Origin of the sequence: Jeotgalicoccus halotolerans (genome assembly GCF_003387165.1) — a bacterium.
GTDB classification, from domain to species: domain Bacteria; phylum Bacillota; class Bacilli; order Staphylococcales; family Salinicoccaceae; genus Jeotgalicoccus; species Jeotgalicoccus halotolerans.
In genome coordinates this window covers 54129-169471 of sequence record NZ_QUMW01000010.1, presented here as the reverse complement: position 1 = coordinate 169471, position 115343 = coordinate 54129, and the positions used below count along the sequence as shown (strand labels likewise).

The following is a 115343-nucleotide window of genomic DNA, read 5'->3' as shown; positions in this document are numbered from 1 at the left end:
AATCGAGTATATTCGTACACATACAAAGAACGATAAACTGGTCTTGACGATGACTAAAAAAAATCTCGCTTCATATTTAAGTATGCAGCCTGAGACACTGACTAGAACGTTTAAGAAGCTGGAAAATGAAAGTGTCATTAAGAAAATTAATAATAAATCCTACGATATTTTAAAATAGATAAATTAAGTAGAAAGTTCCCGGAAACGGGAACTTTTTTGTATTCTTGACCCCGGTCAATTTCTATTAGTACTAAAGCCTGTAACATTATAAATGAATAGACGTCGGAAAATATTATAAAAGAGGGAAGGAGATTTACAATGATCAGGTTTATATTTAAACAGGAAAACAAGATTACTCTTCTTGCATTTATTTTAATCGCAGCGGGTCTTATATTAAGATTTTCAGGCAATACTGATGCAGGAAATACTGCCTTAATCGGCGCAACGGTTATCGCTGTGCTGCCGATCGGTATTAAGGCTTATCAGGCAGCACGGATGAAGCTGTTCAGTATTGAATTACTGGTAACTATCGCCGTTATTGGAGCGTTATTTATTGGAGAATATGTCGAGTCTTCAATCGTTACATTTTTATTTCTGTTTGGTAGTTACTTAGAAGCGAGAACTCTTGAAAGAACCCGTTCTTCAATTAAAGAATTGACTGAGATGGCACCGCAGGAAGCTAATTTAATACTTACTGATGGCAGCCGGAAATTAATAGATGTATATGATGTAGAAATCGGTGACAAAATAGCAATACTTCCGGGCGGAATGATTCCGGTAGATGGCAAAGTGATGAGCGGCGAAGCAGAAGTTAATGAAGCAGCTGTGAGTGGTGAATCAATTCCAGTATCGAAAATTACTGGTGACCAGGTTTTAAGCGGCACGATTCTGGACTCTGGGTACTTGGAAATAACAGCGGAAAAAGTAGGAGACGATACGACGTTTTCAAAAATTATAGAACTTGTTGAAGAAGCACAGGATAGTAAATCAAATGCAGAACGGTTTCTCGACAGATTCGCTCAGTACTATACTCCCGGAGTTTTAATACTTTCGATAATCGTCTGGGTCATTACGAAAGATCTTCACCTTGCAATTACCTTCCTTGTGATTGCATGTCCGGGAGCTCTTGTTATCGGTGCACCGGTCTCAAACGTTGCTGGTATAGGAAACGGCGCGAAAAACGGCTCACTTATTAAAGGTGGAGAAGTTATTGAAAAACTGTCTAAAGTCGATACACTGGTTTTTGATAAAACAGGTACATTGACGAAAGGACGTCCGGAAGTAACAGATTTTAAAGTGTTTGCTGGAGATGAAATGGAACTTACAGGTTTGATAGGAAAACTTGAAACGGCATCTGAACATCATCTTGGGAGAGCAATAGTCGAGTATGCAGAAAAAACGTCGGATCTTTCAGCTTATATAATGGAGCAAGCATCCGGTGTTAAAGGCCAGGGGATTGAAGGTACTATAAGTGATCATTCAATCGTTGCAGGGAACAGAAAATTGTTAAGAGAAAACGGCATCGATATACCGACTGATATTGAAACTTACGCACTTGAACGTGAAAAGAAAGGGAATACTGCGGTGTTTGCAGCAGTAGATTCGAAACTAACAGCAGTAATATCTATTGCTGATAAAATCAGAGACGATGCAAAAGAAGCTCTGGCAACAATGCGTAACAACGGGATTAAACATGTCGTTATGCTGACAGGTGATAACCGTCATACAGCAGCAGCAGTCGCAGCTGAACTCGGTATTGACGAAGTACACGCTGAGCTGTTGCCGGAGGATAAAGTAACGCATGTGAAACGTCTTAAAGAAGAAGGCAGAATGATTTCTATGGCGGGAGACGGAATTAATGATGCACCGGCTATAGCAACAGCAGACGTTGGACTAGCTATGGGGAAAGGTGGTACGGATATTTCGATGGAAACAGCGGACGTAGTGCTGATGGCGGATAAACTTTCGCAGTATGCACACGCACTGTCGTTATCTAAAGGAACGATGCGCAACATGAAACAAAACATCATTATCGCACTCGTTACAGTAGCATTACTCCTCGTTGGAGTGCTGATGGGTGGTGTTAACCTGGCTATAGGAATGTTTGCCCATGAAGCGAGTGTGCTGATCGTTATACTCAACGCGATGAGGTTAATAAAATTTAAACCGTAAAAATTGATGCAGGTCAATTTTAAATAGGCAGGTTACTAATATAATGAAGGTAGAAGATAAAAGGAAAACAAAAAAACGGGAGGAATATATTATGAATAAAGTAACGATGCAACTTGAAACATTGAGCTGTCCGACATGTATTAAGAAAATAGAAGGTGCACTGACGAAAACAGATGGTGTTGAATCCGCTAAACTGTTGTTTAATGCGAGCAAAGCGAAAGCGGAATATGATCCGGAGAAAGTAACATCAGCAGAACTGAAAAATGTTATTGAGAATTTGGGCTATGAGGTACTGAAGGTAAAAGAAGCATGATTATTAAGAAAGTCGGAGTTCATTTGAACCCCGGCTTTTATTTATATAAAAATGTGGTATCTTTAAATTAATACAGTGATATGAGGGATTATAATGACAACATCATTACCAAATTGTCCGAGCTGCGATTCGGAATATACATACGAGGATGGGCCGCTCTTAATTTGTCCAATGTGCGCGCATGAGTGGACGCCTGAGTCAGCGGAAGAAGAAGCGCTGGTGGCACTCGTAAAAGATGCCAATGGCAACGTCTTGAATGACGGAGATACCGTGACGGTAATTAAGAATTTAAAAATTAAAGGTTCGTCCAATGTAATCAAGCAGGGAACGAAAGTTAAAGGTATCAGACTTGTTGATCCGGAAGATGGTCATGACATTGATTGTAAAATACCGGGTATCGGTCAGATGAATCTGAAATCTGAATTTGTGAAGAAAATAGATTAAGTTTAAAACTAGAAAATACGGTCCGAAACCTATAAGCGGGTTCGGACCGAATTGTTTTTTTACTCCATTAAACCTTCTTCATAGATTTCAAGAAGATATTCCAAGGTTGTTGGATCACTGTAGCTAGTTGCAGCAGTATTGATTTCAATGACATTTCCTTTTTGTACAGCAGGAATTGACTGCCATACTTCACTTTCAGTAAACGACATATCTGTTTCCTCGCCGCGGCTTAAGACGATGTAATCACCTGCATACTCAGCCAGTACTTCTTGAGATATTTCATAATATCCATCTGCAGATACAGCTTCATTTACGTTTTCAGGCATCTTTAAATCCATGGCCTGATATAAAATCTCCGTGCCTCTGCCCCAAGCTTCTCCAAACAGATAAAACCCTTTGCCGTCTGTTTCAATTACAGTAACAGTCATATCTTCTCCGTGTTTTTCTTTAATCTGGTCGCCAATTGCTTTGGCACGTGTTTCAAAGTCCTGAGCCCATTCACGTGCCTCATCTTCTTTGCCGACAAGTTTCCCAATCTCAATCTGCTGTTCCAGGTAATTTAATTTACCCCATGTATAAGTGACAGTGGGCGCGATTTTCTCAAGCTCGTCCAGATTTTCCATATTAGCACCTGCAATAATTAAATCGGGATCTTCAGCTAAGATACTTTCAGGTTCAGCTTCTGTGACCTGTGCAGCATCTGCCAGATCTTCTTCAAATAACGGATTTGCTTTCGACCACTGGTCGACACCGGCCATTTCAATATCGAGAGCATGTAAGTTTGGAGCATATGATAAAGCAACAATGCGTTCCGGATTTTCAGGAACTTCTACAGGACCGGACTCAGACTCATATGTAACAGTTCCTCCAGCGGAAGAGGTATCATCTGAAGCTTCTTCTGAACTGCATGCACCAAGAGCAAAAGACATTAACAGCAACACGATAAAACTAAAATATTTCTTCATAATTCTTCTCCTTTTTCAGTTAATTGAGATAGATTCTCAATGACTGTTTATTATATAATCCGGCTGTTTACAGCCGGATTAGGAATGCTGATGGTTAATCATTTAATTTTGCTAAAAGATACAGAAAATATGGCGCACCGATAATAGCAACGACCACACCGGTCGGTATTTCAGCGGGCTGAAGTATAACGCGGCCGATTGTATCCGCTGTTAATACGAGCACAGCTCCGACAAGCGCGCAGATTGGAATGACATACTTATGCTTATTGCCGACCAGTCTTCTAGTCATATGCGGGGCGATTAAACCGACGAAGCCGATGCCGCCGCTGACTGAGACACTTGCTGCAGCAAGTCCTACCGCTGCAGCAAGCAGAATTCTGCGTTCCTTCTCAAGGTTCATGCCTAAACTGACAGCAGTATGGTCTCCGAGATTTAACACGTCTAACACCCGGGATTTTATATAAACGAACGGAATAAGAATAAGAAGCCATGGCAAGAGTGCCAGCACGAAATTCCAATTTGACCCCCAGATGCTGCCGGCAAGCCATGTAGCAACAAAGTCGTATGTTCTCGGATCAAGTTTCAGTGTCAGTACAATCATAAGAGCACTAATTCCCGCAGCTACAGCAACTCCGACGAGTATTAAACGTATAGGAGATACGCCTTCATCTTTCTTGTAAGAGAAAACATAGATAATAACAGCAGCGGCCCCAGCACCGGCAAACGCCAGCACCGGCATAATGAAAACAGAGTTGCCAAGCTCTGTTGAAAAATACGAAACAAAAAGCATTACTGCAAGACCAGCACCGGCGTTAATCCCGATAATTCCCGGGTCGGCCAGCGGATTTTTAACGATTCCCTGGAGTACGGCGCCAGATACTGCAAGACCCATGCCAATAAGCATGGCGATAGTAATTCTTGGCAGGCGGAATTCAAACAGTAAAAGCTCATCACGCGGAGTACCGCTGCCGATAATTGTTTTCATTACAGTGACGGGATCGATGCGTATAACACCTGTATTTAAACTGATAAGAAATAAAATGATTAACAGGATAATAAATATACATGCGATGATTCCAGCACGCCGCTGTTTTTTAATAAGTCCTTCGGGCTTGTAGTGGTTCATATCGCTTTACCTCCTTTACGTGCAAGGTATAAGAAGAAAGGTACACCGATTAATGAAATAAGAGCGCCGATTGGTATTTCAAAGGGAGCATTCAAAGTCCGTGCGAGTAAATCTGCAAGAACGACAAGAATGGCACCGACAACTGCACTGACCGGTATTATCCAGCGGTAGTCATAACCAACAAGTTTACGGGTCAGATGCGGTACGATTAAACCGACGAAACTGACAGCGCCGACGACTGAAACTGCCAGTCCTGCGAGTACAACTATAATGCCCGCACTGATAAATTTAGTTCTGACTGTCCGTTCTCCGAGACTGACTGCAACCTCTTCCCCGAGACTTAGTATAGTAATAGATTTTGAAATGCGCATCGCTGCAAATAACATAATAATAACGATAGGCGTTATAACAGAAAGGTGACTCCAGCGCGTTCCTGAAACACCTCCGGCATACCAGAATGCCATATCCTGTCCGACATTAAAGTAAAGAGCAATACCTTCACTCAGTGCTGTCAGCAAGGCTGTAACAGCAGCTCCTGCCAGCACCAGACGCAGGGGTGTTAAACCGTTTCTGCTCATGGAACCGACACCGTAAACGATACCCGCACCAAGCGCCGCTCCGAAAAATGAGAGAAGTACAACATAGACATAAGGCAGGCCAGGGAAAAAACTGAGACTGATTGCGAGCATCATGACTGCGCCGGCATTCAGTCCGAGCAGACCGGAATCTGCGAGCGGATTCCGAGTCATCCCCTGCATTAATGCTCCCGCTACACTGAAAGCAGCTCCGACAATCGCCGCACCGATAATTCTCGGAAATCTGAGTTCCCATATTATCTGATGCTGTGTGACGGATTCATCAAAGCTGAAAAGAGCGCTCCATATTGTCGATAAGTTTATGTCGGCTGCTCCAAGCGAAATAGACACTGCAAATGCACAGAGCAGAAAAACCAGCCCGCCGGAGATGATTATCGTTCCGCGTACAGGTTTTGCAGTATTTTTAACTGCTTTTACTTGTTCTTTATCTGTTAAATCCGAATTGAACTTACTCATAATTTTTTTCCCGGCTGCTTAAATGATAAGAGGTGAAAATCGGATGATTGCTGTAAGGGCACTGCTGAATATCGGCTTCGATATTAAACAATGTTCTTAAATTATCGTGAGTCATCACTTCAGCAGGAATACCTTTTGTAATCAGTTTGCCGTCCTTCATTGCAATCATATAGTCAGAAAATCGTGAAGCGAGATTTAAATCGTGAAGCACCATAATAATTGTCCGATGTTCTTCGATATTTAGTTTTTGCAGCAGCAAGAGAATATCGAGCTGGTGAGCGAGATCGAGATATGTCGTCGGTTCATCGAGTACAAGTGTTTCTGTACCCTGTGCCAGGGACATCGCAATCCAGACACGCTGACGCTGGCCGCCTGACATATCGCTGATTTGACGATCGGCGAAATCTTTAAGGCCCGTGACTTCGATCGCCCAGTTAATATACTTATAATCTTCTTTGCTGAGAGACCCGAGAGCTTTTCTGTATGGAAAGCGGCCGTAGGAGACCAGTTCGAAAACGGTCAAACCGTCTGGCGATTCGGCAGTCTGCGGCAAAATAGCCATCTGCTTGGCGATTTCTCTCGTGTCGAGAGTATTAATTGCTTTGCCATCAAGCAAAATAGTGCCTTCTTCAGCTTTTAATATACGGGACACTGTTTTTATCAATGTAGACTTTCCGCAGCCGTTCGGACCTATAATAGTTGTTATTTTATTTTTTGGAATAGTAACGCTTAAGTTATCTATTACTGAACGGTTGTGATAGCCAACCGCTATATTATTTATTTCAAGTGCGTTCAACACAGTCACCTCTCATATAGGAGATTCCCATTTTAATTGAGAATCGTTATCACTCTGAAAGTTTATGCTAATATTATAAGATTGTCAATATAATCTGTATAACGATTTGAAAAGGGGTAAAAGATAATATTAACTATCAGCAAAAAAGGAGTAATTTTATGAAGCGGCGTGCACTGATGGAGAATTTGTGGGCAAAAGAAAAATACAGAGTGATGATGCATTCGCAAGGACATTACAATTTAATCAGAAAAGAATTAAAGCAGGATATAGAAATGGAACGGTTAGAAACTTTAATCGGCCAGGCACTAGAAAAAACACCTCACCCCGGAGCGGTCATCAATACGTTTCAGCATATGTGGGGATATTTTAAAAAGGTGTGCAGCGAGAAAGAGAAGCGCGAATATATGCGTTTGAAAGAAGAGTATATACACAATCCAAATAAGCCTGACGACTTGTTTTCGTTTATTAGAAAGATGGCAAATAAATACAAAGTGAAATATCTTCAGAACTCTACAATTTTATACAAATAAGCTATGGCATTATTACTCCGGATTCGGATGCTTATTTACTTTAGGATGGATATAGTTATAATCAGCAATCTCTTCTGCAAGAATAGTGCGTTCAGTTATCTCATACGGTTTACGGAGGTTCATTTCTGAAATTTCGAATGAACCGTCATTATTGACAGATTCTATATAGGCAACATGTCCGATCTCTCCTCTTTCAGTCTGCATTAAGGCACCTTTTGCTGGTGTTTCATTTACAGTGTAATGCTCTCTTTCAGCGCGGTCTGCCCAGTGTTCTGCATCGCCCCATGAACGTTCTATCATCATGCCGTCATCTTTCACTTTGTTAAACACGTAATACGTACATTCTCCCTGGTCATATGTATTATTTTTCATAGGATCAGGTGTCAATAATATGCCCAACTCTTCTATTAAACCGTTCTCAGTTCTTGTATCTGCATAGATCAATCCGCAGACAGCGGCAATTATAAGCAAAGAAGTAAGTGCAAATCTCTTCATGAAAAGTCTCCTTTCTTACGTATAACGCATAGTGTTATAAAATAATGCTGAGCGATATAAGTATTGTTAGATCAGTCTTTTGTCCCGAAGAGCAAGTGAGGACGTTTTACATATATTTTAAAGGAAATATAAAAAAGTAGAAAGTTTAAAGAAAGGAAGTTGTTTGATGGATGAACAATGGACGGCAGAGCTGCCGATAAAAAATATTAAAAGTATAACATCGGTCAGCGGCGGAGATGTAAATGAAGCGTACAAAATAGAAGCGGATGATAAAAAGTGTTTTCTCCTGGTGCAGCGGGGACGCGATGAAGATTTTTATGCTGCCGAAATGGCGGGGCTGCAGGACTTTGAAAAAGCAGGTATTACAGCACCGAGGGTTGAAGAGTCCGGCCAAATTTCAGGCGATGCGTATCTGCTGCTCAGCTATTTGGAAGAGGGAGTATCAGGCAGTCAAAAGGATTTGGGAGAGATGGTAGCAAAACTTCATCTGACTCATCAGGAAGAGGGGAAGTTCGGCTATCATTTGCCATATGAAGGCAGCGATATAAAGTTTGAAAACGGCTGGTTTAAGTCGTGGAGTGAATTGTTTGTGAACCAGCGACTTTCACAGCTGCATGAAGAGATTTTAAAAAGGAACTTATGGAGCGAACAGGATAATAAAACCTTTAATACCGTACTGGACATAATCAGAGAAGAACTAAACAATCATACAAGCGAGCCGTCGCTTCTCCACGGAGATTTATGGTCCGGAAATTATATGTTTTTAGAAGATTGTAGTCCCGCCTTATTTGACCCTTCGCCATTATACGGTGACCGGGAATTTGATCTTGGAGCTACGACTGTCTTTGGAGGCTTTGGTCAGGAGTTTTACGAAGCATATAATGATGTATATCCACTTGATGCAGGCGCGGCACTGCGTATAGAGTTTTATAAACTGTATCTGCTTCTTGTTCACCTAGTGAAGTTTGGAGACGTGTATCTCGGCAGCGTAAATAGTACAATGAAACAGATATTAAGTAAAAGGTAGGAGATTATATGTCAGAGAATGTGTTCGATAGAATGGCAGGGAAATACGAAAAGGAAGAAAGAATTGCCTTAGCAAATACCATCGCAGCGGAAATGAAAAAGTATTTCCCACATGATGCCAATAATATATTACTGGATTATGGATGCGGTACGGGACTGATTGGACTGCAGTTCAAGGATGACTTTAAAAAGCTGATTTTCAGTGATATTTCCGGGGAAATGTTAAAAGTTGTTGATGAAAAAATCGAAGCGCACAAAATTGGAAATGCTGAAACTAAACATACTGAAGAGCTCTGCAGCGAAGAAGCTGATGTAATTATTGTATCGCTCGTAATGCTCCACGTGCCTGACTACAGAGAATTGATTAAAAAATTATATGATATTTTAAATGAGTCCGGGCAGCTGCTCATTGCTGATTTTGATAAAAATGACTCAGTTTATCATGAAAAAGTTCATAATGGATTTACACATGATGAGATGGAGTCTGCTTTAGCTGATGCAGGTTTTAAAAATATTGATATTAAAACCTTTTATCATGGAGAAAAAGTCTTCATGAAAAAGGATGCTTCCATGTTTATTGCGGATGCTCGAAAATAATTAATTCAAAGAGGAATGGTTGCTATGGAATTCATACTCCTGGCAGTAACTGGTATGGTTGCAGCAATTGTGGGATCATTAATCGGACTCGGGGGCGGCATAGTCATCGTTCCTGTTCTTATATTTTTAGGAAATGAACTTAACATACTGGATGGGGTTACACCTCAGATAGCTGTCGGGACTTCAAGTCTGGTTCTTGTGTTTATCGGGCTGTCATCTGTCGTTTCCTATAATAAAAGTAAACAGGTAGATTGGAAAAATGGGAAATATTTTTTATTCGGAATTCTTCCCGGAGCGATGATAGGCTCATATACGAGCAGCTTGTTTACAGTCGACAGCCTGAAATTGTATTTCGGTCTGTTTATAATTTTAATCAGTTTTATATTGCTTATACGCGATAAAATAAAACCGCTTAAAATATTTCAGAATGAAAAATATATCAAACCTCATACTGACGGAACAGGAAAAGTTCATTATTACGGTTTTCCGCCATACATAGGAGTTACCGGGAGTTTGCTCGCAGGCTTTACAGCTGGACTATTCGGAGTCGGCGGGGGAGCATTAATGACACCTATGATGATTATTTTATTTTTGATGCCGCCATCTATTGCAGTTGGAACAAGTATGTTTCTGGTCCTATTCGGCAGTATATCCTCTGCGACAGGTCATTTGTTACAGGGAAATATTCATTTTCTTTATGCAGTGATACTGATTCCTGCTGCATATTTTGGAGCGAAATTGGGTGTTAAGCTGAATAGAAGCCTCGACTCGAATACTGTTGTATTCATCTTGCGGATGGTTCTCTTGTTGCTTGGTATATATATGATTATAGACAGCTTATAAAATATGGTAAAATATAAAAAGTAAATTTGATGAAATGGAATTGAATATATGTTTAAGTGGAGAAATTTGCCGAAAGGCTTTTTAATGGGAATAGTTGAACTTGTACCGGGAGTCAGCAGCGGTACGATGGCGTTGCTATTAGGAATATACGATCAGTTTCTCGGTGCTATCAGCCGAATTGTTTCAAAGTATTATAAACAGGCACTGGCATTTTTACTGCCTCTTGTAATCGGTATGGCTATCGCAATTTTAACGATGTCCTCGGTGCTTAATTATTTCCTGCAGAATCATACAATACCGACCCACTGGTTTTTCATGGGGATGGTGCTTGGTGTGATACCGATGATGATAAGAATTTCAAATGTAAAAGCAGAATTTCGGATCATACATTTTATATTAATTTTTGCGGGTATTGCTATACTCTTTATAATGTCTATGTTCAATGCAGATGCACTGCCGGCAAGCAATGCGGGAATGGCAGCTGGTGATCTCCTGAAGTACTTTATTACAGGTGCGCTTGCGGCTTCGATGATGCTGCTGCCTGGCATATCCGGATCGCTTGTGATGCTTATTATGGGAGTATACCCAATAGTAATATACGCGATAAATGAGTTTACCTCGCTTAATTTTACTGTTCTGCCAATTCTGATATCAATTGGTCTTGGTATAGTTACAGGAGTGCTTCTTGCAAGCAAGGTAATCTCTCATTTCCTTAAAAATTATACTTATCTGACTTATGCAGCGATTATAGGTTTGCTTTTTGGTTCAGTGTTCGCTATTTATCCTGGACTGCCGGCAAGCGGAACAAGCTGGTTCTTATCTGTGATTTTATTTCTGTCAGGTCTTTTTATCAGTTATATATTTGGAAAGCAGCAAAATAAAAATGACACGCCTTAATCAGGTGTGTCATTTTTAGGGCTAATCATGAAAAAAATTGTAAATATTTAGGGTTAGCTAAAAAAATATTTCACTTTATAGAAACTTAAAGTAATGTATAAAAAATGGTTGAAAATATAATGAAAGCAGTGCATAATTAATCTCCATTAACTTTTAGGGGCTGTTATTATGGGTAATATAAATAAATTGAAACTTGCCCAGAGAGGTGCTTACTTAAGTATTGTCACGTATATTATTTTATCTGTTTTGAAATTATATTTCGGAGTGTTTTACGATTCTGCAGCAGTTCGGGCAGATGCTCTGAACAATATGACGGACATTTTTGCATCGGTAGCAGTTCTAATTGGTCTGAAAATTTCTATCAGACCGCCAGATGACAATCATCCGTACGGACATTTAAAATCTGAAAATATAGCTTCGCTCGTTGTCTCTTTCATTATTATCTTTGTCGGTGTACAGGTGCTGGTGGAAAACGTTCCTGCCATATTTTCACCCTCTGTAACAAAACCAAACCCGGTAGTAATTTATATAAGCGTTGCGGGCGGTCTGATTATGCTTGCTGTATACTATATCAACTCTCAACTGGCAGCAAAAACGAACAGCAGTTCTTTGAAATCTGCAGCTATGGATAATCTGTCGGACAGTTTAATTAGTCTCGGTACTGCTGCCGGCCTGGTTTTAACACAGCTTGGCCTGCCGATTGCGGACGTAATAATTGCATCTGTACTAGGGCTTCTGATTATATATACCGGTTTTAAAATATTAAAAAGTGCGGTCTTTGCTTTAAGTGATGGTTATAACGATGCGGATTTAATAGAACATAAAGAAGATGTGCTTGAAGTAAATGGGGTGCTCGATGTTAAATCTATAAAAGGACGATATCACGGCAGCAGCATATTCCTGGATGTGACGATTATTGTTGACCCGGAAATATCGGTTACTGAAGCACATCGTATATGCGACAGGGTCGAAGAACACATGCATAATAAAGGAATCATGTCTCTCTATGTGCATCCGGAACCTCTCTTTAAGGAATAAAAACCCCTTTAAGATTTTATATTTCAAAATCTTAAAGGGGTTTCTTTATGCTTCTTTAAAAATTACATCTTTATATTTATCATTGAACTCTTCAAAACGTTTAGCTGCAAAAGGGCATCGTCCGATTAATCTTTTATCATTCTCGCGCGCATAATCGGCAGCGGCATCGAGCAGCACATCTCCATAACCTTCACCGCGCAGTTCTTCTTTTACTACGACGCTGTCTATAACAAGTTTATTTTTGTCATCTGGAAGATAAGTCAGTTCGCCATCAGGATTCTGCGGATCTTCTCCAAAATAAAACTTGTTTGTTCCATGTTTAATATCCATGTAAGAACACCTCCGTAATTTTCTATACTATTTTACTATACCCTGAAGAAAAATATTTACACTCTTTTTACAGCAGATTGTAACTTTCAATCGTTTTCACCAATTCTTCCAGATAAAGTTTTGCGACTCTCGTGAGCTGGGCTTTATTATTTGTAATCCAGCCGACTTTAATTTCATCATCAACATCGAGCGGGACCGGAATGATATCGGTGCCGTTTAATTCCTCGCTTAAAATCCCGCTTGAAATTGTATAGCCATTCAAGCCGATCATACAATTGAAAATTGTTGCCCTGTCGCTGACCAGAATATTCTTTGGGCTATGCAGAGTACTCAGTATTTCTTCCGAAAAATAAAATGAGCTGTGCTCTCCCTGGTCAAAAGACAATCTTGGATAGGGTTCGAGATCTTCCAGTGTCACTTTTTCTTTTTCGGCAAGCGGATTTGTCTTGCTGATAAAAACGTGAGGGTTCGCTGTAAAAAGCAGTTCAAATGTTAAATGGTTTTCTTTCAGCAGCTGAGTCAGTATTTTCTCGTTAAAAGTATTCATGTACAGTACGCCGATTTCACTTTTTAAATTTTTAACATCATCAATAATCTCGTAGGTGCGTGTCTCGCGAAGTGAGAACTGATACTTATCACCGCCGTGATGCTCAATCATTTTAACCATTGCATCAACGGAAAAAGAGTAGTGCTGTGTGGAGACAGAGAGCAGCTGTTCCTGATAAGGAGTATCAAGATACTTATTTTCTAAAAGCTCGACTTGTTCTGTAATCTGACGGGCATAGCTGAGAAATTCTGCACCGTCCGGACTCAGCACAATACCTGTGGATGTACGCTTTAAAATCGTAATATCCATTTCGCGTTCAAGTTCTTTAATCGCTTTAGACAAGGTGGGCTGTGAAATATAAAGTTTTTTTGCCGCTTCATTAATTGAGCCGCTGTTGACCACGGCAATTAAATATTTTAATTGTTGAAGTGTCATAAAGATTCTCCTTGGGTTATAGCTTGAAGTTATAACGGGTAATGAAATTAATGAGTTATTCTATATCTTACAGACATGATAGTATTTAAACAACATTAAAAGAGATGGAGTGTCACATACATATGACTAAAGAAATATACAGATCAGATCATGTAGGAAGTTTGTTAAGACCCGCAGAGTTGAAAGATGCCCGGAGACAATTCGAAAGTAAAGAGATAAGTTTGGAAGAATTAAGAGAAGCAGAAGACAAAGCGATTGCACATGCTGTTAAAAAACAGAAAGAAGCGGGATTAAAAGCAGTAACCGACGGCGAATACCGCCGTGCCTGGTGGCATTTTGACTTTCTCGAAGGACTGCAGGGGGTCGAAGGTTCGGACACAGGCGGCGGAATTGCTTTTAAAGAACGCCAGACAAAATCCCGGGCAATTAAAGTAACAGGGAAAGTGGATTTCGACGGACATCGAGAAATTGATTTCTTTAAGTATTTACAAGAGCAGGCGGGTGATGCAACAGCAAAATATGCTATTCCAAGCCCGAGTATGCTGCATTTCAGGGGAGAAATCGACAAGAATGTTTACCCTGACGAAGAGGAATTTTTTGAAGATCTTGCAGCGGCATATAAAAAAGTGCTGCAGGGCTTTTACGACGCTGGCTGCCGTTATCTGCAGCTCGATGACACTTCATGGGGATACTTCTGTTCAGATGAAGAAAGACAAAAGTTAATTGACAAAGGACAAAATCCGGAGCACTTAAAAGAGAAATATCTGGAAGTGTTAAATAAAGCAGTGGACGGGCGACCGGATGATTTTAAAATTACGATGCATATATGCCGCGGAAACTTCCGCTCAACCTGGATTTCTTCAGGAGGCTACGAGCCGGTAGCAGAAATATTATTCGGGCGTTTAAACATCGACGGTTTCTTCTTAGAATATGACAGTGACCGTGCAGGCGGATTTGAGCCGCTTCGTCATGTCAGCCGTAAAGATTTAGTCATCGTACTGGGTCTTGTTACATCGAAGAGCGGTACACTTGAAAATGCTGAAGATATTAAAGCGCGAATTAATGAAGCAGCGCAGTTTGTACCGCTGGATCAGCTGGCGCTCAGTCCGCAATGCGGCTTCGCTTCGACAGAAGAAGGCAACGTGCTGACAGAAGAAGAGCAATGGGAGAAATTAAAATACGTCGTAGACATCGCAGCTGAAGTCTGGCAATAGAAAGGAGAATGCGAATGGCAACAATTAACCCGGAGACGGTTATTGCAGGCAGTAAGTTCAATAATTTTCATCTGCTCGTTTTTATATGGTGTTTTATCGCAATTGCTTCTGACGGTTTCGATATAGCTGTGTATGGACTCGGTTTGCCGCAGATGATGAACGATTTTGATATTACTCCTGCAGCAGCAGGGGCGATTGGCAGTTATGCCATGATGGGTATGATGGCGGGGACTTTTGTCTTAGGCGCGTTGACCGATGTTATCGGCCGCAAAAGAATCTTGGCAATATGTCTAGTTATGATTGGTTTATTTAACTTTTTAGCAGGCTTTGCACCTAATGCAACAGTATTTGTCATCTTCCGCTTCATTGCTTCGATTGGAATGGGCGGTCTTATGCCGGCTGTTATTTCGCTGATGGCTGAATACTCTCCACGTAAAAACCGGGCTATGATTGTTGCGTTAATGTATTGCGGCTATTCAATCGGAACAATTGGGGCGTCGCTGCTCGGCATTTATTTTCTGGAGTACTTAAGCTGGAGATTATTTTTCTGGATAAGTATTTTCACGGTATTAATTACTCCGTTTTTCTTGAAACAATTCCCTGAATCAATAACATTTCATGTTGCACGGGGGAATAAAGACAAAATTGCAGACATTTTAAATAAAGCTACCGGCACTGAAAATTACAGTGCTCGGGATCACTACGAAATTACAGATACTGACACTGCAGAAAAAGGTGTACCGTTTAAAAAGATATTTAACGAACGTAAGACACTGTCGACAATTATGTTTTGGATTGCTGTTATCTGCTGCCTGATGATGATTGCCGGACTCGGTACGTGGCTGCCGAATATTATGCAGGAATCCGGATATGGAGTGTCCTCAGCTATGATATTTACTATTACACTGGCAATCGGTCAGATGACCGGTTCACTTGCCGGCGGCTATATGGTTGATAAAATCGGTCACCGCAATGTGCTGTTAACGCTTCTCGGGACAGGAGCAGCGGCGTTTATCCTGCTCAGCCTAACGAGCAATGCATTTTTGCTTTATATTCTCATTGCGGCAGCAGGCGCATGTACGGCCGGCTCGCAAAACCTGATTAATCCGTATATAACGATGTATTATCCGCCGGATGTACGCGGTGCAGGTTTAAGTGCTGCAGTCGGCATGGGGAGAATCGGTTCAATTACAGGGCCGCTCCTGATCGGCTGGGTGCTGATGACCAATATGCCGGCGCAGCTTTCATTTCTAGGTTTTGCAGTTCCATGTCTGCTTGCATTTTGTGCGCTTCTGTTTGTGCAGGAACAGCACGGTGCAGAAGTGCAGAAAGGACGAATCCGAAAAGCGGAAGAAGCAATTATTTCTTAACTTTTAAAGATGCGAATCTTACTCCGATTCGTATCTTTTTTCCATATATATGAGAGAATGTCGAGAAACATTCACAAACATGTGAATATTTTAACAAGCTAATTGGATTTTATTGAGATAAGAAGAAATGTATTAGATAATGAAATAAATACAACAATTAGGAGTGTTTATATGGTTAACAAAGAAGAAGTTGAGAGTATTCACAGCACAATTCCAATTTTACAGGAAAAAGGTGTTGAAATTACTTCTAAATTTTATAATAGAATGTTTGATAGACACCCGGAATTACGAGATATGTTTAATCAGCCGAACCATAAGCAGGGTTTGCAGTCTACAGCTCTTGCAACAGCAGTTCTGGCAGCAGCGCAACATATTGAAGATTTAACACCGATAGTACCCGTAGTCATGCCGATTGCGCATAAGCACTGCGGTCTCGAGGTGCTTCCTGAACATTACCCTATCGTCGGAGAAAACCTTCTTGCTGCAATTCAGGAAGTAACCGGGCTTGCGGCAGATGATCCGATTATAGAAACATGGGGCAAGGCGTATGGTGAAATTGCTGATGCGTTTATCGGTATAGAGAAAGATATTTATGCAAGCATGGCATGGCAGGGCTTTAAGCCGTTTGAAGTAATCGGTGTGAGAGAAGAGACAGGGATTATGAAAGCTTTTACAGTTAAATCGGGTGATATTAAAGATATACCGTACTCGCCGGGACAGTATATTACGGTCGACGTCCAGGTTCCAAATCTGTCGTACAGAGCAAAACGCCATTACTCAATCGTCGATGTGCAGGAGGGCAAGCTGACGTTTGCAGTAAGGAAAGAAGATCTGGATGGCAACCGCGGAGAAGTATCGACGTATCTTCACGAGCAGGTTAATACGGGCGATACAATCAATTTATCAGCGCCGGTTGGTGTGTTCGGCCTTGAAAATACAAATAAGCCGCAGCTATTTATCGGTTCAGGCATCGGTGTAACGCCGTTATTCCCGATGTACCGTGAAACAGCCGGTACTGATGCAGATGCACAGTTCATCCAAGTTTCAGATGATGCAGATAACGTTGCATTTGAAGTTGAGCTTAAAAATATCGCAGCTGCCGAAAATGCACAGCTGCACACTCACTTAAGAGATAAAGAAGGTTACCTGATGAGTGAGGAGCTGCAGAAGTTCATTAAAGAGGATCAGGAAGTCTACGTCTGCGGCGGTGTGACATTCATTCAGTCCATCGTTAAAGAATTAGGCAAGGCGGGCGTTGATAAAGATCGTGTTCACTACGAAATCTTTATCCCGCGTTTAAGTCTGGCTGTATAAATTAAAAAAATGGCACCCCGTTTAATATACACGGGGCGCCATTTTTTTAATGATGGCTGTTTATTTCAATACTGTCGTCATTACTGAATTCCTGCAGAAATACTTCTTCGAACATATCCAGTTCACCGACAGTAAAGTATTTAGTCGGCACAGCATCGATATTATCACTTGAAACGTGTGCTTTAATCAGATACAAACCATCCCGCGGAATATTTATTTCCGCTGTATATTCCCTGTTTGAGAGAAATGATACTTCGTATTCCTCGTGCCATACTTCAGCTTCTTTCGCTGCCCACATAGACAGGGTAATATCGGCATTATCAACTGGGCTGCCGTCTTCCAGGACATGAATTGTCAGCTGTTCGGCAGGGCCGACAGAGGTAATGTTTTCTGTATCAATAACGATATTTGCCTTCGGTGTCTTATTATATTTATCGTGTGTATCGTCATCTACAATATTGCAGCCGGAAAGGAACAGAAGAGAAATTATTAAAATTAAATATTTATACATGCTGTTCCTCCTTAATAATTCAGCCAGCGGCGGAGTTTTTCATTGTTTCTAATAATAAGCCTGTCCAGCAGGAATAAAATAATCAGCGACAGACCGACGAGCGGGAATATAAGGCCGAGTATGATTAGTACAGAGAGCATACCTTTAAATTCAAATATACTTTTAGCTTTTGGTGCACCGCTTTTACCTTTCGGTTTCCGTTTCCACCACATGTATACACCCGTAATGACCATACCGATTAATCCAAGACAGATAATCACTCCAATAATCTGGTTCAAGAGACCGAACTCCAAACCTTTATGAATCGTAATTGCAAGCGCCATTGCCTTGCCGAGCGGACCGTAATTATCATAGCGGTAGTCAGCGATAACATCACCTGTATGCTGATCGATATGTATCGTTGCCTCATCCTGTGCTTTCGGAGGGAAAACGGATAAGGTAAAGACACCTTCCGGAGAAGCAGGGTAAAATATGTCGTAGCTCGGATGAGTATCTGCTGCATCAGCAGTCTTAATAACTTCGTCTATGGAAACCTGTCTGAAGCCTGACGAAGGGTCAGAATCTGCGACCGGCATCTGTTCTGCAGCCCATGAGACATCCGCAATATCTTCTGCGACAGTCTCGGATTCTGGAGCCGGACCTACCCAGATTGACGGCGGATAGCCAGCGCCGGAAGCAGTTGTCAGCTGCTGCACGCCTGTACCCCAGAAGCCTGTCCACAGCATGCCCGATAAGAGGAAGAATAATAATCCTCCGGAGATCCAAAAGGCAGGGACGGCATGCAGGTCGCGGCGCCTGATACGCCCGGCTTTATTAAAGCGGATGGTGAAAACACCTTTAATTTTTACTTTTGCTTTAGGAAACCACAGAAACAAGCCTGAAATCAGCATAATAATTGTCCAGCATGCCACCAGTTCGACTATCCGGTCGCCGAAAGTTCCGGCCATCAGTTCACTGTGCAGAGCGGCAAGGATTTCCATCGGCCGGGTGCTGTCGTTAATAATACCCAGCACTTCGCGGTTGTAAGGATTAATAAAGACCGTTAATGATTCACCGTCTCCGTCTGTTATGCCGACTTCAGCAGAACGGGTATCATCCTCTCCCGGACGGTAGCGGGTAATGTCCCCGCTGCCGACAGTATTTAAAGCCGTGAAAGCAAGATCGCTTGGCGGAAGCTGTTCGCTTTCAGCCTCGATATTATAATAATCTTTATATATGTATTCTTCGATGTCTACTCTGAACAGATATATTGCTCCTGTAATGGCAATAATAAGAAGAAAAGGCGCCAAGACTAAGCCGGCAAAAAGATGCCAGCGCCAAATCAAAGGCTGTATTTGCTTTTTCAAATTAAAGTCCTCCTGTCATTAATCCAACTGTTAATTATGGAGAATATTTATCGTTTTGTACATACCGCGATGTTAAAAAGAAGTGTCATTTGATGATATACTACGAATAATAAGAGCCGGAGGGGGAAACACTATGGAGAGAATACTGGTCGTCGATGACGATCCTAATATAGTAAAGTTTGTCACATTGAATTTATCTGAAGCGGGATATCGTGTTGCAGCCGCAAACGATGGGAGAGAAGCTCTCCAGCGTCTAAAAGAAACACCGTGCTCCCTTGCGGTAGTCGATGTTATGATGCCATACATGGACGGGCTTGAATTGACCAAAGCGATACGCGATGAATACGACATTCCGGTACTTATCTTGACAGCAAAAAGCCACATTGATGATAAAGCAGAAGGCTTTAAAGCCGGAACAGATGATTATCTCGTCAAACCGTTTGAGCCGAAGGAACTGATTTTCAGAATAGAGGCGCTGCTGCGCCGTTATAAAACAGAAGGAGAAGCTGATTCAATACGTCTCGGAAATGTCAGTATTTATCCTGATAAGTATACCGTCGAAATTGAAGATAAGACCTACATGCTGCCGTTAAAAGAGTTCGAACTTCTGCAGCTGCTGGCAGCTCATCCAGGCCAGGTTTTCTCAAGAGAGCAGCTGATCGAGCAGATATGGGGAGTGTTTTATGAAGGAGATGAACGCACTGTCGATGTTCATATTAAAAGGCTGAGAACCCGGTTTTCAAAATTGACAGCGGATTTTACGATTAAGACCGTACGCGGTGTCGGCTACTTTCTGGAGCCGGTTTTATGAAGTCATTATACGTAAAATTTGTCGTTATGACACTTGGTATTATGATACTCAGTTTCTTTATCGCTTTTGTCGTGTCTAATGCTTATTATCAATATAATTTGAAAGAAAGCAACGATGAAAAAAATACAGCTATTGCTTCTGAAGTGGGCGCTTTTATCGAAGCGCAGCCCGGGATGAATATCGAGGATTATCTGGAAACAATTGCAGATGCCGGTTATCAGATGTATCTGGCAGACGACAGCGGCAACACTCAGTTTTTTGGAGCGGAGTTCAATGAGCACAATCTGTCTCCGGATGTGGTCAGCGATGTGCTTGCCGGTGAAATTTATCACGGGATGGCAAATTTTGAAGCGGAAATATTTGTTACCGGTTTTTTTGCTAACGAACTGAGCAATACTATCGGTGTGCCGGTTCAGCATGAAGGCACCGTTTATGCTTTATTTATGCGTCCGGATATTAATCTGCTGTTTAATGAAATGCATCTTTTATTCGGTATTTTATTTATGCTGACGGTCCTCTTAAGTATTGTTCTAGTATTTATCAGCGCGCATTTCCTGATTAAGCCCGTGACCAAATTGAGTGAAGCGACGAAGCTCCTGGCTTCTGGAGATTACTCGATACGCGATCTCGATACAAACCGAAAAGATGAGCTCGGTGAATTGTCAGCGAACTTTGTCAGCATGTCTAAACAGATTGCATACAATGATAAAATTCAGAAGGATTTTATTTCAAATATATCCCATGATATTCAGTCTCCGCTGTCGAGTATTAAAGGCTACAATAAGCTGTTAAATAAACCGCTCACAGCAGCTGAACGGAGTGAATATACAGAAACAGTGGATTTTGAAATAGACAGGCTGTCGACCATGACAGAACAGCTCCTGGTTCTTTCCTCAATCGATCATGAAGATTACATGCTGAGAAAAGAATTTTATAATTTAAAAGAACAGCTCGAGAGGCTGATTAAAGTTTACGAATGGAAGATTAATGAAAAAGGCTTAATGCTGTCTCACAAACTTCAGGATACTGAAATCAAGGCGGATAAAGCATTGATGAACACCGTTTGGGATAATCTGTTGTCAAATGCTGTTAAATATAACGACGATGCGGGCAGCATAGATATAGAAATGATTAGATATCAGGCTCATACAGTTATAACAATCAGCGATACCGGGAAAGGTATCGATAATACGAGCATCGATAAAATTTTTGACAGATTCTACCGTGTAGATGCCGCACGTACCAGTAGTGTAGGCGGTGCCGGACTCGGTTTATCCATCGTTAAGAAAATACTTGAACTGCATAACGGTACAATCAATGTGAGAAGCAGCGGGAGCGGCACCACCTTTACAGTCAGGATTCCTGTAGATACAACAGAATAATTTTTCCTCCTCGTTCATAGTGAGTTCATATTACAGGTATATATTATAACTCATAGATGATAACGAGGAGGATTTTTTAATGAAGATGGCATGGAAAGAAATGAGAAAATATAAACTGCGGTATACAATTCTCGGTTCGATTATATTTCTGATCAGCCTGTTAACATTAAGTATCTCAGGCCTTGCGAACGGTTTGTCCCAGGACAATGCGGCTTTGATCAAAAATATGCCGGAAGGTACATTTTATATGGAAGACAGTGCAGAAGAAAATCACAGTTTCTCTGCACTGTCGGATGAGCAGATTAGTAATTTGAAAGAAGAAGATCCAAACGCAACATTATTTTCTATTCAAATGGGTGAATTTAATGATGCAAGCGACCAGAAACACAGTCTGGCCTTTGTGAGTGCTTCGGATAATGAGTATTTCCCTGAAACAGAATCTGGGGAAATTGTGCTGGATCAGGCTTTTGAAGAAGAAGGATTTAAAATTGGCGACACAATTTCAAGCGGTCTCCTGGATAAAGAGCTGACAATTACAGGATTTGCCGAAGAAGAAAAGTTCAGCCACTCTTCAGTCGGTTTTATTAACAATGAAGATTTCTTTGAAATGTATAATACAGATACATTCCAGCTGGCGTTTACAACTGAAACAGATCAGCCGGTCGATGAACTGTCCGCATTCGGCAATGGAGACTTCTTAAATACGATTCCGAGCTACAGCGCTGAGCAGTTGTCGCTTAATATGATTATAATATTTTTGTACGTTATCAGCGGCATGCTGTTTGCGATATTCTTCTACATGATAAATGTGCAGAAATTAGGTACATTTGGCATTTTAAAAGCGATTGGGGTTAAGACTTCTGCACTGTTTAAAATGATGTGGGCGCAGATGTTTATTATCACCATTATTTCATTGCTGTTAGCTGTCGGTATCAGTCAGCTGTTTAATGTACTGGCACCAAGCGGCATGCCATTCCACTTAACGCTTAATATGGTAATGCTCTCATCACTTGCATTTATTATTATCGGCTTTATCGGAGCGACGCTGTCGGGCATCCAGATTAAAAAAGTAGAACCGATGCAGGCAATTAACCAAGGAGGTGCTTAAGATGAGTTTATTTCAATTAGAAGATATAAAAAAAGAATTTAAGCATGGAAGTACAAAAGAGCAGATATTAAAGGGAATTGATCTGGAGTTAAATAAAGGTGAACTGACGGCGCTGGTGGGCGCATCGGGTTCAGGAAAAAGCACGCTGCTGACGATAGCTGCCGGGCTCCAGGATTTAAGCGGCGGTTCAATTAAATTCAGCGGGAAAAATATGACGGAAATGAATGCAGAAGAGGTTCGTGAAGTGAGGGCAAAATATTTCGGCTTTGTTTTCCAGCATGCACATCTGGTACCATTTTTAACTGTGAAAGAACAGCTCGAGCTGATGCTTGATACTGCAGAAACCAAATGGTCCAAAAAATCGAGAGAAGCGCGTATTGAAGATGCGCTGACTACCGTTGACATGTGGGAACATAGAGACAGTTATCCGGAAAACATGTCGGGCGGAGAAAAACAGCGTGTGGCAATTGCCCGGGCAATTATTCATGAGCCGGAAATATTATTTGCCGACGAGCCTACAGCAAGTCTCGACTCAAAACGCTCAGTGGAAGTAATGGAGTTAATAGAAAGACTGGCACGTGAATTGAATATTACCGTGCTGATGGTAACTCATGATAATGATATTCTGAAATATGCAGAGCGTATTGTGGAAATGAAAGACGGTAAAATTATCGAATCTTAGTAAAGATGGGTCATAGACCCGTCTTTTTTTATTGAAATTCGTAGTATTAGGGGGCGCTTATATAGGTTACAAATGAGATATGCAAAAAAAGTAAAGAGAAATCCGGAATCAAGTTTAGTATATAAAGAAGATGCCGAAAAACGTGAAATGTACTCATCAATAGGTGAACATGAACCGCTGAAAGCGACGGGCCGTCAGATTGCAGGAGCATTCGCTGTACTGATTTGGGGCGTAACTACCCAAGACTGGTTTATGATAGAGATGTCAGGACTGTTCATTATTATGGGTGTTGTAGTCGGTCTCGTTTCAGGACTGAACTTGACGCGTATTAGTGAAGCATTTACAAAAGGATTCAGAGAAGTATTAATGGGTGCCATAATCGTCGGTCTTGCACGTTCTGTTGCCGTTATTCTGGAAGATGGTCAGGTAATGGACACTATAGTCAATGGTCTCGGCAGTGCAGTCGGAGAGTTACCGCCTGTGCTTGCAGCGGCAGGAATGTACTTCGTCCAGTTAATGATCAACTTCGTGATCCCTTCGGGATCGGGGCAGGCTCTGGTTACCATGCCGATTATGGCGCCACTTGCCGATCTTGTTGATGTAACGCGTCAGACAGCTGTTCTTGCATTTCAGCTTGGAGATGGTTTTGCACATATCCTGTATCCGACCAGCGGATACTTTATGGCGGCTCTCGCTATAGCAGGAGTAGAGTGGCACAAGTGGATTAAATTCTTCTTCCCGCTATTCTTAATCTTTATGTTTATATCTTTAGGAGCTCTGGTAGTTGCTCAAATAACCGGCTGGTCGTAAACAATTAAAAGTTGAAGCGGGGTTAAGATCGGGATAGTCCATAACTCTTAAACGGTTTAAAACTAACAGAAAAGGCAAAAATCCATTTGGATTTTTGCCTTTTTAATTTACTTTATTTATTTTTAAAGTTCTTAACAGCATCTGCTATATCAGTGCTGCCGTCCACCACCTGCAGTTCTTTGCCGCGATTTTCTTCCTTAGTAACGACTTCGTAAATTACTCCTGCCACATTTTCACGTGCAACGTTTTTAATATCGTCAAAGTATAAATCGATATCGACCTTGCCGGAACCGCCTTCGTCAGTCAGCATACCGGGATGAACAATCGTGTGGGTAAGACCGGAATTCCTTAAATAGACGTCTGCATGGTGTTTCGCAATCGTGTAAGGTTTAATTTTCTGTGCATCAGGCGTATCGAAAGCTTCTCTTCTTGAATCCCATGTCGAGACCATAACAAAGTGTTCAACTCCTGCCTGTTTACTGGCATCGACTGCTTTTACAGCGCCGTCGAGATCAACGATAATCGTTTTATCGGCACCTGTGCTGCCGCCTGAACCTACTGAGAAAACAACCTGTTCAAAGCCTTGCATCTTATCGGCCATTTCTTCTATAGAATCGTTCTCGACATCAATCAGCAGCGTTTTCATATCTTTATTTTCAAAATCAGCAATCTGTTCTTCTTTACGGATACCGGCTGTGAAATCCACTGAATTTTGTTTAAGCTGTGACGCGAGGTGGGTCCCTACGCCGCCGTTTGCACCAATAACTAAAATACTCATCTGTATACACTCCTTAAATGTTTTGTTAATACCAGTTTAACTTAAAAACTTTCTGAAAAGCTTGTTTTTTGCCTGGGTAAATGGGGCATAGCGTACAGGAATATCAATGATTGTACTGTTTTTTACGACGCTCTTTTCATGGGTAAAAGTATCGAATGAATACTTGCCGTGATAGTGACCCATTCCGCTCGCACCGACGCCTCCAAACGGCATATCGTGATGTGACAGATGCATCAGAGTATCATTTACGCAGCCGCCGCCGAAGGACAAGCGTGACAATAGAGTTTCAACATTGCGATCGTTTTCTGAGAAAATGTAAAAGGCGAGCGGTTTAGGCAGCGTCTGCTGATAAGCAACCAGATCCTGAAGATTATCGTAAGTGATTACCGGCAGAATCGGGCCGAATATTTCCTCTTCCATAATCTCTGCTTCAAAGGTGCTGTTCGGCATGAGGGCGGGCGCAATTTTTTGCGTGTCTGAATTTTTACTGCCGCCGAGAACCATTTCATTTTCGAGCAGCCCTGATAAACGTCTAAAGTGTTTTTCATTAATAATTTTAGGATAGTCTTCTCGGTGCACAGCGTCACTGTAACGTTCTTCAATTTCACTGAGCATCCGGTCGATAAACTCCTGTTTTTTAGAACTGTGAATAATCACGTAATCGGGAGCGACGCAGGTTTGCCCCGCATTGACAAATTTACCCCAGGCGATACGCTTAACTGCAACATCTATATTTGCAGTTTCATCAACTACAACGGGACTTTTGCCGCCGAGCTCCAATGTGACTGGTGTCAGCGTTTCGCTGGCAATACCCATAATCTCTTTGCCGACACTGGTGCTGCCTGTAAAGAATATATAATCATACTGCTGTTTGTTGACTTCATCATGCGGTGTGTCAGCGGGAGCGCAGTACACATACTTTTCGCTGAAAGTATAATTCAATATTTTTTCTATAATTGCAGCTGTATGCGGACTGGTTTCAGAAGGTTTCACAAGCGCACAGTTCCCGCCTGCAATAGCGCCAATCAGCGGCATCATCGTTAAATTAAATGGATAATTCCACGGCGACAAAATAAGAACAACACCGTAGGGGTCGCGGTATACATAATTTTTAGCTGGGAAACTCATCATTGAACCTGACACTTTTTCAGGAGAGTTCCAGCTTCTTAGATGTTTAATGACGTAATCAAATTCTTTATAAACGATACCGATTTCTGTCATAAAAGCCTCGGCTTCTGATTTTTCGAGATCTTTATTTAAAGCTTCAAGAATCATCTTTTCATTAGTTTCGACAGCAAGCTTCAATTTTTTTAACTGGCGGATACGGAACCTGACCGATTTTGTATGATTTTTATAATAATATTTGCGCTGATTTTCGACTATTGACTGCATGGACATAATTATCGCCTCCAAAAAATATCTTATAATTTATAGTATTCCCTTTTTATGTTTGTTCTAATTAGGGTATATATTATTATTCCCTATTCTAATACATATAATGAATGGCTTAAAATTTATGAGGAGCGGATAATACATGATTGAATTTAAAAATGTAACAAAACGTTACGGCAGCAAAACTGCGGTGGAAGATGCAAGTTTTTACGTGAAAGAAGGAGAATTCTTCGTTTTAATCGGTCCTTCGGGAAGCGGAAAGACAACTACTCTTAAAATGATTAACAGACTGATTCCGTTGACTGAAGGCTATATTTACTTTAAAGATAAACCGGTAAGCGATTATGAAGTGCATGAAATGCGCTGGGATATCGGCTATGTGCTGCAGCAGATCGCTTTATTCCCGCATATGACAATTAAAGAGAATATTGCTCAGGTTCCCCAGATGAAAAAATGGAAAGAAGCAGATATCGATCAAAGAACAGCTGAGTTAATGACGATGGTGGGGCTCGATCCTGATACATACAAAGATCGTAAACCAGCTGAACTCTCCGGCGGTCAGCAGCAGCGTGTCGGTGTAATCCGTGCACTGGCAGCAGACCCGCCCGTTATTCTGATGGATGAGCCGTTCAGCGCCCTCGATCCGATTACGAGAGAAAGTCTTCAAGATGATCTAACAGCGCTGCAGCAGGAAATTAAAAAAACAATAGTGTTTGTCACGCATGATATTAAAGAAGCAATGAAACTTGGGGACCGGATCTGCTTGTTTAATGAGGGGCGAATCGAACAGATTGGGACGCCGGAAGAATTTTTAACAGCTCCTAAAAACGACTTTGTTCAGGAATTTATAGGTTATCAGAGAGAAGAAAATGAGACGATCGGTGAATTTATCAGAGCAGATTCTGCTGAAGCTGAGGAAGCAGTTTATCCGCTTGTAGAAGAAAGTACTAAGATCGAAGATGCATTTAAAGTATTTGCTGAGCATGAGGCTGTTGCAGTGAGAACCGCAAAAGGGAATAAGCTGTTAAGCAGGCGGGATGTCTTTAAACATTTATCAGATAAGCGCGGTGACAGTGCATGAATACATTTTTAGAAACTCTCAATTCACGTAAAGGTGAACTTTTATCGACACTGATAGAACATATTCAGATATCGTTTATAGCATTGCTGATTGCAGCTGTTATCGGTATACCGCTAGGCGTTATTTTAACAAAGACGAAGCGTACAGCAGAAGTAGTCATTAACATTGCGGCAGTACTCCAGACAATACCGTCCCTTGCCCTGCTTGGATTGATGATACCGCTGTTTGGTATCGGTGTTGTGCCTGCAATTATAGCACTCGTTATTTATGCGTTACTTCCTATACTGAGAAATACTTATACAGGCATCGCCGAGGTGGATGACTCACTGGTGGAAGCGGCCAGCGGTATTGGAATGAAACCGATGAGACGGCTTTTAAAAGTGGAGATGCCGATAGCGATGCCGGTTATTATGGCGGGTGTACGTACAGCAATGGTGCTGATTATTGGTACTGCAACGCTTGCTGCACTAATTGGAGCAGGCGGACTCGGAGATTTAATACTGCTTGGGATTGATCGTAATAACACGCACCTTATATTAATCGGAGCGATACCGGCAGCCTTGCTTGCGATACTTTTCGATGTTATTTTAAGAGTTATTCAAAATCTGTCGTATAAAAAAGCAGTGATTCTGGTAGGCACAATTTTAATCGTTATACTGCTTGTAGCACTTGCACCGCTGTTAACAAACCGCGGCGACAGTATGACAATTGCAGGGAAGCTGGGAGCAGAACCGTCGATAATTACAAATATGTATAAAATACTGATTGAAGAAGAAACAGATTATAATGTTAATGTGGAAGATGGACTGGGTAAAACATCCTTCCTTTTCAATGCTTTGGAATCTGATGATATCGATGGATATCTTGAATTTACCGGTACCGTGCTCGGAGAGCTTGTGAATATCCCGCCGGATTCAAATGAGACAGATAAAGTATATGAGCAGGCTAACGCTGCACTGGATGAACAATTTGAGATGACGATGCTCGAACCGATGGCATTTAATAACACATATACACTTGCTGTGAAAAGAGACTTTGCAGAAGAACACGGTCTTGAAACAATTGGAGACCTGAGAGAAATTGAAGACATTGTGAAACCCGGCTTTACGATGGAATTTAATGACAGAACAGAAGATGGTTATCCTGCGCTTCAAGAAGCGTATAATCTGAACTTCACTGAGGTGGTAACGATGGAACCTCAGCTTCGTTATCAGGCAATTGAAAGCGGAGATATCAACCTGATGGATGCTTATGCAACAGATGCCGAGCTGAGAGAATACGATATGGTGATACTCGAAGATACAGAAGCGGTATTCCCGCCTTACCAGGGCGCGCCGATGTTTAAGCAGGAGTTTCTTGAAGAATATCCGGAGATTGTCGAACCGTTAAATAAACTCGCAGGCAAGATTACGGATGAAGAAATGCAGGATATGAACTACCGTGTCTCTGTGGAAGACGAAAGCCCTTACGATGTGGCGGAAGAATATTTAAAAGAAAATAATATTATAGAGTGAAAATAAAGCATGAAGGTGTGGGGATGCACATGAGACTCTGTCATGCCAGCCCAAAAAGCCTAGCGTTACTTTAAAGGTAATGAGCTTGATAAAAATTGTCCGGCAGCCTATCTTTAATATACTTCATTCTATAAAAATAGGCTTGGAAATCTTAAAATTAAGATTTCCAAGCCTTTTCTCTTATTACCTCAGGATTTTTGTCCCAGTCTCCATGCTTTCTTTAAAACTCCTCGTGTTCATTAGGATCTTGTTTGTCAATTCTTCCGTCTTCTCTAGTAAGAGAATCGATTTTCTCCATTTCGGCATCTGACAGCTCAAAGTCGAAAATATCCAGGTTGGACAGCTGGTGTTCAGTACCGGAAGCTTTTGGAATAGGTATAACGCCATGCTGATAATGCCAGCGCAGCACTATCTGACCCGTGTCCTTATTTTTCTCCTTGGCCAATGTATTTAAAGTCTCATCCTGCAAAACAGTTCTCGCACGTGAGAGAGGGCTCCAGGCCTGAGTAACTATCTCGTTATCTGAATTATATTTTCTGACTCTTTCCTGTGAAAAGTAAGGGTGCAGCTCAATCTGATTAATTACAGGTGTGACGACTGTTTCTTTTTTGAGACGGTCGATATGTTCCGGTTCAAAATTGGATACACCGATTGAACGAATGTAGCCGTTTTTCTGAGCCTGTATTAGTGCACTCCAAGCCTCGACATACTTGTCTTGTTTCGGATTTGGCCAGTGCAGAAGAAATAAATCAAAATAATCCAGTCCTGTGCGGAACAGTGATTCTTCTATAGAAGCAAGTGCTGTACTGTAATCATACAGTCCGCCGCGCAGTTTTGAGGTAACGTAAATTTCTTCTCTCGGCAATGAACTGCGGCGTATGCCTGCGCCGACAGCGCCCTCATTTTCATAACGGATGGCCGTATCAATCAGACGGTAACCGTTATGGAGAGCATTTTCAACGCTTTCTGCTCCTTTCTTACCAGTGATACCCGAAGTGCCGAAGCCAATTGAAGGTATTTTATAACCATCATGAAGTTGATACAATGGAATATCCTTAGTCAAAATCATCATCCTTTTTTTAATTTTATCTGTACGTTTTCTATTATTCCCTCTTGTCATACCTATAAACTAATCCGATTCCTCAGAGTCTTCCTCCTGGCTTTCTTGGTAGCGGAGGCGCTGACGGTAACCATAAGTACTCTTCTGTATAGTTTCTTTATCCTGGAAACCGGCACCGATAGCACCAGCAACTGTCGTCAGCGAGGCAGCAAACCATGCCAGCTCCAGATAGAATCTAACGCCAATATTTTCAACCTCTATGGTTGTTGCGATAAAGTCAGGCGGAAGCAGAGTCACTCCTGCTGTCAAGAACAGAAGATAGAGAAGAAAGTAATAAAACAGCAATGAGATAAATAAAGTGAGCAAAGTCGTGCTGTTATACAGTGAAGTCATGCGGCGGCTTTGTCCTTCTTTAAAGTTCTCCCACAAATCGTGAGATACAATAATCCAGAGCAGCATTCCAAGGATGGAAAGAACCGAAATCGCTGCTAGACGCCATGTTGGGAATAGATAGCTCAGATTCCACATTGTCGAGAAAATAATACCAAATGCACCGGTAGCAAATGCGATAGCTGTAACCCCGCTCAAACTTTGCATCATGTTGTAGGGGTTATTAGCGAAAGTCATTCCGGTCACCAGCCTGAAAGTCCCACCGGCTTTAGTGGTCATGTGAAAGAGCAGATGTTTAGTTTCGGACTTCTCAAAGAAATCTTTTGTATAACGGAGCTTTGAGAAGGTGAACATATTATTTAAGGCATGAATTTCATCCTTAATTCCTTCTTCAATATCATCACCGTTATCAGTAACCTCTTTAATAATACTGACAGTATTAATGATTGCGGTCTGAACTCTCTTTTTAAGCGGCCGCCATCCAAAAGCAGGAATGGATATCATAGCAACGCCATCGGAAGTATCTATATCAACCACTACTGCTTTATCATTATAAAATAGAGGTAAATCGGTAATGCTGATTAAATAATCCCAACCATTTTCTTGTAAATATTCTTCCGTTCGTGCGTAAATCTTCTTTGTAAACTCAGTTTCACCTGTCAATGGATCGACAATGATATCTATTTGCCAATCATCACTTTGAGACAGCCGTTCTTTTAAATTTTCGGCCAGCTCATCTTTAATTTTACTGGTGATATTTCTTGCCGTACCCGGTGCAGAGATTATACCTAAACGAGCCATGATATTCCTCCTGACTTTTTAATTAGATTCATCGTCGTCTTCATCATCTTCCTGTAATTGATTATAGCGATATTGCTGACGGTAAGAATAGGTCACACTCCTGATCTTCTCATCGCTTTCGGCAGTAGAACCCAAGGCGCCTGCCAATAAACCGAGAGAAGTTGTAAACCAAATCAGATTTATATAATTCATTACCGTGAAATCTGTATCAGCTTGTGTCCAGTCATTAAAGATTCCCGGCGGCACAAACATAGTAATAGATACCGCAAGCAGCAAATAAAGAATAAAGTAGTTAATGACAGTAACAAACAGAAGTGTCATAAAGCTTGTAAGATTGTAGAGCCAGCGGTAATGAACTGAAGTTTTTGCAGAACGGCCTTCCCATAGCCCATGAGCATAAATTAACCAAAAGACTATCCCTATTACAGAGAACAGCGTTAATGTTATCAGACGCCAGGCGTGGTAGTCTATACTGAGCTGCCATGGAGTGGAGAATATCGAAATGTATGTACCAGTAGCAAAAGCCAGCGATACCAGCGTTTTAAAATTATTGACAATCGTCCAGGGTTCATTAATATATGTCATTCCTAAAACGATTTTTAACCAGCCGATTACATATGATTTTATAATGTAGCGATTGGTACTCTCATTTTCCTCTCCAGGTGTTTCAGGAGATATATTCATGACCGTCGGGGTACTGAGCTTGCTGCTGTCGAATGAATCACTGTCTGTGTTATATCTGTATAAATATTCGAGATGATGTATTACCATCCTATTTAATTTTCTTTTTAAAATTAAGAAACCGAGAGCAGGAAGAGAAAGGAGAGACACCGATTTATGGGAATCAAATTCCGATACAACAACTTTATTATTGGATAAGCTCGGTAAATCAGTAATACCTATCACATAATCCCATTTATTTCGCTCTTTTATATTAACCATTCTTTTAATCGTTTCATTAAGATATTCAGAAGAACTCGTCAGAATACTTTCTTCACATTCAAATTTCCAATCACAATCATTGTCTATGAACTCTCCAGCAAGCTTCGGCAATTCTTCAATAATTTTTTCAACCAATGCACGGGGCATCCGGGGCGCTGGAATCAAACCAACTGTTAAAGAAGGCATAAAATTCTCCTTTCTGTATCATTTAAGTAAAGCGCGATATTATCAGCTATTACCCTTTTTACACACTTTGCAGACATAGAAATTATAATTTGTCATTTGTGGATAAAATCACATAATGTTTTATCAGTTGCTCCATCAGAAACGAAAGAGTACTTATCGGATATTACTGCAATCGATTGCCTTGGTACATCTGAAGAGACGGCTAGAGCAGCCTTATTCTTAGTTTCAGATGACTCTTCGTTTATGACAGCAAATACTCTAACTGTCGACGGAGGCTCTACAGCAAATAAGTTATAATGGCAAAATAACGCCCGCAGTAATTTGCGGACGTTATTTTTAGTGCTTATCTTTAATTAATATAACGGTGTTTCATCAAGTCTTTAAGCATGGAAATTTCATACCTTAAACGTCTACCGATTTCTGTATCTCTGACTTTTTTACGTTCGAGTTCTTCATCGACGATTCTTCTGACTGCGAGTACATCAGATTCGTTCTCCAGTACTTTGTCTTTGGAGTTAAATTCCTGATGAGCCACCAGCTGCATGCCGTAGGAATTAAACAGCAGAGTATAGCCGGCAATACCTGTTGCGGACTGGTAAGCTTTGGAAAAACCGCCGTCGATAACAATCAACTTGCCGTCGGCTTTAATAGGGTTTTCACCCTCCTTTTCTTTAACAGGTGTATGCCCGTTTATAATATGGCCTTCTTCAGGATCTAAATGGAACTCTTTTAAGAAAGCTTTTGCCATTTCGGGCTGCTCGCGTAAATAATAGTATGGGTTTTTTTCTTCTTTATGAGTTGCTTTGTCACTGATAAAGTATCTTTCAAAAGTTGTCATGGCGCGTTTTCCGAACAGCGATGATTTTTTTCCGGTCCATAAGTACCAGATTAAATCCGTGGCAAGATCCTCGGTTTCGTCGAGATTCACAAATGCCTGGCGCAAGTATTTTTCGAACTGGTCGAGGAGTTCACGGCCGTAATATATTTGACCGTCGATTTCCATCCCTTCCATTTCACAATCTTCCGTCACCGGAATACACCCGTGAATCAGCAGGTTACCGTTATAACGCAAGTAAAGATTACCTTTTTTCATCATGAAATTCATATGTCTTTTAAGTTTTTCTGATTGCTGCACTGATATAAGGAGCGTATTCATAACATCCATTTCTTCATCGGTAAGTGCCGCGGGATTATTAGGATCAACAGTTTGGAAGCACGTATTTTCAAGCGGGTAAACTTTACCGTCCATCATATATTCCATCGTGTCGTAATTAACATTTTCCAGCACCAGCCGGTCATTCATGTCAAAGTTCGGACGCCTTTTAATAATCGGTGCTTCCAGCTTAAACTGGATAATCGATATAGCCTGCTGAACTTTTGTCATCTGGAGCTGTTCGTGTGCTGATAAAATTTTGTCAGATGTTTTTTTCGGGTGGAAGGCAGGATTATCATCGTAATATTTTTCGGCGAATGTAAATAGTGGACGGAGATTAATACCGTATGCATCTTCAATAATGTCGAGATTATTGTAACGCGCACAGATACGTATAATATTTGCCAGACATACTTTGGAACCGGCATAAGCCCCGAGCCAGAGGACATCATGATTTCCCCATTGAATATCGACAGAGTGATAGTCAATTAAAGTATCCATAATTTTATCAGGCTCGGGACCGCGGTCATAAATATCACCGACAACGTGAAGATGGTCAACAACCAGTCTCTGGATGGTAAAAGAAAGACCGGTAATTAATTTGTTTGCCTGACCTAGTTCGATAATTTCGCTTAAAATGCGATCGTAATATCTTTTTTTATTATCGTGTTCATCTTTCTTGTACAGCAGTTCTTCAATTATGTAAGCAAATTGCTGAGGCAGTGCTTTACGTAATTTGGAGCGAGTATATTTTGAAGAAGAATGAGCGACAAGCTCAATCAGCTGTTCAATCTTAGTTTTATACCAGTCAGCCAGTTCATTTTTATCCGTAAACTGATTTGTAATCAGCTTTAATTTTTCTTCAGGATAATAGACGAGAGCAGCCAGTTCGCTAAGTTCAGGTTCGGTCAGACGGTCTTTAAACATATCATCAATTTTTACTTTCACATTGCCCGAACCGTTTCTGAGCACATGCTGGAAGGACTGGAATTCCCCGTGCAAATCACTTACAAAATGCTCAGTTCCTTTTGGCAATTCCAAAATAGATTCCAAATTTATAATTTCTGTCGCAACTCTTTCTTCTGAATTAAACTTTTCAGCGAGGAGCTGAAAGTAACGTGCTTTATAATCTGTATTATTGCTGTTCTTCGATACAGTCACTGATTAACACTCCTATTGTAAAATTTCATAATATCTCCATTATATCCGTAACAGTATAAATGATAAATGATTTATCACTTATGAAAAATGTTTGCTTGTAAAAATAACAGGATATTATATGAATAACAAGTTGAAAGGAGAGCTTACAGTGAAAATTAAAATATTTGGTTTGCTGCTGGCTTCGAGTCTGGTTTTAGCAGCATGCGGCAATGAGGAAGAAGAAGCTAATGAAGATACAACAGAAACTGAAGGCGGTCCGGTAACTGACGAGGAAACAACTGAGGATGATCAGGAAACAAGCACGGATTACGGAGGCACGGACAACGATGCTGCGACGGAAGAAAATACTGAAGACGGCAACGAAGACAGCAGTGATGAATCAGATGAAGAGACATCTGCAGACCCGTCAGGTTCGAGTGATTCTAACAGTAATACATCTGAAGAAGCTGAAAGCACTGAAACAGAAGGCACATCAAATGATAAAAGTGACAGCAGTTCTAGTTCTGAAACTGGATCTGAAACAATAGCGCTGGAAGACATCAGCTTGACTGCAGATGATGCTATTTCCCTTGCTGAAGAAGAGGCTGAAGGTAATATCCATGAAATTTCTTTCGAGAATGAAGGAAATGGATGGGTTTATAAAATAAATCTAAATAACGGCAGCGAAGAATCTGAAGTCATAGTTGATCATGACACAGAAGAAACTGTTGATGTCAGAACTGAACAGGAAGACGACGATGATCAGAATGACGTTGTCGATTACGGTTCATTAAACGAAGCATATGATGCTATCGATGAAGCAATTGCCGATCTCGGCGGTGGTGAAGTTAGAGAATGGTCCTTGAGTATGGATGACGGAGTAGCTGAGTACGACATCGACCTTATTTACGAAAGTCAGAAATATGAATACACAATTGATGCAGAAAGCTTAGAAATTCTTAACAGCGAACGTGATGACTAAATTAAGAAGTGCTTTTAAGTCTATAAAAAGACGCCCCGAAAACAGGGCGTCTTTTTATCTTGAGACATTCAGCATTGCGGTCTGTCTTTCTTTATATAGTTTAAACAGCACGTTATGACTTGGTTTCTCAACGTAATGAAGTATAAGATGTGCAAGAACAAGACTGATACCAAGCGGTACGACGAGGAAGACTTCGTGTACATAGCCTAAAGATTCGAGTTTTTGAATAATGACATAACCGATATTTTGATGAATTAAATACAGCGGAAAAGATAAGGCGCCCAGATAAACAAGCGTATCTGATTTCAGCCACTGCATTTTATCGTTCAGTACCAGGTAAAATACTGCTATGAAAAATATAGTAAATAAACCGTTTGTTACACCTTCAAATGAAAAATCGTAAATAAGGGATAGAACAATCATCAAATGATATTTTAAATGGTTGCCGTGCTGCCAGATATAATAAAACATAATTCCGATAATAAACATTTGACAGTAATTGGACATTGAAAACTTCTCAATCAGTGCTGTTGTCTCAGTGCCTGCAAGACCATTTGTAATTTGTATCAGTGCAGAAGCAGCGAGCCAGACACCCGTAAATAGCATCACTCTTCGTTGCAGATTGAAAATCAGGAGCAGTGCCATTAACAGATAGAAAGTCAGCTCCACACGCAGTGACCAGTACACGCCATCGACATTCTTAACACCGAAGAAGTCCTGAAACATTGTCATGTTAATAAACATATCAGCAACCCCTGCTTTAAGGGTATCGACAGAAGATATTCCAACCACGATGAAGGTGACGATAATCGCAAAAATGTAAGTAGGATACAGCCGTATTGCTCTTTTCGTTAAGAAGTCAGATGGCGATTTTACCTTCAGAACCGACATGTAAATAACAAATCCGCTGATGATAAAAAATAATTGGACGCCGTAATGTCCGAACGAAAGTATATCTATATAATTTTTTTTTATATGTCCAAACTTTTCATCATAAAAAACAATGTAGTGGTAAAGCACGACGATAATTGCCGCTATACCTCTTAATGCATCAATTTCAGTAAATCTTTTCTTTTCAGCCATTATGATACCCCTCATAATCCGGCAGATTTTTATATGTTCTCTGCGTATTTTGCGGTGTTTCCAATGATTGAATCACTATATATCATCAGCGGGAGAAAATTCAAATAAAAAGCGGCTGAGTGAAAAAAAGGATAAATATATTCAACACAAATAATCCATGCATTAGTTTCCCAAGAGAGTCTAATGCACGGATTTTAACTGTGTTTTATGAAATGTTTTATCTTCTTAAAGTTTTTTGTTCCGATGCAGAAATCATTCTATTCTTTTTTCTTAGTGACATAACTCAGTAAATCAAGCATGATTCTAGCAGCAGTTTGACCAGTCATACCGGTTAAATCATATTGAGGTGCAACTTCAACCAAGTCAAATGCAATAACTTCTCCATGATTTGAAATAGCTTTTAACAGATCATTTACTTCGTCATAGTACAAACCGCCTGGAGAAGGCGTTCCTGTTCCTGGAGCAACCGATGGGTCAATCCCGTCTATATCAATTGTAATATAGTATTTTTCTCCTTTAGGTAATAACTCTAAAAGACCTTCAATGCCTTTTTCGCGCATTTTATTTGGTGATAAAATTGTCGCCCCATATTCTCTGGCTGCATCGACATCTTCTTTCAGACTGCTGCTGATACCTCTGATACCAAACTGGAATATATCTTTAACATGTTCCAGTTCCGATAACCGCCTGATACAGTTACCGTGTCCGTAACGCATACCTGAACGATGATCAGCCCAGTCGAGATGTGCATCTATTTGAATCACATGGAAAGGGCCTAATTTTTCTAAACCTTTGCCGACAGGCGCAGTAATAGAGTGATCTCCACCAATTACAACAGGCATTGCGCCTTTATCCACAATTTTACGTATTGCTTCTTCTGTATTGTCGTGTGATTGCATAATATCACCATGTATAATGTCGACATCCCCGCAATCCACTACATTCCATCTTGGACCCAAATAAGTAATATCATTTTCAATATCATATGCACCGTCTAAACCAAAGCTGTATAAAGTAGAGCCTTCCCGGACGGCTCGAGGACCCATTCTTGCACCAGATCTCCATTGAGTCCCCATATCATTCGGGACCCCTATGACTGCTACATCTGCATCGAGGTCATCTAAGTTTGCACAAACCGGATATTTACCAAAAGTTGTGATGCCTGTAAAAGGTAGATTTAAAAATTGTTTTTCATCAGGATTAACCATAATAATTTCCTCCAATATTTAACCATTAGTTTATTTTACTCGTTGCGAGTATCGGTTTAGTTTTAAGGCCTTCTTCCGGACTCATTGTTTTAGCTACAATCCAAATCGACACAGCTCCAAAAGCCAATGCTGTGAACATGCCGCCAGAGGCGGCGAGATGAATATTTGAAGTTACGGCTTCCACAGTTCCATATACTGCTGTTGATATAGCCAGGCCAAACGAGTAACCGAGCGAGCTCGCCATTTTATAGATACCTGAAGCCACTCCAACTTTATCGTTACTGATATGAACGACTGAAGTATCAAGAGATGGCGTTGCATACATCCCAATACCTATTCCAGCGATTAGGAAACCAATGAAGACTACGATGACATAAAGTATGTCAGGTAAAAATGTCATTCCGGCTAAACTCATACCTATAGCGGCAATAAAAATTGCCCAAAGCATAGGTTTTCTTGCACCAATTTTTTGAAGCATACGTTCACCGACGCGTATCATTATCAGTAAAGCGACTATATTTCCAATAGTCAGAAGGCCGGTTTCAAATGCTGAAAATCCTCTTGCTATTTGAACATATGTATTTGCTACGACTATAGTGGCTGCGATACCGTTTTGCAGAAAATTGGAAGTTACAGCCCCGGTGTAAGGACGTGACTTAAATAAATTGAAATCGATAAATTGAAATTTACGTTTTTTCTCATACATGAAAAATAAAACTGCTAATATTAAAGTAACAATCATCAAGCCGATAATAATTGGACTGAACCAGCCGAACTCTTGCCCCTGCGTAATTACGATATTGACACCAAGAAGTAAGAAGATGAAAATTGCGAACCCAATATAATCAAAAGGTTCTTTCTTGTAATCGTTCACTTTACTTTCTTCGATATCTCGGAGAATCCACATCGAGATAAGAGCAACGATTATCGAGAATATAAAAATCCATCTCCAATCCATATATGTCGCAACGAGACCTCCTGCCAGCGTAGCTACGCCTCCTCCTCCCCATGAACCGAAGGACCAGTAGCTTAGTGCACGCTGTCTGTCAGCTTCATTAAAGGCTGTCTTAATAAGAGCAATGGTAGCGGGCATGATAAACGCAGCGGAAATCCCTTGTATTGCTCTGCCTATGATAAGAAGTGAAGGCCCCTGTGCAATAATTACTAAAAAACTTCCTAAAATACTTAAACCCAACCCGAAAAAAGTCATTTTTTTACGACCTGAACGGTCGGAAAGACCTCCTGCCACCACGATGAACAAACCGGAAAATAAGGAAGTCAAGCTTGTGGAGATATTTAATGTACCAAGCGAAACGTCCATGTCTGCCGTCATAGCGGGAAGGATGTTAATCATAGATTGAGCAAACATCCAAAACGTTAATACAGCCAGAACAATACCGACAATATATAAGTTAGCTTTTTTGTTAGTTGATGAAATTTTCAACCACCCCTTAGTATTTGAAAAACTGATTATCCGTTATGTAAGCGCTTAATAGGATAACTTCAGTGTAAGTGATACAATTATATTTTAAAAATATATAATTTTTATATAACTATAAATAATATTTATATTAAGTGAGGGGAATTGTGATGGATATTAAACAATTGCGTTATTTTCACGAAATAGTTAAACACGGAAAGGTCAGTAGAGCGGCGAATTCATTATATGTCTCCCAGCCGTCACTCAGCATGTCTTTGAGCAAGTTAGAAAACGAAATTGGTTTTAAACTATTAGAACGTAATGATGGGACTTTTAAGCTTACAGATGCCGGAGCGGAGTTTTACAAACATGTAAAACTGGTGCTATCAATTTTCGAAAATATGGAAGATGAAGTTGAATATATTGGTAAAAGAGGCAGCGGACAATTGAAAATGGGTATTACAGAACTTTTCAGAGCTGTAATACCGGAATTATTTGATATATTTCTCGAGAGCAACAATAATTTCGACATTAAATTAACTGAAGGAACGACTTCGCATATCATAGATCAGCTGCGTATGCATCAGCTTCATTTTGGTTTAACAACCTTAAGTTACTTAGACGAAGATATGGAATCAATATATTTAGGTCCGAATATTCATTCACTCCTCGTTCACAGAGATATTCCTCTGTCGGAGCTTAACAATGTCAGCCTCCAGAATTACCAGAATCACACTTTAATTTTCAGCGAGGGATCATATGAGTTAAACGAATTTCTTCATAAAAATAATCTGAAATTCAGAAATGTCATTAGGGTCGATACTATAGGTACCGCAGTACGTTTAGTGAAAAAAGGACTTGGAATTGCAGTTATGCCAGAACTTTATGCGAGTAACTATACAGATGATGATGTAACGAGTATTTCTCTAGATTATGATTTAAAAGGTCCTGATTTATATCTGTCATATATGAAAAACAGGTATTTTACGTCGGATATTGAAAAGTTTATAAATGTGACAAAAGAATATTTGGAGAATTAAGAAAGGGAGTGCATAACGTTATGCATTCCCTTTCTCCGTAACGCCTATCGTTACTTTATTTTATTCAAAACAGTGCGATAGCCGTCACTGCCGTAATCCAGACAGCGTTTCACACGCGATACAGTGGCACTCGATGCTCCTGTTTCTTCCTGAACTTTAGAATACGTTTTGCCTTCATCGATAAGCTTTGCGACCTGAAATCGCTGTTTTAATGCAACGAGTTCATTGGATGTGCAAATATCATCGAAAAACTTATAGCATTCTTCTTTCGTCTCAAGTGACAGAATTCCGTCGAACAGATCGTCGAGTTCCTGACCTTTTAATTTATCTATTTGCATAGCCTCAGCTCCGTATAAATAAGATAATAATACTTTAACATACTAAAGTGGTAAAGGAAATGGTTGTGTATATTAAATATCTTTGTTACTATTTTATTTATTGGCAACTCTTTATCTCGCTAAAGTGTTAAAGGAGAGTAATTATGACAAACAACAAATTCATTTTGCAGCGGCTCGCTCTTGGACAAAAATATCTGGAGCAGCTTGATGATTCAGGGTACACCCTGGTTGATATGAATATGATAGAACCTTTTTCAATCGATGATAAATATCATCATCCGACGAGTGTGGTTTTTGAAAGAAATAATGCAATGTACGCCATTCGCAGTGACTGGACAAGGACGCTGCTGAATTTCAACAGCAACTTTTATTCAGATGACAAGCGTTTTGGTTATTTTGGGCCTGTTGTCAGAGAGAATGAATCATTCTATCAGGCGGGGGCAGAAATTTATAAGGCAGCGGAAAAGGATATTATCGAAGCGCTGTTAATGCATATGAATTTTGTTGAAGAATGTGCAGAAACACAAATCAAAACACTCGTTATAAATAATGATCAGCTGATTGATTTATTTATTGAAAAATATAAGCTTCCTGATTCAGTGCGCCAGCTCATTTATACAAAGAACATTTCGGAGCTGCGTCAGCAGCTCGGTAAAGATCATGATTTGTATAAGATTATGAGTGCCAAGGTAAGTGATCAGTTTAAGATGGTGAGTGAGATTTTCGGCGATACGGAAGTTATGCAGGCAATTACTCATTTAAAAGCAAAGATTTCATCACAAGATAGAAAATTCATTTTGGATTTATCGTTCCGTTCGCCTCAAAATTACTATAACGGCTTGTATTTTCAGGCATTTTTAAATTCTAATTCACCGATATTAAGCGGCGGGCAATATAACAGCAATGCATTCGGCATTGCGTTAAATCTCACAGACGGAGGTCTTTTATGATTACAGTAGCATTATCCAAAGGACGTTTGTTTGATGATTTTGTTTCTTATTTAGAGAAATATGAACTTTATAAATACAGCAAGGTACTGAAAGATGAATCACGCGCGCTCTATACGATTGTGGATAATATCCGCTTCATTTTTGCAAAAGGACCGGATGTGCCTGTCTATGTTGAACGCGGAGTGGCAGATATCGGTATTGTTGGCAGTGACATTATTGAAGAAGAGGTGTTCAGCTATTTAAATGTATCTGAACTGCCTTTCGGAAAATGTCATTTTGCTTTAGCAGGGCCGCCGGATGTAGAACATTTTAATACTGTAGCTTCTAAATATACTAATATTGCCCGTAACTATTTCAATGAACAGCAGCAGCCGGTGTCGCTGATTCACCTTAATGGTTCAGTAGAACTCGCACCGATACTCGGACTGGCAGACGGTATTGTGGATATTGTACAGACAGGGAATACTTTACGTGATAATGGTCTGCTTGAGTATGAAAGAATTCTCGATGTCCAGGCGCGTCTGATTGCGAATAAGCAGACGTTCTATACGAAGGAAGACAGCATCTATGAATTTTTAAGTGAAATTGGAGTGATTGGATGAACGCGGAAACCTTTAAACAGATATTTACAAGTGAGGACAGCACAGATAAAGAAAACATAGATAATGTTCTGTCTATAATTGAAGATGTGAAGCAGAACAAAGATGAAGCCTTAAAGAAATATACAGCACAGTTTGACGGGCGGGAGCTGGATAATTTTAAAGTGCCCGTGGAAAAGCTGAAAAACAGTTTTGATAATTTAAGTGAAGAAGAAAAGAATGCGCTGGTTCTTATTAAAAAACGCATTGCTGATTACCAGCAGTCGATAAAATATAAGGATTTCGAGGATCGAGAGTTTTCCTATGTCTACCATCCCTTGGAACGCATTGGCATTTACATTCCGGGAGGTACAGCGTTATATCCTTCAAGTGTACTGATGTCAGCAGTTCCTGCAGCAGTGGCAGGGGTGGAGAATATCGTTGCTGTAACGCCGACTTTCGACGATGAAAATATTACTTTCGCTGCACTTTACATTGCAGACGTTACAGAAGTGTATACGGTGGGAGGCGCTCAGGCTGTCGCGGCGCTGGCTTACGGAACAGAAACTATTGCGAAAGTAGATAAGATTGTCGGCCCCGGTAATAGGTATGTTGCACTGGCAAAAAAACAGGTATTTGGGGATGTCGGCATTGACATGATCGCGGGACCGAGTGAAATCCTTCTGTACGTCGATAATTCTGCAGATTATACAGCAGTCGCGTATGATATTTTCGCCCAGGCTGAGCACGATGTAAATGCAAGAACTTTCCTCATGGCAGAATCACAGGATGTGATTGACGGTATCCAGCTTGAAGTCGATCGCCTGATTGACTCGCAGAGACGAGCAGATGTCATCCAAAAATCGCTTGAGAATAATCATTATCAGATTATCGATAACAGAAAAGAACTGATTGATGTGATTAATTTTATTGCACCGGAACACGTATCAATCCAGCACCGCGATGAACAGGAAATCAGCAGAGACATACGTTATGCTGGTGCGGTTTTTATCGGCAAATACTCACCGGAAGCAATCGGCGACTATGCAGCTGGACCATCGCACGTACTGCCGACGAATCAGACCGGGCGTTTCAGCCACGGGCTCAATGTAAATGATTTTCTGACAAGTCATGCAGTGATTAATCTAAAAGAGGGAACATACTCCAACATCGCAGGAGCTGCGAAAACGATTGCAAAAAAAGAAGGGCTCGATGCTCATTATGAATCATTAAATATTAGAATGGAGCAGTAAAATGATTAGTATGGACAGAAATACCTCACCAAAGTCGCCTCTCTCAAAGGAACAGATTCTTGAGGCGGTAAATAGCACCGATATTGAATTGTATCCGGAAGAAGAACTCGGACGTTTTAAAGAATTATACGCAAAACAAAACGGATTTTCGGCAGAGAACATTGAAGTGGCGAACGGCTCGGATGAATGGCTGCAAAAAATTATTATGACGCTCGGAAAGAACGGTGTAATGTCTTTGAACCCCGATTTCTTCATGTATCAGATTTATACTAATCAGATTGGATTTCGTTACTATTCAGTGCCGTCTCGTGAAGATTTCTCGTACGATTATGATTTAACGATTTCAGAAATTAAAAATAAAAAGCCGTCAGTATTCTTTATTTCAAATCCGCATAATCCGACGGGCGTACTCTTGCCGAGTCATTTTATTAATGAACTTGCAGATGCGATGAAATCTGTCGGAGGATACTTAGTAATCGATGAGGCATACGGAGAATTTGCACTGGATCGTCCGGTGCCTGAAGACGAGCATATTATCATTGTACGAACGATGAGCAAAGTATACGGTCTGGCAGGTTTAAGAATCGGTATCGTCATCGCGAAAGGGAAAACTTATGACGCAATTACGAGAATTAATCATCCGTATCCATTAAACAGTTTAACTTTAAACCTCGGCAGTGAGCTGCTCAGTCATGATAAACAGCTGGACGAATGGTTCGACTATCAAAAACAGCTGCAGCAGTCTCTTGTTGATGCTTTTGAAACAGTACGCCGTCATATTAAAATTAAACCGTCACATACGAATTTTGTATTTACTTACGGTGACAAGGCAAGAGAATTATATGAATATCTTTATAAAAATGGCTACAGAGGCAGAGTGTATGACGAAGAAAACCTGCGAAATGCCGCGCGCTATTCAATTATCGATGAAGATGAGTATCCGAAGTTGAAAGAACTGATTACAGAGTGGGGTAAATCACATGACTAAGTACAGTAAAGACAGAGAAACTAAAGAAACGAAAATAAGCATTGAAATACATGATGAAAAAGACTTCAAAGAGTCGAAAATAAATACAGGCATTGGTTTTTTTGATCACATGCTGACGCTGCTCAGTTTTCACTCCGAACTGTATATGAACATTCAGGCAGAAGGGGACCTGCACATCGATGCTCACCATACCGTTGAAGATATCGGTATAGTGCTCGGCCAGCTGCTGAAAGAGATGTACGTTGAAAAAGAAAGCTATCAAAGATACGGGTCGATGTATCTGCCAATGGACGAATCACTGGCGCGTGTTGTGCTGGATTTATCCGGCAGACCTCACCTCAGCTATAATGCTGTAATATCGAGAGAGAAGGTCGGTGATTTCGATACGGAACTCACAGAAGAGTTCTTTAACGCTGTCGCTATGAATTCAAGAATGACGCTTCATATCGATCTTTTAAAAGGCGGTAACTCTCACCATGAAATCGAAGCGATATTCAAAGGCTTTGCACGCAGCCTGAAAATTGCACTGCAGCCTTCAGATAGCGGTGTCCCCTCTTCAAAAGGTGTGATTGAATGATAGGTATTATTGATTATTCTCTTGGAAATACGGGGAATCTTGTAAATGCTTTAAAAAAACTGGGTTATGAGTCAGTGATAACAAAAGATAAAAATGTACTTTCCTCATGCGAAGCAATTATTCTCCCGGGGGTGGGACATTTTGGCTACGCTATGAATATTATAAATACCTCTGGACTGAAAGACATTATTGTCGAACTGAGTAAATATAAGCAGTTAATCGGCATCTGTCTCGGAATGCAGCTTTTATTTGAGCATAGTGAAGAAGGCAATGCTCATGGCCTCGGAATATTGAAAGGCAGCATTGCGCGGATAGATACTGATTTGACAATTCCTCATCTGGGGTGGAACACACTGACTAGCAATTATCAATCTTTAAATGGAAAAGATGTTTATTTTATACACAGTTATAAGGTCTCCGCATCCGAGTATACTATTGCTGAGACCGACTATAACTCAAATATACCGGCTATAGTTAAAAAAGAAAATATTACCGGTATACAGTTTCACCCTGAGAAATCCGGAGAAACAGGTTTATTTATTCTAAAAAATGCTTTAGATGGGAGTTTTTAAAGTGAAAATAATTCCAGCTATAGATTTAATTGACGGGCAAAATGTACGTTTATCACAAGGTGATTATAATAAACAATCTCGGATGAAAAAAACACCTCAAGAGGCGCTGGAATTCTATGCTGGATTTGAATCAGTTCAGCGTATCCATGTCGTTGACCTGTTGGGCGCTTTAAAGCAAGAAGCGCTGGAGTCTAATCTTGTAAAAGAACTTATTGGCCAGTCTTCACTGCCCTTTGAAATCGGCGGGGGGTTAAGGTCTCTTGAAACAATTAAACAGTATCATAAAATAGGTGTTGAATATTTTATATTAGGGACACGGGCGATTACAGATGTGGCTTGGCTTAAAGAAGCAGCAGAACTATTTCCCGGGAAAATATTTGTCGGTGTGGATGCAAAAGAGAACGATATTTATATCAATGGCTGGACAGAAAACAGTGGTATTTTAATAGATGAATATTTAGAAACTGTCGAAGATTTAAATCTTGCTGGTATTATATATACCGATATAAATAAAGACGGCATGGGTCTTGGCCCGAACTTTGAAAATACTGCACGAGTTAATAATATGACCCGTCATAAAGTTGTTGCAAGCGGCGGTATAAGAAATAAAGCTGACCTCGATAAGCTTGAGAGTCTTGGAATAACTGAAGCAATAGTTGGAAAAGCAAGTCATAACGTTAAGTTTTGGGAGGGCATTAAATGATTAAAAAGAGAATAATAGCATGCCTGGATGTTAAAGATGGAGCAGTGGTCAAAGGGGTTAACTTTATTGACCTTGAGCATATTGGAAGGCCGGCAGAAATGGCTAAACGATATAATCAGGAAGGTGCTGATGAACTCGTTTTTCTTGATATTTCCAAAACACAGGAAGGTCATGAGTTGATGCTCGATGTTATCCGGGACACGGCCAGAGAGCTCTTTATCCCTCTGACTATAGGCGGCGGTATTAGAACAACTGAAGATATTAAACAGCTCCTCGATGCAGGTGCCGATAAAATAAGTATCAACTCTGCTGCTATTGAAAATCCGGGTATTATCAGAGGAGCGAGCCGGCGATTCGGCAGCCAGTGTATTGTACTCGCGGTGGATGTGAAATACGATAATCAAGTTGAAGATTATTATGTATATACACATGGCGGTACTAAAAAAACTGAAATTAAAGCTCTGGACTGGATTGCTGAAGGAGAAGCGGCCGGTGCAGGAGAACTGCTTATTACCAGCATGGATCACGACGGTGTGAAATCAGGCTTTGATACGCAATTCCTTAAACAGGCTGCGAATCTTGTCAATATACCAGTTATTGCAAGCGGCGGTGCAGGGAGTATTAATCATTTTGTCGATTTGTTTCAGAATACGAATGTGTCTGCAGGACTTGCTGCTTCAATATTTCACAGAGAAGAAGTTAACATCGGCGATTTAAAACAGGAACTTTTAGAGAATGGAATCGAGGTGCGTTTATAGTGAATCCTGATTTCAGTAAAAATAACGGCCTATTATCAGTAATACTGCAGGATACAAACACAAAACAAGTACTGATGAACGGATTTATGAATGAAGAAGCATTTGAGAAAACGAAGACTGACAAAGTGGTCTGGTTTTACTCGCGCTCAAAAGAACGGTTATGGAAAAAAGGAGAATCAAGCGGCAATGTACAGGAAGTCGTATCGATGAAACTGGACTGCGACAAGGACGCACTGCTGATTGAAGTTGTACCGCACGGCCCGACATGTCATACGGGCACAAGAAGCTGCTTCAGTGATGACTACTTCAGCCTGCAGACGCTGGAACGGACAGTACAGAAGAAAATTAAGAACCCTGAAGAGGGCTCTTATACTAAATACTTAACCGATAAAGGCGCAGATAAAATCTTGAAAAAATGCGGTGAGGAGATGACGGAAGTCGTTATCGCAGCAAAAAATAAAGATAAAAAGGAACTTGTCGATGAGACGAGCGATCTTTTATATCATCTGCTGGTCATGCTGAATAACGAAGGTGTATCGTTGAAAGAGGTGGAGAATAAACTCGAAGAACGTCATGGTGTGAAACAGGAATACAGTATTCGTGACGACATTCAAAAATGGTAGGCTAATGTAAAATGTGAAGCGAAGAACTGTTCTGTTCTCTGCTGCCGGAATTCGATGAACCTGTGTCATAGCAATCCTAATCAATAAACTAAAAGCATAACCGCTGGAAATCTCAGCGAACGAGATTTTCAGCGGCTTATAAATCTTTATCTTCAAATTCACTACTTTTTTCTTCTGACAGAAATAATATGTTTATCTTCACCGTACATGCGGCGGCAAATTTTTCTTGCATCGATTTGATCACGTGGGCAGATTTCCTGTGTTGCGATCCTGTTATCTTTCTTTACAGTAACCTCAAAGCGCTTCGTACCGCATTTCATAAATTATTCATCCTTAATAATTTTTATAATAATCTCCATTTACTTCTCTCTGATTTCATATGAATATTTCAGCTGATTGATAATCATGATGAGACCGAGGAGTATAATACTGAAAATTTGTGATTCCTCTGTGATAATTGAATAAAAAATCATCAGAATCATTGCGAAAAACAACAGAGCAGACGTGAGAGAGCCTGAAGTGTACAGTGCTTTCGCCATCACAAATAATTCACCTTCGTCTGTAGCAGCCAGCAGTTTTTGATTGTATTTCTTTTCGCCGGGTTCCGGTAAATTTCTATCCGGATAAACTATGTTGATAAGGGCTGAGGACCGAATACTCATATACAGAGAAATAAAAACCAATATCACCGTCAGTACGATAAGCCAAGGATTTTCTGCGGCCATGGTTTGGATGGCAAGTGACATGAATGAAAGTATCAATGATACAGAAGTCATTACAGTAATAACATTGAATGAGTTATAGCTGTATGCGTCGAATTCATCGTCAGTCATATTTCGGTTTTTATCTTTTGTTAAGCTGATTAAATTTCTGTGTCGTATAAATGCGTATAAAAGCAGGCCGATTATTATTATAATCATCACGATACTCAGCCAGAAGTACACATCGTCAAGCGTACCGCCTATGTTTCGTCCGTAAAGCAGTTCGAGTGTCAAATAACCCGCTGCAAAGCCGATCACAGCGTACAGCAGCATTTTTAAGATGGTTTTCATTTATAACTCCTCCTCATCGAATATAAAAATATTCTCGATTGGTTCGTTAAATATCTTAGCCATTCGTTTTGCAATTAAAAGGGACGGGATATATTCTTCGCGCTCAATCAAGCTGATGGTCTGCCGGGATACTTTGGCGAGTTTTGCGAGCTGGGTCTGATTTAAACTGTCCCTCGCGCGCAGTTCACGCAATCTTGTTTTCATAGCTTCACCTTCGCTTTGTTTTAGTTATCTATATTTTTCTTATTTATAATGTAACATATATTTGTCTTATTGACAACTTTACTTGTCAATATAATAAATAAAATAGTCAAGAGAATAAAAACATAATATCGTTGATTTTACAGTACCAATGAATTTAGCAGCAAGTTTATAATAGGTAAGATATAAATTTTTACGAAGCAGATGAACGAGGAGGAGTAATACTTTGTTTTTAGCATGGAATGAAATGATAAGAAATAAGCTGAAGTTCAGTTTAATTATCGGAGTCCTTGTGATGATCAGCTACCTGCTGTTTTTATTATCTGGACTGGCAAGCGGTTTAATGGATATGAATAGAGAAGCTGTGGATCAATGGGAAGCAGATGCCATCATTTTAAATGATGAAGCAAACCAGACAATTCAGCAGTCTATGATAGCGGAAGATGATGTCGAAAACCTTTTTGAGGAACAGGCAACATTGAAACAGCATTCAGTTATTGCATCAAACGGTGATATTGAAGAGAATGCTTTTGTTTTCGGAATAGAAGAAGATTCATTCCTCCTTCCGAAACTCACAGAAGGTGAGCAAGCTGAAAAAGAAAATGAAGTCGTGGCAGACTATTCATTAAAGGAAACAGGTTTTGAAGTCGGGGACGAACTGACATTGTCAAACAGTGATGAAATACTGACGCTCACCGGATTTACTGAAAGTGCTAAATACAGTGCATCATCAGTATTATTTACGGATAATAAAACAATCGAAAAACTGAATCCGATGCTGAGTGAAGATATCATTAATGCTTTGGTTATCCGGGATGCTGATTGGCAGAATAGTGAAGTTAATGATGAACTTGAAGTGCTCGAAATTGAAGAATTTATAGAAAGTCTTCCAGGTTATACAGCTCAAAGCTTAACGCTGAACTTTATGATTATCTTCCTGTTTGTAATATCTGCAGCAGTAATCGGCATTTTCTTATATGTGCTGACACTCCAGAAAACGAGTCTGTTTGGTGTGTTAAAGGCACAGGGCTTTTCAAACGGTTATCTTGCAAGAACGGTACTGGCACAAACATTTATTATTGCAGTAATAGGAACTGTAATCGGTTTGGGATTAACATTCCTTACAGGACTGTTCCTCCCTCCAGCAGTACCGGTCGAGTTTAATTATTTAACGATGATTATTTATATGGTTGTCCTTATTGCAGTTGCGATGCTTGGAAGTTTATCCTCAGTCATCAGCGTGCGGAAAGTCGATCCGTTAAAGGCGATTGGATAGGAGGAGAAAATAATGCTTAAATTTGAAAATGTTATAAAATCATTCAAAGATGGCGACCAGACGATAGAAGCGGTCAAAAACACATCGATTATTTTTAATAAAGGGGAATGTATCGCAATTATCGGACCTTCAGGTTCAGGGAAAAGTACTTTCTTAACAATTGCAGGTGCACTTCAAACGCCGACCGAAGGCGATGTTAAAATTAACGGTCAAAGTATTTCAGGAATGAATAGTAAGGAACTCGCGCACTTGAGATTGAATGAAATCGGATTTATTTTGCAAGCGAGTAATTTGGTGCCATTCCTTTCAGTTAAACAGCAGTTTCAGCTCTTAAAAAAATCAAAAAAAGATGTGATGGCTGACAGTGAACTGGATGAGTTGTTTGAAAAGCTGTCTTTAAAAAAAGTGAAGGACCAGCTGCCTAGTGAAATATCAGGCGGTCAGAAACAGCGTGTGGCTATTGCGAAATCATTATATACTAATCCGAGCATTATATTGGCAGATGAGCCGACAGCCTCTTTAGATACGGAAAACGCACTGAAAGTAATGCAGATTCTAAAAGAAGAAACAGAGCAGCGTATGAAAACATGTATTATCGTTACTCATGATGAACGTCTCACTGAGTATTGTGATGCAGTTTATAAAATGACAGATGGTATATTAGAGAAACAAGGTTAAAGTGAAAATACATTCTGAATTTTAGAATGTGTTTTTAAATTTGAAGAGGTGAATAAATTGGGCTTTGTCTATTTAGCGGGTGCGATTATATCAGAAGTATTCGGTTCCAGCATGATGAAAATAACAGCTGTGAACAATTCTAAAAGAGCGATTATCGGTGTTGCGGCAGGCTATGTTCTGGCATTTTATCTGCTGTCGCTGGCGTTATTAACCTTACCGCTGAGTTTTGCTTACGCAGCATGGAGCGGCGTCGGTACGATGTTAACTGCAATCATTGGTTTTGCCATATTTAAAGAAGAAATCAAAGCCACAACGGTCATCGGAATTATTATTTTGATTATCGGTCTGATTTTGATGAGAGTATAGGAGGACGCGGAAATGAGAGCAATATTATTTTTAATGGGTGCAATAGTGTTCGAAGTCACGGGGACAACAATGCTGAATTTATCGGACGGCTTTACGAACATCGTGCCGACGGTTATTATGTTTATCTGTTTCGGATTATCATTTACATTTTTAATCGGCGCGCTTAAAACCATTCCGTTAAGTATCGCTTACAGCGTGTGGGCAGGGATCGGTACAGCGGGAGCAGGAATTATCGGAGTATTTTTATTTAATGAACAGCTGTCTGCAGTAAATATTATCGGTTTATGCGTCATTATACTCGGTGTCATTATAATGAATATTTCTAAAAAAGATAAGGAAGAAACTGCGCAGTAAAAAAGGATAACGACTCAGGGTCGCTATCCTTTTTTATTTTATAATTTACTTACCATTTTTACGAGAACGAACTGAAGCGGGACTCTTGCCCAGAGCAGCGGCTTAGGAACTTCAATATTGCCAAGCGGCAATGCTTTTCGGGCCATGTAAACATTAGCCGGAAGAACAAGCATCAGGAAGCTGTTGATGACATTCTTTAAAAAATTGCCCGGCCGTTTAATTAACAAGAGGAAACTGATAATCAGTTCTGCCACTCCGCTTGCTTTAACGATAAAGTTTTTAAACGGCAAATAATGCGGAACGATATTTGTAAAACCTTCTGTCCTTGTGAAGTGTGCAATACCTGCAACACCGAAAACAGCTGCGAGTATATATCTCATAATAGTTTTCATTTTCTTCCTCTCTCTTTATAGAATTGATATTTATATTTACCCTGACCAGAGGCCGGATAACTTAAAAGATCAGATTCTTGAAATCATTTTAATAATATTAATAAAAAGAATACAAGCAATTATAAATATTACGGCTGCAGATATTTTATTAATATAGACAATAATTTTACCATTATTATCTATACTGCCGAGAATTCTGCCGAAGAATACGAGAATCACAAAAGCAATCCATGAAACTGCGATGCAGGATAAGGTGAATACCAGTAAATCGCTGCCTGTATAAGCTGTGGAGTTTGTTCCGATAATACCAACTGTATCCAGTATTGCATGAGGATTAAGCAATGATACTGATAAAGCAAAACCAATCTGTTTAAAAGGATTGAGCTTCGCGGGCGCGTGAGCAGTCTCGGGTTTTACAAACCATAACGTTATTGCCATATAGGTGAGAAAACAAAATCCGATAATATACATAGCGAGCTGCAATGCCGGAATGGACAGGATAATTAAGGAAACACCGGCTACAGAAAGTATAATCAATAGTGTATCACTGAGTCCTGCAGTAATTATGGCCGGCAGAGTATGAATAAATTTCTTATGATTGGTTCCCTGGTTAATTAAAAACACATTTTGAGCGCCGGGAGGAAGAATCAATCCTGCCGATAAAACGAATCCGTGCAAAAAAGCGAGAAACATAGTAAAGCTCCTGACTGATGAAATAAGTAAGTTAAGATTAATATAATAACAGCTGACATACAATAGAAAATTTTTAAAATAGTTTGTAAATTATGGAAGCGTTTTCTATAATAGTTATAAATACGTCATAATAAAGACAAATGGGGATGGATGATGTTTAGAACTGTATTTTTAGAAACGTTTAAAAAAATATACCGTAATAAAAAGAACAGACTGATATTTCTGCTGGCATTTATCGGCATAATATTATACTCATTTTTATATTTGCCGACGGTGAATAACCCGTTGACAATTGATGCAGATGAGCTGGCCCTTGAAACTGAATCAGCTTACGGCATGAAAGAAAGCAGACTTGCTGAGGGCGATATTGCTGTAAACAGCTTTACAGGAGTCGATACATATAGTCTCGCTAAATATGATTACGAGAATAATTTTATGTTTTATGATGCGTTGCAAAAAGGTGATATTTCACGTCTTTTCGAATTGAAAACTACCGATTATGTTCCTGTGTTTACGGTTGATGCACTGAATGATTATTTGGAGCGGAAACACGACGGCCAGTTTTTAGACATGGATTTTGAAAGAGCGGTAATTAATAATAATTTGTTTGCGCTGTCTGAGATAAATCATCCGACAACGCATGAATTTAACGGTAAAACAGGAATACAGCAGCTGTATTCCTTCTTCTTAAATTACGGTCCTTTAATTTTATTATTTATCACTGTTTTTGTAGCGAGTGAAGTACTGGTTGATGACCGGAAGCACCATACTTTAAAAGCTGGCCAGCCGCTCGGATGGAGAAAGTACATATTTTATCAGTCTGTGTCGGTATTTATCCTTATCGCAACTGGTATCGCTTTTTTCCTGATGTTCTTCTTCCTGCTTATATCACTGCTCTACGGTTTTGGTGATATGTCTTTGTTAACTACCCATTACGCTTACACTGAAGGGTACAGAGCATCCGAAGAGAACTTCTTTACCTCCCCTGTCATTGACTTGATTTTGGAGTCGCTGATATTAACAGCAGTGCTTTTGTATCTTTTCATACGTTTAAATGCTGTACTTTCCCTGATATTCAGACATGACGTTATCGTGATGATTGCAGGCTTTGCAATTATCGCATTTAACCGTTTATACAGCGGCGGCGGTGAAGATAGTTTTCTCGGCCTTGGAGCTCATTTATTCCCGCAGAACTATTTTGAGTTTGGAAATATTTTAAGCGGCCGTCAGAACTTTTTAACCTTATCAAATAATTTCACCTTCGAGACGGGTATCATGGTGCTGCTTATAACAATTATTATTATCGAAATAATATTAGGGCTTCTTGCGGGCTGGATGACACGTCAGAAATTTGTCAGGCAGGTGGACTGAATGAAACTGTTCAAATGGGATTTCCTTAAAATTATAAGAGACTGGAAAGTGAGAATACTTTTAGTAGCGCTGTTTCTTTTTCTGGCAAGTTATTCGGCATTTTACCAGGACCGCGATCTTGCACTTCCTTTGGAAGAATTGCGGAGCGAATACGAAGATACACAGCAGATTTTCAATGCGATTCCGGAAGACCACTTTGAATCGGCTCGGGGTCAAGAAATCTATGATAAACTTGCCCGCCAGCAAAGCATAATTGGTATGCAGCGGTATATTTTAAGCGAACAGGAAGGCAATACAGTTTCCGGGCTCGAGAGTGTAGTCAGCGACTACGTCAATCAGGGCCTTGAACTTGCGGAAAACCGTTTGTTTTTTTATGAAGCGGATGATTTTGAATCGCAGGAACTGCTGCTCTCCTTTATGCCAAGCCGGGAAGAAATTGAGAGTGATTTAAAATTTTTAACATATTTGAAAGAGAATAATGTTGATATTGATTGGAATCCGTTATCACCGTCACTTGTTTTGTTTAATCTAATTAACATTGTTGCCGGCGTATTTATATTTATTATTGCAGCGATATTTGGGGCTGACCGCTTCAGCCGGGATCAGGAATTTAACTGGAGTATTTCCCAGGGAATACCTTATTCCTTTGCCTATCAATGGAGGCAAAGGACATTTATCAGCTGGGGATTGATATGGATTATTACCTTGGCAGGCATCTTCGTCTCGTATTTACTCAGTACATTTTATACAGACAGTGGAACACTGCAATACCCAGTGCCGCTGTATGCAGGTGAAGAAACCGTATATATCAGTATAATGCAGTATGTTTTAATCACAGTCTTTATGACGATGGCCCTGAGTTACATCATCGTTAAGTTTTCAACCGGGCTGTCCTTTGTATTCAGGAATATTTACCTGACAATTACCATCGCAGTTGCCGTGTTTTATCTGCCTTATGTCATTGCTCTGACCGGGTCTAGTGGGGCCTGGAACCCTCTATTGTACCTGCAGATAATACCGGTGCTGGAAGGGTCATGGGAGTCATTAAATAATGTGACAATTACCAAATTGCTCATCAGTATGGCGGTATTATATATAATCGTTGAAGTCGTGTTTCACTTTGTTTTTAAATTGATACCGACCCGTACAGGCAAGCTTGAAAGGAGGAAAAACTAATGTCATTGGAAGTCAAGAATTTAACGATAAATTACGGAACTAAGACGGTACTGAAGAATGTTAATTTTAATATTCCGGATAACACAATTATCGGTCTGGTTGCGCCGAACGGCACGGGGAAAACAACTTTATTTAATGCAATTATACGTTTCATTCCGATTAATACGGGAGAAATTTTGATCGATGATATTGTGTATAAAAATACGACAAAAGATGTTAAAGCGCTGCACAGTAAAATTACATTCTTTCCGGATCAGGCTGAACTCTATGAAGATTTTTCTGGTGTTGAACATATTGAGATGTACAGAGATATATGGAATCCAGACAGCAGCAATATAGAAGAGGTAATAGAACGGCTGAATATGGAAGGCTATGTGAAAAATAAAGTAAAAACTTATTCTCTCGGGATGAGGCAGAGGCTCTGTTTTGCGATGATGATTGCCGCAGATACTAAGATTATGTTTATGGACGAAATCATGAATGGGCTGGACCCGGTGAATGTCGAGCTGGTCAGTTCGGTGCTTCAGGAAATAAAAGAAGATGGAAAAATTATTATTGTCGCATCTCATCTGCTGGAAAATCTTGATGATTACGCGGACCAGATTTATTTTTTAAATGAACAGAGAATTTATTACACATATGTCCGCAGTGAATCACACAGAGAGTACGTTAAAGGTTATATTTCAGAAGATAAATTAAAGTTTCTCAGTCCGCTTAGGGAAGGCACGCTGTATCTGGACGGAGATCGTATATGTATCCCCGCTGACGATCTACCAGAAGAAGAAGTATTCAAAATGATGAGCGCTTTGAAAAAACACAGTTCACAAGAAGTATCACTCGGAACGTTAGGTACGCATGAACATTATTTGCGTATTTATAAAGGAGAGAGAAACTATGAAACGGTTTAGCGTTTTGTTTTTCTTTGTGTTGTTTTTGATGGGCTGCAGTTTTAACGGTCTTATGAGTGAGTCATATAATGGTGAAAAGGTGCAGACTGATGAGGAAGCTGCTGAATTATTAGAAGATGAAAATCTTTTGAAAAAGGATGGTTTGGAATCCCGTTATGCTTTTTTGAATAGCAATACTGTCTTTGAAGGGATCGCAGAAGGCGGGAAGAAAAAAACATTGTCCCCCGGTCAATATATGACCGGCAAAGATATAGAGCCGGGACGTTACAAGGCGGCAACAGATTTAGCCTCGGCAATCGTCGTGTACGATGAGCAGGGGGATAGTGTATTGGAAACAGCTTTAAATTATTACAGTACAGAAGCTGTGTTGGAACTGCAGGAGGGTTACCGTGTCGATTATGTGACAAGACAGGGAGAAATTACTCTCATGCCGTTTGACGAAGAATATGACACTGTGTTTCCCGCAGGCCTCCATACAGTTGGAACACATCTTGAAGCAGGCCTTTACACCCTTTTAACAAAAGAACTGCCTGTCAGACGAGAAAACTCTGAAGATAATATTTATTTCAATGCAGAGGGGATGAGTTCGATGAGTTTATCCAATCCGGATAATGAGATAGACAGAGAATCGGGGATTTCTGTAACATTGTATAAAGGGGATACAATAATTACAGAACATCCTTTTGTACTGGAAAAGCACTAGCGATAGATCCTTTACTATGCGATACTTGTTCACAAGAATTAATAAAAAATTGGAGTTGGAAATATGTCTGCTGATAATCAGACGAGAACAGAATTAGATAATACAATGTCTAAACGTTTCATATGGGCGATAGCTTACGGGTCGTCAATCGGCTGGGGTGCATTTATTTTACCGGGAGACTGGCTGATTTCATCAGGTACACTCGGTGCGGCGCTCGGAATTACTATCGGCGGTATACTGATGCTGATTATTGCGGTAGGCTACGGTGCGTTGACAGCCAAGTTTCCCGTATCAGGCGGAGAGTTCGCATTTACATACGCGGGATTCGGTAAATTCAGCGCCTTTATTGCCTCATGGTTTTTAGTATTGGGTTATATATGTGTAGTTGCTCTGAATGCGAGTGCGTTTAGTCTGCTGTTTAAATTTGTACTCCCGGATTTTCTCGAGATTGGTTACTTATACACCATCGCAGGATGGGATGTTTACATTATGGAAGTCATCCTGTCGTCAGCAGTACTCATAGTATTCGCGTTTATCAGTATTAAAGGTTCTGGTCTTTCCGGGAATCTGCAGTTTATATTCTGTTTGTTCATGGCCTTTGTTGTAGCAGGGTTAATGTTCGCGTCATTTTTCACCGGAGAATTTTCATTTCAAAATGCACAGCCTCTCTTTAATAATGAAGCGGGAGTATGGACTTCGATTATCTTAATCGTGGCAATAGCGCCCTGGATGTATGTAGGATTTGATAATATTCCTCAGGCAGCTGAAGAATTTAAATTCAGTGCTGACAAAACATTTAAATTAATTGTATTTGGGATTGTCGCGTCTATTTTAACCTATGTTGCAATGATTTTAGTAACATCATGGATCTATCCTGACCAGAACTCAATGGACGGGGCAGTCTGGGTAACAGGTTCTGTTATACAGTCGTCTATGGGCACTGTTGGAATGGTATTTCTCGCATTTTCAATATCATTCGGTATTTTTACGGGGCTTAACGGGTTTTATATGTCATCTTCCAGACTGATTTTCGCGATGGGGCGTGCAAACTTTGTACCGGCAGTTTTTGCCAGAGTGCATAAGAAAAACAAAACACCGCATTATGCAGTCTTATTCGTACTGGCAGTATGTTTGATTGCTCCCTGGCTCGGGAGAACTGCTTTAAGCTGGATTGTTGATATGTCATCAGTGGGTGTATCAGTAGCGTTTCTGGCAACGAGTGCAGTGACTGTTAAATTCTTTGCAAGAGCTGAACATAAAAATATTGTTTATGTAATATTTGGTGTACTCGGTGTAATCATTTCACTAGTATTCCTGATACTGCTATTATTCCCGGGCTCGCCGGCAGCCTTAACAGCACCATCTTACTATGCTTTACTTTGCTGGATTATACTCGGTACGGTATTCCTCCTGTTAAAATATAAAACATTAAAATCGATGTCGAAAGAAGAGCTGGACTTTATGATTTTAAACAAGACGAGAGAAGAAGCGATGAATGAATCAAAAAAAGAAGGGTAAAGAATAATATAATATGTTATTCGGAGATGATACTATGCTGAAATTAAAACGTGTCTACGATGACGTTTCGCAACAGGACGGCAAGCGGATTCTGATAGACGGTGTTTGGCCGCGCGGCATTAAAAAAGAAGATTTGGAACATGATGAGTGGTATAAAGAAATCGCACCATCGTCGGATTTAAGAAAGTGGTTTGATCACGATTCTGATAAGTGGGAAGAATTTAAAAAGAAGTATAAAAAAGAATTAAAAGAACGAAAAGATCTGGTAGATCAAATTAAAAAGGACTCAGACGGCCACAATGTCACACTGTTATACGCAGCTAAAGACGAAGAGCACAATCAGGCAGTGGTAATAAAAGAATATATCGAAAACAAATAATAGACGGCGGCTGCCGTCTTTTTTCTTAGATTTTTAACTTTCCTCTAAAACCGCGTGCTCCATAATAAGAATCGGCTCCATTATGGTAAAGGAAGACTGTGTTGTAACGTTTATCACAGAATAAAGCTCCTCTGAGAGTTCTAATCTCATCAGGAGTCTTAACCCAGCTTGAAGACTTCAGGTCAAAGTCGCCGAACTGCTGCAGGAGTCTGTAATCTTCTTCAGTGAGTAAATCGATGTCAATTTCTTTTGCTAAATCCACAGCCGAGTTATCAGGCTTATATTTCTTTCTCGCTTCAAGGGCAGCTCTATCATAACAAACGCTGCGCCGTCCTTTCGGGCTTTCTTTTGAACAGTCTGCAAAATAAAGCGTGCCGTCAAAATCGATAACGTCAGGTTCACCTTCTGTGGCTTCCATATTGTAAAGTGCAGTGAGCTGTGTATCATTCAGTTTATCAGCGATATTCTGAAATGAGATATTTTCGTGGCGTTCCATATGAGTATTAAAACGGGATTCGAGAGTGTTCAGCAGTTCTTCCTGTTCTGATTGAGTAAGCTTATTCTTTAATGTCATTCAGCATCCTCCGTTTATCTTATTTAGTTAATAATACCATGGTAAACTATACTGATAAGCATATTATACAGAACGGAGAAAGATGATGATAGTAACAACAGGCGGCCGTTATAATGAACATTCATTACAAAAAGCTAAGGATATCGCTATACGTTACAAGCTGGACTTTGTAATGCGTAAAAAGCGCTCTGTTAAAGAACTTCGGGAGCGTTACAATGACGATGTATTAGTCGTTGGAAGAGATGGTATCAGTATTACACCGCTCACTGGAAACGATTCGGTCAAGTACCATCCGAACTTTTCCATGGTCCGTGCTAAAAGATTATTGAAAAATGAACACGACGCCCTGGTCGAAGCGGCAGAACTTACAGCTGGTATGTCATTTTTAGACTGCACGATGGGACTCGGAGCAGATAGTGTTATCGCGAGTTTAACAGTCGGAAATTCTGGCAGAGTAACGGCACTGGAAGACAGTTTAATACTTTACCTGCTGACTAAAGAAGGACTGTCGTCATATGATACGAATATTGGAGTTATCAGCGATGCAATGAAAAATGTTGAAGTGCTGCATGAAGACCACGAGACATATTTAAAAACCTTGGCAGATAACAGTTTTGATATTGTTTATTTTGATCCGATGTTCGAAGAAAAAATCAGTAATTCTGAGAGCTTAAGAGCAATCTCCGCCGTGACACAGTCCAAAACATTGTCAGAAACTGCGATAAATGAGGCAAAACGTGTGGCAGCCAAAAAAGTTGTTTTGAAAGATCACTTCAGAAGCAGACGATTTGAACAATTCGGTTTCATCCAGCAAATCAGAAAGACGAGTAAAGTGCATTACGGAGTTATCAATACTGAGACTGAAGTTGACTCTTAGAAAATAATAATTTATGATATAAGTAACTGAATAAGAAGTTTTCTAGGGTTCCGTTAAATTATTTAAGTCTGGACCGATAGGAAACGCTGGAATTAATTCCAATACACGGAAGGATAAAAGCCTGGGAGAGTAACGAAAGTTATTCTTCCGGGCTTTTTAATTCTTAAATTTAAGAATTAAAAAGGAGAAAATTTATGTGGTTATTAGTCATTATTGCAGCTATGTTTGAAATCGGCTGGGCAACAGGCTTGAAATATGCTGATACGTGGTTTGAATGGGGGCTGACGGTTATTGCCGTTGTTGTCAGCTTTGGACTGCTCGTATACGTATCGACGAAAATGCCGGCAAGCACAGTATACGCGGTCTTTGTCGGTATTGGAGCGGTCGGGACAGTACTGCTGGATATTATTGTTTTCGGCGGAGTATTCAATATTGTCATTATTATTTTTGTGACACTGCTTGTATTTGGAGTTATCGGTCTGAAAACAGTGACAGATTATGAGGAGGATGTTAAATGAGCTGGTTGATATTAATATTGGCAGGATTCATGGAAGTAGCGGGTGTAACAGGTATGTCTTTAATCGGCCAGGGTAAAAAACTAAAAGGCTGGCTGATGCTGCTCATCGGATTTCCGATCAGTCTTGGCCTGCTTGGATTTGCTATGGAAACTATTCCTTTAGGTGTTGCTTATGCTGTATGGACAGGAATTGGAACAGTAGGAAGTGCATTAATCGGAATTATCTTTTATAAAGAATCTGCGAGTTATAAACGTGTTATGTACCTGTCGTTTATCATCATCGCAGTAATTGGTTTAAGACTTGTGACAGGATAAACAACTCTAGTTTCACATGAAACATCAGAAGCAAATACAAAAATTCCGTATGCATTAAATCTGTGACCTGATGTCACTTAAGTTTACAGATGAAATAAAAAATCTGTAGACTTAGGAGGTACCAGGTCACTGCATACGGAATTTTTTTAGTCTTGTTTAAAGACGCTTGTACTGTGTTTAGGCTGTAAGCGTGATTTTGGATCATAAAAAGATTTAGCGTATGAAATTGCTACCGGTGCTTCACCGAAGCCTGTCGCAATCAGTTTAACTTTACCTTCAAATGTCGTTATATCACCTGCAGCAAATATGCCGGGTATGTTTGTTTCCATATGAGCATTAACTTTAATGGAGTTTTTCTCAAGCTCAAGCCCCCACTCTTTTAATGGCCCGAGTGACGAAATATTACCGAAGTTAACAATCAGCTGGTCTGCTTTAATGACTTCTTCAGTACCGTCTTTTGCAGTCAGTACCAGCTCATCAATCTGTCCATTTTCACCTTTTATTTCAGTGACATTCAATGATGTCTTAACTTCCACAGGTGAATCCATTACCTGCTGAACACTCGTTTCATGTGCCGTAAAGCGGTTGCGACGGTGTACCAGTGTTACTGATTTAGCAAGTTCCTGCAGCATCAGTGCCCAGTCGAGAGCAGAGTCTCCCCCTCCGAGTACGACAACATCCTGGTCTCTGAATTTCTCAAGATCTCTAACGGCATACTGCAGTGAAGTTCCTTCGAAATCAGCTTCGTTTTCAAGGCCGATTTTACGCGGCTGGAAAGCTCCGACGCCTGCTGTAATTAAGATAGTTCTTGTAAGGTATTCACCTTGATCAGTTTTCAAAACAAAGTGATCATCTTTGCGCTCGTATGACTGAACTGTTTCTCCAAGGTGAAGGTCAGGTTCTGCATACTGCGCCTGTGTCACGAGATTGGAAACTAAATCTTTAGCAAGGATTTTAGGGAACCCGCCGACGTCATAAATATATTTATCCGGATATAATTCCGTTAATTGACCGCCTAGTTCAGGCAGACTGTCTATCAGTCTGACAGACATCTGTCTCATGCCCGCATAAAAAGTAGAAAATAAACCGGTAGGTCCGCCGCCGATTATGGTTACATCTACAATTTCGTCTTTCATGAATATAACCCTCCAGTAATATACGAAAAATTTTTTTATATTTTCTTTCCATTAAACATTATTGCATAAGGAGGACTGAAAATAAAAGTGTTTGGCATGCTGTAATGCCGATGTAACGCGTAATTCAGACTTTCGAATGACATTATGCTTTACGCGGATCGCGCCAGAAAAATACTGTGATAAAGAATCCGATGACGAGAACACATGCACTGAAGTAGTACGGGAAATCCAAATTTATATCGAATAAGACACCGGCAATAACAGGACCGATAACATTCGCAAGCGATGTGAAAAAAGAGTTCATGCCGCCTGCAAATCCCTGGTTATTACCAGCTATATGTGACAGGAAGGTCGTAACGGCCGGACGTATCAAATCAAAACCTATAAAGATGATAAAGGCGACGGCCATGACAGCCCAGTACGATTCTAAAAATGTAATTGCAAAAACAAGTATTGCTGTATATATAATCGATACCCTTATAATATTCAGCTCGCCGTAGCGGCGCGTGAACGGTTCGAATAAAACTATTTGTGCAAAGGCTCCAATCATGGCGCCGCCTGTAATTGCGATTGCAATATCAGTCGGTGTAAATCCGAGTTTACGGTCGAAATACAGACTGAAGAAAGATTCAAAAGCTGCGAGTCCAAATGATGATATAAAAATAACGAGGAAGGCAATAAAAAATATCGGTGTAAATAGACGTTTGAAATTACTTGTTGTAACTTCAGTTTTATCAGCTGCAACTTCTGTTATTTTTTTAGGTTCAGAGAGCATGAATATGGCTCCGAATGCTGCCAGTAAACCAAGTGATGCTGCGACGAAAAAAGGCAATCTGGTACCTATTTCAGCCAGCACTCCGCCGATTCCGGGTCCGATAATAAAACCGAAATTTATAGCTGCTGTCATATAACCAAGAGAACGGGCTCTGTTTTTATCAGTTGTTAAATCGACGATAAAAGCAGTTACAGCAGGCATAATACATGCACCGGCCAAACCGCCGAGCATTCGCGAAACAAATAGCACTTCAATCGATTGTCCAATACCGAATAAAAGCTCGGAAAATGCAAAGATAAAAAGCCCGAGAACGATAATAATTTTACGTCCGAACTTATCTGCGGCACGACCTGTAAATGGAGAGAAGATTAATTGCGTAAAAGCAAAAGAGGCGGTTAAATAACCGACACCTGCACCGCTGATATTCAGTTCATTCATAATTGACGGGAGAACCGGGATGACAAGACTTATTCCTAGGAAAATCAGGAAAATACTGCTATATAATAAATAGAGTTGATATTTTTTCTTCATAAAATTGCACCTTCTTACATTTTTGGATATGTTAAAATATATACTACACTTGAAAATAGGGAAATAATAGTAAAAATTGATAAATTGAGGTGGGAACTTTGGCGGAACATAATCACAATCATCATCACGATCATACACATGGGGCGAATAAAAAAGCGCTAACCATAAGTTTAATATTAATCACATCATTTATGATAGTTGAGGTTATTGGAGGAGTGCTGACAAATAGTCTTGCACTGCTGTCAGATGCAGGTCATATGCTGAGCGATGCGATTTCCCTTGCGGTGGCTCTTGCCGCATTTAAGATGGGCGAAAAAAGCGCGGACGCAGCAAAGACATTCGGTTACCGCAGATTTGAAATACTGGCAGCGGTATTTAATGGTGTCACACTGATTATAATTGCTGTGTTCATTACAACAGAAGCTGTCGGCCGCTTTGTAAATCCGCCGGAAGTTGCGTCGGCTGGGATGCTCATAATCGCTTCAATCGGTCTGATTATTAATATTATCGTTGCTAAAATTTTAATGTCCGGGGATACTCATGATAATTTGAATATGAAAGGCGCACTGCTGCATGTACTCGGCGACCTGCTCGGTTCTGTAGCAGCGATAATAGCTGCTTTGTCCATTATGATTTTCGGCTGGGGCTTCATGGATCCGCTCGCAAGTGTTATCGTCGCAGTTTTAATTGCAGTCAGCGGCTTCAGAATACTGCGCCAGTCAGTTAATGTGCTGATGGAAGGTGTGCCGGAAGGCATCGATGTAGATACTATAATTAATAAAATTAACAGTATCGAAGGCGTTGAGGATGCGCACCATCTTCATATTTGGAGTATAACGAGCGGAGTTAATGCCATGAGTGTCCACGCAGTGGTCAACGGCACTCTTAATGTTCATGAAACACAAAAAATTGTCCAGCACATTGAAAATCAGATGAAACATGAAAATATCGGACATGTGACTGTACAGGTAGAGTGCAAGCATCACAGCCACGAAGATGAGCTGCTATGCAACTGATTATTTAATTTCTTAATCAGCTGTATACGGTATATCTTTGCTATTATAGGTTTAAGACAGCATTTAAATAATCATAAGGATAAGGGGCTTGAATTATGAATTACCAAGACATAGATACGCCTGCATTATTAATTGATGAAACTGTGCTTAATAGAAACCTGGAATACATGAGTGCTTACGCGAAAAACAAAAACGTAAAATTACGACCGCATACGAAAACACATAAAATGCCATATTTAGCAATGAAGCAAAGAGATCACGGGGCAACAGGCATTACCGTTGCCAAAGTGGGGGAAGCGGAAATCATGGCTGTATACGGACTCAAGGATATTTTTATCGCCAATCAGATTGTCGGCAAACAGAAACTGGAAAGAATTAAAAAATTGGCTGAACAGATAAATATTTGTTTCGGTGTGGACAGCATTCACCATATCGAAGAAATTGACGAAGTATTTGAAGGTGCCGATAAAAAAGCCCAGGTGCTGATTGAAATTGAAGTCGGCGAGGAGCGTTCCGGTATCATTGAGGAAATCGACTACAAATTACTGTTAAATAGTATACGAGCATCTAAAAATGTGGAACTGAAAGGAATATTCTCCCATGATGGTCATACGTATAAGGCTGTCGACAAAGATGACTGTTATGACTTATTTATGACGGCAACAACCCGTACACTGCATTTTGCAAATATCGCGAGAGATATGGATTTTGATATTGAAACAGTCAGCATCGGTTCAACTCCGCCATTTATGTTCGGTTTCGACATACCTGAGGGAGTGACTGAAATCAGACCGGGAACGTATATCCTGATGGATGGTTCACAATCTAATGCGATTAACTCTTATGATCATTCAGCAGCGAGCGTTTTGACTACTGTAATCAGTAAGCCGACAGATGAACGTGTTATTACAGATGTCGGTGCTAAGGGATTGACAGCGCAGTCGCGCAGCAAAGGGCTGACCGCGACAGAAGGGTTTGGTAAGATTAAAGAATATGATGGAGTTTATGTTTACGGTGTATTTGATGAGCATGCAATTATTTACAACCGTGCATTTAATCAAAGTGTAAATATCGGCGATAAAGTGCGAATTATTCCGAACCATATATGTCCTGTTTCGAATTTATATCATAAAGCTTATCTCATCAATAATGATGAAGTAGTTAAAGAAATAGATATTGCAGCTCAGGGAAAACTTCAATAAAACAAAAGCGTTCCAGTGATTTAATTCACCGGAACGCTTTTGTCATTTTATTTCTATACACCTCTAGGCTTATCTTCGTCAGCATAAGCTTCAAGTTCCTCCTGATATTCTTCAAGAGAGCTTTCTTTATAGTTTTTCATACGCTCTTTATTTGGAGTGATGGATAATCCTAGGTACTTACGCTCATTGTTCGCGTCTTTATAAAAGGCAACCATCATCGCAATAACGACAAAGCTGAAAGGCAGAGCTGCAATAATTGCTGCAGATTGCAGGGCGTTTAATCCTGTTTCTCCGCCTGCAGCTAATAATGTGAAAGCTATGGCGGAAAGAGCGACTCCCCATGTAAGCTTAGTTTTTCCTGAAGGTGTTAAATCACCGTGCGATGTTTGCATGCCGAGAACGAATGTGGCAGAGTCTGCCGATGTGATAAAGAATGATGACACTAATAAGATGGCAAGCATCGATAAGATTGTGCCCATCGGTAATTCATCAAATATAGCAAATAATTGAACTTCGGCCGCCATATTGAAGATTTCATTATTTGCAAGACCTGTTGAAATGCCCGTGATACCGAATACACTGAACCAGATAATAGCAATAACAGTCGGTACCAGAAGTACCGCGATAATGAATTCTCTGATTGTACGGCCTTTGGAAACACGTGCGATGAAGATACCGACAAATGGACTCCAGCTCATCCACCAGCCCCAGTAGTAAATTGTCCATGAACTCAGCCACTCAGTTTTTTGAGCATTCAGAGGGGCAACATCAAAGCTGTTATATAATAAGGAGCTTAAATAGCCGCCTGTGCCTGTCGTCATTACATTTAAGATAAGCATTGTCGGTCCGACAACAAGAATAATGACAAACAATAAACCGGCAAGAATCATATTCAGATTACTTAAATATTGAATACCTTTACTGAGTCCGCTCCAGGAACTGATTAAGAACAGAACTGTGACCACGGTTATAATGATACCCTGTGTCAAAAGACTTACAGGTATGTTGAATAAGTAATTTAGTCCACCGTTAACCTGCATTGCACCGATACCGAGAGATACCGCAACACCTATAACAGTTGCAAAAACAGCGAGGACATCAACAACAACTCCGAGCCAGCCGTCAACAAGATCGCCGAATAAAGGGCGGAGTGTTTTTGAAAGTAAACCAACTTCTCCTTTTCTGAAACTAGAGTATGAAAGGGCTAAAGCGACAATCCCGTATATAGCCCATGCATGAATACCATAGTGAAGGAAGGTTGAGCGCATAGATTCAGCCAAGGCTTCTGTTGTCCCGGGATCTGCGGTTGGTGGTGACATAAAGTGAGCCATTGGCTCTCCGGCACCATAGAATACCAAACCGATTCCCATGCCGGCACTGAACAGCATAGTAATCCAGGAAAGGGTATTGAACTCCGGAGTATCATCCGGCTGTCCTAATTTAAGTTTTCCAATAGGGCTGAAAACGAGAAATACAGAGAAGAATACGATTACTGTGACGAGTATCATGTAATACCAGCCGAAGTAAGTTGTAACCCATCCTGAAATGGAACCTGAAATTTCACCAAATCTATCGGGGAATATTGCCCCTATAATTACAAGAAATCCTACAATAATTGCTGCAAACACGAAAACATATGATATTTTTTTTGACTTCTCAGATGATGACGAATGATTTGTCATTACTTCACTCCTTTTGAGGATTTTTTACACAACGTCTAAATAATAACAATCTACACCGGGCAGTTCAACTGCATATAGAAATAAAAACGAAGAATCGCTAAAAGTACAATAAGAATTACTTATTGCGATACTTTATACATAACCAATTGAAGCTTTCATAAACAAAAAGAGACAAATCCGTAAAGATTTTGTCTCTGTAATGTCTTACTGTTTTTCACTTATTAGTTTGGCTGTTTCAAATAAGGTTTGGACCGCGCTCAGCATGCTGTCTTCGTTCACATCAAACTTCTCATTATGATGTCCCGCCGCAAGATCTGTTCCAAATATGCAGTAAGAAGCCTGTCCGCCGCGTTCCTGTACGCGATTAATGAAAAACGTTGCGTCTTCACTGCCACTCGGTTTATTTTCTTCAAGTTTTGTGACCAGTTTCACACTATCTGCTGCATCCACCAGCACTTGTGCGAGTTCTGTCGAACCGGCAGCACTCCTACCCTCCCCGACAGTTTCTATATGATAATCTACCTGAAACATTTGAGCAGCACCCTGGATTACAGAATGTGCATACTCTTTCATATATTCATTTAATTCGCTTGTTGTACCTCTCGTCTCAATTTTAAGACTGGCACTGTCTGCAATGACATTGCGTCCGCTTCCGGCATGCAGTTCACCAACATTAATACGTGTAGCACCTCCCGAGTGGCGGGGAATAGCGTTTAAGTTAATAACGGCATTGGCAGCAGCGAGCATAGCATTTTTGCCTTCTTCAGGCTGTCCGCCTGCATGAGAGGACACGCCTTTAAAGGATACATCAATTTTAGTAGTGGCAAGAAAACCGTTATTTGATCCTAAGAAATGATTGAACGGAACCCCGGTACCTATATGCGAAGCGATAAAGTAATCAGTATTATTGACAACCCCCGCTTCAACCATTGAGCGTGCGCCTCGGGTGCCTTCTTCAGCCGGCTGGAAGATAAGTTTTATCCTGCCTTTTAAATCATCTTTATTGTCCATTAAAAGTGTTGCGAGCCCGAGTCCGATGGAAGTGTGAACATCGTGGCCGCAGGCATGCATTTCATTATTTATTGAACGGAAATCTTCCTGAAGAGGAAAATGACTGCTGTCTTCCGATTCGTAAATCGGAAGGGCATCCATATCGAAACGAAACGCAATCTCCGGACCTGGAACTCCTGTATCCAGTGTTGCGACAATACCTGTATAGCCTTCTGATACCTGATCCAGGTATTTTGAAACAGCACCGTTTTCTTTTGCCCATTCATAATGTCTGAATGTCTCTTCCTGACCAGGTTTACCCATTGTAAAGCCAGGATGCATTACTTCCCGTCCAATTTTCAAATCGTATCCGAGGCTCTCTAAAGTATCTGCGACGATTGTAGATGTACGCATTTCAAGAAAGCCGAGCTCAGGATGCCGATGGAAGTCCCTCCGCCAATTTATAAGCTTTGTGTGTAATGACACTGTGAATCATCTCCTGGTTAATTATTGTACTCTGTCTTCCAAGAACGTAGAAACACCCGGTCCAAGCGGTAAGCCTGTGAAGTAGAACACTACGAGCAGGATAATCCATGCAAGCAGGAATACTAATGAATACGGCAGCATGAGTGACATATAAGTTCCGATACTTGCATTTTTATCATAACGCTTTATAAACGCTAAAATAATAACCATATAAGGGAACAGCGGTGTAATAATATTTACCGATGAATCTGCAATACGGTAAGCTGCCTGTGTAAAGGCTGGGTCGTATCCGAGCTGCATAAACATTGGAACAAATATAGGTGCTTCAATTGCCCATTTAGCAGAACCTGATGTAATCAGGAAGTTCATAAGTGCGGTAAAAATAACGTAGCCGATAATTAATCCGATTCCTGTAAATTCTACGCTTTCAAGGAACTCAGCCCCATTCACTGCGAGCCAAGTACCAAGGTTGCTCCAGTTAAAGTAAGCGATAAATTGAGCAATCGCAAATACGAGAACAATATAACCTGCCATATCTTTAATGGACTCAGTCATATAATATGTTGCGTCTTTTGTCGATTTAATCTTGCCGGTAGTGATACCGAACGCAATTCCGATTAAAATAAAGAAGATGAGTATAATCGGTACAATACCGTCGATGAATGGTGACGGTATAATACCGCCTTCTTCATTGGTCAGTGGACTATTCGGGAGGAGAATAACTGCGATAATAACAGCCCAGTAAACAACACCTGTTACTATTGCAGCTATCAAACCCTTTTTAGCGTTTGGCAGTTCCTCTGAATCTTCTTCCTCAATACCTTCGCCCTTATATTCTCCGAGACGCGGCTCGACAAAACGCGATGTCAAGAGACCCCCGATAATTGTGAGCATAAATACAGAAATGATATTAAAGTACCAGTTATCAACCGGTGTAATTACGATTGTGTCATCAATTAAACGAGCTGCTTCTGTCGAAATGCCGGATAAAAGTACATCTGTCCCTGCAATGAATAAGTTTGCGGTAAAACCAGCGCCCGCACCGGCGAAACCTGCAGCAAGCCCTGCAAGTGGATGTCTGCCGAGTTTATAGAAAACCAGCGCCCCGAGCGGAGGAATAATAACCGCAGCAGCATCTGATGCTAGGTTCCCCATAATACCGACGAACACCACTGTATATGTAACTAAAAACGGCGGTGATTTTAAAATTGTTTTACGGATAGCATAATCGAGCAGGCCGACTTTCTCAGCCAGTCCGATACCGAGCATCATAGACAATACAAGCCCGAGTGGTGCAAATCCTGTAAAGTTGTCGAGCATAGAAGTCAGTATGAATTGCAGGCCTTCACCGGAAATTAGACTGTTGATAGGTAATTCTTCTCCGTTCCCCGGATGTATTACCGAGGCGTCAAACAAGCTGAATGCCCAAGATATTACTATAATTAAAAACGCCAGTCCGATAAATAGTGCGAATGGATCTGGCAGCTTATTGCCGACGCGTTCAACGACGTCTAGGAATTTTTGAAAAACTCCTTTTTTCTCTGTTTTGTCTGTCAATGAAAACCCTCCCATAATATATTACTTTGTTTTCCCCGATATAATTAAATTTAGTTATAAGCAGGATATAAAGAGCTTACATAAATTTCTGTTAATTGTCCATGCAATTTTTCTTCAGACAACAACGTAAATGATTTTAATATACTTATAGTTTCATTTTTATTATACTTATAAATATAGACGAACAAACGGCAAATAGTAGGAGGCAGGACATGAAAATTGCGTATATCGTTGATAGTACTGCGAGTTTATCAGATGAGCTAGCAAACCGTTCAGATGTATTTCAAGTACACTTATCTGTAACATTCAAAGACGGAACGATTTTTAAAGATACTACGGATGAAACGGCGCTCAAATCATTTTACCAGCGTCTGGCAACGGAAAAAGAAATTCCAAAATCATCTCAGCCTCAGGTCGGTGAATATTATGAAGTTGTCGACCAGATAATTTCAAAAGGTTACGATACTATCATTGCTATTCATATCGGCAAAGGCCTCAGCGGAACTTATCAGAGTGCACAGATGGTTTTAAATGAGTATAAAGAAGAAGGTAAAATTAATTATTATCTTATAGATTCCAATGGTACTTCTTATATTATAGAACATCTTCTCGAACAGACAATCGAACAGATCGAGAAAGGAACCGCCGTGGAAGAGGCTGTCGGAAAAATTGAAAACCTGGTTAAAGACAGCCAGATATATTTAGTTGTGGATGATTTGAATTACCTTGTCAGAGGCGGCAGACTTGGAGCGGGGAGCGCCTTTATAGGCAGTCTCTTTAAAATTAAACCGATTGTATATTTTGCTGAAGACGGCATAGTGAAACCATTTGACAAAGTGCGGACGAACAGTCGTGTTATTAAATTGTGGGAATCAATTATTGAAGAAGCAATGGACAAGTTTAACGGCAAGTTTAAAATTGCGATTGCTCACGGAGATATTGCAGAAGAAGCTCAGCAGATTAAAAAAAGATTTGAAAATATGTATCCGGGCATCAGCTGCCGGGTCGGTTATTTAACACCTGCACTTGGTGTGCATGGAGGTATTGGCAGCAAAGGGCTCGGTATCCTGCCGTATTTAAACTAAAATGAATTACCAGAGTTCCTATGAAAATAGGAACTTTTTTTAATACTTATAAAGAGGTGGAAGCGATGAACCGACGAAAACTGATGAAAGATTATTTTGATGAAGATCTTGCGAAACATTATGCCGAGGATATCGGCCGCGTCTATCCGGATTTTGACAGTGACAGTTTTATTAAAGAAACAGTAATGGAAATTGAAGGCGGACGCATGTCTGAAAGAATTGAAGTATTCTCAAAACAGCTTAAGTATTATCTTCCGGATGATTATATCGAAGCAACAGAGATTATTATAGGAGTACTCGGTCTCGAAAATGATAAATTTTACTTTCCGTTTGAAGAAATGTATTACTACAGGGCATTGTCAAAGTTTATTGAAACATACGGACTCGATTATTTTGACCAGTCAATGAAAGCGATAGAGGAAATTACGAAACGCGATACAGCAGAATTTGCCATCCGTCCTTTTATAAGAAAAGATTACGATAAAGTTGAAGTAGTATTCAAAGTTTGGGGAGAAAGTGAGAACGCTCATTTAAGAAGGCTGGTGACAGAAGGTACAAGGCCCCGTCTGCCGTGGGCAAAAAAACTTCCTTTTTTAAGAGATGATATACAGGAAAACTTCAGACTGCTGCAGCCATTTCTGAATGATCCGTCGAGATACGTTGAAAAATCGGTGGCGAATCATCTAAATGATATATCTAAATACCATCCTGAAGAAGTGATAGATTTTCTTAAAGAAAATATTAGTGAAACATCTCCTTTCATTGTAAGAAGAGCCCTCCGAACGCTGAAGAAGCTTGAGCAGGACGAAGCGCTTGACCTCCTGCAGCAGTTAAAATGAAGATTCTTTCTTTTTAATCATCCTTTAACTATTGTTTAACTCTCCCTTAGCCGAGGGCGGATATTCTGTAAGTAACAAATGAAACATACCGCACAAATGCAGCGGAAAAAATTTTGGAGGATGATTGACATGAAATTGAATAAGAATCTTTTAGCTGGCGGCGTACTGGCATCAGTCTTTGTTTTAGGAGCATGCGGTGCAAATACAACGGCAAGTGCCGATGATATGGAATGGGAAACTGAAGAAAGTAACGGCTCAGTCACAGTCAGAGACAACGCTGAAAAGAATTAGGTACAACAGCCTAGGAAGCGGTGGACAAAGCACTTAAAGAATTCGAGGGGACAGTTACAGATGTTGAATACGATGAAGATGAGGGCGCCTTGATTACAGTAAATGTTTTCAAGGGTATCGTTGATAAATTATATGGCTCGAAATAGATGATGATTATTTTGAAGACTAGTACATTCGTTGACAGAGATGTTGATAAGTTATATAATTTGATGGATTTGAAGCCCCTGAGGAGTAATATCATGACGAGAATGGAAGAAAGTTTAAAAGCATTTGTCGGTATTAAAAGAACAAATGATATTTTGGAGAAGCTGGTAAAGAATGATGCACAGCAGTACGGACTGAATATCAGCGAGTTTGCAGTCCTGGAACTTTTATATAATAAAGGTCCCCAGCCGATTAACCGCATTCAGGAACGGATATTGATTGCAAATTCAAGTACGACTTATATACTGGATAAGCTGCAGCAAAAAGGCTATATAATCCGGAAACGTGATGAGAATGACAGACGCAGTATGAAAGCGGCATTGACTGAAGAAGGAGAAAGCCTGATTGCACGGATTTTCCCTGCACACAGCGAACTTCTTGCAGGTTTGTTTACTGCCTTAAGTGACGAAGAGCTGAGTGCTTTCAGAGAGATGCTGAAAAAAATCAGTGCCAGTGCGCACAGCAGTAATTAAAAATACGGGGTTATTCGAGCGGTACACAAACGTGTACCGCTTTTTTTATATTCCAAACTGTTCTATAGTAATAATAATATTAAAATGAAGGAATGTGTGATTATGCTGGAACAACTAGAGAAAGATGAGTTTGAACAATTATATACATTGATGACGGATTCATTTCCGCCGTCGGAAATAAGAAATTTTAAAAGACAGCAGATGCTGCTGGATAAGCCGGATTATAACGTTTATATATTGCGCGAAAATGGCGAAATACTGGCGTTCTTTGCAGAATGGACCAATGCAAAATACCGCTTCTTAGAACACCTCGCAGTGAATGAAAAACATCGTTCGCGAGGTCTCGGTTCAAAAACGCTTCAGGCATATACCGATATGAGCAGTAAACCTGTTGTCCTCGAAGTGGAACCGCCTGAAGATGAAATACAGAGACGACGCGTAAAATTTTATGAGAGAAATGGTTTTCATTTATCCTCTTACAGTTATATTCAGCCTGTAATTAATGTAGGCTACGATACTGTCCCGCTCGTCATGATGACATATCCGGAGCCGCTCGATAACAGTACGCTTGAAGAAATTAAAGACTGGCTCGATCAGACTGTTTACAAATCGTAATTAAAAGTTTAACGGGGGATGGAAATGGATTTTATAGAACGGGGAACTAAAAGTTATAAACAGACAGCACTCGCTTTTTTCGCCGCAGGCTTTAATACATTTGCGATACTCTATGTAGTACAGCCGATTCTGCCTGATTTAACTGCTTACTATGGTGTCACTCCGACAGCTGCAAGTTTCTCGCTTTCCGTAACAACATTTACTCTCGCAGTCAGCATGCTGACTTTCGGTTCTATTTCAGAAGCAGTAGGACGTAAAAATATTATGATAGCATCAATGCTGGCTGCTTCGGTCCTATGCATACTTACTGCCTTCAGTCCGACATTCAGCTCATTAATTGTTATGCGGGCAGTGCAGGGGGTGGCGCTTGCCGGCCTGCCTTCTATTGCGATGGCCTATCTTGGAGAAGAAATTCATCCCCGGAGCCTCCCGGGCGCGATGGGATTATACATAAGCGGAAATGCTCTTGGTGCAGTATTTGGCCGTGTTTTTTCAGGTGTAACAGCAGGATTATGGGGATGGCAGTATGGTCTGATTGGCGTCGGTGCAGTCGGTCTGTTTGCAGCATTTATTTTCTGGTATGCATTGTCTCCTTCCAAGCATTTCGTGAAGAGAGATTTCAATGTTAAAGAACTTCTTAAATCACTGACCGGCCACATTAGAAACCCGCTGCTGCTTATTTTATTTATAATGGGTTTTCTGCTTCTCGGAACAAATGTTTCTCTTTATAACTATGTTTCATTCGTGCTGATAGAAGATTATAATATCAGCCAGACCCTGGTCAGCTGGATTTATCTGATTTTTCTCGCGGGTGTTTTAAGTTCGATGTTTTCAGGAAATCTTGTTTACAGGTTTGGTAAAGTAGTTATGCTTTATGCGGGGATTATTGTTGCGATTACAGGGCTTGTTACAGTGCTCCTGCCATCTGTATGGATGATTATTGCCGGACTGATATTGTTTACGTTCGGATTCTTTATCGCACATTCGCTCACGAGCGGCTGGGTCGGGAATATTGCACACAGCAATAAAGCCCAGGCATCATCACTCTACCTGTTTTTTTATTATACTGGTTCTAGTGTAGGGGGGACCCTTGCGGGGGTATTCTGGATGCAGGGTGGCTGGCTTGGGGTTTCAATGATGAACATTGGATTTTTAACGTTATGTCTGATTTTGTTCATGCTGTTTTTGTATTTGCTGAAACGGAGAATATGGCATTTCAAATAAAAAAACGCCCTTATGGGCGTTTTTTTATTTTATGAAAAATAACCTTTAATAGATTTTACTTCTAAAAATTCTTCTATGCCGTAATCGCCCCATTCACGTCCTATGCCTGACTGCTTATAGCCGCCGAATGGTAAAGTGCTCGGGCCTCCGCAATCATTAATACTGATTGTGCCGGCTTCGATGGAACGTGCAACATACTGAAGTTTTTCTTTGTTCTTGCCGACAACATAACCTGCAAGTCCGTAAACAGTGTCATTGGCTATGCGGATTGCTTCTTCTAAATCGTTATAAGTAATGACGCTCATTACAGGACCGAAAATTTCTTCCTGAGCAATAGTCATACTGTTATCAACTTCGGTAAATATCGTCGGTTTAACGAAATATCCTGTATCGAGACCTTCTGGTTTCCCTGTACCGCCGTGATACAGTGTTGCGCCTTCTTCCTGTCCTTTTTCAATATAACTCTGTACGCGGTCGAACTGTTTTTTGCTGATAAGCGGACCGACTTCTATGCCTTCTGCTCTTGGATCACCGACTTTTACAGTGCTGATTTTCTTTTTCAGTTTCTTTAAAAACTTATCTTTCTGTTCTGCCGGTATGAGTGTGCGGGTGCCCGCTGTACATACCTGACCGGTATTTCTCACTACTCTGTTTACCGCAGAAGCTGCAGCATCATCCAAATCTGCATCATCCAGTACGATTAAAGGAGATTTACCGCCGAGTTCCAGGGCTACTTTTTTAAAGTCAGCTGCTGCTTTTTCCATAATACTTTTGCCTGCCCGTCCAGAACCGGTAAATGACATCATGCGGACATCGGGATGTTCACTGAGCGGTGTGCCAACGTTTTCACCATCGCCGTTTACGAGATTAAAAACTCCTTTAGGCACGCCGGCTGCCTGGAAAATCTCTGCTAAAATACATGCGGTAACCGGCGTCTCTTCACTTGGTTTTAAAACTACCGGAGAACCAGCTGCGAAGGCCGCTGATAATTTTAAGGCGGTCTGATTGGTCGGGAAGTTCCACGGTGTAATTAAACCGGCCACCCCGATACTTTCCTTCACAATGAGTGCATCGTCCCGCTGTTCTTCAAACTCAAATGTATCGAGTGTTTCTGCAGCAGTTCTGAAATGATTTAACCCAGCGTTATAGTGGGACTTCTCAGACACTGAGAGCGGCGAACCCAGTTCGTTTGTAATAGTTTCTATCAAATCATCTTTCCGTTTCTCATATTCATCTGCAATGCGCTCTAGCATTTCCTTGCGTTCTTTTACAGGAGTATTGCGGAATTTCAGATAAACGCTGTGTGCGGCAGCGACTGCTTTGTCTACATCTTCTGAGTTCCCTGCAGCGACAGTCGCAAATACATCTTCTGTAGCCGGATTAATAACTTCTATAGTTTTACTGCTTGCGCTGTCTGTCCATTCACCATTTATAAATTGCTGATTATATTTAATCAAAGTGGAATCCTCCTAATTTGTTTATATCTGTAATAGTTATATATATATCCAATACTGTACTTTTTGAAACAAAAAGCATATAAAAAACCTGAAGAAAATCTTCAGGCTGACTGTTTATTTACGGAATGTTGAAAGGAAACTCAACGTGTTCAGACCGAACAGTCCGAGTGCTTTTTTACTTCCCTCATAACCGTGACCCGCTTTCAGATGTTTTAAGATAGCGACACCGAGGACAGTGTTAATTAGGAACGTTCCGATACGTGTAAAAGTTTTTCCGAGGAACGACAGGAAAAGGAAAATTGAACCGACAGCTTCAAAATAGCCGGCGATTTTCATCTGGTCTTTGTTGACATTGAATTCCGATTCAAAATCTTCGCCGAGATTTCCTTCAGCTTTAATCTTGTCGAGACCGCCTTCAAATACTTTAGAACCTACATATAAATTAACGAGATATTTCAGCATATTTTGCCTCCTGAAAATAATTTTTAAAATAGACAATTATTAATTATATGACCACTTTAACATAAGGATAAACATAAAATTGCAATAATTAAAATTGACTAAAAATTTTTCGTATGGTAACTTAATTTCATTGTAATTTCCTGAAAGGCTTTTCAAAAAATACACCATTATATATAAATATTTGGGGGTTTTGACAATTAACGAGCTGATAGGCATTGGTCTTCTTCTGGTTATTTTACTATTTTTCACTTTGTTTACTCACTTTGCACCTTACGGTTCAAAAGTTATGGGTGCTTTTGCAGGTGCTGCAATCGCTACATATTTGGTTGAAGCTTTAAATGCATTTGTTATCGGAGACCTTTTTGACCTCGAGTTTTTCCAGACTGCTGGAACAGTGGCAGGGAGTTTGGATGGCACGATAGTAGTTATGCTCGTCTGTCTGGCTATGAAAGTTAATCCCGTAAACTCTGCAATTCTGGCTGCAGGTTTTGGTGATATGGGACTGATTCCGGGGTTGTTTGCAGCATATATTGTATCATTTGGAGTACTCTGGCTGCAGCGGGTTATTCCTAAAGGGCTCGATTTTATCATTGTAATTTTAATCGCTTTGCCGGTTATCCGTCTGCTGGGTTTATTTATTACACCGCTTATAGACAACTCACTGCTTGAAATAGGAACGATTATTCAGACTGCTACCGATACAAGTCCACTGCTCATGGGGCTGATGCTTGGGGGCATTGTTACAGTAGTCGGTATTTCGCCGCTCAGCTCCATGGCATTAACTGCTCTGCTCGGCCTGACAGGCGTGCCGATGGCAGTAGCTGCCTTATCCGCCTTTGCTTCTTCGCCGGCAAACGCATGGTTGTTCTATAAACTTAAAATAGGAGATTTAAAATCGATTATTTCAGTAGCAATCGAGCCGCTTTCGAAAGCAGATCTGATTACTGCAAATCCTATACCTATGTACGTGACTAACTTTATAGGCGGCGGTTTATCGGGGATGGTTATTGCGATGTCGGGAATGGTAAATGATGCTCCCGGTACAGCAGCACCGGTGCCCGGATTGCTGGTAATGTTCGGTTATAATCCTGCAGCACAGGTTTTAACATATGCAGCAATATGTGCAGTGATCTCATTCCTTATTGCAGTAGCAGGTTCTTATGTATTCAGAAATACTAAAATTTATAACAGTGAAGTGCTTAACGATTAATTATAAGAAGGCTGGAACAAAAGCTTGAGGACAATAAGAGAAATGGCTTGGAAATCTTGATTTTAAGACTTCCAAGCCATTTTTTTTATAAAATGAATAGTATTAATACAATAATATATTTCAGATTCACTTAATGCAAAAATTTATGTGCAGAAAAATAAAAAAATTCAAGACTTTGAAAGTATTGTGACATATTAAACGATAAAGGGTAATGAGAAGTAAATCATGTTATATTAGTAGTAAATCCAAAGAGATATTAAAGGAGAGATTGTCTAATGGCAGACAAGAAGGAAAAAGAAAAGAAGGGTTATAAGCCAGTCTGGATTATCGTTGCTTTCTTAGTTTTAGTAATCATTAACTTTTTACCTGCTCCGGAAGCACTCGGGGTCATCGGACTCAGAGCACTGTCAGTTCTGGCATTCGCGGTAATCATGTGGGTAACAGAGGCTGTTAAATACCCGGTCTCTGCAGTAATGATTGTCGGTTTGCTTATTATTTTACTCGGGCTGTCACCGGTGCCTGCAAATGATATTGGCGCCGCACTTGATGTGCCTGACGGCACAGAACAATTTGGTACAAGAAATGCCCTGTCGTTAGCTTTTTCAGGTTTCTCAAGCTCGGCATTGGCACTCGTCGCAGCAGCCCTTTTTCTTGCCAGTGCCATGCAGATTACCAATCTGCATAAGCGTCTCGCTCTCTACGTATTGAGAATTGTTGGAAATAAAACGAATGCGATTGTATTGGGAACGATTCTGGTCTCGATTTTACTGGCCTTTTTCGTCCCGTCAGCAACGGCAAGAGCAGGTGCAATCATACCGATTTTAATAGGTATGGTCGCAGCCTTCGGTATGTCGAAAGATAGTAAACTTGCTACCTTATTAATTGTTACTGCTGTACAGGCAGTATCAATTTGGAACGTCGGCATCAAAACTGCCGCAGCACAAAACCTCGTAGCCGTCGGATTTATTAACGAAGCGATGGGCGAGGATGTATCGTGGATTGACTGGTTTATCTATGCAGCGCCGTTTTCAATTATAATGAGTATACTTCTTTACTTTGTAATGACACGTTTCTTTAAAGCCGAAACTGATGAAATCAGCGGCGGCCGGGAGCTTATTGATAAAGAACTTGCGGAACTCGGCCCGATTAAACCTATAGAATGGCGCTTAATTATAATCGCTACGCTGCTGCTCATCTTTTGGGCTACAGAAGGTATATTGCATCCGTTTGATTCATCTTCAGTTACGTTAATTGCTCTTGCACTTATGCTGTCGCCTAAAGTCGGTGTGTTTACCTGGAAAGAAGTGGAAGGCACAATTAACTGGGGAACAATTATCGTATTTGCGATTGGGATATCACTCGGTACCGTTCTGCTACGAACAGGTGCAGCACAATGGTTATCCGATGTAACATTCGGTGCGATGGGGCTCGATGCATTCCCGCTGGTTGCAGTCATTGCGCTTGTTTCTGTATTTAACATTATTATTCACCTCGGATTTGCGAGTGCAACTTCACTTGCATCTGCGCTGATCCCGGTATTTATCGCGTTAACAACTACGCTGAATATGGGGGATGCATCACTTGGTTTTGTACTGGTTCAGCAATTTGTTATTTGTTTCGGATTCCTTCTGCCGGTAAGTGCACCGCAAAATATGCTTGCTTACGGAACCGGAACCTTTACAGTAAACGACTTACTGAAATCCGGTATCTTCCTTACAGTCGGAGGCTATCTGCTTATTATTCTTCTGTCTGCGACATATTGGCAGTGGATTGGTCTGCTGTAAAAGAAATGGATATTAGCCGTTCTCTTTAAGAGAGCGGTTATTTTTTATTTTAGAATGTCTTGGGCTGGATGCACTCCTTGCTGTACAACATTATAAGATGAACTGAAAAAGGACAGCTGACGTCAGCTGTCCTTTTTTATTTAAATAATAGATGCAATATAAAATGTAATTACCGATAATAAAATCGATGTAATAACTAAAGCGTAAAGCGGCTTTAATGCTTTTTCCCGGATGGATTGCAGTGAAACACTGAGACCGAGACCAACCATGGCCATAACCATGAACAGAGTGGTCAGCTGATCAATTACTGCGCTCAACCCTTCAGGTATTGTGATAAATGTATTTAAGATTGCTATCAGGACGAAAAAGAAAAGAAAGTAAGGAATATCAACTTTTCCGCCGGTTTTCTTATGCTGTTTTCTGGAAACGAAATACATCAGCAGAAAACTTACAGGAATAAGCAGAAATACTCTGCTTAATTTAGAAAGTAAGGCCATTGCCATACCCTCGTCATTCGCACTGCCCCCTGCCAGTACAACCTGAGCAATTTCATGGAGACTGAGACCGCTCCATACACCATATGTAATATCATTCATATCGAATAATGGGCCGATAAATGTATAGCTGAGGGCAAAGACTGTTCCCACAACAGAAATCAAACCGATACTGATAGCAGTATCTTCTTCTTTCGCCTTGATGATTGAACTGACTGCAGATATCGCCGCAGCCCCGCAAATTCCAGTTCCTGCAGCCAGCAGAAACATAATTGATGAATTAGTTTTAAAATACTTATTCAATATATGCATAAGGGTAAAACTGAACACGATGACACCGATGCCTAGAAGAATCATAATCCAGCCATCGCTGATAATTAATTGCAGGTTAAGTTTAAAACCGTACAGTACGATAGCAAAACGCAGAAGTTTTTTGGCTGAAAATGTAATTCCGGGACGTAAAGCTTCAGGATAGCCGAGAGTCTGCCTGTAAATTACGCCGATAACAAGTGCTACTGCCAGTGCGCCGATACTTGAAATAACCGGTAACTTTGAGAGCGTAATGCTTAAAACAGCGACGATAAAAGTAAATAAAATACCAAAAATAAATGTTCTGTTGAAATATTTATATATCATATTTGTGCACCTCATTAATGATAATAGTAGCACTTTAACAAGATTGTGGGAATCAGGAAAATGAATCATGGAAAAGGTATAAAATTAAATAGGAATTTTCTAATTATTGAAAGCGTTTTTATGTTAAGATTGCTGGTAAGAAAGTAAAAAAATTGAAAGGGGACTAATTTAATGAAAAAGAACCAATGGTTTTTAATGATGTTGTCTGCAGTTTTGCTGGTTTTAGCAGCATGCGGGGATGACTCAGGTGACGAACAGGAGAGCAGCGGAGAGTCAGGGGATGTTGCAGGCGGAGAGGACTGGATCGAAAATGTTACTCTGCTTACAGGCGGCGAAGCCGGAGTCTACTTCCCCTTAGGAGTTGCGATGGCTGATATTATTGATTCTTCTCTCGATAATGTGAGTGCTACGGGTGTATCTTCTGGAGCATCTGTTTCTAATGCGGAACAGTTAAATAACGGAGAAGCCCAGCTCGCTCTCGTGCAGAATGACATCGCATTTTACGGTGCTGAGGGAAGTAATATGTTCAGTGAAGTTCTCGATAACTACAGCGGTGTATTCACTATTTATCCTGAAACAGTTCAGCTGGTTACTTTAGCGGACTCAGGTATTGAATCAGTGGCTGATCTTGAAGGAAAACGTGTTGCTATCGGTGACATGGGATCTGGAACGGAAGCAAATGCTAATCAGATTATCGAAGCACATGGCATGACAGTTGACGACATTGATGCTCAATACTTAGACTTTGCGGATGCTTCTACTAACTTGCAAGATGGGAACGTTGATGCTGCTTTTGTTACTGCAGGAACACCGACCGGTGCTATTCAGGAACTAAGTGCAAGTGCAGATGTGAGAATTGTGAGTTTTGATGAAGATGCAATGGATAGTCTGATGGAAGAATACACTTATTATACAAAACAAGACATCCCTGCAGATGCATATGATAACTTTGACAGCACAGCATCTACAGTTGCAGTGCAGGCGATGCTGATTGCTTCCAATGATATTCCGGAAGACCAGATGTACGAAATGACTAAAGCAATTTTTGATAACCTGGACCAAATGGCGAATGCTCATGTCCGCGGGGAAGAGCTGTCACTTGATACTGCAGAAGAAGGTATGTCAATCGATCTGCATCCGGGTGTTCAGCGCTATTATGATGAGCAGTGATTAAATGAGTAAAGATAACTGTAAAAAGGCATTGCATATACGCAATGCCTTTTTATCCCTTACAAGTCTTTTTATCCTCCTGGAGATAGCGATAATATTTCAGCTGAATCAGCCGTTAAAAATTATTATTGAAGATATGAGCACTGAAGAAAAGCTGTTTGTACAGAATATTGAATATGGAGAACAGTTTGCAGTGAATTATATACATTCTGTCGAACGTTCGCCGGTAAGTGAAGTTTTTGAAGTGCGGAGTGATGGAATTTATACGATGGAAAGTCATACAGAATCGTTTGGGGCAGGTATGCCTTATGAGGGTGAAGATGTCGAAATAGATGATGGGAAGTTCATCATCAAAAATATAAATCGTAAAGTACATGGAGGTACGTTGCGAATCAGACCTTCCTCAGTGTTTCCTCACCATATTGTAATAGGGGACAAAGATATCCTCATTTCTGAGGCACCTTATAAAGGGAAAAATTTAGAAGTGAAATTAATGAAAGGTTATTTTAGAGGTGATTAACTAATGGATGCTAAAGAACAACAGAAATTAATTCAGGAATTGGAAGGCAGCGACAGAGATCTTGGAAAGAAGCTGACGATACTGGTTAGTTCGCTTTCTATTCTGCTGGCGGTATTCCATCTTTATGTAGCAGGGTTCGGCTTGCCAGGCATCGGCTCAAAAACATTTTTGATTATTCACCTTACGCTGGCAATAGTACTGGTGTTTTTAATTTTTCCGATCAAAAAAGGAACATCTCAAAAAACAATTCCGATATATGATTTTATTCTAGCAGCAATATCGCTTCTGTTAGGGATATATTTAATACAAAGACAGGATGCACCAGAAATAATGTCAGCACGTCCAACAGATTTAGATTTGATTATGGGTGCGCTATTTATCGTTATTGTTATCGAAGCGACCAGGCGGGTTGTTGGTTTGCCGCTTGTAATTATTGCGCTGATAGGAATCGGTTATTTCTTTGCCGGAGAATTTTTACCTGGACAGTTTTACCACAACAGAGGTGACTTCTCAAGATTCGTATACGAAATTACATACAGAAGTAATGGTATCTTCGGCACGCCAATATACGCTTCCGCCCAGTTTGTATTTATTTTTATACTATTTGGAGCAATACTCGAGTCAACTGGAGCTGGAAAGATGTTCATTGATCTTGCCATACGCGGATTTGGTAAATACAAAGGCGGGCCTGCCAAAGCAAGCGTGGTAGCAAGCGGAATGATGGGAAGTATCTCAGGCAGTTCGACTGCGAATGCGGTGACTACGGGAACATTTACAATTCCTTTAATGAAGAAAGTAGGATTTCCGCCGCATGTTGCCGGAGGCGTTGAGGTTGCTGCATCATCGAGTGGGCAGTTTCTTCCTCCTGTAATGGGGGCTGCTGCATTTATAATGGTGGAATTTACAGGTATTCCTTACTTTGAAATTATTAAAAGTGCGTTGATACCAGCGCTGCTTGCCTATGTCGGAATATTGTTCATGGTTCATTTCGAAGCCAACAAACATAATATATCCGGTATCGACAGGTCTGAAATGACATCGGCAAGAAAGCTGCTGCTCAGTCAGGGTTATCTGATTGTACCTATTTTAATATTGCTTTACTTCCTGGTAGTTGAAAGAGCGTCAGTTAATGCTTCGGCATTTTACTCGATTATCGCCATGATTATTATTGCTTTTTTTGCATATCGTTTTAAAGAAAGTATGGGACGGACGATTATATTTGCCGCAATATTACTGGCTTTAACGTTCTCTATGCAGTATTTAATTGTATTTGTGAATCAGGGTCTGTCAGTATTCGATAATGCGCTCGGTTTAGGTCTGTTTAATGCTGAAACTATCCGCTGGCGCAGTCCGATATTTACCATGGTGCTCGGCGGTATTATTGTCGCTCTGCTTTTTGCGATATTCCAGAAGATGACCAAGCGGGATGTGGCGCCGCAAAAGTACGGCTTTAAACAGCTGCTGGAAGGTTTCGATAAAGCATCCAGAAACGCCTTAAGTATTGTTGTTGCTTGTGCGACAGCAGGTATTCTGATCGGCGTAATCACAACGAGCGGCTTATCAACTAAATTCACAAGAATAGTCATCAATTTTTCAGACACGCTTGAAAGTACGCTGCCGAACTTTATGATTACTGATAATACTCAGCTGTATATTGCGCTTATTCTGACGGTATTTGCATGTCTCTTGCTTGGTATGGGGCTGCCGACCACGGCGACGTACGTAGTGCTTGCGGCTGTTATAGCTCCTGTGCTGACAAACCTTGGATTGCCGATCATAGTGGCACACTTGTTTGTATTGTACTATGGTGTTCTTGCTGACGATACGCCTCCGATCAATCTGCCGGCGTATGCGACAGCTGGTATAGCGAAAGCAGGGCCGATCAGAACTGGAGTGCAAGGTTTTAAATATGACTCGGCTGCGCTTCTTCTGCCGTTTATGTTCGCAATAAACCCTACAATTCTGCTGATTACAGACGCAAGTGCAATGGAAATGATCTGGGCAATTATAACAGCGGCAGTCGGTATGGCGATGTTTGCGTCCTTTATACAAAACTTTATGTTTGTGAAATATAATATTGCAGAAAGAATCATTGCTGTTATAACGGCTCTCTTGTTTATCCAGAGCGATCTTATAACCGATTCAATAGGTTTCGGTCTGTTCATTCTGCTTGTTCTCTATCAGCTGTATAAGAAGAAAAAGAGAGAACCGGCGGCAGCTTAATAAAAAAGAAAGTGAAACACGCGGCCGTAAAATACGGCCGCGTGTTTTTAAGTTCAGTATAGGTTTACTTATCTTCTTTTAAAATTCTTTCAGTTTCTTCAAATTCCTGTTTCATTTCCGGTTGAAGTTCACTCTGAGTCATCTTACTTACGATGATACCTAACAAGGTAGCGACGATTACACCAGGAACGATTTCATACAAACCTGTACCGAATGTACCGGCTGCAATCCATATAATAACAGTTGCGGCCCCACCGATGATTGACGCGATAGCACCAGAACGTGTCATGCCTTTCCAGTGCAGAGCCATAACTATCAGAGGACCAAATGCAGCACCGAAACCGGCCCATGCATTGGCGACAATATCAAGAATGACTGACTCGTCATCCCATGCTATAACAATTGCAACAAGCGCAACAATAATGACAGATATTCTTCCGACTAAAACAAAAAGTTTGTCTTGTTCTTCTTCGGATTTGGTTTCTGTCCCGCCGATCATTTTCAGACGAATCATTTTATAGAAATCCTGAACAAGCGAACTTGAAGTGACTAACAGCTGAGATGAAATAGTACTCATAATAGCTGCTAAAATTGCTGCCAGGAAGAATCCGCCGACTAATGGATGAAATAATACCTGACTCATTAGAACCAGAATCGTTTCGGCATCTGCTACTTCGTGCCGGGTAGCATCCGTAAATGCGATACCAAGTAACCCTGTTAAGCAGGCTCCGATTAGTGAAATTGCCATCCAGATAATACCGATACGTCGTGCCTGAGGAACAATCTTATGAGATCTTATCGACATAAAGCGGACGATGATATGCGGCTGTCCGAAATAACCGAAGCCCCATGCCAGGTTACCGATAATAGTAATAATAGAAACCCCGCTGATTAAGGACAGATAGTTGATGTCCGCTATCGCGCCGAGCTCTTCTATTCTTACAAACGGCTCAATGCCTTGTCCTGTGAGAGTCATCCATGTGGCAATCGGAATCATAACGATAGCAATAAACATTATCGTCCCTTGGAAGAAGTCGGTCAGACTTACAGCAAGGTAACCGCCAAAGAATGTATAGATTACAACGACTCCTGCTGTAAGGAATAGGCCCCAGTGATACGGCAGGTTAAATGCACTCTCGAACAATTTACCGCCTGATACCATGCCGCTCGCTGTATAAACAGCGAAGAATATAACGATTACGAGGCCAGCTATAATTCTCAGCATGTGCTTGTGGTCTTTAAAACGATTTTCAAAAAAGTCCGGAAGCGTAATTGAATCGTGGGAAACTTCCGAGTATACACGGAGTCTCGGAGCGACCACTATGTAGTTTACGTAGGCACCAATTGTTAAACCGGCGGCAATCCAAATACTTGAAAGTCCGACGCTGTACATACTGCCCGGAAGCCCCATCAGCATCCAGCCTGACATGTCGGAAGCCCCGGCGGACAAGGCGGTAACCCATGGACCGATGTTGCGCCCGCCGAGCATATACTCGTTAAGGTTTGATGTGGACTTTTTATAAGCGTATATTCCGATTGCAATCAGAAGGATAAAATACACTGCCATCATCAAATATTGTTCCCAACCCGCTGTAAACGTAAAAGCGGATCCTGTTACTGTGTTAAGAATCAAAATAAATCCTCTCCCCTTTGCAAAATAAATTCGAGCTGTTTGCAGAATTTAAAATCAATTACACAAACATATGAAAATTCCATCTTTTTAAATTAAAAGAATAGAATTACACCTAAGCCGATTATAACCATCATGGCTTGTTATTACAATGCGAATCGGGGAATAGTCTGTGAATTCAAATACAAATCCGCCCGGCATACCTGATACCGGGCGGGTTGAGTGAATGATATTTTACTTGTAAATATACTCTAAAACTTCAATTGCCTGTTCAACAGAATTTGTAACGACATTTGCTTTATTTGAAATTTCTTTTAATGGATGAATTAATTTCTCTGGACGCACTAAAATCAACGGTTTGCCTGAGTTAATTGCTGTCGTCGCATCCATTGCTGTATTCCATTGCTTGTATTCCTCTCCAAACAAGGCAATAACTACGTCAGCTTTGTTCATTAAAACCTGGGTGCGCAGATTATTAATACTGGATGCTGCATCATCGCGGTAATATTTATTCGGCTGCTCACCTAAAATATTTTCACCGATGTCATCCGATAAATCGTGATCCGTCTGAGGTGATACAAAAGTTAACGGTAAATCTTTCTCTTTGGCCAGAGCCTGAATTTTGTCTCTCCAGCTGCTGTGAATCTCGCCTGCTAAATATACTGTTAAATCCATGAAACAACCTCCTATTAGTCATTGCATATTAGTATATACCCTAATCTATTTATGGTAAAATATTTAGAGTAGATTAATTATCCAGAGAAAGGAATAGACCGATATGAAAGTGGCATTATTTGATTTTGACGGGACTTTATATCCGCATGAAACCTTTGAAACACTTCGTGCACATTTAAAAAATCACCCGAAATTTAAAAAGAACTATAAGCATTTTGTTCGCTATTTTGCGCCGACTTATTTTGGCTATAAAATGAAAATGGTGACGAAAATTAAAATGCAGCACAGAGCGTTGGAATCTTATATACTTTCATTTAAAGGTTATTCCAAACGTGAAATTGATGAATTTTTTTCGGATGTTGCCGCTTCGATGAGTAACGAGCTCAGGACTTCGTTGCTTGAAAAAATTCAGCAGCTGAAACAGGACAACTACTATGTAGTACTGATTTCAGGCGCTTTTATACCTTTATTGGAAGCATTATTTAAAGGTGTGGGTTTTGATTATATCGTCGGCTCAAAAATTCATTATAATGGTGATAAGCTGGATTATAAAACGCGGTTTGAACGCATGTTTGCTGAACGCAAAATTGATATTATAAAGGAACACTTCCAAAACAAAGAAGTGGACTGGCTGAACAGTCAGGCCTACAGTGACAGTATAACGGATCTTAAAATGCTGGAGCTTGTGGGTAAACCAGTAGCAGTTGCACCGGACAGCGACCTGAGATCAGTTGCGCAGGACAAAAATTGGAAAATATTAAATGATATTTAGGAGGATAAACTGTGAGTTTAATTAACTTAACCGAAGCGGATCTTTATCCGACAGAGAAATTCGGACCATCACTTGAAGGAACTTTATTATATAAAGTCAGAGACCAGGCACATTTCCCGGGTGCATATATGACGACGAATGAACGGCTGTTTATGAATGTCGATATGAATGGCGAGCCATATACCAGAGTATTTGCCTACACGGATATCGTGCGTGCATTTGTTGAGGATGATGTGCTGTTTATCGCATTCCCAGAAGGTATGGGTAAGATTGCGATGGTTGACATAGTGTCTGGAAGTGCAGATGAATTTGCTGAATACGTGAATGAGAAGAGTGGAAAATAGACTTACTGAGAATGTACTGGGACAGTGCATCTTTTTTGAGTTTAATTAGTATAACACTTTTAACAAATAGTATGACACATTTCATGATATGGCTTTCAGGATCCAAGAAAAAGGAGTATACTGTTACTGAATATTAATATATTAAACATGGATAAGGGGCATCAATTTAAGTATGACTACTTCTATTAGCAAAACGGATGTGGTTCTGATTGGTGGCGGGATTATGAGTGCCACGCTTGGAACACTATTAAAAGAATTAAAACCTGACTGGAACATTAAAGTTTTTGAAAAACTTGATGATGTTGCAGTCGAGAGCTCGAACGCATGGAATAATGCCGGCACAGGGCATTCGGCACTGTGCGAACTGAATTATACCCCGGAACAGGCTGACGGCTCGATAGAAATTTCAAAAGCGATTAAGATTAACGAGCAGTTCCAGATTTCGAAACAGCTCTGGGCGTATTTAATTGAAAAAGGATATTTAGATTCTCCGGAAGATTTTATCCGTACAGTACCGCATATGAGTTTTGTGGAAGGCGAAAAGAATGTTGAATTCCTTAAAAAACGTGTGGAAAAACTAACTGAAAGTCCTCTGTTTGAAGGTATGGAATACAGCGATGATTACAATGTTCTTAAAGAATGGCTGCCGCTGATGATGGAAGGACGCAAGCCTGATGAAGAGATTGGTGTAACACGCATTGATTCAGGAACGGATATTAACTTTGGCAGTCTGACTAAAAAGTTATTTAAGAGACTTGAAGAACAAGGTGTGGAAATGAATTTCAAGCATGCTGTTCAGGACATCCGCCGCACTCAAAAAGACAAGTGGCAGGTCAAAGTTAAGAACTTGAACAACAGTAAAATGGAATATCATACCGCTGATTTTGTATTTATCGGTGCAGGAGGCGGCAGTCTGCCGCTTCTGCAAAAGACAAATATTCCTGAGTCTAAAAATATTGGGGGCTTCCCGGTAAGTGGTCTCTTCCTCGTGTGTGATGATGAAGAAATCGTAAATCAGCACGAGGCTAAAGTATACGGCAAAGCCAAAGTCGGTGCACCACCGATGTCTGTACCTCATCTCGATACACGCTATATCGACGGTAAAAGATCACTGTTATTTGGACCGTTTGCGGGCTTCTCTCCGAAATTCCTGAAAACGGGATCGTATCTAGATTTATTCGGCTCTGTAAAACCGAATAACGTACTGACTATGCTGTCAGCGGGCGCGAAAGAGCTTGGATTGACTAAATATTTAATACAGCAAGTTCTCTTAAAAGAAGAACAGCGTATGGATGAGCTGAGAGAATTTATTCCGGAAGCACGTTCAGAAGACTGGAAGACGATTACAGCGGGACAACGTGTTCAAATGATTAAGGATACGGATAAAGGAAAAGGTACATTAATGTTCGGTACAGAGACAATTGTATCGGAAGACGGATCTATCGCCGCGCTTCTCGGAGCATCTCCGGGTGCTTCTGTGTGTGTGGATGCTATGCTCGAACTCTTGAGTCGGGCATTTCCCGAAGATTTCGGATTATGGCAGGACAAGATTAAAGAAATGATTCCAACATACGGAGTTTCTCTGTCAGATAATCCTGATTTGTTCAAAGAAATGAATGAACGCACTACCGATACTTTAGGACTGAAAAGTCACGAAGCAGGAGCATTATTGAGCTAAATAATACAAAAGGCATCGTCTCCCCCGAGGAGGCGATGCCTTTTTTATTTTACAGATTTATTTAGCGCCTGTTCAATATCCTGAATGATATCATCAGAACTTTCGATACCTATTGAAAGCCTGATTAATGAATCGTCGATGCCGCGTTTAATGCGTTCTTCATCCGGCATTTCCGCATGAGTCTGTGTAAAAGGGAAGGTGATGAATGTTTCAGTGCCGCCGAGGCTCTCGGCGAAAGTACAGACTTCAATATTTTCTAAGAATGTGTTTACGCTGTGAGTTTCTTTAAAACGCAGGCTCAGCATCCCTGTTGTGCCGGCGTAGAGAACTTCTTCGACTGCTTCATGATTTTCAAAATGAGCTGCTGTTTTCCTGGCATTCTCAATAGCACGGTCCATGCGCACGTGCAAAGTTTTTAATCCGCGGAGCAGCAAAAAGCCGTCGAAAGGAGACAAGGTTGCCCCAATCATGTTGTGATACAGGCTGAGCGACTCAGCAAGTACTTCATCTTTAACAGTGACAACACCGGCTAGCACATCGTTATGGCCGCCGATATATTTAGTAGCCGAATGAAGGACGATATCTGCACCGTCAATAAGCGGACGCGATAAATACGGCGTTAAAAATGTATTGTCAATGATAGTAATTATGTCGTTTTCCTGCGCGAGTTTGTACAGGGGGGCTAAATCAGTTTTTTCCATCGAAGGGTTGGTAATAGGCTCTATAAAAAAAGCTCTTGTATTGCTGTTGATAAGAGAAGTCAGTTCAGCGTGGTTGTTAAAGTCTGCATAATGAAATTTCACATTATATTTCTGTTCGTAAAAATCAAAAATACGATATGTACCGCCATATAAATCAAAACTTACGAGCACCTCATCTCCGCTGTTAAACAAATTGCAGCACAGCTGGACAGCAGCCATCCCGCTTGACGTTGCGAATGAATGAGTTCCGCCTTCCAGGTCTGCGAATGCTTCTTCAAAATGTGTGCGTGTTGGATTTTTGGTGCGTGTGTAATCATATCCTGTCGATTTACCCACACCTTCATGTTCGAATGCAGTTGATAAATATATAGGGTTAGTCGTTGCACCGGTGTGATCCGGCTTTAATGAGATTTGTGATAATTTAGTATCCAATATTTATCATCCTCTTCTTTTATGTATTTTTTAGAAAGATATTATAAATATATAAATTAAGCCGGTATAAGTCAATGATTTAGTAGAATATTGCGAAAACTCTACTCGGGTAACGACAATACACTGCGCTAAAAAATGGTAGATAAAAGTAACGATAAGCGTTATAATTAGGTTAATTAAATTACAGGAGTGATACGAGTGAGTCAGTCACAGAACGCTATATACTATACAACAGCTCAAGTAACGGACATGGTCGAACTGTCTGATCAGAACGTTAGAAAGTACGTTAGATTACTTGAAGACAGAAATTATGAAGTTGCTAAAGATGAACATAACAGAAGATTATTTTCAAAAAAAGATGTGAGTGTCTTACAGGAAATGATTAAAATTGCCAAGTCCCCGGGAAATACACTGGACTCTGCGGCAGATGAAATTATAGAAAATATGGACGACTTTGAAGAAACGAAAAGTGAGAATCAGGTATCGAAAATGTCGGATAACGACGTATCAAGATTGCTTGCTTTAGTGCTTGAAAAGCTGGATGAAATCCAAAATGAAAACAAAGAACTTAAATCAAATATAAGTACACTTGTACACAGGTTGGAAGAGTACGATCGTAATGCTCTTGAATACAATCCAGTCGAAAAGGTGGAAACATTTTTAGCGGAAGAGGCATACGAAAGCGAAAAATCGCCGCAGACTGAAGAAGATACTGATGAAACTGTACAGGCTGAAGAAACCAAAGCTGATGAAACATCGGATGAAGCGGTCATGGAAGAAACCGTGACACCGGAAACAACTGAAGAAGAGATTGTTGCAGAAGCACCAGCTGAAGAAGAATCTAGGAATGCTGGAGAAGAAAATATCGAAGAAGAATCCGCCGAAGCAGAAACCGAAGAACTTGATACAGAAGAAACCGAAACTGCTGAAACACCGGCAGAACAAAATACAGGAACAATTGACCTGAGCGCCGAGGAAGAAAAAGCTGAGGAGAATGTATCGTCTGCTTCAGAAGAACTGGATAACAGCAGCGAAACAGCAAAACAGCAAATCGAGGAGCCTAAAAAAGGCTTCTTCGGTAAATTAGCAAGCATGTTTAAAGGATAGAATCGAAATTTATTTCGATTCTTTTTTTATTTTTTTCAGATTGATTGACATGTGAATATAAAACTACTATAATCCCTATTGGCGAACGAGATTGCAAAAACAGTTAAATAATATACGGATTAGAGGAGCGTTTTATTATGGATAGCGTTTTTGATTATGAGGATATACAGTTAATTCCGAACAAATGTATTGTGGACAGTCGTTCAGAATGTGATACTTCAATTGAATTTGGGAAACACACATTCAAGCTGCCGGTAGTACCTGCAAATATGCAGACTATTATTGACGAGAATATTGCTGAATATTTGGCGAAAAATGGATATTTTTATATCATGCATCGTTTCAACCCTGAAACACGTATTGATTTTATTAATAAAATGAGAGATAAAAATCTGATTTCATCTATAAGTGTCGGTATCAAACCGGAAGAATACGATTTTGTTATCAGTTTAAAAGAACAGGGATTAATTCCTGACTATATTACAATCGATATTGCTCACGGTCATTCCGATAGAGTAATCGATATGATTAAGCATATTAAAAAACATATTCCTGAAACATTTTTAATTGCAGGTAATGTCGGGACACCTGAGGCAGTCAGAGAATTGGAGCATGCAGGAGCAGATGCAACTAAAGTCGGCATTGGTCCTGGTAAGGTTTGCATTACTAAAATTAAAACAGGCTTCGGTACAGGCGGATGGCAGCTTGCTGCACTTCGATTATGTGCAAAAGCAGCTTCTAAGCCGATTATCGCAGACGGCGGAATCCGTACGCACGGAGATATTGCTAAATCTGTAAGATTCGGGGCATCTATGGTTATGATCGGTTCACTATTTGCAGGACACGAAGAATCTCCTGGTACTGTTTATGAAGAAAATGGCAAGAAGTATAAAGAGTACTTCGGTTCGGCTTCTGAATTCCAAAAAGGTGAACATAAAAACGTAGAAGGCAAAAAAATGTATGTAGAATACAAAGGGCCATTAGCAGCTACACTGACTGAAATGCAGCAGGATCTGCAGTCATCTATTTCATATGCCGGCGGCAAGGAATTAGATGCAATCCGTACAGTAGATTATGTAGTTGTTAAAAACTCAATTTTCAACGGTGATAAAGTATATTAATATTTTGAGAAAAGGACCGCATGCGATATGCGGCCTTTTTTGTGTTTGATTTTGTTCTTGGCTGGCTGGGATTGGCATGGTCGGTTCTCATATGCATCTGATCCTCGCAGAATCGGCATAAGCTGCCGTCTATTGAAAAAACACCGGATTCTTCAGGAATTCGGTGTTTTGTTCATACTTAATCTTCTATATCATGTAAATCTTTATAACGCTTCGTACTTTCAAGCATCATTCTCTCCATCGTTTCAACATCATCACTTTGAATCGCTGCGTAAAGTTTGTCGAGCTGGGTCTGAAAATTATCAATATGATTAAGAAGATGCTGTTTATTCATCATAAATAACTCAGGCCACAATTTTTCATTAATATTTGTGATACGTGTTAAATCCCGGTAGCTGTCACCTGTATATTTTTTAGTGTTGCGAGCGGCGTCATCGCTGTTGATTAGTGAAATAGCAATGACGTGAGCCAGCTGGCTGGTAAAGCCGATAACTTCATCGTGGAAGTCCGGTGTGATTACTGAAATATTGCCGAATTCCAATTCTTTGACAAAATTTTTCAGGAAATCGATGTTTTTCTCTTTATTCCTCGGGGTCGGTGTGATTAAATAGTTTGCACCGATAAAAACTTCTCTGCTGCTGAACTTAAGGCCCCGGTTTTCTCTGCCGGCCATCGGATGACCGAAAACGAAATCAGTATGGTCTGGCAGGAGCGGTTCAACTTCACCGATAATCGAAGTTTTCACGCCTGTAACATCGGTAATGATGCACCCTTCTTTTAAGTAAGGTGTGTAATCTTTTACCAATTGAACAAGCAGTTTAGGGTAAACTGCGAAAATAATAAGATCTGCCTGCGGAATGATGTCTTTAAAATCCTGAGAACCGTCTTTAATAAGATGCTGTTTTTTTGCTTTTTCGATAACTGCAGCATCGATATCAATTGCATATATGTCAGCGTCAGGTATGTTTGTTTTAATAGCAAGAGCAAAGGAACCTCCGATATTTCCCAAGCCGATAATTGCGATATTCATATATTTTATGCCTCCGTATTTTTATCATTATACTACAAGAATGAATATACATTAATTAACTAAATTATGTAAACATTTAATTAATTCTCATAAATAGATTGACAAACTGATTAAAGGCAGCCTATAATGGCAATCAAATACATTACAAGGAGCGGTTATTTATGTTAACCCATACAACTTCACAACTGAATAACCGACTTTACTTTAGCTATTTTTGATACCGTTTGTACACATCATTTGTACAAACGTAAAACAAACTGTTTGTATCAATGATGGCTGAAGATTTTGTAATGTCTAGCCATTTACTTTAAATAAGTGGCTGGAAGTCGGGACTTCTACATATTTTTCTATACTTGCTGCCACTTAATTTTTAGTTAAGTGGCAGTTTTATTTTTAAAAATTTTAGGAGGCTTTTAATTATGATTATTCATGTAAAACGCGACGCAGCGGAAAGTAATATTAAGACACTGGTTTCAAACATCGAAGAAGCAGGTTTCAAAGTTCACCGTTCTGATGGTGAAAGACGAACAATAATCGGTCTGATCGGCGATACATCTAAAGTCTCCGAAAATGATTTCAAAAAATACAGTATCGTGGACGGGGTGTACAGAATTCAAAAGCCATACAAGAAAGCGAACAGAAGTTTCCAGGAAGATGACAGTGTTATCGATATTAGCAACGGTGTAAAAGTCGGAGCGGAAAACTTCATGGTCTGTGCAGGGCCCTGTTCAGTTGAAGATTTAGACAGCACAGTGGAATTAGCAATTAAATTAAAAGATGCAGGTGCAAACTCGTTGCGCGGCGGGGCATTCAAACCGCGTACTTCACCTTACAGTTTCCAAGGTCTTGGTGTAGAAGGTCTTAAAATTTTAAATGAAGCGAAAAAAGAAACCGGTCTGCCTATCGTTTCAGAGTTAATGGGCACAGATCACTTAGATACATTCGTTGACATGGTCGATGTCATTCAAATCGGTGCACGCAACATGCAGAACTTCGATTTACTGAAGGCGCTTGGCCAGACTGACAAACCGATTTACTTGAAACGCGGAATGTCTGCAACGATTCAGGAATGGTTAATGTCAGCAGAGTACATTATGGCCGGCGGCAACAATAACGTTGTGCTTGTGGAGCGCGGTATCCGCACTTTCGAAACAGCAACACGAAATACACTTGATATTCAAGCAGTGCCTGTAGCGCAGAAAGAATCGCACCTGCCGATTATCGTTGACCCGTCACACGCAGCGGGCGTCAGATACCTGATTCCTTCAATGGCTAAAGCAGCAGTTATGGCCGGTGCAAACGGCCTGCAGATAGAAGTTCACGAAGATCCTGAGAATGCGTGGAGCGACGGACAGCAGTGTCTGACACCTGCAGAATTCAAAGAATTAATGGACACGATAAATGTACTGCTTGAAATTGAAGGGAAAACAGTGAACAAGATCGTTCAAACAAAATAATATGAGGAGGCTAACCATGGGGAGACATGAAGAGTTGCGTAAAGAAATAGATCAGATAGACCGTGAGCTCGTTCAGCTTGTCGAGAAGAGAATGAAGGTGTCTACGGAAATTGCGGAGTACAAACTTGCGAATAACATACCGGTACTGGATGCGCAGCGCGAAAAAAAGGTTATCAATAAAAATATTTCCTATTTGACTGACCGGACGCTCGACAGCTACATCTCAGAGTTTAGTAAACACCTCATGGAGCTCTCAAGAAGAAGGCAGAAAGAATGTCTCAAGCAGTATACGAAGACATGCTGAAAGGCGCCCGCGGGCGCCTTTTTTTATTTGAGATTATGAAGCTGTTCCAAATCGTACAATGTATTCTGATACGTTTCATTCAGCCAGTTGTTAAACAGCAGATGCCCGTGACTCCGCCATTGAAATTTTGGGTTTTCCGACGGTTTATCATCGGGATAATAATTGAGAGGGACAGCTGTATTGAGCCCGCTTTCTGCATCCCGGTCATATTCGTCTTTCAACGTTTCCCTGTCGTATTCGAGGTGGCCAAAAATGTAGAGATCCCGCTGATTTTTAGATGTAATGATATCCGGGCCGAAGTCAGGATGCGCAGTCAGGATGTCGAGACCCGGAATACCGTTTAATGCTTCGTAATCAATTCTTGTATGTCTCGACTGAGGGACCTGGTAAATATCATCAAAGCCGCGCACATATGGATGTTCCGGTTTTATATTTTGATATCCGAACACACCGAACAGCTTTTCTGATAAAATAAGTTTTTCGATATTGTAATAGTGATTCAGAGCGAATTGTGCTCCCCAGCAAATATAAAATCGGGAGAAGACATGTGTCTGTGCCCAGTCAGTAATTTCTTTCAGTTCGTCGATGTACCCTACCTGTTCAAAATTAAATTTTTCTAACGGAGCGCCAGTAACAATCATCCCGTCGAAATATTCATCTTTCACTTCCTGATGTGTCTTATAAAACTTCTGGAGATGGCTGGTCGGAGTATTTTTACTTTTATAGGTAGACATATGTAAAAATTCAACATCAATTTGAAGCGGTGAGTTGCCAAGCAGCCTCAGCAGCTGTAACTCTGTTTTTTCCTTAAGAGGCATAAGATTTAAAATAAGAATTTTTAATGGACGGATGTCCTGGGTTATCGCGCGGGAAGCTTCTATGGTATATACTTGTTCCTGTTGGAGTTTCGTTCTCACAGGAAGTCCTTCGACGATTTTAATTGGCATGCGTTCACGTCCTTAAATAGCAAATGATAAGTACTATATAATGTACCAGTGAAAATGAACGACAGTCAATGTCTAAATTATCAAAAAAATCACAATCTGAAGACAGATAAATTTTTGGGGGAACAATAATGAATTCAGTTTTAATAGCTATTCTCGTTATGGTCATTTTAAGTTTGTGCAGACTTAACGTTATACTGGCTCTGTTTATCGGTGCGCTGGCCGGCGGACTGATATCGGGTATGGGCGTCAATGAAGTTATCGGCGTCTTTACCGGAGGAATTGTTAACGGAGCAGAAATTGCACTCAGCTATGCACTGCTTGGAGGATTTGCCGCCCTGATAGCATACAGCGGTATAACCGACGTTATGGTCAATAAAATTTTAAGTCTGCTGAATGCAAGCAAAACGACGAAAGCGCGCGTAATAGCGAAAGTTTCTATAATCGCAACTCTGCTTGTTATTTCTATGATCAGTCAAAATTTAGTGCCGGTGCATATTGCATTTATTCCTATACTTATTCCGCCACTGATCAGTCTGTTTAATGAGCTTCAGCTGGACCGCAGACTGCTGGCAGTAGTCATGACTTTTGGGCTGACATTTACTTATGCGGTACTGCCTTTTGGTTACGGACAAATCTTTCAGAATACGATTGTAACAAGTTTTGCGAATGCCGGGGTAACAATAGAATTCAGCGATGTCGCTCCAAATATGATTATTCCCGCTCTCGGTTTTGTGATTGGTCTGATACTCGCATTTTTCTATTTCAGAAAACCGCGGAAGTATCTTAATAAAGAAAGTGACTTGTCCTCAGAGCGGCTAACAGTTAGTGCAAAAACAATTATTACTGCTGTGATTGCAATCCTTGTCACATTCATTGTGCAGTTCTTTACGGATTCGATGATCTTCGGTGCCCTCGGCGGTATTATGGTCTTCTTTCTGTCAATGCAGTTTAAGTGGGCTGAACTTGACCGTGAGCTTGTAAACGGCATAAAAATTATGGCGTATATCGGTATGGTAATGCTGGCGGCAAACGGCTTTGCAGGTGTGATTACAGAAACAGAAGATGTCCTGCCGCTCGTCAGCAGTATTTCTGGTTCTCTCGGTAATAACAAGGCCTTTATCGTTATGGGTATGATGGTTGTCGGTTTAGTTGTAACGATAGGTATTGGTTCATCTTTCGCGACATTGCCGATTATTGGAGCGATTTTTGTCCCTATGGGTGCAGAACTCGGCTTATCGATGGCTGCGATTATTGCGATTGTCGGTACTGCTGGTGTACTTGGGGATGCGGGGTCACCTGCATCAGATTCAACGCTCGGACCTACTGCAGGATTGAATATCGATGGTCAGCATGACCATATATGGGATACATGTGTACCGACTTTTGTCTTTTTAAATATTCCTGTTGTCATTACCGGTTTTATCGCAGGTATGATATTATAAGACTGTAAAATATTATAAAATGATAAAATATTACAGCCAGCTTGATAATTTTTAAATAATGTAGTTTAATTAATCTACTAAGTAAAAAAAATTCACTAATTAGCAGCGAATTTGTCTGGAGCTTCATATTAATCAATTAATGAATTTGTCTGCGGAGGATGAATTGTGCAAGCTCTCGATAATATATTACTTTTGAACAGGTGATTGTATGGAGACAGATTTAAACATTTTAAAAGGCAATTTAACTGCGTATCAAATCAGTGAAGCGATTGGCATTTCTATTGAAGAAGCTGCAGATCTGCTTGAACAGCGGATTACTGTAGCATCACTGGATGAAGAGAGCCAGGAAAAGTTGAAACAATTAGAGGCAGTTTTATTTGACTAGCGGAAAAACAGCGTTAATATATTAAACATAAAATATGAGACTGACAATGTCAGTCTCATTTATTTTTTTCGGAGGATGTCTATGGACAAGTTAAAAGAAAATATTCCGTTTATACTGCTGATTATTGTAATGGCATTATTTACATTGGCATTCTTCGTTTCGGAAACATCATTTTTTAAAACGGAGGAGATTTCCACGTACACTTTTGATGAAGCTGTCAACATGCAGGTAAGTAATAACACAGGTGATGTGAAGCTTACTGACAATACGGCAGAATATGCAGGTGAAGATGATATAAAAGAAGCGATGACAATAAGCGGCAGCAATGATTTTCAATTCGTCCCCTTGAATTCACAAACGGGCGCCGATGAAAACGACTTGAACATACTGCTTGAAGATAAAGGAATCTTGGAAGGTACAGGCGCTGCATTTCTCGAAGCAGAACAAAAGCATCAGGTAAACTCACTGTATCTGATTAGCCATGCACTGCTCGAGACAGGCCACGGAGAATCGGAACTTGCTTCCGGTATAGAAGTTGAAGGAACAACATATTATAACTTCTTCGGAATCGGAGCATTCGACCGCGCAGCAGTAGCGGAAGGCTCTAGCTACGCCCGCGAAGCCGGATGGTCAACGCCGGAAGCAGCAATAATTGGCGGCGCAGAATTTATACGTGACAATTATTTAGATAACGGACAAAATACACTCTACCGCATGCGCTGGAACCCGGAAAACCCCGGAACACATCTTTATGCGACTGATATAGAATGGGCAGAGAAGATTGCAAGTATAATGAACAGTTATTACTCTGCTTTAGAGCTCGAATACGATGACCTGGAAAAAGAAAATTATAATGAAGAATAAATAACAGCGCTTGTCTTTTTACAGAGACAAGCGCTATTTTTTGAAAGTTGAATTAAGAGACTGAGCTTGCTTATGTCAAAGTTTACTCAGTATCCAGCTCGTCCGCACCAATAATGCGCCACGGATGACTGTATATATTAAATGAACTGCCGCGGATAAAGCCGGCGGCTGTAATATTTAAATCATGTGCGAGTTTAATTGCGAGATCGGTCGGAGCAGATTTACTGAGTACGATGCCGACGCCGATTTTTGAAGCTTTCGTCAGTACTTCTGATGAGATACGCCCGCTGAATACGATAACTTTATCTTTGACGGAAATATTGTTCTGCAGACAGTGACCGTACAGTTTATCGAGAGCATTATGACGGCCGATATCACCTTTATGGACAATGGTACCGTCAGGGGAAGCGATGCTCGCATTGTGAATGCCGCCGGTGTCTTTAAATATAGTGCTTTTCTCCTGCATTTCTTTCATGAGGCTGATGCATTGCTCGGGTGTCAGCTTTGTCTCCGACAGTGAAAATTTGGCAGTATCAACGTCTGCCTGGAAATAGAACTGACGGCTTTTGCCGCAGCATGAGCCGAGTACGCGTTTTGAAAACGTGCCGTAGTCTTTAGGAAGTTCGCGCGACACTTTCACGTGACAAAAACCGCCGCGTTCATCGATGTTCAAGGATTCAATTTCCTTAAATGAACGCAGTGCGCCTTCTGAAGCTAAAAAGCCGATGACGAGTTCTTCAAGGTCATCAGGCGAACAGACTAAAGTAGCGAATTCTACATCGTTTAAATATATAGTCAGCGGAAATTCTTCAGCTATTATATCTTCAGTTTCGATAAAGTTCCCGTCTGTATAGCGGCGTATTGTATTTTTCGTAACGATTTCCATAACATATAACTCTCCCACTCTGAATCTTATTGTAAAGCGTTCTTTTTCTTTATATAATCATATTTAAGGCGAAATTACAATTTAAGGAATTCCGTCAAAACAATAGGGGGATTTACATGCAAACAAAGAAAAATCGCTGGCTGATTGCACTTGCCGGGGTGGGCATACATATTTCAATCGGTTCAGTCTACGCATGGAGTGTATTTACAACGCCGCTTCAGGAATCAATCGGCTGGTCGCTCAGTCAGGTCTCAATAACATTTAGTATCGCTATTTTATTTTTAGGGCTGTCGGCAGCATTTATGGGACACTTTGTAGAAGCTAAAGGACCGAGAAAGTCGGGACTGGTTTCCACAGTCTTTTTTGCAGCAGGTATGATTACAGCTGGTTTAGGGATACAGCTTGAAATGCTGTGGCTTTTATATGTAGGGTACGGGGTCCTTGGAGGTATAGGACTCGGAATCGGTTATATCACTCCGGTTTCAACGCTGGTTAAATGGTTTCCTGACCGCAGAGGAATGGCGACGGGGCTCGCGATTATGGGGTTCGGTTTTGCTGCAATGATTGCGAGTCCGGTTATGCGCATGCTGATCGAATCGGTCGGTATTCCGAATACGTTCTTTATTCTAGGTATCATTTACTTCATAGTGATGTTTGCATCGAGTTTATATCTTGAAAAACCGCCTGAAGGCTACCATCCAAAAGGCGTTGTTATCGAAGAAAGCGAAGGGGCAGTTTCTAAAGATCTTGCTCAGCTGACGGCGAACGAAGCGATAAAAACAAAACGCTTCTATTTCTTATGGCTGATGCTGTTTATCAACGTGACGTGCGGTATTGCCATCCTGGCAGTTGCAAGTCCGATGGGTGTTGAAATTGCAGGATTAACTGCAGGTGCAGCAGCTTTCATGGTTGGAGTCATGGGTGTCTTTAATGGTGCCGGACGCCTGGTCTGGGCATCTATATCAGATTACATAGGCAGAACGAATCTTTATACGCTGTTTTTCGTGCTGCAGATTGGCATCTTTGCAGTTCTGCCGTTTACGACTAATGAATGGCTTTTCCAAATACTGCTGTTCATCATGATTTCATGCTACGGCGGGGGATTTTCTGCTATTCCTGCCTATATCGGGGATATTTTCGGAACTAAGCAGCTGGGTGCAATTCACGGCTATATTTTAACAGCGTGGGCTGCAGCTGGACTCGCCGGGCCGTTTATCGTTGCTAAGATTTATGAATCTACACAAAGTTATGCATGGTCCTTGTACATTTTTGCGGGTCTGTTTGTTATTGCGCTGGTAATTTCTATATTTATCAGACAGGATATTAAAAGGCTTAAAGAAAAAAATAAGCTTGATTCTGTGAGCGCTTCCGCGAAATAGTGTACAATGGAATTATTATAATATAGAGGGAGTGTCGACATGGGTAAAACTCTGCATCCGGGTCCGATCAATAAAACTAAAAAATGGGATCCGAAATTATGGGTAAGTCCTGTGCCATTCGGTTTAACTAAAGTAAAACCGCATCATATGAGAGATACAGCTAAAATCGTCTGGAAAAACAGAGATAATTTAAACTACGCGAAAAATATTATATTAAAAGGTGTCTGCGACGGCTGTGCACTGGGGGTATCAGGTCTGCAGGACCAGACTTTAAACGGTCCGCATATGTGTACGACGCGTTTTAATGTTCTGCGTCTGAATACAGCACCTCCGATTAAACCTGAGATACTGCATCAGGATATAGATGAGCTGCGCAAGATGGACAGCACCGAGCTCCGCGAGCTTGGACGTATTCCATATCCGATGATCCGCCGTAAAGGCGACCGCAAATTTATTAGAGTATCATGGGATGAAGCGATGAATACTATTGCGGATAAAATGAAAGTTCTCGATCCGAAACAGTATGCATTTTACTTAACCAGCCGCGGTATTACGAATGAATCTTATTATGTTGCAGCGAAAACTGCGCGTTATCTGGAAACCAATCACATTGATAATGCCTCGCGTATCTGTCACTCGCCGAGTAAATCAGCAATGAAACGCTCTGTAGGTGTCGGAGCTTCGACTTGTAACTATCAGGACTGGCTTGGAACTGATGTACTGGTGTTCTGGGGCAGTGTCGCGTCAAACGCATCACCGGTTTCTACCAAATATATGATGGAAGCTAAAAAGCGCGGTACGAAAATTATCGTTATAAATCCTTACAGGGAGCCTGCTATGGAGAATTACTGGGTGCCTTCAGTTGTTGAATCAGCACTGTTCGGTACTGAAATAGCAGATGAATTCTATGAAGTAAACATCGGCGGGGACATCGCGCTCATGCATGGTGTAATGAAACACTGGTTCGATCTTGAAGAACAAAATGAAGGTTCGGCCATTAATCACGAGTTTGTTAATGAACACGTCAATAACTATGACGATCTTAAAGAAAACGTTCAGTCGCAGAGCTGGGATGAGATTGTCCAGTCTTCAGGTATCGGTAAAGAACAAATTATCGAATTATCAAACAGTCTTGCTAAAGCGAAAACAGGCGTTATGGTCTGGGCACTTGGTTTAACAATGCACAAACACGCGACAGATAATATTTCACAAGTATCGAACCTAGCTTTATTACGGGGCTGGCTGGGCGGTAAAAACAAAGGTCTTATGCCATTACGCGGACACTCATCAGTGCAGGGCTCAGGTGAAATGGGAGCAGATCCGTTTTCACTGCCGGGCGGGGATTATAACGATGAAAACCGTCCGCGCATCGAAGAACTGTGGAATTTCAAACTTCCTCAGTGGCCTGGAGATACTGTTGGTGTAACGATTGAGAACGCAATGCTGCCGGACGACAATGAAAGAAAGCTTAAGCTTTACTATATGTCGGGCGGTAACTTCCTGGAAACGATGCCGGATCCGGACTTTGTAAGAGAAGCATTGCAAAATCTCGACATCCGTGTTCACCAGGATATTATTTTAAATACATCAACCCTGCTCGATGCAAAAGAAACAGTTGTAGTGCTGCCTGCGAAAACACGTTATGAGCAGGATGGCGGTGGATTATCAACATCGACAGAACGTATGATTTACTTCTCTCCTGAAATTGAAGGGAACCGCAACCGCATTGCCGAAGCACGCAGTGAATGGAAGATTTACGTCGACCTTGCGAAACGTGTTAAGCCTGAAGAGTCTCACTTAATCGATTTCCAGTCAGGACAGGAAATCCGCGACGAGATTGCCAAAGCGAATCCTCAGTATGACGGTGTTCAGCACCTGAAGAAAGCTGGTGACGTTTATCAGTACGGCGGAGCATGGCTGTGTGAAGGCGGGGTATGTCCGACACCGGATGGAAGAGCGAACCTGATTACGATGGATATTCCTGACAACAATAAGAAAGCTGGAGAATTCAAACTTCTGATGAGACGCGGCAAGCAGTTTAACGCGATGATTTATGGAGATCAGGATGCCTTTAACCACATGGGACGCTACGATGTACTCGTCAGTGAAAACGATGCACGACGAGAAGGACTGGAAGACGGGGAAGCGGTCGTTCTATACAATAAGAACGGAGTCTTCCAGGGATTCGTTAAGTATGCAGCTATTAAAGACGGAAACATCGGTGTTCAGTTCCCGGAAGGAAACTTCCTGGTGGAGAAAGGTATTTACGAAAGTTTCGTAGAAATGCCTGACTATGTGACTGACGTTAAGATGGAAAAAGCCGATCACTTTAATGCGAATAAGGACCGTCAGTATTTAGAGAAATCTATACCTGAACTAGAAGATAATCCTAACTAAAGTTATAGAAAATACCGAAAAGCCGGGAGAAACGCCTCTCCCGGCTTATTTGTATATAAAAACTCTCTTTAGTGTGGTAAAATACGAACATTGATGATGGAAAAGAGGTAATATTTTGTCCGAAAATAATTGGAACTCAAAATTAGGTTTTATATTGGCGGCAGCAGGCTCTGCAATAGGTCTCGGCGCCGTGTGGCGATTCCCTTATATGACTGCTGAACACGGTGGCGGTGCGTTTCTGTTTGTTTTCCTGCTATTTACTATACTTATTGGCCTGCCGCTCTTAATCAGTGAGTTTGTTATCGGCCGTGCCTCAGGAAGAAATCCGATTGACGGTTTCGAATACTTAAGCGGTAAAAAAAGTTTAAGAATTTTCGGCTGGATCGGACACTTTGGAACGATGCTGCTGCTGTCGTTCTACAGTGTTATCGGCGGCTGGATATTAATTTATCTGCTCATTGCTTTGATTGATTTTTTGAATTTGTATACTGTCAATGATTATACAGTGCTGCTTGGAGATGTTATTACCAATCCGGTATATGTAATTGCTGCTCAGGGTATTTTTATATTTATCACTGCGTTTGTCGTGGCCCAGGGGATACAAAAAGGACTTGAACGCGCATCTAAAATTATGATGCCGATGCTGTTCATCTTGTTCTTGTTCATTATTATCCGCTCGCTCTCGCTGCCGAATGCATTTGAAGGAGTTAAATACTTCCTGCTCCCGGACTTCAGTGAACTCAGTGCCAATGGAATAATGTTTGCACTCGGACAGTCGTTCTTTGCGCTCAGTGTGGGGATTACACAGATGATAACTTATGCATCGTACTTAAAAGCTGATCAGAATCTGCCTAAGTCGGCCTCTTATATAGTACTCATGAATATCGCAGTTTCTGTAATGGTGGGACTTGCGATTTTTCCGGCGATTGCTTCTTTCGGCATGCAGAGTGTCGAGGGGCCGGGTCTGGTATTTATCGTCCTGCCTGAAATATTCAATGCGATACCGTTCGGTATTATTTTCTATCTGATGTTCCTGCTCGCATTCTTATTTGCGACATTGACATCTTCGTTCTCTATGATTGAAATTAACGTTGCCAATACGGTTAAAGGCGATCAGTCGAAACGTAAAAAAGTAACTTACATTTACGCTGTTATCGTTTTTGCTATCGGTGTTCCGTCTGCGTTGTCAGAAGGGGTGCTGAATGACGTTCAATTCTTTGCGGGAACGATATTTGACAACGTGGACTTCCTTGTATCGAATATACTCCTGCCGGCAGGGGCTTTGTTCTCATCAATTTTTATCGGTTATATTTTAGACAGAAGAGTTGCTATGGAACAGCTGAACGTTACAAAAGGGAGCAGTTCATACACTGTTTTTAAAGCCTGGATCTTCCTGCTCAGATTTATCCTTCCCGCAATAATTTTATTCGTCTTTATTATGAATATAATCAGTGTCTTTTAAAACAGAGAGAAGATGTAAACTCAATATCTGGTTTGCATCTTTTTTAATATAATTAATTGCTGATTGCGCATGAAAAATGGGTATGGTAATATTTTCTCATGAGTTTTCAGCATGAATAACATCAAAATCAGATAAGGGCGTGGGGTATGGAAAGTTTAACCAGAGAAAAAATTATCAGTATTGCACAAGAAGAGAATGTAAGGTTTATCCGGCTGCAGTTTTCAGATATTCTCGGAACGATTAAAAATGTGGAAGTGCCTTTCAGTCAGCTCGATAAAGCTCTGGACGGACAAATGATGTTTGACGGTTCCTCAATCGAAGGGTTTACGCGCATCGAAGAATCAGATATGTATCTGGTTCCGGATTTAAACACATGGACGGTATTTCCCTGGACAACATCGCGGGGTGACAAAGTAGCACGGCTGATATGTGACGTTTACAAAGTAGACGGGACACCATTCGAAGGCGACCCCCGGACTAATTTAAAAACTGTTTTAAAAGAAATGGAATCGCTCGGTTATACATCATTCAATCTCGGACCTGAACCTGAGTTCTTTCTTTTTAAACTGGATGAGCAGGGCAAACCGACGACTGTCTTAAATGACCAGGGTGGCTATTTCGATTTAGCACCTACGGACTCGGGGGAGAACTGCCGCCGGGACATCGTTATTGAACTGGAGGATATGGGCTTTGATATCGAAGCATCCCACCATGAAGTAGCTGAAGGACAGCACGAAATTGATTTTAAATATGCGGATGCTGTCACAGCATGTGATAATATACAGACATTTAAGCTCGTTGTAAAAACGGTCGCAAGAAAGCATAATCTGCATGCAACATTTATGCCGAAACCGCTGTTTGGAATTAACGGCAATGGCATGCATTTTAACGTGTCGCTTTTTAAAGGAAAAGAGAATGCATTCTTTGATGAGTCTGCAGAAGATGGCTTAAGCGAAGATATGAAATACTTTATGGCAGGTGTACTGAAGCACGTAAGAGGCTTTACTGCGGTAACGAATCCGCTTGTGAACTCTTATAAACGCCTGGTGCCGGGTTACGAGGCGCCAAGCTACATCGCATGGAGTAAAAAGAACCGCTCGCCATTGATGAGAATCCCTTCTTCACGCGGATTATCAACACGTGTGGAAGTCCGTTCTGTCGATCCATCAGCGAATCCCTATCTGGCACTCGCAGTCATTTTAAAGGCGGGACTGGATGGCATTAAAAATAAGCTGGAGCTTCAAGAATCCATAGACTTAAACCTTTATGAACTGACCAGAGAAGAACGCCTTGAAAACGGCGTAGAAGATCTGCCTTCGACGCTTTACAATGCCTTAAAAGCGCTTCGTGACAGCAATCTTGCAAAAGAAGCGCTCGGCAGTCATATTTATAAAGCATTTTACGAACACAAAATGCTCGAGTGGGAAGATTATCGTTCAGTCGTTTCGGAATGGGAACTTAAATCTTATATGGATAAATATTAAAAATAAAAAAAGGAATCGGGAAATTAATCCCGGTTCCTTTTTTATCAATCGTATACAGTAAAGTCATCGTGCAGCTCTTCCGTAACGTTATTTAAGTTTGTTTCTGTAATGTTTCTTGCGTTATAGCCGATACGTTCTAAATTACTGATTAGCTCAACATAGAGGGAACTGCCATCCGTTGAACATTCACCTCTCGAAAGACGTTTGATATGTTCTTTACGAAGTTTGTTTTCGATTCTGTGAGATTTCTGGCTCAATCTGATAACTTGCTCCAGTGCTTGAGGATTGTAAACATCAAGCGTCTCAAGAGCCATTGTGAATGATTCGTAAACATGTCTGTATAGGTCTTCCAGACCGTCTTTAGCATCGTCTGACAGTTCGATATTATTTTCATACTTAGTATGATACTGATCGGCCAGGTTTTTAGCTTGTGAACTTACTTTAAGCAGTATACGAGATATTTCCAGCAAGGTGCTGACACGTTCAGTATCTTCCTGTGAAACTCCGTATTTCGATGCATCGAGCAGGTAGCTGCGTGTTGCATCCTGCAGTGTTGCTGCAACGTTAACTTTATCTTCAATTTGTTTGAAGAGCTTATCATCCTGTTTGTCACTGTACTGGCGTGCATCCTGCAAAGTGCTGAGGACCAGCTGTCCAAGATTCTTAACCTCGCTTTGTGCTCCCTGTATAGCAATGCTCGGGGACTGTTTTAATAACAGCGGATCTAAATGCTGAGGTGTGAAGTCTTCAGAAAAATCACGTCCCGGAATTATTTTAACAACCAGCCAGGCGAGAGCGCCGACAAACGGCAGATGAATTAATGTATTAATTATATTGTATGAGCCATGTGCGAAAGCGATAGTCATCGGTTTGTTCAGGCTCAGGAAGTCTTCGAGATATCCAACATATATTATGAACAGCGGCATCAATATCATAAAGATTACTGCACCGATGATGTTAAATGTAACGTGGACCAGAGCAGCACGTTTAGCGGCAATTGAGCCGGCGAGAGCTGCTAATATAGCAGTGATTGTCGTACCGATGTTGTCTCCGAGCAGGATTGGCAAAGCAGCCTGCAAATCAATCATATCATTAGCATAGAAATTCTGAAGTATGGCAATTGTGGCACTCGAACTTTGGACAATGACAGTCAAGATAATACCTACAGCGAGACCGAGAAGTGAATTATCACTCATGGTCAGCATCAGATTCTGAAAATATGCGAGATCGGCAAGCGGTCCAACGCCGTCTCCCATTAACTCAAGACCGTAAAAAAGGGCCCCGAATCCGAAGAGGATTCTCCCTATGTTAATAATCTGATTGCTTTTAAAGAAAAACAGCATAAATGAACCTGCAGCGAGAATCGGCAGAGAATATGCACCAATATCGAGACCGATAATAAATGCCGTAACTGTCGTACCGATATTGGCACCTAAAATAACGCCGATAGCTTGTCTGAGCGTCAGGAACCCTGCACTCACTAAACCTATAGTAATGGCAGTAGCGCCAGAGCTGCTTTGAATTAAGACGGTAACAATGATACCTGCAAGCACTCCTCTGACAGGGTTCGATGTCATACGGTTTAAAATATCCCGCAAACGATCGCCGGCAGCTGCCTGCAGGCCGTCGCCCATCTGTTTGATACCGTACAAGAAGATACCGAGTCCACCGAGGAACATGAAGATAACTTCCATTGGACTAAGAGACATAAAGAGTCCTCCATATAATATTTAATTTACAAACTTTATTTTTCCTTATTGAACTATGCGATAAATTTACAATCTACTGTTTATCATATTACAAAAAGGTGAAATTTAAAACATAAAAATCATTATGACTTAAAAGTTCAAGTTGCCAGAAAATTTGTATAAATAGTCGACAATAGTAAGGCGATGTGAGAAACTGAAAATACATAAAAAATTACTGGAGTGTTATCATGACAACGATTCTGTTTGATGTTGACGGTGTATTTTTGAGTGAAGAAAGATGTTTTGATGTTTCTGCACTGACAGTTGAGGAATTGCTGTACAGTCCGCGTTATTTAAATTTAGATGGCCGAAAATTCGTAACGGATTATACAGAGGGCGAAATTAAAGATATCCGAAGAACGATTTTTGCTGATGATCAGGTGCTGAAACGCTTTAAGGAAGCGGGACTGAATTCAAACTGGGATATGCTGTTTATTACCTTTGCAATTATGTACATAGATATATTGAAACAGGAAAACTTAAATCTGGCTGATGTCGACGTGACAAATTTAAATGAAGTCGGAGATATGCTCGGAGAAGTATCTGTAAATCCGGAAGCAGTGCTTGAATTTATTTCCCGGGAAAATTTCACTAAAGATGAAATTTACAGTGCTTTAATGAACTATGCCGGAACACTTCAGAATTTGAAAGACCCGAAAGACTTCAGTATGTACGGTCCGATATGGGAGCAGGGACACTTTAAATATCAGGAATGGTATTTAGGCAGTGAGCTTGTTGAAGCGGACACCGGCAAACCTCCTGAAGAACTGCAGAAACGGGGATTTATTTACGATGAAGAGTGGATTGTTGAACCGTCGTTGATTAAAGAAATGCTCGATGGACTGAAAGCTAAAGGTTACACAGTGGGTGTTGCCACAGGAAGGCCAAGACAGGAAACACTTCTGCCGTTTGAAGAAGGCGGCCTGCTGGAAGTATTCGATGAACGCCGTATTTCAACTGCAAGTGAAGTGATGGAAGCGGAAGATAGAAGCACTGCCGGTCATGCGCTGACAAAGCCGCACCCTTTCAGCTACTTATGGAGTCTGTATGTGCAGAACAATGCACTGTTTGAAGCAGCTGTTGACGGAAAAAACAAGAGCGATGAACAAATTTTTATCGTGGGTGACTCCGTAGCAGATTTTTACTGCGCCGATAAGATTGGGGCAGTATTTATTGCAACGCTGACAGGACTTACAGGACGTGAAATTATCGGTACATTTGAAGAGTTGAATGTACCGGAACAGCAGATGCTGAAAGATGTACTGGATGTTCCCGATGCTGTGGAACGACTGATTAAATAAAAATAGGGTACACATGAAACCCTGTCACGCAAACCTGAGGACCGGTCACTCACTCTCATGATAGTAAATGACCGGCGATCGGTTTTTATATATTTTATTCTATAAAAATAGGCTTGGAATCTTAAACTTAAGATTTCCAAGCCATTTCTCTTACTGTTCCGGAACTTTTATTCGAGTCTCTTTTTTATCCGAGCTTAATCTTGTGGACTTTATGGATGTTTGGTATTTCTTTTATTTTTTCATAAGTTGCTTCCAGGACCTGGTTATCCAATATAAACAGAACCATGGCGTCGCCCTCTTTAGACAGCCGGGCCAGCTGCATAGAAGCGATATTCACTGAATCTTCGCCAAGCAGTGCCCCAAGTTCTCCGATAATACCGGGGCGGTCCGTGTGTTCTATAATGAGTATATTTTCTTCCGGTTTAAAGTCGATAGGATATTCGTTAATTTTTACAAGACGTTCTCCGTATCCCGGGATAGTTGAGGCGCCGAGAGTCACGTGTTCGTTATCGTTGATAAGTTCAACTTCCAGATAGTTTGTGTAGCCGTCCGCTTTTGCTTTCTTCTCAACCTTGTAAGTTACATCCCGCTCATTTAAGTAGTACAGAGCGTTAATAATATTCACTTCGTCGCCGAAATGGGGTTTTAGCATGTTAGTCACGAAAGTACGTGTCAGAATACTCGTATCATCTACCGCGATATCTCCATGATATTTGATTTTAATCTCCTGCGGCGGATTGTCGAGGAGCTGAATGCCGAACTGTCCCAAATGTTTCACGATAGACATATAAGGTGTCAATTCTTCTGTAACAGAACTGCTCACACGCGGCGCATTGACAGCATGAGTAATCTTATTGTCTTCAAAGTACTCGATAATTTCTTTCGATACACTGACGGCAACTTTTTCCTGAGCTTCAGCTGTAGATGCACCGAGATGCGGTGTCACAACAGTGCGGCGATGTGTCAGAAGTGCAGTGTTTTCCGGCGGCTCGGTAACAAATACATCGAGTGCGGCACCTTTTACAATGCCTGCATCAAGTGCTTCAAGTAAATCATCCTCATCGATAATCCCTCCGCGCGCCACATTAATAAGATAAACACCTTCTTTTTTACATTTGCTGAAGAAGTCTGCATCGACAATACCTTTGGTCTGAGGTGTCAGCGGTGTATGTACAGTGATAAAATCTGCTGCAGCTGCCAGTTCATCAACTTCCATTTTAAGGATTTCGTTGTCACGGGCTTTTTCATCAGATAGGTACGGATCAAATGCTGCAATTTTCATACCGAAACTTTTGGCACGTCTCGCAACGCCGAAGCCGATTTTTCCTGCGCCGATAATACCGAGAGTTTTGCCGTAAAGCTCCACTCCTTTATGAGCGCCGCGGTTCCATGTACCATCTGTCAGCTCTTTATATGCTTCAGGAATATCGCGTGCCATCGACAGCATCATAGCGAGCGTATGTTCAGTGGCTGAAATAGTATTGCCTTCAGGAGCGTTGACGACGATTACACCATGTTTGGTGGCTGCATCAATATCGATGTTATCAACGCCTACGCCTGCACGTGCAATCATCTTAAGTTTCTTTGCATGCTGGATAATGCGTTCTGTAATTTTAGTCTGGCTTCGGACTATTGCTGCATCAAAATCATGGATGATATCGATAATCTGCGCTTCCGATAAGCCTTCCTGACGTGTAACTCTGAAGTTATCATTATCAATAAGTGCCTGTATGCCATCCTGGCTGACAGGGTCCAGTACGATTACGTTATGAATGGACATATAAACTCTCCTGGGCGGCAGTTAATGCTTTGCCGTAGTAGTTTTTGCTGCGCAGTCTGCTTAGGATATCTTCAAGGGCACTTAATATAGCGAGCATATCTTTCGGGAACATAAAGCCCATGTGGCCGATACGGATAATTTTTCCGGCGAGGTCTTTCTGCCCGCCTGCTACCGAAATATGATAATCCTTTTCAAGCGTGTCTTTAATATGCGAAATCTCTTCAGGTGTCGAGGTGACGGCTGTTACTGTCGGCGAAGCCGCTTCTTCTTTGACGAAAAGTTCCAGCTCCAGCGCTTCAATGCCGCGGCGGAGCATTTTCTGCATTTTTTTATGGCGTGCAAATACTTCTTCAATTGTTTCCTCGTGTATCATATCGAGAACATCCTCGAGCCCCTGGTACAGAGTCACTGCAGGTGTCTGCGGTGTGTAATCAACTTCGAGAGACTTAAAATACATTTTTAAATCCAGATAGTAGCGGCCGTGACGAGAGTTATTTACTTTCTTTACAGCTCTGTCGTTCAGCGCAACAAATGCAAGTCCTGGAGGAAGCATCAGCGCCTTTTGGCTCCCTGACACGATGCAGTCGATTTTATCTCGCTGCATATTCATATCTGCGCCGCCGAGGGCACTGACTGCATCTACGATAAACAGCGTTTCTTCATTATAATTGTGAACGACTTCACCCAGTTCAGACAGCGGATGCAGAACCGACGTGGAAGTCTCGCATGCCTGAGTAAATACTGCAGTAACATTATCCAGTCCGTTAAGATATTCTTTAAAAGCTTTTGGATCAGCCGCTTCTCCCCATTTCACATCATAGATATGAACATTAAAGTTATAGTGTCCGGCAATATCGGCAAACTTACCGCCGAATACTCCGCTGACAATTAAAACAACTGTATCGCCGTCATCAACGAGGTTAACCATAGCAGCTTCAAGTGCGCTGGTGCCTGATGAAGTCAATACAGCAACGGGATTATCTGTACCAAATAAAGGTTTCAGTTTTTCCTGAATGCCGGCTGACATTTCTTTGAAGCGGCTTGTTCTGTGACCGAAAATACCCTGGGACATTGCTTGATACGTGCGTCGGGCCACCGGAGTTGGTCCCGGTGTTAGCAGCAGTTCTTCTTGCATAGCGATTCCTCCTGTATAAACGAATAGTAAATTACATTATAACAGAAAAATCAATAAATTCAGTTATCTTTTCCTTCTTTTAAAATTTCATCGATCAGCGCATGAGCACGGTTGTAATTCTCAAGATATGTATTATTTAAAATGACCGCATGATTCATTAAATTATAATGTTCCAGCTGTTCGAGAAGCAGATTGTAAAATTTACGGTCGTAATCTGATGAGTCTTCTGGCGGCGGCATAATCAGAATCAGACTCCATGTCTGCAGATGAATATAATGTTCAAAAATCTGATTGACGTAATCCTGCTCGTCGTGAGCAGCGAGCATATTATGTACTTTTGAGTACAGGACATCGGTATCGGCGAAAAATATTTTGCGTGTTGCATTGGAATGGATATGGCGGCGGTTCAGTTCGAACTGACCGATGCCGATGGCATGAAAATCTTTAGCATCAAGATCGGGTGATTTCAGCTGATGGTCTTCAAAATATTCCTCAGCATATTCGATGGAACAGCTCGTAGAATATCTCCGGGCCAAATCCTCAATGAGCATTGATTTACCGCTGTTTGGAGCGCCGGTAACAAGGATGTTCTGTACAAAGAAGCGGCGGAAAGGGCGGGTAACATAGTCCCAGTTTAATATAGGTGTTTCCCTGATTTCAGTCCCGCTGATACCAAGAATTTTTCTGTCCACCATAGTCATATGAATATCAATCTCCGGCCACTTATCATTGAAGTAACTTTCAAGCGGTTCTATATATTCCCTCTCGCCTATATAAAACGTAGCACTTTCAACATCGAAATCGAGGGCATCTTTAGTTTGGCGAATAAGACTTTCGAGCATTTCAAGCCACGGCTGCCAGCCGGCAGGATAACGAGGAATATCTGTTTCGTTGAGTTCGAGGATCGAGACATTGCTGTCGTGCCGGAGCAGCTGGCGCATCGCCCGGGTACGGTGTGCCAGATTCATGCCGATACGGTCGCCCCGATCACCTTCGTAACCGCTAATAATTACAGCGGCATGCTTATTTTCTCTTTTTGCTCTGACAATTTGTTCGAAGTGACCGACGTGACAAGGTGCAAATGTACCAAAATATATACCGAGATCTCTCATATTTATCTACTCCCTAAACCAGATGATTTCAAAAGAACTGTATACTAAAATATGCTACAATATTGTAGAAATTAAATGTAAATAAGCAGGATGGCAGCAAAATGCAGCAGACCGGTTAGAATCGTTAGGACTGCTATAATTTTAGTATTTTTGGATGCACCGGCAACGAGGAATAATACAGACAGTATAATAGAGATTGTCATGAAAATTATCCTTGTGCTGAGCAGAGCAATGAGCTCATCATGCTGGTAAGAGGTTGAAATATTAATTAAGCTGTAAATGTTAAATGCCGCAAATAAAATTAAAATAATCTGTTTCATTTTTGCACGCTCCCTTTGGGGTTTTATTATATCAGAAATAATCGAGAAATGATTGGTGAGAAACTATGGTTGAACTACTGAATATTACAGATGAAATGCACGATGAATTTGTTATGTCCCATCCGTCAGGAGATTTGCTGCAGCTGACATCATGGGCAGGTTCAAAGGAATTAACAGGCTGGTACTCAAGGCGCATAGCTGTCGGACGGAACGGCAAAGTTGAAGGAGCGGCGCTGCTCCTGTTTAAAAAAGTGCCGAAAACATTTTTTACTATGTGTTATGCCTCCCGGGGTTTCGTCTGTGATTACAAGGACAAAGAAGTTGTCCGCGCACTGCTCGAAGCGGCCAAGAAAATTGCAGCGGATGAAAAGTCC

The 115343-nt window shown here is 40.8% G+C and carries 119 protein-coding genes and 1 riboswitch (2 of these 120 cut by a window edge); of the genes, 75 read left to right on the top strand and 44 right to left on the bottom strand.

All coding sequences use genetic code 11. The annotated features are described in order from the left end of the window. The 4 genes from DFR63_RS05630 to DFR63_RS05615 all read left to right on the top strand — a co-directional run. A protein-coding gene (locus DFR63_RS05630) for a Crp/Fnr family transcriptional regulator (RefSeq protein WP_115884965.1) crosses the window boundary here: on the top strand, positions 1-178 show its end. The gene continues 467 nt to the left of window position 1, outside the view; only the last 178 of its 645 coding nucleotides appear in the window; its start codon lies off the left edge, out of view; it ends in the stop codon at positions 176-178. 140 nt (positions 179-318) lie between these two features. Next, on the top strand, positions 319-2172 hold the full coding sequence (locus DFR63_RS05625; RefSeq protein ID WP_115884964.1) for a heavy metal translocating P-type ATPase: 1854 nt from the start codon (positions 319-321) through the stop codon (positions 2170-2172). A gap of 91 nt (positions 2173-2263) precedes the next feature. Then, positions 2264-2485, top strand: coding sequence for a heavy-metal-associated domain-containing protein (locus tag DFR63_RS05620; RefSeq protein ID WP_115884963.1), 222 nt, complete (start codon positions 2264-2266; stop codon positions 2483-2485). 93 nt (positions 2486-2578) lie between these two features. After that, entirely contained in the window at positions 2579-2929 is a 351-nt protein-coding gene (locus tag DFR63_RS05615) for a zinc ribbon domain-containing protein YjdM (RefSeq protein ID WP_115884962.1), read from the top strand. A gap of 59 nt (positions 2930-2988) precedes the next feature. Here DFR63_RS05615 and DFR63_RS05610 read toward each other — a convergent pair whose 3' ends face one another. The 4 genes from DFR63_RS05610 to DFR63_RS05595 form a co-directional block, all read right to left on the bottom strand. Then, positions 2989-3894 (bottom strand): iron-hydroxamate ABC transporter substrate-binding protein, encoded by a 906-nt coding sequence (locus tag DFR63_RS05610; protein WP_115884961.1) that lies wholly within the window; start codon positions 3892-3894, stop codon positions 2989-2991. Between the two features lie 94 nt (positions 3895-3988). Continuing rightward, positions 3989-5020 carry a FecCD family ABC transporter permease gene (locus tag DFR63_RS05605; RefSeq protein WP_115884960.1) on the bottom strand — a complete coding sequence of 344 codons (1032 nt, stop codon included), beginning with the start codon at positions 5018-5020 and terminating at the stop codon, positions 3989-3991. Next, positions 5017-6072, bottom strand: a complete 1056-nt coding sequence (locus DFR63_RS05600; RefSeq protein WP_115884959.1) for a FecCD family ABC transporter permease — start codon at positions 6070-6072, stop codon at positions 5017-5019. The genes DFR63_RS05605 and DFR63_RS05600 overlap by 4 nt, the downstream gene beginning before the upstream one ends. Further along, positions 6065-6868 (bottom strand): ABC transporter ATP-binding protein, encoded by an 804-nt coding sequence (locus tag DFR63_RS05595; protein WP_115884958.1) that lies wholly within the window; start codon positions 6866-6868, stop codon positions 6065-6067. The genes DFR63_RS05600 and DFR63_RS05595 overlap by 8 nt, the downstream gene beginning before the upstream one ends. A 158-nt stretch (positions 6869-7026) precedes the next feature. Between DFR63_RS05595 and DFR63_RS05590 the strand changes: the two genes are divergently transcribed. Then, positions 7027-7398, top strand: a complete 372-nt coding sequence (locus DFR63_RS05590) for a YbgA family protein (RefSeq protein ID WP_115884957.1) — start codon at positions 7027-7029, stop codon at positions 7396-7398. 12 nt (positions 7399-7410) lie between these two features. Here the strand turns inward: DFR63_RS05590 and DFR63_RS05585 are convergent, their stop codons facing one another. Continuing rightward, positions 7411-7893, bottom strand: coding sequence for a CHAP domain-containing protein (locus DFR63_RS05585; RefSeq protein WP_115884956.1), 483 nt, complete (start codon positions 7891-7893; stop codon positions 7411-7413). Positions 7894-8059: 166 nt separating this feature from the next. Here DFR63_RS05585 and DFR63_RS05580 point away from each other — a divergent pair, with 166 nt between their 5' ends. The 5 genes from DFR63_RS05580 (at position 8060) to DFR63_RS05560 (ending at position 12294) form a co-directional block, all read left to right on the top strand. Next, positions 8060-8920 (top strand): fructosamine kinase family protein, encoded by an 861-nt coding sequence (locus DFR63_RS05580; protein WP_115884955.1) that lies wholly within the window; start codon positions 8060-8062, stop codon positions 8918-8920. 8 nt (positions 8921-8928) lie between these two features. After that, positions 8929-9516, top strand: a complete 588-nt coding sequence (locus DFR63_RS05575; protein ID WP_115884954.1) for a class I SAM-dependent DNA methyltransferase — start codon at positions 8929-8931, stop codon at positions 9514-9516. A gap of 24 nt (positions 9517-9540) precedes the next feature. Continuing rightward, a complete protein-coding gene (locus DFR63_RS05570; RefSeq protein ID WP_115884953.1) occupies positions 9541-10359 on the top strand; it encodes a sulfite exporter TauE/SafE family protein in 819 nt (272 codons plus the stop codon). Between the two features lie 48 nt (positions 10360-10407). Continuing rightward, the gene (locus DFR63_RS05565; RefSeq protein WP_115884952.1) at positions 10408-11256 is read left to right on the top strand and encodes a DUF368 domain-containing protein; all 849 of its coding nucleotides are present in this window, start codon (positions 10408-10410) and stop codon (positions 11254-11256) included. A 168-nt stretch (positions 11257-11424) separates the two neighbouring features. Continuing rightward, positions 11425-12294, top strand: coding sequence for a cation diffusion facilitator family transporter (locus tag DFR63_RS05560; RefSeq protein ID WP_115884951.1), 870 nt, complete (start codon positions 11425-11427; stop codon positions 12292-12294). A 45-nt stretch (positions 12295-12339) separates the two neighbouring features. Here DFR63_RS05560 and DFR63_RS05555 read toward each other — a convergent pair whose 3' ends face one another. Next, positions 12340-12624 carry a GNAT family N-acetyltransferase gene (locus DFR63_RS05555; RefSeq protein ID WP_115884950.1) on the bottom strand — a complete coding sequence of 95 codons (285 nt, stop codon included), beginning with the start codon at positions 12622-12624 and terminating at the stop codon, positions 12340-12342. Between the two features lie 67 nt (positions 12625-12691). After that, entirely contained in the window at positions 12692-13606 is a 915-nt protein-coding gene (locus DFR63_RS05550; RefSeq protein WP_115884949.1) for a LysR family transcriptional regulator, read from the bottom strand. 122 nt (positions 13607-13728) lie between these two features. Between DFR63_RS05550 and DFR63_RS05545 the strand changes: the two genes are divergently transcribed. The 3 genes from DFR63_RS05545 (at position 13729) to DFR63_RS05535 (ending at position 17504) form a co-directional block, all read left to right on the top strand. Next, on the top strand, positions 13729-14820 hold the full coding sequence (locus DFR63_RS05545) for a 5-methyltetrahydropteroyltriglutamate--homocysteine S-methyltransferase (protein ID WP_115884948.1): 1092 nt from the start codon (positions 13729-13731) through the stop codon (positions 14818-14820). A 14-nt stretch (positions 14821-14834) separates the two neighbouring features. Further along, on the top strand, positions 14835-16190 hold the full coding sequence (locus tag DFR63_RS05540) for an MFS transporter (protein ID WP_162842292.1): 1356 nt from the start codon (positions 14835-14837) through the stop codon (positions 16188-16190). 171 nt (positions 16191-16361) lie between these two features. Beyond that, positions 16362-17504: a globin domain-containing protein gene (locus tag DFR63_RS05535; RefSeq protein ID WP_115884946.1), complete on the top strand. Its 1143-nt coding sequence runs from the start codon at positions 16362-16364 to the stop codon at positions 17502-17504. 46 nt (positions 17505-17550) lie between these two features. Here the strand turns inward: DFR63_RS05535 and DFR63_RS05530 are convergent, their stop codons facing one another. Further along, positions 17551-18015: a FixH family protein gene (locus tag DFR63_RS05530; RefSeq protein WP_115884945.1), complete on the bottom strand. Its 465-nt coding sequence runs from the start codon at positions 18013-18015 to the stop codon at positions 17551-17553. Positions 18016-18026: 11 nt separating this feature from the next. Beyond that, the gene (locus DFR63_RS05525) at positions 18027-19361 is read right to left on the bottom strand and encodes a PepSY-associated TM helix domain-containing protein (RefSeq protein ID WP_115884944.1); all 1335 of its coding nucleotides are present in this window, start codon (positions 19359-19361) and stop codon (positions 18027-18029) included. Positions 19362-19494: 133 nt separating this feature from the next. On the opposite strand from DFR63_RS05525, the gene DFR63_RS05520 reads away from it, so the two are divergent. The 5 genes from DFR63_RS05520 (at position 19495) to DFR63_RS05500 (ending at position 24154) form a co-directional block, all read left to right on the top strand. Next, positions 19495-20172 carry a response regulator transcription factor gene (locus DFR63_RS05520; protein ID WP_115884943.1) on the top strand — a complete coding sequence of 226 codons (678 nt, stop codon included), beginning with the start codon at positions 19495-19497 and terminating at the stop codon, positions 20170-20172. After that, complete coding sequence (locus DFR63_RS05515) at positions 20169-21554, top strand: sensor histidine kinase (protein ID WP_115884942.1); 1386 nt, start codon at positions 20169-20171, stop codon at positions 21552-21554. Before DFR63_RS05520 ends, DFR63_RS05515 begins: the two co-directional genes overlap by 4 nt. Before the next feature lie 79 nt (positions 21555-21633). Continuing rightward, a complete protein-coding gene (locus DFR63_RS05510; RefSeq protein ID WP_115884941.1) occupies positions 21634-22662 on the top strand; it encodes an ABC transporter permease in 1029 nt (342 codons plus the stop codon). A 1-nt stretch (position 22663) separates the two neighbouring features. After that, positions 22664-23344, top strand: coding sequence for an ABC transporter ATP-binding protein (locus DFR63_RS05505; protein ID WP_115884940.1), 681 nt, complete (start codon positions 22664-22666; stop codon positions 23342-23344). Between the two features lie 72 nt (positions 23345-23416). Beyond that, positions 23417-24154, top strand: coding sequence for a Na+/H+ antiporter NhaC family protein (locus DFR63_RS05500; protein WP_115884939.1), 738 nt, complete (start codon positions 23417-23419; stop codon positions 24152-24154). Positions 24155-24266: 112 nt separating this feature from the next. Here DFR63_RS05500 and DFR63_RS05495 read toward each other — a convergent pair whose 3' ends face one another. Continuing rightward, entirely contained in the window at positions 24267-24932 is a 666-nt protein-coding gene (locus DFR63_RS05495) for an SDR family oxidoreductase (RefSeq protein ID WP_115884938.1), read from the bottom strand. A gap of 36 nt (positions 24933-24968) precedes the next feature. Next, positions 24969-26330, bottom strand: coding sequence for an aldehyde dehydrogenase (locus DFR63_RS05490; protein WP_115884937.1), 1362 nt, complete (start codon positions 26328-26330; stop codon positions 24969-24971). Positions 26331-26466: 136 nt separating this feature from the next. Between DFR63_RS05490 and DFR63_RS05485 the strand changes: the two genes are divergently transcribed. Next, positions 26467-27405 carry an ABC transporter ATP-binding protein gene (locus DFR63_RS05485; protein WP_115884936.1) on the top strand — a complete coding sequence of 313 codons (939 nt, stop codon included), beginning with the start codon at positions 26467-26469 and terminating at the stop codon, positions 27403-27405. Continuing rightward, positions 27402-28919 (top strand): ABC transporter permease/substrate-binding protein, encoded by a 1518-nt coding sequence (locus DFR63_RS05480; protein ID WP_115884935.1) that lies wholly within the window; start codon positions 27402-27404, stop codon positions 28917-28919. The genes DFR63_RS05485 and DFR63_RS05480 overlap by 4 nt, the downstream gene beginning before the upstream one ends. Positions 28920-29139: 220 nt before the next feature. Here the strand turns inward: DFR63_RS05480 and DFR63_RS05475 are convergent, their stop codons facing one another. The 3 genes from DFR63_RS05475 to DFR63_RS05465 all read right to left on the bottom strand — a co-directional run bounded on the left by DFR63_RS05475 (position 29140) and on the right by DFR63_RS05465 (position 32298). Continuing rightward, positions 29140-29985, bottom strand: coding sequence for an aldo/keto reductase (locus DFR63_RS05475; RefSeq protein ID WP_245954147.1), 846 nt, complete (start codon positions 29983-29985; stop codon positions 29140-29142). 63 nt (positions 29986-30048) lie between these two features. Beyond that, positions 30049-31170, bottom strand: coding sequence for a 5,10-methylene-tetrahydrofolate dehydrogenase (locus DFR63_RS05470; protein ID WP_115884934.1), 1122 nt, complete (start codon positions 31168-31170; stop codon positions 30049-30051). An 18-nt stretch (positions 31171-31188) separates the two neighbouring features. Then, a complete protein-coding gene (locus tag DFR63_RS05465; RefSeq protein ID WP_115884933.1) occupies positions 31189-32298 on the bottom strand; it encodes a hypothetical protein in 1110 nt (369 codons plus the stop codon). Positions 32299-32394: 96 nt separating this feature from the next. On the opposite strand from DFR63_RS05465, the gene DFR63_RS05460 reads away from it, so the two are divergent. Further along, complete coding sequence (locus DFR63_RS05460) at positions 32395-32595, top strand: SDR family oxidoreductase (RefSeq protein WP_245954141.1); 201 nt, start codon at positions 32395-32397, stop codon at positions 32593-32595. Positions 32596-32647: 52 nt separating this feature from the next. On the opposite strand, the gene DFR63_RS05455 is transcribed toward DFR63_RS05460, so the two are convergent. Next, positions 32648-34612 carry a fructose-1,6-bisphosphatase gene (locus DFR63_RS05455; RefSeq protein ID WP_115884931.1) on the bottom strand — a complete coding sequence of 655 codons (1965 nt, stop codon included), beginning with the start codon at positions 34610-34612 and terminating at the stop codon, positions 32648-32650. Between the two features lie 148 nt (positions 34613-34760). Here DFR63_RS05455 and DFR63_RS05450 point away from each other — a divergent pair, with 148 nt between their 5' ends. Continuing rightward, positions 34761-35573: a PepSY domain-containing protein gene (locus tag DFR63_RS05450; RefSeq protein ID WP_162842291.1), complete on the top strand. Its 813-nt coding sequence runs from the start codon at positions 34761-34763 to the stop codon at positions 35571-35573. A 54-nt stretch (positions 35574-35627) separates the two neighbouring features. Here the strand turns inward: DFR63_RS05450 and DFR63_RS05445 are convergent, their stop codons facing one another. The 3 genes from DFR63_RS05445 to DFR63_RS05435 form a co-directional block, all read right to left on the bottom strand. After that, the gene (locus DFR63_RS05445; protein ID WP_115884929.1) at positions 35628-36656 is read right to left on the bottom strand and encodes an acyltransferase family protein; all 1029 of its coding nucleotides are present in this window, start codon (positions 36654-36656) and stop codon (positions 35628-35630) included. Positions 36657-36913: 257 nt separating this feature from the next. Beyond that, positions 36914-37864 (bottom strand): agmatinase, encoded by a 951-nt coding sequence (speB, locus tag DFR63_RS05440; RefSeq protein ID WP_115884928.1) that lies wholly within the window; start codon positions 37862-37864, stop codon positions 36914-36916. Positions 37865-37889: 25 nt separating this feature from the next. Beyond that, entirely contained in the window at positions 37890-39302 is a 1413-nt protein-coding gene (locus DFR63_RS05435) for an MFS transporter (protein WP_115885067.1), read from the bottom strand. Positions 39303-39454: 152 nt separating this feature from the next. Between DFR63_RS05435 and DFR63_RS05430 the strand changes: the two genes are divergently transcribed. Continuing rightward, positions 39455-40324: a LysR family transcriptional regulator gene (locus DFR63_RS05430; RefSeq protein WP_115884927.1), complete on the top strand. Its 870-nt coding sequence runs from the start codon at positions 39455-39457 to the stop codon at positions 40322-40324. A 50-nt stretch (positions 40325-40374) separates the two neighbouring features. Here the strand turns inward: DFR63_RS05430 and DFR63_RS05425 are convergent, their stop codons facing one another. Continuing rightward, positions 40375-40662 (bottom strand): YerC/YecD family TrpR-related protein, encoded by a 288-nt coding sequence (locus DFR63_RS05425; RefSeq protein WP_115884926.1) that lies wholly within the window; start codon positions 40660-40662, stop codon positions 40375-40377. 143 nt (positions 40663-40805) lie between these two features. On the opposite strand from DFR63_RS05425, the gene DFR63_RS05420 reads away from it, so the two are divergent. Genes DFR63_RS05420 through hisIE form a run of 9 tightly spaced genes read left to right on the top strand, consistent with a single transcriptional unit; the run spans position 40806 to position 47664 of the window. Continuing rightward, on the top strand, positions 40806-41612 hold the full coding sequence (locus tag DFR63_RS05420) for an ATP phosphoribosyltransferase regulatory subunit (protein WP_115884925.1): 807 nt from the start codon (positions 40806-40808) through the stop codon (positions 41610-41612). Further along, positions 41609-42214 (top strand): ATP phosphoribosyltransferase, encoded by a 606-nt coding sequence (gene hisG, locus DFR63_RS05415; RefSeq protein ID WP_115884924.1) that lies wholly within the window; start codon positions 41609-41611, stop codon positions 42212-42214. Before DFR63_RS05420 ends, hisG begins: the two co-directional genes overlap by 4 nt. Then, positions 42211-43443: a histidinol dehydrogenase gene (gene hisD, locus DFR63_RS05410; RefSeq protein WP_115884923.1), complete on the top strand. Its 1233-nt coding sequence runs from the start codon at positions 42211-42213 to the stop codon at positions 43441-43443. Before hisG ends, hisD begins: the two co-directional genes overlap by 4 nt. 1 nt (position 43444) lies before the next feature. After that, entirely contained in the window at positions 43445-44431 is a 987-nt protein-coding gene (locus tag DFR63_RS05405; RefSeq protein ID WP_115884922.1) for a pyridoxal phosphate-dependent aminotransferase, read from the top strand. Continuing rightward, positions 44424-45008 (top strand): imidazoleglycerol-phosphate dehydratase HisB, encoded by a 585-nt coding sequence (hisB, locus tag DFR63_RS05400; RefSeq protein WP_115884921.1) that lies wholly within the window; start codon positions 44424-44426, stop codon positions 45006-45008. Before DFR63_RS05405 ends, hisB begins: the two co-directional genes overlap by 8 nt. Then, entirely contained in the window at positions 45005-45580 is a 576-nt protein-coding gene (hisH, locus tag DFR63_RS05395) for an imidazole glycerol phosphate synthase subunit HisH (protein WP_115884920.1), read from the top strand. The genes hisB and hisH overlap by 4 nt, the downstream gene beginning before the upstream one ends. Position 45581: 1 nt before the next feature. Further along, the gene (locus DFR63_RS05390; RefSeq protein WP_115885066.1) at positions 45582-46283 is read left to right on the top strand and encodes a HisA/HisF-related TIM barrel protein; all 702 of its coding nucleotides are present in this window, start codon (positions 45582-45584) and stop codon (positions 46281-46283) included. Further along, on the top strand, positions 46280-47041 hold the full coding sequence (gene hisF / locus DFR63_RS05385) for an imidazole glycerol phosphate synthase subunit HisF (RefSeq protein ID WP_115884919.1): 762 nt from the start codon (positions 46280-46282) through the stop codon (positions 47039-47041). The genes DFR63_RS05390 and hisF overlap by 4 nt, the downstream gene beginning before the upstream one ends. Then, positions 47041-47664 carry a bifunctional phosphoribosyl-AMP cyclohydrolase/phosphoribosyl-ATP diphosphatase HisIE gene (hisIE, locus tag DFR63_RS05380; RefSeq protein WP_211313783.1) on the top strand — a complete coding sequence of 208 codons (624 nt, stop codon included), beginning with the start codon at positions 47041-47043 and terminating at the stop codon, positions 47662-47664. Before hisF ends, hisIE begins: the two co-directional genes overlap by 1 nt. A 161-nt stretch (positions 47665-47825) precedes the next feature. Here the strand turns inward: hisIE and DFR63_RS11765 are convergent, their stop codons facing one another. The 3 genes from DFR63_RS11765 to DFR63_RS05370 are packed head-to-tail and all read right to left on the bottom strand — an operon-like array spanning position 47826 to position 48920. Next, the gene (locus DFR63_RS11765) at positions 47826-47984 is read right to left on the bottom strand and encodes a hypothetical protein (protein WP_162842290.1); all 159 of its coding nucleotides are present in this window, start codon (positions 47982-47984) and stop codon (positions 47826-47828) included. 39 nt (positions 47985-48023) lie between these two features. After that, entirely contained in the window at positions 48024-48716 is a 693-nt protein-coding gene (locus DFR63_RS05375) for a DUF3169 family protein (protein WP_115884917.1), read from the bottom strand. Then, positions 48717-48920 (bottom strand): helix-turn-helix transcriptional regulator, encoded by a 204-nt coding sequence (locus DFR63_RS05370; protein ID WP_115884916.1) that lies wholly within the window; start codon positions 48918-48920, stop codon positions 48717-48719. It abuts the gene before it with no gap. A gap of 223 nt (positions 48921-49143) precedes the next feature. Here DFR63_RS05370 and DFR63_RS05365 point away from each other — a divergent pair, with 223 nt between their 5' ends. The 4 genes from DFR63_RS05365 to DFR63_RS05350 are packed head-to-tail and all read left to right on the top strand — an operon-like array spanning position 49144 to position 51591. Beyond that, positions 49144-50193, top strand: coding sequence for an ABC transporter permease (locus DFR63_RS05365; protein ID WP_115884915.1), 1050 nt, complete (start codon positions 49144-49146; stop codon positions 50191-50193). A gap of 12 nt (positions 50194-50205) precedes the next feature. Continuing rightward, positions 50206-50871, top strand: a complete 666-nt coding sequence (locus DFR63_RS05360) for an ABC transporter ATP-binding protein (RefSeq protein WP_115884914.1) — start codon at positions 50206-50208, stop codon at positions 50869-50871. 48 nt (positions 50872-50919) lie between these two features. Then, on the top strand, positions 50920-51237 hold the full coding sequence (locus DFR63_RS05355) for an SMR family transporter (RefSeq protein ID WP_342767901.1): 318 nt from the start codon (positions 50920-50922) through the stop codon (positions 51235-51237). Between the two features lie 12 nt (positions 51238-51249). Further along, a complete protein-coding gene (locus tag DFR63_RS05350) occupies positions 51250-51591 on the top strand; it encodes a DMT family transporter (RefSeq protein ID WP_115884912.1) in 342 nt (113 codons plus the stop codon). 38 nt (positions 51592-51629) lie between these two features. On the opposite strand, the gene DFR63_RS05345 is transcribed toward DFR63_RS05350, so the two are convergent. Further along, positions 51630-51983 (bottom strand): DoxX family protein, encoded by a 354-nt coding sequence (locus DFR63_RS05345; protein ID WP_115884911.1) that lies wholly within the window; start codon positions 51981-51983, stop codon positions 51630-51632. Between the two features lie 69 nt (positions 51984-52052). Further along, complete coding sequence (locus tag DFR63_RS05340; RefSeq protein WP_115884910.1) at positions 52053-52676, bottom strand: LysE/ArgO family amino acid transporter; 624 nt, start codon at positions 52674-52676, stop codon at positions 52053-52055. Positions 52677-52829: 153 nt separating this feature from the next. Between DFR63_RS05340 and DFR63_RS05335 the strand changes: the two genes are divergently transcribed. From DFR63_RS05335 to DFR63_RS05310, 6 genes are all read left to right on the top strand, one after another. Further along, the gene (locus tag DFR63_RS05335; RefSeq protein ID WP_115884909.1) at positions 52830-54047 is read left to right on the top strand and encodes a hypothetical protein; all 1218 of its coding nucleotides are present in this window, start codon (positions 52830-52832) and stop codon (positions 54045-54047) included. Then, entirely contained in the window at positions 54048-55223 is a 1176-nt protein-coding gene (locus DFR63_RS05330) for a hypothetical protein (protein ID WP_115884908.1), read from the top strand. Beyond that, entirely contained in the window at positions 55223-56131 is a 909-nt protein-coding gene (locus tag DFR63_RS05325) for an ABC transporter ATP-binding protein (RefSeq protein ID WP_115884907.1), read from the top strand. The genes DFR63_RS05330 and DFR63_RS05325 overlap by 1 nt, the downstream gene beginning before the upstream one ends. Then, positions 56118-56834 (top strand): hypothetical protein, encoded by a 717-nt coding sequence (locus tag DFR63_RS05320; RefSeq protein WP_115884906.1) that lies wholly within the window; start codon positions 56118-56120, stop codon positions 56832-56834. Before DFR63_RS05325 ends, DFR63_RS05320 begins: the two co-directional genes overlap by 14 nt. Before the next feature lie 63 nt (positions 56835-56897). Then, positions 56898-58352: an APC family permease gene (locus tag DFR63_RS05315; RefSeq protein WP_115884905.1), complete on the top strand. Its 1455-nt coding sequence runs from the start codon at positions 56898-56900 to the stop codon at positions 58350-58352. 34 nt (positions 58353-58386) lie between these two features. Continuing rightward, positions 58387-58731: a DUF488 domain-containing protein gene (locus tag DFR63_RS05310; protein ID WP_115884904.1), complete on the top strand. Its 345-nt coding sequence runs from the start codon at positions 58387-58389 to the stop codon at positions 58729-58731. 25 nt (positions 58732-58756) lie between these two features. Here the strand turns inward: DFR63_RS05310 and DFR63_RS05305 are convergent, their stop codons facing one another. Beyond that, positions 58757-59305, bottom strand: coding sequence for a DUF4256 domain-containing protein (locus tag DFR63_RS05305; protein ID WP_115884903.1), 549 nt, complete (start codon positions 59303-59305; stop codon positions 58757-58759). 85 nt (positions 59306-59390) lie between these two features. Here DFR63_RS05305 and DFR63_RS05300 point away from each other — a divergent pair, with 85 nt between their 5' ends. From DFR63_RS05300 to DFR63_RS05290, 3 genes are all read left to right on the top strand, one after another. After that, entirely contained in the window at positions 59391-60182 is a 792-nt protein-coding gene (locus tag DFR63_RS05300; RefSeq protein WP_162842289.1) for a class I SAM-dependent methyltransferase, read from the top strand. A gap of 31 nt (positions 60183-60213) precedes the next feature. Beyond that, positions 60214-60312: riboswitch (guanidine-I (ykkC/yxkD leader) on the top strand. Positions 60313-60376: 64 nt separating this feature from the next. Next, entirely contained in the window at positions 60377-60700 is a 324-nt protein-coding gene (locus DFR63_RS05295) for a DMT family transporter (protein ID WP_115884901.1), read from the top strand. Then, positions 60697-61014: a DMT family transporter gene (locus DFR63_RS05290; protein ID WP_115884900.1), complete on the top strand. Its 318-nt coding sequence runs from the start codon at positions 60697-60699 to the stop codon at positions 61012-61014. The genes DFR63_RS05295 and DFR63_RS05290 overlap by 4 nt, the downstream gene beginning before the upstream one ends. 146 nt (positions 61015-61160) lie before the next feature. Here DFR63_RS05290 and DFR63_RS05285 read toward each other — a convergent pair whose 3' ends face one another. Further along, entirely contained in the window at positions 61161-62150 is a 990-nt protein-coding gene (locus DFR63_RS05285) for an NAD(P)/FAD-dependent oxidoreductase (RefSeq protein WP_115884899.1), read from the bottom strand. A gap of 142 nt (positions 62151-62292) precedes the next feature. Beyond that, positions 62293-63513, bottom strand: coding sequence for an MFS transporter (locus DFR63_RS05280; RefSeq protein WP_115885065.1), 1221 nt, complete (start codon positions 63511-63513; stop codon positions 62293-62295). A 41-nt stretch (positions 63514-63554) separates the two neighbouring features. Between DFR63_RS05280 and DFR63_RS05275 the strand changes: the two genes are divergently transcribed. After that, positions 63555-64472 (top strand): cation diffusion facilitator family transporter, encoded by a 918-nt coding sequence (locus DFR63_RS05275; protein WP_245954140.1) that lies wholly within the window; start codon positions 63555-63557, stop codon positions 64470-64472. A gap of 95 nt (positions 64473-64567) precedes the next feature. Further along, positions 64568-65674 carry an alanine racemase gene (locus DFR63_RS05270; RefSeq protein WP_115884898.1) on the top strand — a complete coding sequence of 369 codons (1107 nt, stop codon included), beginning with the start codon at positions 64568-64570 and terminating at the stop codon, positions 65672-65674. 53 nt (positions 65675-65727) lie between these two features. Here DFR63_RS05270 and DFR63_RS05265 read toward each other — a convergent pair whose 3' ends face one another. The 3 genes from DFR63_RS05265 to DFR63_RS05255 form a co-directional block, all read right to left on the bottom strand. Next, positions 65728-67356, bottom strand: a complete 1629-nt coding sequence (locus tag DFR63_RS05265; protein WP_115884897.1) for a BCCT family transporter — start codon at positions 67354-67356, stop codon at positions 65728-65730. Positions 67357-67560: 204 nt separating this feature from the next. Continuing rightward, positions 67561-68832 carry an amidohydrolase gene (locus tag DFR63_RS05260; protein WP_115884896.1) on the bottom strand — a complete coding sequence of 424 codons (1272 nt, stop codon included), beginning with the start codon at positions 68830-68832 and terminating at the stop codon, positions 67561-67563. A gap of 21 nt (positions 68833-68853) precedes the next feature. Further along, the gene (locus DFR63_RS05255; RefSeq protein WP_115884895.1) at positions 68854-70404 is read right to left on the bottom strand and encodes an AbgT family transporter; all 1551 of its coding nucleotides are present in this window, start codon (positions 70402-70404) and stop codon (positions 68854-68856) included. A 197-nt stretch (positions 70405-70601) separates the two neighbouring features. Here DFR63_RS05255 and DFR63_RS05250 point away from each other — a divergent pair, with 197 nt between their 5' ends. The 7 genes from DFR63_RS05250 to DFR63_RS05230 all read left to right on the top strand — a co-directional run bounded on the left by DFR63_RS05250 (position 70602) and on the right by DFR63_RS05230 (position 75120). Beyond that, complete coding sequence (locus DFR63_RS05250; protein WP_115884894.1) at positions 70602-71474, top strand: DegV family protein; 873 nt, start codon at positions 70602-70604, stop codon at positions 71472-71474. Positions 71475-71539: 65 nt separating this feature from the next. Continuing rightward, a complete protein-coding gene (locus DFR63_RS05245) occupies positions 71540-72313 on the top strand; it encodes a DNA alkylation repair protein (protein WP_162842288.1) in 774 nt (257 codons plus the stop codon). A 129-nt stretch (positions 72314-72442) separates the two neighbouring features. Next, on the top strand, positions 72443-72604 hold the full coding sequence (locus DFR63_RS11760) for a hypothetical protein (RefSeq protein WP_162842287.1): 162 nt from the start codon (positions 72443-72445) through the stop codon (positions 72602-72604). A gap of 20 nt (positions 72605-72624) precedes the next feature. Beyond that, entirely contained in the window at positions 72625-72750 is a 126-nt protein-coding gene (locus tag DFR63_RS11985) for a hypothetical protein (RefSeq protein ID WP_281271280.1), read from the top strand. Positions 72751-72843: 93 nt separating this feature from the next. After that, positions 72844-73281 carry a MarR family winged helix-turn-helix transcriptional regulator gene (locus DFR63_RS05240; RefSeq protein ID WP_115884892.1) on the top strand — a complete coding sequence of 146 codons (438 nt, stop codon included), beginning with the start codon at positions 72844-72846 and terminating at the stop codon, positions 73279-73281. Between the two features lie 102 nt (positions 73282-73383). Next, positions 73384-73896 (top strand): GNAT family N-acetyltransferase, encoded by a 513-nt coding sequence (locus DFR63_RS05235; protein ID WP_162842286.1) that lies wholly within the window; start codon positions 73384-73386, stop codon positions 73894-73896. 24 nt (positions 73897-73920) lie between these two features. Further along, positions 73921-75120, top strand: a complete 1200-nt coding sequence (locus DFR63_RS05230; protein WP_115884890.1) for an MFS transporter — start codon at positions 73921-73923, stop codon at positions 75118-75120. Positions 75121-75149: 29 nt separating this feature from the next. Here the strand turns inward: DFR63_RS05230 and DFR63_RS05225 are convergent, their stop codons facing one another. Both DFR63_RS05225 and DFR63_RS05220 read right to left on the bottom strand, forming a co-directional pair. Beyond that, a complete protein-coding gene (locus tag DFR63_RS05225) occupies positions 75150-76577 on the bottom strand; it encodes an aldehyde dehydrogenase family protein (protein WP_115884889.1) in 1428 nt (475 codons plus the stop codon). 114 nt (positions 76578-76691) lie between these two features. Then, positions 76692-77039, bottom strand: a complete 348-nt coding sequence (locus DFR63_RS05220) for a hypothetical protein (protein WP_115884888.1) — start codon at positions 77037-77039, stop codon at positions 76692-76694. Between the two features lie 196 nt (positions 77040-77235). On the opposite strand from DFR63_RS05220, the gene DFR63_RS05215 reads away from it, so the two are divergent. Together DFR63_RS05215 and DFR63_RS05210 are read left to right on the top strand one after the other, a co-directional pair. After that, positions 77236-78249 (top strand): PTS sugar transporter subunit IIC, encoded by a 1014-nt coding sequence (locus tag DFR63_RS05215; RefSeq protein WP_115885063.1) that lies wholly within the window; start codon positions 77236-77238, stop codon positions 78247-78249. Between the two features lie 275 nt (positions 78250-78524). Next, a complete protein-coding gene (locus DFR63_RS05210; RefSeq protein WP_115884887.1) occupies positions 78525-80033 on the top strand; it encodes an SLC13 family permease in 1509 nt (502 codons plus the stop codon). Between the two features lie 140 nt (positions 80034-80173). Here the strand turns inward: DFR63_RS05210 and DFR63_RS05205 are convergent, their stop codons facing one another. Further along, a complete protein-coding gene (locus tag DFR63_RS05205; RefSeq protein ID WP_170133374.1) occupies positions 80174-81163 on the bottom strand; it encodes a YeiH family protein in 990 nt (329 codons plus the stop codon). Positions 81164-81334: 171 nt separating this feature from the next. Here DFR63_RS05205 and DFR63_RS05200 point away from each other — a divergent pair, with 171 nt between their 5' ends. Genes DFR63_RS05200 through DFR63_RS05190 form a run of 3 tightly spaced genes read left to right on the top strand, consistent with a single transcriptional unit; the run spans position 81335 to position 85076 of the window. After that, entirely contained in the window at positions 81335-82333 is a 999-nt protein-coding gene (locus DFR63_RS05200; RefSeq protein WP_115884885.1) for a TAXI family TRAP transporter solute-binding subunit, read from the top strand. A 4-nt stretch (positions 82334-82337) separates the two neighbouring features. Beyond that, positions 82338-82853, top strand: coding sequence for a DUF1850 domain-containing protein (locus DFR63_RS05195; protein ID WP_115884884.1), 516 nt, complete (start codon positions 82338-82340; stop codon positions 82851-82853). A gap of 3 nt (positions 82854-82856) precedes the next feature. After that, positions 82857-85076, top strand: coding sequence for a TRAP transporter permease (locus DFR63_RS05190; protein WP_115884883.1), 2220 nt, complete (start codon positions 82857-82859; stop codon positions 85074-85076). A 64-nt stretch (positions 85077-85140) separates the two neighbouring features. Here DFR63_RS05190 and putP read toward each other — a convergent pair whose 3' ends face one another. After that, positions 85141-86706: a sodium/proline symporter PutP gene (putP, locus tag DFR63_RS05185; RefSeq protein WP_415708176.1), complete on the bottom strand. Its 1566-nt coding sequence runs from the start codon at positions 86704-86706 to the stop codon at positions 85141-85143. A gap of 234 nt (positions 86707-86940) precedes the next feature. After that, entirely contained in the window at positions 86941-87381 is a 441-nt protein-coding gene (locus DFR63_RS05180) for a YtoQ family protein (RefSeq protein ID WP_115884881.1), read from the bottom strand. Between the two features lie 103 nt (positions 87382-87484). Here DFR63_RS05180 and DFR63_RS05175 point away from each other — a divergent pair, with 103 nt between their 5' ends. The 3 genes from DFR63_RS05175 (at position 87485) to DFR63_RS05165 (ending at position 90175) form a co-directional block, all read left to right on the top strand. Then, positions 87485-88153 carry an HAD family hydrolase gene (locus DFR63_RS05175; RefSeq protein WP_115884880.1) on the top strand — a complete coding sequence of 223 codons (669 nt, stop codon included), beginning with the start codon at positions 87485-87487 and terminating at the stop codon, positions 88151-88153. Positions 88154-88164: 11 nt separating this feature from the next. After that, positions 88165-88497, top strand: coding sequence for a hypothetical protein (locus DFR63_RS05170; protein ID WP_115884879.1), 333 nt, complete (start codon positions 88165-88167; stop codon positions 88495-88497). A gap of 172 nt (positions 88498-88669) precedes the next feature. Continuing rightward, on the top strand, positions 88670-90175 hold the full coding sequence (locus DFR63_RS05165; RefSeq protein ID WP_115884878.1) for a malate:quinone oxidoreductase: 1506 nt from the start codon (positions 88670-88672) through the stop codon (positions 90173-90175). Positions 90176-90219: 44 nt separating this feature from the next. Here DFR63_RS05165 and DFR63_RS05160 read toward each other — a convergent pair whose 3' ends face one another. After that, positions 90220-91311, bottom strand: a complete 1092-nt coding sequence (locus DFR63_RS05160) for a PLP-dependent transferase (RefSeq protein ID WP_115884877.1) — start codon at positions 91309-91311, stop codon at positions 90220-90222. 195 nt (positions 91312-91506) lie between these two features. Between DFR63_RS05160 and DFR63_RS05155 the strand changes: the two genes are divergently transcribed. Further along, positions 91507-92415 (top strand): hypothetical protein, encoded by a 909-nt coding sequence (locus DFR63_RS05155; protein WP_115884876.1) that lies wholly within the window; start codon positions 91507-91509, stop codon positions 92413-92415. Positions 92416-92552: 137 nt separating this feature from the next. After that, entirely contained in the window at positions 92553-93536 is a 984-nt protein-coding gene (guaC, locus tag DFR63_RS05150) for a GMP reductase (RefSeq protein WP_115884875.1), read from the top strand. 178 nt (positions 93537-93714) lie between these two features. On the opposite strand, the gene DFR63_RS05145 is transcribed toward guaC, so the two are convergent. After that, positions 93715-94566 carry a prephenate dehydrogenase gene (locus DFR63_RS05145; protein WP_115884874.1) on the bottom strand — a complete coding sequence of 284 codons (852 nt, stop codon included), beginning with the start codon at positions 94564-94566 and terminating at the stop codon, positions 93715-93717. Between the two features lie 419 nt (positions 94567-94985). On the opposite strand from DFR63_RS05145, the gene aroF reads away from it, so the two are divergent. Both aroF and DFR63_RS05135 read left to right on the top strand, forming a co-directional pair. Continuing rightward, a complete protein-coding gene (gene aroF / locus DFR63_RS05140; RefSeq protein ID WP_115884873.1) occupies positions 94986-96023 on the top strand; it encodes a 3-deoxy-7-phosphoheptulonate synthase in 1038 nt (345 codons plus the stop codon). A 16-nt stretch (positions 96024-96039) separates the two neighbouring features. Further along, positions 96040-96327, top strand: coding sequence for a chorismate mutase (locus DFR63_RS05135; RefSeq protein ID WP_115884872.1), 288 nt, complete (start codon positions 96040-96042; stop codon positions 96325-96327). A gap of 23 nt (positions 96328-96350) precedes the next feature. Here DFR63_RS05135 and DFR63_RS05130 read toward each other — a convergent pair whose 3' ends face one another. Then, the gene (locus DFR63_RS05130) at positions 96351-97274 is read right to left on the bottom strand and encodes a homoserine O-succinyltransferase (protein ID WP_115884871.1); all 924 of its coding nucleotides are present in this window, start codon (positions 97272-97274) and stop codon (positions 96351-96353) included. A gap of 125 nt (positions 97275-97399) precedes the next feature. Here DFR63_RS05130 and DFR63_RS05125 point away from each other — a divergent pair, with 125 nt between their 5' ends. The 3 genes from DFR63_RS05125 (at position 97400) to DFR63_RS05120 (ending at position 99965) form a co-directional block, all read left to right on the top strand. Further along, positions 97400-98716, top strand: a complete 1317-nt coding sequence (locus DFR63_RS05125; RefSeq protein WP_245954145.1) for a Na+/H+ antiporter family protein — start codon at positions 97400-97402, stop codon at positions 98714-98716. Positions 98717-98924: 208 nt separating this feature from the next. Next, complete coding sequence (locus tag DFR63_RS11755) at positions 98925-99101, top strand: hypothetical protein (protein ID WP_162842285.1); 177 nt, start codon at positions 98925-98927, stop codon at positions 99099-99101. Positions 99102-99182: 81 nt separating this feature from the next. Beyond that, positions 99183-99965: an N-acetylglucosaminidase gene (locus DFR63_RS05120; RefSeq protein WP_245954137.1), complete on the top strand. Its 783-nt coding sequence runs from the start codon at positions 99183-99185 to the stop codon at positions 99963-99965. A gap of 82 nt (positions 99966-100047) precedes the next feature. On the opposite strand, the gene fdhD is transcribed toward DFR63_RS05120, so the two are convergent. Next, on the bottom strand, positions 100048-100851 hold the full coding sequence (gene fdhD / locus DFR63_RS05115) for a formate dehydrogenase accessory sulfurtransferase FdhD (RefSeq protein WP_115884868.1): 804 nt from the start codon (positions 100849-100851) through the stop codon (positions 100048-100050). Between the two features lie 116 nt (positions 100852-100967). Between fdhD and DFR63_RS05110 the strand changes: the two genes are divergently transcribed. The 4 genes from DFR63_RS05110 (at position 100968) to DFR63_RS05095 (ending at position 107573) form a co-directional block, all read left to right on the top strand. Continuing rightward, complete coding sequence (locus DFR63_RS05110; RefSeq protein WP_115884867.1) at positions 100968-102230, top strand: L-lactate MFS transporter; 1263 nt, start codon at positions 100968-100970, stop codon at positions 102228-102230. Between the two features lie 39 nt (positions 102231-102269). Next, on the top strand, positions 102270-104627 hold the full coding sequence (locus tag DFR63_RS05105; RefSeq protein WP_115884866.1) for an FdhF/YdeP family oxidoreductase: 2358 nt from the start codon (positions 102270-102272) through the stop codon (positions 104625-104627). A gap of 115 nt (positions 104628-104742) precedes the next feature. Next, positions 104743-106089 carry a sodium-dependent transporter gene (locus DFR63_RS05100; RefSeq protein ID WP_415708159.1) on the top strand — a complete coding sequence of 449 codons (1347 nt, stop codon included), beginning with the start codon at positions 104743-104745 and terminating at the stop codon, positions 106087-106089. Positions 106090-106235: 146 nt separating this feature from the next. Then, on the top strand, positions 106236-107573 hold the full coding sequence (locus tag DFR63_RS05095; RefSeq protein ID WP_115884864.1) for a glutamine synthetase family protein: 1338 nt from the start codon (positions 106236-106238) through the stop codon (positions 107571-107573). Between the two features lie 44 nt (positions 107574-107617). On the opposite strand, the gene DFR63_RS05090 is transcribed toward DFR63_RS05095, so the two are convergent. Continuing rightward, positions 107618-109282 (bottom strand): Na/Pi cotransporter family protein, encoded by a 1665-nt coding sequence (locus tag DFR63_RS05090; RefSeq protein ID WP_115884863.1) that lies wholly within the window; start codon positions 109280-109282, stop codon positions 107618-107620. 227 nt (positions 109283-109509) lie between these two features. On the opposite strand from DFR63_RS05090, the gene DFR63_RS05085 reads away from it, so the two are divergent. Continuing rightward, positions 109510-110622 (top strand): HAD hydrolase-like protein, encoded by a 1113-nt coding sequence (locus DFR63_RS05085; protein WP_115884862.1) that lies wholly within the window; start codon positions 109510-109512, stop codon positions 110620-110622. A 184-nt stretch (positions 110623-110806) separates the two neighbouring features. Here the strand turns inward: DFR63_RS05085 and serA are convergent, their stop codons facing one another. From serA to DFR63_RS05065, 4 genes are all read right to left on the bottom strand, one after another. Further along, positions 110807-112402 (bottom strand): phosphoglycerate dehydrogenase, encoded by a 1596-nt coding sequence (serA, locus tag DFR63_RS05080; protein ID WP_115884861.1) that lies wholly within the window; start codon positions 112400-112402, stop codon positions 110807-110809. Further along, positions 112389-113537, bottom strand: coding sequence for a pyridoxal-phosphate-dependent aminotransferase family protein (locus tag DFR63_RS05075; protein WP_211313782.1), 1149 nt, complete (start codon positions 113535-113537; stop codon positions 112389-112391). The genes serA and DFR63_RS05075 overlap by 14 nt, the downstream gene beginning before the upstream one ends. Positions 113538-113596: 59 nt before the next feature. Further along, positions 113597-114649, bottom strand: a complete 1053-nt coding sequence (locus DFR63_RS05070; RefSeq protein WP_115884859.1) for an AAA family ATPase — start codon at positions 114647-114649, stop codon at positions 113597-113599. A 71-nt stretch (positions 114650-114720) separates the two neighbouring features. Then, positions 114721-114969, bottom strand: a complete 249-nt coding sequence (locus DFR63_RS05065) for a hypothetical protein (RefSeq protein WP_115884858.1) — start codon at positions 114967-114969, stop codon at positions 114721-114723. A gap of 65 nt (positions 114970-115034) precedes the next feature. Here DFR63_RS05065 and DFR63_RS05060 point away from each other — a divergent pair, with 65 nt between their 5' ends. Further along, on the top strand, positions 115035-115343 hold the beginning of the coding sequence (locus DFR63_RS05060; protein ID WP_115884857.1) for a lipid II:glycine glycyltransferase FemX. It continues 945 nt past the right edge of the window; 309 of the gene's 1254 nt are visible here — the first part of the coding sequence; the start codon lies at positions 115035-115037; its stop codon lies beyond the right edge, outside the window.

Coding starts and splice junctions, on each gene's coding strand:
- DFR63_RS05445 (WP_115884929.1), bottom strand. CDS start 36,656: ATGGCTGAAAAGAAAAGATTTACTGAAATTGATGCATTAAGAGGTATA.
- DFR63_RS11760 (WP_162842287.1), top strand. CDS start 72,443: ATGAAATTGAATAAGAATCTTTTAGCTGGCGGCGTACTGGCATCAGTC.
- DFR63_RS05335 (WP_115884909.1), top strand. CDS start 52,830: ATGTTTAGAACTGTATTTTTAGAAACGTTTAAAAAAATATACCGTAAT.
- DFR63_RS05495 (WP_115884938.1), bottom strand. CDS start 24,932: ATGAGTATTTTAGTTATTGGTGCAAACGGCGGCGTAGGGACCCACCTC.
- DFR63_RS05605 (WP_115884960.1), bottom strand. CDS start 5,020: ATGAACCACTACAAGCCCGAAGGACTTATTAAAAAACAGCGGCGTGCT.
- serA (WP_115884861.1), bottom strand. CDS start 112,402: ATGTCCATTCATAACGTAATCGTACTGGACCCTGTCAGCCAGGATGGC.
- DFR63_RS05120 (WP_245954137.1), top strand. CDS start 99,183: ATGGACAAGTTAAAAGAAAATATTCCGTTTATACTGCTGATTATTGTA.
- DFR63_RS05340 (WP_115884910.1), bottom strand. CDS start 52,676: ATGTTTCTCGCTTTTTTGCACGGATTCGTTTTATCGGCAGGATTGATT.
- DFR63_RS05520 (WP_115884943.1), top strand. CDS start 19,495: ATGGAGAGAATACTGGTCGTCGATGACGATCCTAATATAGTAAAGTTT.
- hisD (WP_115884923.1), top strand. CDS start 42,211: ATGAACGCGGAAACCTTTAAACAGATATTTACAAGTGAGGACAGCACA.
- DFR63_RS11755 (WP_162842285.1), top strand. CDS start 98,925: ATGGAGACAGATTTAAACATTTTAAAAGGCAATTTAACTGCGTATCAA.
- DFR63_RS05360 (WP_115884914.1), top strand. CDS start 50,206: ATGCTTAAATTTGAAAATGTTATAAAATCATTCAAAGATGGCGACCAG.
- DFR63_RS05370 (WP_115884916.1), bottom strand. CDS start 48,920: ATGAAAACAAGATTGCGTGAACTGCGCGCGAGGGACAGTTTAAATCAG.
- hisB (WP_115884921.1), top strand. CDS start 44,424: ATGACTAAGTACAGTAAAGACAGAGAAACTAAAGAAACGAAAATAAGC.
- DFR63_RS05240 (WP_115884892.1), top strand. CDS start 72,844: ATGACGAGAATGGAAGAAAGTTTAAAAGCATTTGTCGGTATTAAAAGA.
- DFR63_RS05620 (WP_115884963.1), top strand. CDS start 2,264: ATGAATAAAGTAACGATGCAACTTGAAACATTGAGCTGTCCGACATGT.
- DFR63_RS05200 (WP_115884885.1), top strand. CDS start 81,335: ATGAAAAAGAACCAATGGTTTTTAATGATGTTGTCTGCAGTTTTGCTG.
- DFR63_RS05085 (WP_115884862.1), top strand. CDS start 109,510: ATGACAACGATTCTGTTTGATGTTGACGGTGTATTTTTGAGTGAAGAA.
- DFR63_RS05485 (WP_115884936.1), top strand. CDS start 26,467: ATGATTGAATTTAAAAATGTAACAAAACGTTACGGCAGCAAAACTGCG.
- DFR63_RS05545 (WP_115884948.1), top strand. CDS start 13,729: ATGACTAAAGAAATATACAGATCAGATCATGTAGGAAGTTTGTTAAGA.
- DFR63_RS05210 (WP_115884887.1), top strand. CDS start 78,525: ATGGCAGACAAGAAGGAAAAAGAAAAGAAGGGTTATAAGCCAGTCTGG.
- DFR63_RS05480 (WP_115884935.1), top strand. CDS start 27,402: ATGAATACATTTTTAGAAACTCTCAATTCACGTAAAGGTGAACTTTTA.
- DFR63_RS05625 (WP_115884964.1), top strand. CDS start 319: ATGATCAGGTTTATATTTAAACAGGAAAACAAGATTACTCTTCTTGCA.
- DFR63_RS05430 (WP_115884927.1), top strand. CDS start 39,455: ATGGATATTAAACAATTGCGTTATTTTCACGAAATAGTTAAACACGGA.
- DFR63_RS05600 (WP_115884959.1), bottom strand. CDS start 6,072: ATGAGTAAGTTCAATTCGGATTTAACAGATAAAGAACAAGTAAAAGCA.
- DFR63_RS05235 (WP_162842286.1), top strand. CDS start 73,384: ATGCTGGAACAACTAGAGAAAGATGAGTTTGAACAATTATATACATTG.
- DFR63_RS05165 (WP_115884878.1), top strand. CDS start 88,670: ATGACTACTTCTATTAGCAAAACGGATGTGGTTCTGATTGGTGGCGGG.
- DFR63_RS05470 (WP_115884934.1), bottom strand. CDS start 31,170: ATGGCTCGTTTAGGTATAATCTCTGCACCGGGTACGGCAAGAAATATC.
- DFR63_RS05505 (WP_115884940.1), top strand. CDS start 22,664: ATGAGTTTATTTCAATTAGAAGATATAAAAAAAGAATTTAAGCATGGA.
- DFR63_RS05180 (WP_115884881.1), bottom strand. CDS start 87,381: ATGGATTTAACAGTATATTTAGCAGGCGAGATTCACAGCAGCTGGAGA.
- DFR63_RS05090 (WP_115884863.1), bottom strand. CDS start 109,282: ATGTCTCTTAGTCCAATGGAAGTTATCTTCATGTTCCTCGGTGGACTC.
- DFR63_RS05110 (WP_115884867.1), top strand. CDS start 100,968: ATGCAAACAAAGAAAAATCGCTGGCTGATTGCACTTGCCGGGGTGGGC.
- DFR63_RS05590 (WP_115884957.1), top strand. CDS start 7,027: ATGAAGCGGCGTGCACTGATGGAGAATTTGTGGGCAAAAGAAAAATAC.
- DFR63_RS05220 (WP_115884888.1), bottom strand. CDS start 77,039: ATGCTGAAATATCTCGTTAATTTATATGTAGGTTCTAAAGTATTTGAA.
- DFR63_RS05195 (WP_115884884.1), top strand. CDS start 82,338: ATGAGTAAAGATAACTGTAAAAAGGCATTGCATATACGCAATGCCTTT.
- DFR63_RS05265 (WP_115884897.1), bottom strand. CDS start 67,356: ATGACAAATCATTCGTCATCATCTGAGAAGTCAAAAAAAATATCATAT.
- DFR63_RS05535 (WP_115884946.1), top strand. CDS start 16,362: ATGGTTAACAAAGAAGAAGTTGAGAGTATTCACAGCACAATTCCAATT.
- DFR63_RS05320 (WP_115884906.1), top strand. CDS start 56,118: ATGAAACGGTTTAGCGTTTTGTTTTTCTTTGTGTTGTTTTTGATGGGC.
- DFR63_RS05575 (WP_115884954.1), top strand. CDS start 8,929: ATGTCAGAGAATGTGTTCGATAGAATGGCAGGGAAATACGAAAAGGAA.
- DFR63_RS05315 (WP_115884905.1), top strand. CDS start 56,898: ATGTCTGCTGATAATCAGACGAGAACAGAATTAGATAATACAATGTCT.
- DFR63_RS05330 (WP_115884908.1), top strand. CDS start 54,048: ATGAAACTGTTCAAATGGGATTTCCTTAAAATTATAAGAGACTGGAAA.
- DFR63_RS05290 (WP_115884900.1), top strand. CDS start 60,697: ATGAGCTGGTTGATATTAATATTGGCAGGATTCATGGAAGTAGCGGGT.
- DFR63_RS05065 (WP_115884858.1), bottom strand. CDS start 114,969: ATGAAACAGATTATTTTAATTTTATTTGCGGCATTTAACATTTACAGC.
- DFR63_RS05350 (WP_115884912.1), top strand. CDS start 51,250: ATGAGAGCAATATTATTTTTAATGGGTGCAATAGTGTTCGAAGTCACG.
- DFR63_RS05570 (WP_115884953.1), top strand. CDS start 9,541: ATGGAATTCATACTCCTGGCAGTAACTGGTATGGTTGCAGCAATTGTG.
- DFR63_RS05285 (WP_115884899.1), bottom strand. CDS start 62,150: ATGAAAGACGAAATTGTAGATGTAACCATAATCGGCGGCGGACCTACC.
- DFR63_RS05580 (WP_115884955.1), top strand. CDS start 8,060: ATGGATGAACAATGGACGGCAGAGCTGCCGATAAAAAATATTAAAAGT.
- DFR63_RS05130 (WP_115884871.1), bottom strand. CDS start 97,274: ATGCCAATTAAAATCGTCGAAGGACTTCCTGTGAGAACGAAACTCCAA.
- DFR63_RS05230 (WP_115884890.1), top strand. CDS start 73,921: ATGGATTTTATAGAACGGGGAACTAAAAGTTATAAACAGACAGCACTC.
- hisF (WP_115884919.1), top strand. CDS start 46,280: ATGATTAAAAAGAGAATAATAGCATGCCTGGATGTTAAAGATGGAGCA.
- DFR63_RS05500 (WP_115884939.1), top strand. CDS start 23,417: ATGAGATATGCAAAAAAAGTAAAGAGAAATCCGGAATCAAGTTTAGTA.
- speB (WP_115884928.1), bottom strand. CDS start 37,864: ATGGTTAATCCTGATGAAAAACAATTTTTAAATCTACCTTTTACAGGC.
- DFR63_RS05175 (WP_115884880.1), top strand. CDS start 87,485: ATGAAAGTGGCATTATTTGATTTTGACGGGACTTTATATCCGCATGAA.
- hisH (WP_115884920.1), top strand. CDS start 45,005: ATGATAGGTATTATTGATTATTCTCTTGGAAATACGGGGAATCTTGTA.
- aroF (WP_115884873.1), top strand. CDS start 94,986: ATGATTATTCATGTAAAACGCGACGCAGCGGAAAGTAATATTAAGACA.
- DFR63_RS05405 (WP_115884922.1), top strand. CDS start 43,445: ATGATTAGTATGGACAGAAATACCTCACCAAAGTCGCCTCTCTCAAAG.
- DFR63_RS05190 (WP_115884883.1), top strand. CDS start 82,857: ATGGATGCTAAAGAACAACAGAAATTAATTCAGGAATTGGAAGGCAGC.
- DFR63_RS05205 (WP_170133374.1), bottom strand. CDS start 81,163: ATGATATATAAATATTTCAACAGAACATTTATTTTTGGTATTTTATTT.
- DFR63_RS05530 (WP_115884945.1), bottom strand. CDS start 18,015: ATGTATAAATATTTAATTTTAATAATTTCTCTTCTGTTCCTTTCCGGC.
- DFR63_RS05490 (WP_115884937.1), bottom strand. CDS start 26,330: ATGTCCATGCAGTCAATAGTCGAAAATCAGCGCAAATATTATTATAAA.
- DFR63_RS05615 (WP_115884962.1), top strand. CDS start 2,579: ATGACAACATCATTACCAAATTGTCCGAGCTGCGATTCGGAATATACA.
- DFR63_RS05565 (WP_115884952.1), top strand. CDS start 10,408: ATGTTTAAGTGGAGAAATTTGCCGAAAGGCTTTTTAATGGGAATAGTT.
- DFR63_RS05325 (WP_115884907.1), top strand. CDS start 55,223: ATGTCATTGGAAGTCAAGAATTTAACGATAAATTACGGAACTAAGACG.
- DFR63_RS05550 (WP_115884949.1), bottom strand. CDS start 13,606: ATGACACTTCAACAATTAAAATATTTAATTGCCGTGGTCAACAGCGGC.
- DFR63_RS05105 (WP_115884866.1), top strand. CDS start 102,270: ATGGGTAAAACTCTGCATCCGGGTCCGATCAATAAAACTAAAAAATGG.
- DFR63_RS05305 (WP_115884903.1), bottom strand. CDS start 59,305: ATGACATTAAAGAATAAGCTTACTCAATCAGAACAGGAAGAACTGCTG.
- DFR63_RS05540 (WP_162842292.1), top strand. CDS start 14,835: ATGGCAACAATTAACCCGGAGACGGTTATTGCAGGCAGTAAGTTCAAT.
- DFR63_RS05135 (WP_115884872.1), top strand. CDS start 96,040: ATGGGGAGACATGAAGAGTTGCGTAAAGAAATAGATCAGATAGACCGT.
- DFR63_RS05095 (WP_115884864.1), top strand. CDS start 106,236: ATGGAAAGTTTAACCAGAGAAAAAATTATCAGTATTGCACAAGAAGAG.
- DFR63_RS05610 (WP_115884961.1), bottom strand. CDS start 3,894: ATGAAGAAATATTTTAGTTTTATCGTGTTGCTGTTAATGTCTTTTGCT.
- DFR63_RS11765 (WP_162842290.1), bottom strand. CDS start 47,984: ATGAAATGCGGTACGAAGCGCTTTGAGGTTACTGTAAAGAAAGATAAC.
- DFR63_RS05420 (WP_115884925.1), top strand. CDS start 40,806: ATGACAAACAACAAATTCATTTTGCAGCGGCTCGCTCTTGGACAAAAA.
- DFR63_RS05425 (WP_115884926.1), bottom strand. CDS start 40,662: ATGCAAATAGATAAATTAAAAGGTCAGGAACTCGACGATCTGTTCGAC.
- DFR63_RS05560 (WP_115884951.1), top strand. CDS start 11,425: ATGGGTAATATAAATAAATTGAAACTTGCCCAGAGAGGTGCTTACTTA.
- DFR63_RS05250 (WP_115884894.1), top strand. CDS start 70,602: ATGAAAATTGCGTATATCGTTGATAGTACTGCGAGTTTATCAGATGAG.
- DFR63_RS05515 (WP_115884942.1), top strand. CDS start 20,169: ATGAAGTCATTATACGTAAAATTTGTCGTTATGACACTTGGTATTATG.
- DFR63_RS05145 (WP_115884874.1), bottom strand. CDS start 94,566: ATGAATATCGCAATTATCGGCTTGGGAAATATCGGAGGTTCCTTTGCT.
- DFR63_RS05270 (WP_115884898.1), top strand. CDS start 64,568: ATGAATTACCAAGACATAGATACGCCTGCATTATTAATTGATGAAACT.
- DFR63_RS05070 (WP_115884859.1), bottom strand. CDS start 114,649: ATGAGAGATCTCGGTATATATTTTGGTACATTTGCACCTTGTCACGTC.
- DFR63_RS05310 (WP_115884904.1), top strand. CDS start 58,387: ATGCTGAAATTAAAACGTGTCTACGATGACGTTTCGCAACAGGACGGC.
- DFR63_RS05300 (WP_162842289.1), top strand. CDS start 59,391: ATGATAGTAACAACAGGCGGCCGTTATAATGAACATTCATTACAAAAA.
- DFR63_RS05245 (WP_162842288.1), top strand. CDS start 71,540: ATGAACCGACGAAAACTGATGAAAGATTATTTTGATGAAGATCTTGCG.
- fdhD (WP_115884868.1), bottom strand. CDS start 100,851: ATGGAAATCGTTACGAAAAATACAATACGCCGCTATACAGACGGGAAC.
- hisG (WP_115884924.1), top strand. CDS start 41,609: ATGATTACAGTAGCATTATCCAAAGGACGTTTGTTTGATGATTTTGTT.
- DFR63_RS05375 (WP_115884917.1), bottom strand. CDS start 48,716: ATGAAAACCATCTTAAAAATGCTGCTGTACGCTGTGATCGGCTTTGCA.
- DFR63_RS05075 (WP_211313782.1), bottom strand. CDS start 113,537: ATGCAAGAAGAACTGCTGCTAACACCGGGACCAACTCCGGTGGCCCGA.
- DFR63_RS05510 (WP_115884941.1), top strand. CDS start 21,634: ATGAAGATGGCATGGAAAGAAATGAGAAAATATAAACTGCGGTATACA.
- DFR63_RS05585 (WP_115884956.1), bottom strand. CDS start 7,893: ATGAAGAGATTTGCACTTACTTCTTTGCTTATAATTGCCGCTGTCTGC.
- DFR63_RS05345 (WP_115884911.1), bottom strand. CDS start 51,983: ATGAAAACTATTATGAGATATATACTCGCAGCTGTTTTCGGTGTTGCA.
- DFR63_RS05255 (WP_115884895.1), bottom strand. CDS start 70,404: ATGGGAGGGTTTTCATTGACAGACAAAACAGAGAAAAAAGGAGTTTTT.
- DFR63_RS05295 (WP_115884901.1), top strand. CDS start 60,377: ATGTGGTTATTAGTCATTATTGCAGCTATGTTTGAAATCGGCTGGGCA.
- DFR63_RS05465 (WP_115884933.1), bottom strand. CDS start 32,298: ATGCCTTCTTTAACAGTTGGTTTGATTCCAGCGCCCCGGATGCCCCGT.
- guaC (WP_115884875.1), top strand. CDS start 92,553: ATGGATAGCGTTTTTGATTATGAGGATATACAGTTAATTCCGAACAAA.
- DFR63_RS05555 (WP_115884950.1), bottom strand. CDS start 12,624: ATGGATATTAAACATGGAACAAACAAGTTTTATTTTGGAGAAGATCCG.